General features: G+C 52.1%; 89 protein-coding genes (1 of these 89 running past the window's edge). 43 read left to right on the plus strand and 46 right to left on the minus strand.

Annotated elements, in window-relative coordinates; translation table 11 throughout:
- On the plus strand, positions 1–1135 hold a 1135-nt coding region (locus P8N76_04150; protein MDG2380841.1), incomplete at its 5' end, for an ankyrin repeat domain-containing protein.
- A 96-nt stretch (positions 1136–1231) separates the two neighbouring features.
- Here the strand turns inward: P8N76_04150 and P8N76_04155 are convergent.
- The 10 genes from P8N76_04155 to P8N76_04200 form a co-directional block, all read right to left on the minus strand.
- Positions 1232–2953, minus strand: a complete 1722-nt coding sequence (locus P8N76_04155; GenBank protein ID MDG2380842.1) for a metallophosphoesterase — start codon at positions 2951–2953, stop codon at positions 1232–1234.
- Between the two features lie 367 nt (positions 2954–3320).
- Positions 3321–4313 carry a radical SAM protein gene (locus P8N76_04160; protein ID MDG2380843.1) on the minus strand — a complete coding sequence of 331 codons (993 nt, stop codon included), beginning with the start codon at positions 4311–4313 and terminating at the stop codon, positions 3321–3323.
- Positions 4314–4319: 6 nt separating this feature from the next.
- A complete protein-coding gene (locus tag P8N76_04165) occupies positions 4320–5183 on the minus strand; it encodes a glycosyltransferase family 2 protein (GenBank protein ID MDG2380844.1) in 864 nt (287 codons plus the stop codon).
- Between the two features lie 828 nt (positions 5184–6011).
- Positions 6012–6887 (minus strand): ATP phosphoribosyltransferase, encoded by an 876-nt coding sequence (gene hisG / locus P8N76_04170; protein ID MDG2380845.1) that lies wholly within the window; start codon positions 6885–6887, stop codon positions 6012–6014.
- Between the two features lie 3 nt (positions 6888–6890).
- Positions 6891–7289 (minus strand): phosphoribosyl-AMP cyclohydrolase, encoded by a 399-nt coding sequence (hisI, locus tag P8N76_04175; protein MDG2380846.1) that lies wholly within the window; start codon positions 7287–7289, stop codon positions 6891–6893.
- 226 nt (positions 7290–7515) lie between these two features.
- Positions 7516–8121, minus strand: a complete 606-nt coding sequence (locus tag P8N76_04180) for a hypothetical protein (protein MDG2380847.1) — start codon at positions 8119–8121, stop codon at positions 7516–7518.
- A gap of 372 nt (positions 8122–8493) precedes the next feature.
- Positions 8494–9663, minus strand: a complete 1170-nt coding sequence (locus tag P8N76_04185) for a hypothetical protein (protein ID MDG2380848.1) — start codon at positions 9661–9663, stop codon at positions 8494–8496.
- A 1189-nt stretch (positions 9664–10852) separates the two neighbouring features.
- On the minus strand, positions 10853–11065 hold the full coding sequence (locus tag P8N76_04190) for a hypothetical protein (protein ID MDG2380849.1): 213 nt from the start codon (positions 11063–11065) through the stop codon (positions 10853–10855).
- Between the two features lie 280 nt (positions 11066–11345).
- On the minus strand, positions 11346–12821 hold the full coding sequence (locus P8N76_04195) for a sulfatase (protein ID MDG2380850.1): 1476 nt from the start codon (positions 12819–12821) through the stop codon (positions 11346–11348).
- Between the two features lie 31 nt (positions 12822–12852).
- Positions 12853–15879 carry a HEAT repeat domain-containing protein gene (locus tag P8N76_04200; protein ID MDG2380851.1) on the minus strand — a complete coding sequence of 1009 codons (3027 nt, stop codon included), beginning with the start codon at positions 15877–15879 and terminating at the stop codon, positions 12853–12855.
- 288 nt (positions 15880–16167) lie between these two features.
- Between P8N76_04200 and P8N76_04205 the strand changes: the two genes are divergently transcribed.
- From P8N76_04205 to P8N76_04230, 6 genes are all read left to right on the plus strand, one after another.
- The gene (locus P8N76_04205) at positions 16168–16761 is read left to right on the plus strand and encodes a sigma-70 family RNA polymerase sigma factor (protein MDG2380852.1); all 594 of its coding nucleotides are present in this window, start codon (positions 16168–16170) and stop codon (positions 16759–16761) included.
- On the plus strand, positions 16758–18188 hold the full coding sequence (locus P8N76_04210) for a FecR family protein (GenBank protein ID MDG2380853.1): 1431 nt from the start codon (positions 16758–16760) through the stop codon (positions 18186–18188). The genes P8N76_04205 and P8N76_04210 overlap by 4 nt, the downstream gene beginning before the upstream one ends.
- A gap of 84 nt (positions 18189–18272) precedes the next feature.
- On the plus strand, positions 18273–19817 hold the full coding sequence (locus P8N76_04215; GenBank protein ID MDG2380854.1) for a PQQ-binding-like beta-propeller repeat protein: 1545 nt from the start codon (positions 18273–18275) through the stop codon (positions 19815–19817).
- 53 nt (positions 19818–19870) lie between these two features.
- Positions 19871–21193, plus strand: coding sequence for a hypothetical protein (locus P8N76_04220; GenBank protein ID MDG2380855.1), 1323 nt, complete (start codon positions 19871–19873; stop codon positions 21191–21193).
- Positions 21194–21276: 83 nt separating this feature from the next.
- On the plus strand, positions 21277–23886 hold the full coding sequence (locus P8N76_04225; protein MDG2380856.1) for a PSD1 and planctomycete cytochrome C domain-containing protein: 2610 nt from the start codon (positions 21277–21279) through the stop codon (positions 23884–23886).
- A gap of 30 nt (positions 23887–23916) precedes the next feature.
- Positions 23917–25194, plus strand: a complete 1278-nt coding sequence (locus P8N76_04230; GenBank protein ID MDG2380857.1) for a DUF1501 domain-containing protein — start codon at positions 23917–23919, stop codon at positions 25192–25194.
- Positions 25195–25398: 204 nt separating this feature from the next.
- On the opposite strand, the gene P8N76_04235 is transcribed toward P8N76_04230, so the two are convergent.
- The 3 genes from P8N76_04235 to P8N76_04245 form a co-directional block, all read right to left on the minus strand.
- Complete coding sequence (locus tag P8N76_04235; protein ID MDG2380858.1) at positions 25399–26226, minus strand: GDSL-type esterase/lipase family protein; 828 nt, start codon at positions 26224–26226, stop codon at positions 25399–25401.
- A gap of 156 nt (positions 26227–26382) precedes the next feature.
- A complete protein-coding gene (locus P8N76_04240) occupies positions 26383–26742 on the minus strand; it encodes a redoxin domain-containing protein (protein MDG2380859.1) in 360 nt (119 codons plus the stop codon).
- 9 nt (positions 26743–26751) lie between these two features.
- Positions 26752–27495 (minus strand): hypothetical protein, encoded by a 744-nt coding sequence (locus tag P8N76_04245; GenBank protein ID MDG2380860.1) that lies wholly within the window; start codon positions 27493–27495, stop codon positions 26752–26754.
- Between the two features lie 378 nt (positions 27496–27873).
- On the opposite strand from P8N76_04245, the gene msrA reads away from it, so the two are divergent.
- The gene (msrA, locus tag P8N76_04250) at positions 27874–28593 is read left to right on the plus strand and encodes a peptide-methionine (S)-S-oxide reductase MsrA (protein ID MDG2380861.1); all 720 of its coding nucleotides are present in this window, start codon (positions 27874–27876) and stop codon (positions 28591–28593) included.
- Positions 28594–28674: 81 nt separating this feature from the next.
- Positions 28675–29214, plus strand: a complete 540-nt coding sequence (gene msrB, locus P8N76_04255; GenBank protein ID MDG2380862.1) for a peptide-methionine (R)-S-oxide reductase MsrB — start codon at positions 28675–28677, stop codon at positions 29212–29214.
- Between the two features lie 56 nt (positions 29215–29270).
- Here msrB and P8N76_04260 read toward each other — a convergent pair whose 3' ends face one another.
- Positions 29271–30491: a cation:proton antiporter gene (locus P8N76_04260; GenBank protein MDG2380863.1), complete on the minus strand. Its 1221-nt coding sequence runs from the start codon at positions 30489–30491 to the stop codon at positions 29271–29273.
- A 169-nt stretch (positions 30492–30660) separates the two neighbouring features.
- Complete coding sequence (locus tag P8N76_04265; GenBank protein ID MDG2380864.1) at positions 30661–32391, minus strand: hypothetical protein; 1731 nt, start codon at positions 32389–32391, stop codon at positions 30661–30663.
- A gap of 215 nt (positions 32392–32606) precedes the next feature.
- Here P8N76_04265 and P8N76_04270 point away from each other — a divergent pair, with 215 nt between their 5' ends.
- Complete coding sequence (locus P8N76_04270) at positions 32607–34037, plus strand: pyridoxal-dependent decarboxylase (protein ID MDG2380865.1); 1431 nt, start codon at positions 32607–32609, stop codon at positions 34035–34037.
- A gap of 77 nt (positions 34038–34114) precedes the next feature.
- Here the strand turns inward: P8N76_04270 and P8N76_04275 are convergent, their stop codons facing one another.
- Positions 34115–35119, minus strand: a complete 1005-nt coding sequence (locus tag P8N76_04275; protein ID MDG2380866.1) for a Gfo/Idh/MocA family oxidoreductase — start codon at positions 35117–35119, stop codon at positions 34115–34117.
- 145 nt (positions 35120–35264) lie between these two features.
- Between P8N76_04275 and P8N76_04280 the strand changes: the two genes are divergently transcribed.
- The 8 genes from P8N76_04280 to P8N76_04315 all read left to right on the plus strand — a co-directional run bounded on the left by P8N76_04280 (position 35265) and on the right by P8N76_04315 (position 47088).
- Positions 35265–36167, plus strand: a complete 903-nt coding sequence (locus P8N76_04280) for an inositol oxygenase family protein (protein ID MDG2380867.1) — start codon at positions 35265–35267, stop codon at positions 36165–36167.
- A gap of 24 nt (positions 36168–36191) precedes the next feature.
- Positions 36192–37187 (plus strand): TRAP transporter substrate-binding protein, encoded by a 996-nt coding sequence (locus P8N76_04285; GenBank protein MDG2380868.1) that lies wholly within the window; start codon positions 36192–36194, stop codon positions 37185–37187.
- The gene (locus tag P8N76_04290) at positions 37184–37690 is read left to right on the plus strand and encodes a TRAP transporter small permease (protein MDG2380869.1); all 507 of its coding nucleotides are present in this window, start codon (positions 37184–37186) and stop codon (positions 37688–37690) included. Before P8N76_04285 ends, P8N76_04290 begins: the two co-directional genes overlap by 4 nt.
- A complete protein-coding gene (locus P8N76_04295; GenBank protein ID MDG2380870.1) occupies positions 37687–38964 on the plus strand; it encodes a TRAP transporter large permease in 1278 nt (425 codons plus the stop codon). Before P8N76_04290 ends, P8N76_04295 begins: the two co-directional genes overlap by 4 nt.
- A gap of 600 nt (positions 38965–39564) precedes the next feature.
- Positions 39565–40047, plus strand: coding sequence for a bacterioferritin (gene bfr, locus P8N76_04300; protein ID MDG2380871.1), 483 nt, complete (start codon positions 39565–39567; stop codon positions 40045–40047).
- Positions 40048–41146: 1099 nt separating this feature from the next.
- A complete protein-coding gene (locus P8N76_04305; protein MDG2380872.1) occupies positions 41147–42502 on the plus strand; it encodes a PEP-CTERM sorting domain-containing protein in 1356 nt (451 codons plus the stop codon).
- A 390-nt stretch (positions 42503–42892) separates the two neighbouring features.
- Positions 42893–45595 carry a DUF1592 domain-containing protein gene (locus P8N76_04310; protein MDG2380873.1) on the plus strand — a complete coding sequence of 901 codons (2703 nt, stop codon included), beginning with the start codon at positions 42893–42895 and terminating at the stop codon, positions 45593–45595.
- A 74-nt stretch (positions 45596–45669) separates the two neighbouring features.
- Positions 45670–47088 (plus strand): DUF1552 domain-containing protein, encoded by a 1419-nt coding sequence (locus P8N76_04315; GenBank protein ID MDG2380874.1) that lies wholly within the window; start codon positions 45670–45672, stop codon positions 47086–47088.
- Between the two features lie 71 nt (positions 47089–47159).
- On the opposite strand, the gene P8N76_04320 is transcribed toward P8N76_04315, so the two are convergent.
- Positions 47160–48530, minus strand: a complete 1371-nt coding sequence (locus P8N76_04320; GenBank protein MDG2380875.1) for a mechanosensitive ion channel family protein — start codon at positions 48528–48530, stop codon at positions 47160–47162.
- Positions 48531–48914: 384 nt separating this feature from the next.
- Between P8N76_04320 and P8N76_04325 the strand changes: the two genes are divergently transcribed.
- From P8N76_04325 to P8N76_04340, 4 genes are all read left to right on the plus strand, one after another.
- The gene (locus P8N76_04325; protein ID MDG2380876.1) at positions 48915–49679 is read left to right on the plus strand and encodes a phytanoyl-CoA dioxygenase family protein; all 765 of its coding nucleotides are present in this window, start codon (positions 48915–48917) and stop codon (positions 49677–49679) included.
- A gap of 40 nt (positions 49680–49719) precedes the next feature.
- Positions 49720–50904: a sialidase family protein gene (locus P8N76_04330; GenBank protein ID MDG2380877.1), complete on the plus strand. Its 1185-nt coding sequence runs from the start codon at positions 49720–49722 to the stop codon at positions 50902–50904.
- A gap of 98 nt (positions 50905–51002) precedes the next feature.
- Positions 51003–52241 carry a DUF5107 domain-containing protein gene (locus tag P8N76_04335; GenBank protein ID MDG2380878.1) on the plus strand — a complete coding sequence of 413 codons (1239 nt, stop codon included), beginning with the start codon at positions 51003–51005 and terminating at the stop codon, positions 52239–52241.
- Entirely contained in the window at positions 52231–52488 is a 258-nt protein-coding gene (locus P8N76_04340) for a hypothetical protein (protein ID MDG2380879.1), read from the plus strand. The genes P8N76_04335 and P8N76_04340 overlap by 11 nt, the downstream gene beginning before the upstream one ends.
- Before the next feature lie 93 nt (positions 52489–52581).
- Here P8N76_04340 and infC read toward each other — a convergent pair whose 3' ends face one another.
- Together infC and P8N76_04350 are read right to left on the minus strand one after the other, a co-directional pair.
- Positions 52582–53130, minus strand: a complete 549-nt coding sequence (infC, locus tag P8N76_04345; protein ID MDG2380880.1) for a translation initiation factor IF-3 — start codon at positions 53128–53130, stop codon at positions 52582–52584.
- Positions 53131–53248: 118 nt separating this feature from the next.
- Entirely contained in the window at positions 53249–53446 is a 198-nt protein-coding gene (locus tag P8N76_04350) for a cold shock domain-containing protein (protein ID MDG2380881.1), read from the minus strand.
- A 557-nt stretch (positions 53447–54003) separates the two neighbouring features.
- On the opposite strand from P8N76_04350, the gene P8N76_04355 reads away from it, so the two are divergent.
- Complete coding sequence (locus tag P8N76_04355; GenBank protein ID MDG2380882.1) at positions 54004–54903, plus strand: PfkB family carbohydrate kinase; 900 nt, start codon at positions 54004–54006, stop codon at positions 54901–54903.
- Between the two features lie 62 nt (positions 54904–54965).
- Here the strand turns inward: P8N76_04355 and P8N76_04360 are convergent, their stop codons facing one another.
- From P8N76_04360 to P8N76_04375, 4 genes are all read right to left on the minus strand, one after another.
- Positions 54966–61856 carry a lamin tail domain-containing protein gene (locus tag P8N76_04360; protein MDG2380883.1) on the minus strand — a complete coding sequence of 2297 codons (6891 nt, stop codon included), beginning with the start codon at positions 61854–61856 and terminating at the stop codon, positions 54966–54968.
- Positions 61857–62285: 429 nt separating this feature from the next.
- Positions 62286–62813 carry a hypothetical protein gene (locus P8N76_04365; protein ID MDG2380884.1) on the minus strand — a complete coding sequence of 176 codons (528 nt, stop codon included), beginning with the start codon at positions 62811–62813 and terminating at the stop codon, positions 62286–62288.
- Positions 62814–62843: 30 nt separating this feature from the next.
- A complete protein-coding gene (locus P8N76_04370) occupies positions 62844–63626 on the minus strand; it encodes a hypothetical protein (GenBank protein ID MDG2380885.1) in 783 nt (260 codons plus the stop codon).
- A 34-nt stretch (positions 63627–63660) separates the two neighbouring features.
- Positions 63661–65679 (minus strand): porin, encoded by a 2019-nt coding sequence (locus P8N76_04375; protein MDG2380886.1) that lies wholly within the window; start codon positions 65677–65679, stop codon positions 63661–63663.
- 516 nt (positions 65680–66195) lie between these two features.
- Between P8N76_04375 and P8N76_04380 the strand changes: the two genes are divergently transcribed.
- The 4 genes from P8N76_04380 (at position 66196) to P8N76_04395 (ending at position 72908) form a co-directional block, all read left to right on the plus strand.
- Positions 66196–67569, plus strand: coding sequence for a TolC family protein (locus P8N76_04380; GenBank protein MDG2380887.1), 1374 nt, complete (start codon positions 66196–66198; stop codon positions 67567–67569).
- 84 nt (positions 67570–67653) lie between these two features.
- A complete protein-coding gene (locus P8N76_04385) occupies positions 67654–68085 on the plus strand; it encodes a hypothetical protein (GenBank protein MDG2380888.1) in 432 nt (143 codons plus the stop codon).
- 85 nt (positions 68086–68170) lie between these two features.
- Positions 68171–69634: a hypothetical protein gene (locus P8N76_04390; GenBank protein MDG2380889.1), complete on the plus strand. Its 1464-nt coding sequence runs from the start codon at positions 68171–68173 to the stop codon at positions 69632–69634.
- An 85-nt stretch (positions 69635–69719) separates the two neighbouring features.
- Entirely contained in the window at positions 69720–72908 is a 3189-nt protein-coding gene (locus tag P8N76_04395) for an efflux RND transporter permease subunit (protein ID MDG2380890.1), read from the plus strand.
- Here the strand turns inward: P8N76_04395 and P8N76_04400 are convergent.
- The 7 genes from P8N76_04400 to P8N76_04430 form a co-directional block, all read right to left on the minus strand.
- Positions 72868–74406 carry an iron chelate uptake ABC transporter family permease subunit gene (locus tag P8N76_04400; GenBank protein ID MDG2380891.1) on the minus strand — a complete coding sequence of 513 codons (1539 nt, stop codon included), beginning with the start codon at positions 74404–74406 and terminating at the stop codon, positions 72868–72870. The genes P8N76_04395 and P8N76_04400 overlap by 41 nt on opposite strands.
- A complete protein-coding gene (locus P8N76_04405) occupies positions 74396–75196 on the minus strand; it encodes a metal ABC transporter ATP-binding protein (protein MDG2380892.1) in 801 nt (266 codons plus the stop codon). Before P8N76_04405 ends, P8N76_04400 begins: the two co-directional genes overlap by 11 nt.
- Entirely contained in the window at positions 75189–75692 is a 504-nt protein-coding gene (locus tag P8N76_04410; protein MDG2380893.1) for a hypothetical protein, read from the minus strand. Before P8N76_04410 ends, P8N76_04405 begins: the two co-directional genes overlap by 8 nt.
- 8 nt (positions 75693–75700) lie before the next feature.
- Complete coding sequence (locus P8N76_04415; protein ID MDG2380894.1) at positions 75701–76606, minus strand: zinc ABC transporter substrate-binding protein; 906 nt, start codon at positions 76604–76606, stop codon at positions 75701–75703.
- A gap of 229 nt (positions 76607–76835) precedes the next feature.
- Positions 76836–78356 (minus strand): ABC transporter permease, encoded by a 1521-nt coding sequence (locus P8N76_04420; GenBank protein ID MDG2380895.1) that lies wholly within the window; start codon positions 78354–78356, stop codon positions 76836–76838.
- A 120-nt stretch (positions 78357–78476) separates the two neighbouring features.
- Positions 78477–78755 (minus strand): acylphosphatase, encoded by a 279-nt coding sequence (locus P8N76_04425; protein MDG2380896.1) that lies wholly within the window; start codon positions 78753–78755, stop codon positions 78477–78479.
- Positions 78756–78945: 190 nt separating this feature from the next.
- A complete protein-coding gene (locus P8N76_04430; GenBank protein ID MDG2380897.1) occupies positions 78946–80019 on the minus strand; it encodes a hypothetical protein in 1074 nt (357 codons plus the stop codon).
- 479 nt (positions 80020–80498) lie between these two features.
- On the opposite strand from P8N76_04430, the gene fae reads away from it, so the two are divergent.
- A complete protein-coding gene (fae, locus tag P8N76_04435; GenBank protein MDG2380898.1) occupies positions 80499–80996 on the plus strand; it encodes a formaldehyde-activating enzyme in 498 nt (165 codons plus the stop codon).
- A gap of 173 nt (positions 80997–81169) precedes the next feature.
- Positions 81170–82045 (plus strand): methylenetetrahydromethanopterin dehydrogenase, encoded by an 876-nt coding sequence (locus P8N76_04440; GenBank protein MDG2380899.1) that lies wholly within the window; start codon positions 81170–81172, stop codon positions 82043–82045.
- Positions 82046–82051: 6 nt separating this feature from the next.
- Here the strand turns inward: P8N76_04440 and P8N76_04445 are convergent, their stop codons facing one another.
- Both P8N76_04445 and P8N76_04450 read right to left on the minus strand, forming a co-directional pair.
- Complete coding sequence (locus P8N76_04445) at positions 82052–83692, minus strand: BamA/TamA family outer membrane protein (protein MDG2380900.1); 1641 nt, start codon at positions 83690–83692, stop codon at positions 82052–82054.
- A gap of 34 nt (positions 83693–83726) precedes the next feature.
- On the minus strand, positions 83727–85160 hold the full coding sequence (locus tag P8N76_04450; GenBank protein ID MDG2380901.1) for a POTRA domain-containing protein: 1434 nt from the start codon (positions 85158–85160) through the stop codon (positions 83727–83729).
- Positions 85161–85486: 326 nt separating this feature from the next.
- On the opposite strand from P8N76_04450, the gene P8N76_04455 reads away from it, so the two are divergent.
- Complete coding sequence (locus P8N76_04455) at positions 85487–86191, plus strand: GDSL-type esterase/lipase family protein (protein ID MDG2380902.1); 705 nt, start codon at positions 85487–85489, stop codon at positions 86189–86191.
- Between the two features lie 7 nt (positions 86192–86198).
- Here P8N76_04455 and P8N76_04460 read toward each other — a convergent pair whose 3' ends face one another.
- Together P8N76_04460 and P8N76_04465 are read right to left on the minus strand one after the other, a co-directional pair.
- Positions 86199–87359, minus strand: coding sequence for a hypothetical protein (locus P8N76_04460; protein ID MDG2380903.1), 1161 nt, complete (start codon positions 87357–87359; stop codon positions 86199–86201).
- 284 nt (positions 87360–87643) lie between these two features.
- Positions 87644–89011, minus strand: coding sequence for a hypothetical protein (locus tag P8N76_04465; GenBank protein MDG2380904.1), 1368 nt, complete (start codon positions 89009–89011; stop codon positions 87644–87646).
- A 449-nt stretch (positions 89012–89460) separates the two neighbouring features.
- Between P8N76_04465 and P8N76_04470 the strand changes: the two genes are divergently transcribed.
- On the plus strand, positions 89461–91272 hold the full coding sequence (locus P8N76_04470; GenBank protein MDG2380905.1) for a BBP7 family outer membrane beta-barrel protein: 1812 nt from the start codon (positions 89461–89463) through the stop codon (positions 91270–91272).
- A 308-nt stretch (positions 91273–91580) separates the two neighbouring features.
- Positions 91581–94967 (plus strand): SdrD B-like domain-containing protein, encoded by a 3387-nt coding sequence (locus tag P8N76_04475; GenBank protein MDG2380906.1) that lies wholly within the window; start codon positions 91581–91583, stop codon positions 94965–94967.
- Positions 94968–95603: 636 nt separating this feature from the next.
- Here the strand turns inward: P8N76_04475 and prmC are convergent.
- From prmC to P8N76_04510, 7 genes are all read right to left on the minus strand, one after another.
- Positions 95604–96485, minus strand: a complete 882-nt coding sequence (gene prmC, locus P8N76_04480) for a peptide chain release factor N(5)-glutamine methyltransferase (GenBank protein MDG2380907.1) — start codon at positions 96483–96485, stop codon at positions 95604–95606.
- 48 nt (positions 96486–96533) lie between these two features.
- On the minus strand, positions 96534–97607 hold the full coding sequence (gene prfA / locus P8N76_04485) for a peptide chain release factor 1 (GenBank protein MDG2380908.1): 1074 nt from the start codon (positions 97605–97607) through the stop codon (positions 96534–96536).
- Between the two features lie 108 nt (positions 97608–97715).
- The gene (gene rpmE, locus P8N76_04490; protein ID MDG2380909.1) at positions 97716–97958 is read right to left on the minus strand and encodes a 50S ribosomal protein L31; all 243 of its coding nucleotides are present in this window, start codon (positions 97956–97958) and stop codon (positions 97716–97718) included.
- Between the two features lie 85 nt (positions 97959–98043).
- Positions 98044–98520 carry a YcxB family protein gene (locus tag P8N76_04495; protein ID MDG2380910.1) on the minus strand — a complete coding sequence of 159 codons (477 nt, stop codon included), beginning with the start codon at positions 98518–98520 and terminating at the stop codon, positions 98044–98046.
- Positions 98521–98872: 352 nt separating this feature from the next.
- Positions 98873–99622, minus strand: coding sequence for a hypothetical protein (locus tag P8N76_04500; protein MDG2380911.1), 750 nt, complete (start codon positions 99620–99622; stop codon positions 98873–98875).
- Positions 99623–99854: 232 nt separating this feature from the next.
- Positions 99855–100988, minus strand: a complete 1134-nt coding sequence (locus P8N76_04505) for an LptF/LptG family permease (GenBank protein MDG2380912.1) — start codon at positions 100986–100988, stop codon at positions 99855–99857.
- A gap of 152 nt (positions 100989–101140) precedes the next feature.
- Positions 101141–102457, minus strand: a complete 1317-nt coding sequence (locus P8N76_04510) for a PLP-dependent aminotransferase family protein (GenBank protein ID MDG2380913.1) — start codon at positions 102455–102457, stop codon at positions 101141–101143.
- Between the two features lie 223 nt (positions 102458–102680).
- Here P8N76_04510 and P8N76_04515 point away from each other — a divergent pair, with 223 nt between their 5' ends.
- From P8N76_04515 to P8N76_04555, 9 genes are all read left to right on the plus strand, one after another.
- Entirely contained in the window at positions 102681–103481 is an 801-nt protein-coding gene (locus tag P8N76_04515; GenBank protein ID MDG2380914.1) for a ComF family protein, read from the plus strand.
- Positions 103478–104440: a DUF502 domain-containing protein gene (locus tag P8N76_04520; GenBank protein ID MDG2380915.1), complete on the plus strand. Its 963-nt coding sequence runs from the start codon at positions 103478–103480 to the stop codon at positions 104438–104440. Before P8N76_04515 ends, P8N76_04520 begins: the two co-directional genes overlap by 4 nt.
- 27 nt (positions 104441–104467) lie before the next feature.
- Positions 104468–105262: a sulfite exporter TauE/SafE family protein gene (locus P8N76_04525; GenBank protein ID MDG2380916.1), complete on the plus strand. Its 795-nt coding sequence runs from the start codon at positions 104468–104470 to the stop codon at positions 105260–105262.
- A 229-nt stretch (positions 105263–105491) separates the two neighbouring features.
- Positions 105492–106421 (plus strand): hydroxymethylbilane synthase, encoded by a 930-nt coding sequence (gene hemC, locus P8N76_04530; GenBank protein MDG2380917.1) that lies wholly within the window; start codon positions 105492–105494, stop codon positions 106419–106421.
- A gap of 121 nt (positions 106422–106542) precedes the next feature.
- Entirely contained in the window at positions 106543–106983 is a 441-nt protein-coding gene (fliW, locus tag P8N76_04535; GenBank protein ID MDG2380918.1) for a flagellar assembly protein FliW, read from the plus strand.
- Positions 106984–107257: 274 nt separating this feature from the next.
- Positions 107258–107470: a carbon storage regulator CsrA gene (csrA, locus tag P8N76_04540; GenBank protein ID MDG2380919.1), complete on the plus strand. Its 213-nt coding sequence runs from the start codon at positions 107258–107260 to the stop codon at positions 107468–107470.
- Between the two features lie 421 nt (positions 107471–107891).
- The gene (locus P8N76_04545) at positions 107892–108170 is read left to right on the plus strand and encodes a hypothetical protein (GenBank protein ID MDG2380920.1); all 279 of its coding nucleotides are present in this window, start codon (positions 107892–107894) and stop codon (positions 108168–108170) included.
- 69 nt (positions 108171–108239) lie between these two features.
- Positions 108240–109445, plus strand: a complete 1206-nt coding sequence (locus P8N76_04550) for an amidohydrolase (GenBank protein ID MDG2380921.1) — start codon at positions 108240–108242, stop codon at positions 109443–109445.
- Positions 109446–109470: 25 nt separating this feature from the next.
- On the plus strand, positions 109471–110598 hold the full coding sequence (locus tag P8N76_04555; protein MDG2380922.1) for a YbdK family carboxylate-amine ligase: 1128 nt from the start codon (positions 109471–109473) through the stop codon (positions 110596–110598).
- Between the two features lie 70 nt (positions 110599–110668).
- On the opposite strand, the gene P8N76_04560 is transcribed toward P8N76_04555, so the two are convergent.
- Positions 110669–111265: a thioredoxin family protein gene (locus P8N76_04560; protein MDG2380923.1), complete on the minus strand. Its 597-nt coding sequence runs from the start codon at positions 111263–111265 to the stop codon at positions 110669–110671.
- Positions 111266–111804: 539 nt separating this feature from the next.
- On the opposite strand from P8N76_04560, the gene P8N76_04565 reads away from it, so the two are divergent.
- On the plus strand, positions 111805–112260 hold the full coding sequence (locus P8N76_04565) for a hypothetical protein (protein ID MDG2380924.1): 456 nt from the start codon (positions 111805–111807) through the stop codon (positions 112258–112260).
- 138 nt (positions 112261–112398) lie between these two features.
- Here the strand turns inward: P8N76_04565 and P8N76_04570 are convergent, their stop codons facing one another.
- The 3 genes from P8N76_04570 to P8N76_04580 all read right to left on the minus strand — a co-directional run bounded on the left by P8N76_04570 (position 112399) and on the right by P8N76_04580 (position 113946).
- A complete protein-coding gene (locus P8N76_04570) occupies positions 112399–112734 on the minus strand; it encodes a heavy metal-associated domain-containing protein (GenBank protein MDG2380925.1) in 336 nt (111 codons plus the stop codon).
- Between the two features lie 134 nt (positions 112735–112868).
- Positions 112869–113162, minus strand: coding sequence for a Dabb family protein (locus P8N76_04575; protein ID MDG2380926.1), 294 nt, complete (start codon positions 113160–113162; stop codon positions 112869–112871).
- Between the two features lie 313 nt (positions 113163–113475).
- Entirely contained in the window at positions 113476–113946 is a 471-nt protein-coding gene (locus P8N76_04580; protein MDG2380927.1) for an FHA domain-containing protein, read from the minus strand.
- A gap of 163 nt (positions 113947–114109) precedes the next feature.
- Here P8N76_04580 and P8N76_04585 point away from each other — a divergent pair, with 163 nt between their 5' ends.
- Positions 114110–115024 (plus strand): TIGR01212 family radical SAM protein, encoded by a 915-nt coding sequence (locus P8N76_04585; protein ID MDG2380928.1) that lies wholly within the window; start codon positions 114110–114112, stop codon positions 115022–115024.
- A 24-nt stretch (positions 115025–115048) separates the two neighbouring features.
- Here the strand turns inward: P8N76_04585 and P8N76_04590 are convergent, their stop codons facing one another.
- On the minus strand, positions 115049–115343 hold the 3' portion of the coding sequence (locus tag P8N76_04590) for a DUF1475 family protein (GenBank protein ID MDG2380929.1). Its footprint extends 53 nt past the window's final position; only the last 295 of its 348 coding nucleotides appear in the window; its start codon lies off the right edge, out of view; it ends in the stop codon at positions 115049–115051.

Consider the following 115343-nt stretch of genomic DNA (forward strand, 5'->3'; position numbering starts at 1 on the left):
CAACCTAAATGGCGACAATCAGTATGTAACGCTCGGTGGGAAAGCAACGGACTACACACCTGAAAGTGGTAGCATCACGATTTCTCTTTGGTTTAACGTCAATGATTTTGACAAGCGATGGCAAACATTGTTGTCAATCGGCGACAACGGTTGGGCTGACTGGCGAATTCACCGACACCAGTGGACTCCCAATATCAGCTACCTTGCTGGAGCGATGGTACGCAACAACACCAAGGTCGATGACGGTAAGATGCACCACTTAGTGGCAATCACTGAGAAGGGAAAGGAAGCCAGGCTTTATATCGACAATCTGCTTGTTGCCAATCCGGGTAACAATGGCGTTGGTGATCTTGGGACCGATGAGGACGGTTGGCTTCCCGCGATCGGTGCGAATCTCCAGGGTCAGATCAATCTGGCAACTCCGCTTGAAGGTGAATTCATTCCCTCGCAAGATTCGCTGCGAGTTTTCACCAAGCCGACAAAGCAATCGCAAACTGGAGCTGAATCACTTGCTTCAGGTTCATATCGTAGAACATCGCATCCAGAGGAAGCGCTGTTGATCGCCGCACGCCGCGGTGATCTAGCGAAGGTGAAAGCGTTGTTGAAGTCAGGAGTCAATCCGGATGCAATGTCGAAGAATTCGTATACGGCCCTAGCTTATGCGGCCTCGGCAGGAAATCTGGATGTCGTGAAATTTCTGATCGACAAAGGGGCGGATGTCAATCATACTTCCCGCCATAAGAAGACTCCGCTGCTCGTTGCTGCGACGACTCCCCATGTGGACGCTGCCAAGTTGTTGATTGCTAATGGTGCAAAGGTTGATGCACGACAACAGCATGGAGGCGGCTGTCTGCACGAAGCTGCCTATCGAGGGCAGCCGGAGATGCTTGAATTCTTGCTGAAGGAGCAAGAAGCTGATCCCAACATGAGATCTCGAAGTGGTCAAACGGCGCTCCACTTTGCCATTGGGCAAATGCAACCAGGATTGCCGGAGGCCAACCAAGGATACCTCGAATGCGTGAAAGTTCTACTCGAGAACGGGACCAATCCGGATCTGCGAGGGAATCGTATGACTGCTTTCGAACTGGCCACCAATAACCACCTTGACGAAGTTGCGGAGCTGCTTCGAAATTAGTCCGCGACTAGATGGTTCTCGCGGGTAAGTCTTTCAGCCCCTTGCCAAAATCATGGCAAGGGGTTTTTTGGTGACGGCTTAAAATGCCTTTTCGTTCTATCTTCTCCGCGGCCTACGAGATTCGTCGATCATTTCTCCGTTCGCCGTCAGGGCACGATAATGGAAATCGCTTGGATGTATGGTCACCTTGATTAGATGATTGGTCGGTTCCGCGTGCGCAAGAAACGGGCGCGCGGTTTTCCAGTTGGAAGCGATGGAACGCGTCGCAACCCCCCAAGCACCATCTCCCATATAAATCACTCCGTTCTTGTCATCCCGTTTACCATTCGTTAGCGGGTAGGTTCGTTTGTAAACATGGTGGTCATTTTCAAAGACTGCATCGACTCGGTATTTCTCGAAGATCGGCGACCAAGCTTTCTGAATATCGACAGCATTGCCTTTGACCCCCGTTCCCCAGGCAGGACGGTGATAACAAACAAATTGGCGTGGGAAATCCTTGCGGTTTTCCAAGGTTCTGTTTAGCCAATCACGTTGTGACGTGATTCTTTCGGTATGGCCCGAATCAAGGGCGACGATGCTGAGATAGTCTCCAAAGTCCACCGCAAACTTACTTCCCTCGGATACACCCCGAAATAGGCTGTAAAAGAAGGGCGCATCTGATTTCGGGGGAGCATTGGTTGGTCGATATTGCGCCCTTTTTACTTCGTGGTTGCCGATGACCACGATCATTGGTATCAGGCGACTGTCCGGTGAAACCGCACATTCAGCCCAGGAATCGACCCACTCAAGCCAGCGGTTGGAATCGACTCCATTGGCATAGGCTAGGTCGCCTCCCAGCAATGCAAAGAGCGGGTCTTCTGTACCGGCTCTGCGGTTCATGCTGTCCAGCAATTCTCGCGTGTGATACATGTCACCGCCGGTCACGAAACTCAAGCCATCGGTAAACTGTGCGGGAGCAGTCTCGAAAAAACAAGTATCCATTACGCGCCCCCATCGTAAACGCTTGAACACGTATCGTGTCCCCGGTGAAAGCCCCTCTAAGTCAACGGCGAAGACGTCAAACTTCGTGTCACTAAAAGGGCGATTTGAGATCTGAACGCTTGTCCATTTACTATCGTCGACGGGACGGTACACGAATTGAAACCGTTCGGTCGCCGCTAAAAGCTCGGTCACGGCAGGGATTCGGAGCCATCTTCGATTGGAAATCTCACCTTTGCGGTAGGCCCACGGGGCTCCTTCGGGAAGCAGCGGCACTCGTTGTTCACCAACTTGCAAGTCAAGACGAGGATTCAAGCTGTAATCAGCGCTTTGCAACTCGTCGTTGTAGCCCACGATTGCAAGTAATCCCTGTTGGCCCGCTTTGGCGAGACCGAGCGGGAAATATTCCCACCCGCCCGCGGCCTTGCTCTGCACTTCGGTTGGCTGATCCGCCGGTTTTTCAACGCCTTGCCGGGCAACCTCTTTCCCGTCAAGGTAAGCCACAAAACCATCCACGTAGCGGAGCGCTAAGACAAGCTCCGCACCTACAGGTGCGTCATCTGGTACCGAAAAAAATTGACGTATTGAGAGGGAACGATAGTTCCCTTTCATATCCTGCAACGTGGTCCGATCATCATGGCCGTAACCAAAGCCCGCAGGACCGGTTAACCACCTTTGTGTCGGCTCCCCAATGGGATCCCGGTCGGCGATCCACTGGATCGTCATCGATCTACAGGGATCCTGATGCCATTGGCAAAATGGCCCCACTTCGACTGCCTCGGCGGGAGAAAAGAGACTGGTGATGAGGCTGAATAATAAAAGCGGAGTGATTTTGTGCATTGGTGTCTATTTCAGTTGAAGCTTGGATGGTGTGTTGTGGTTGGAAAATAGGGTTCTTTCTAGAGGGGCGGTTCAACCGCTGTAGGTGGGATAGGTCGCAGTTTACCATGATCGGCTACCGATCGCTGGTCGATTTGGAGGGCAGAATCTATTTCGAGTGCAGCCGGGAATGCGCCTGTTTCGAATCTCTTACGGTTGACTAGGAGAGAAGGCCAGCATCTGTAACTTGATCAGTGGGGGGTGCGGTGGAGGAATATCCGTTGATCGGAAGCGATGATCCCTGGTTCGGAGTCAGTATCACGATTGTGAAAGTAATCTGCTCCCGACTTGATCGCTGCTTCTGTAATCGCCGTGGCAGTGATCCGAATCATTTTGCTTGCAACGAGTAATATCGCTGGCTTGCATTGATGAAACAGGCGTGCGTGCATGAGCAACCAATCAGCTGTTGACGCAATTCATTAGCTTCGGTTGAATTCCACACACGTTCGAAGTCAAACTCTGTTTCGCGCAGATCACCGATCACGGGAGTAAGCTCGCAAAGTCGGACTTTCGCATCCGGTTCGATCACGCCGATGTAATGGCCCGCCTGACACTGGAAAGGCAAGCCTTCACCTCTCAATAGTCCCATCCAAAGTGCGTAACGATCTAAGGTTTGTTGAAGGACTGTTGGTTCTTTTTGGAGGTAATGTTCGAAGTACGGTTGTGCTTGGTGTTGAAGAGCTTCGAATTGAGCCGGTGTGGGCGGACAACAGTCGGGCGTTGGCCCCGAACCTCGCATGGGTGTGAAGGTGTGCGAGTTGACATAAAGATGTTCCTTTGCATATTCCATCAGTGGAATAATGCGGTCCACATTTCCATTGGTAACGACGGAGTTCAGGAGTACTGAAAACCATTGTTTTCCCTGGCTTTGTAGATAGCCTTGCAACAGGGTCAATCGTCGGATCGTTTCGACAACTGAATCGAAAGCGCCTGCTTGTTGGTGGATCTTGTCATGCTCTTCATGTAAGCCTTCCAGAGACATCATTAAGGTCAGTTGTAGGTCCGGCATTAAATCTAACATGCGCCTAACTGCGGTGATGATGCGGGCCGGAGTCGATCCATTGCTCGGAATGAAAACCGATCGCGTTCGATTGTTTCGGTAAAAGATTTCCACGATCTCAGCAATGTCTTGCCGTAGGAATGGTTCTCCACCCGAAATCAGCAACAGCTCCAAATCATTGAGCTCATCGGAGAGTTTTTGGTATTCCGCCAGAGTCATCACCTTGGTTCGTCGGTTAAGCGAACTATGGTAATAGCACATTTGACAGCCGTGGTTACACTGGTCCGTAATAGTCAGAATTAATTGAGCAGGGCGTTTCATGGTTTTTTATGAAGTGACTTGTACGAACATTGTGAACTTCTCGAGTTGGGCAATCTCGTCTTCGGACATTCCTGATTGCAATAGATATCGCTTTGACTGTTGTTGGATGGATTTTAGATTCCACTTGTTTTCAAAAAAGGCTTTGTCTTGATAAAGCTTGGGTAAGGACTCTCGAATCTGGGCATAGGGCAGGGGTTTGGGGTGATTGTGGTGCCGGACTCTTGAATTCGGATTGCTATATATTTTGTAACCGGCTTGGCGCATGGAAAGACATAGATCTTTGTCTTCTTCGCAAATCGCCAGTTGCTCATCAAAGCCCCCCGATTCTTCAAATGCTGATTTTTTGATCAAGAGACAAGTCGTTGGATACCAGGGTACCTCGCACTCGCTACCAACTTCGGGAGAGTCAGCTTTGAGCTTGCAATCGATATGCAAGCCGATCGAGTGCTGGTCCGTCTTCTCGAAGTACTCGACAACGTAGCGAGAACAATATTGGACGTCTCCCTGTGCTGAAAGTATCAATGCGCCGACAGCTGCGATCGATTTCTGTTTGTCGGCCGTATCGATTAAGGGTTGGAGCCATCCGTCGGTGACTTCAACATCGTTGTCGATAACAATGACCTGCTCGCCTGATGAGGCTCGAATGCCAAGATTCCTACCAGCAGCAGTCCCAATATTCTGCTCGTTCCACAAAACCTTGAAATGGTGTTGCTCTTGTTGAAGTTGTGTTAACCAAGCGACCGTTTCAGCATCGGACTCCTGACTGACGACGACAAGCTCAAACTCTTGCTCGGTCCGTTGGTACAGTTGCCTGATGAATCGCTCTGTGTGTTCCTTGCGTTGTAAGTGGAGTGTGACAATGGAGATCATAGTGCGTTGGCTGATGAAAAGTGTGAAGACATCTTATTGGGGAGGTCCAGCGATTCGTTGGCTTGTTCAGCGTGCCTCAATTCTACTCGTTCTCAAACCTGGTTTGCCCCTCAAAATTCCGCAAAAGACGATTCTTGTGAGTTGTCAAAAGAGGCTGAAAGGGGGCCGGCCCTTGTTCGTGATTGGTCTTTTCACCGGTTCAACTGACAATTTTTGTTTTGGCGTGAGCGAGAGGTGATTGGGAAATTATCGGATGGCTCAGGTGGGTTTCCCGGTAGGCGCCCAAGGGTCACGCCGCGACTGGGGAATGCTGCGAGACTGATTGGCGTTCGTTTCCCTTGCGTGGTGGGCTGCATTATTCCGGATTTTCAGCATGACCATGACGTGGGAATTCCATCGGGCGATCGGAAGGCGGCAGTGGTTCTCGAGTGGCCGCCCGCTGCTTCGGAAATGTGCCCACTCAAATTCAGTCATGAAGTCGATCGAGCCGCTCTTAAGGAGGTGGCCTGCGCTGTTGTTGTGTCGTTCTGTTTCGTTGTGGAAATAATCGGAAATCATGATGAGCCCTCTGCGTGCTCGTTCCCAACCCGATATAGCGAAGGCCCCAAGGATCCAAGAAACGAGATTTAGAAGCGCAACGCGGCGCTGCAAATTTGACAGAACGTCAGGACTTGGGACGATGCTGTTGGTCCCTGTCGCAATCGAGAATGTTCAGACCAGTCGATGGAAATCGATGACCTGACTGACTCAGCTTTGTTGGATGATCTCTTTGACGTCTGTTTCCAAATTCTGACATCCGTTCCGAGGGGCATTGGTTATCCCCGAAATCTACTCGATCACTTTGTTCAGCGGGTATTCGACGATTCCACGGGCACCGACTTCCTTCAGTCGAGGAATGATGCGCCGCACAACGGTCTCATCGAGTACGGTAATCACGTCGACCCAGCGATCATCAGCCAGATTCGAGACGGTGGGATTGTCGAGCGAGGGTAGCATTTCAAGAACCTCTCCGACCTGCTCCTTTGGCACGTTCATCATCAATCCAACTTTTCCGTCGGCCGCAATAGCGCCTCGTAGCATCAATGCAATATCGTCAATCTTCTGTTTTTTGACAGGGTCTTGATAGGCCTCAATATTAGCGATAAAGCGAGTCGTGCTTTGCAGGATTTCATCGACGATGCGGAGGTTATTGGCTCGCAGCGAATTACCCGTTTCTGTCACTTCGACAATCGCATCCGCCAATACGGGAGGTTTGACTTCCGTGGCTCCCCAACTGAACTCAACTTTTGCCGTGACGCCGTGTTTTTGCAGGTAACGTTCCGTCATACCCACGGCTTCTGTCGCAATACGACTTCCTTCTAGATCTTTGACCGTTTGTACGGGAGAGTCGTTTGGAACACACAATACCCAGCGAACCGGGCGACGGCTGACTTTGGAAAAGACCAGCTCCGCGACTTCGTGTACCTCGGCTCCCGTTTCAACAATCCAGTCGTAGCCGGTTAACCCGGCGTCCAAGATGCCATCGGCAACATACCGAGCCATTTCCTGTGCTCGTAGTAACATGCACTCGATTTCATCGTCGTCGATCGACGGAAAGTAGCTGCGGGAACTGAAGGAAATATTGTATCCTGCACGGCCGAAGAGCTCACCGGTCGCTTCCTGAAGGCTGCCTTTGGGCAAGCCCAATCGAATAATTTTTGACATGGATTAAGATTTCTTCTTATACACTTCTTTGGGGTCAAACACTCGCTGGCCAACGGTTGCCAGCCCCTGGTCGGTTACTTGCCGGTAGAAGCAACTGCGATAGCCATTGTGGCAGGCCGCATCGCCAATCTGATTCACCTTCAGTAAAATGGTGTCCCGATCGCAGTCCAGGAAAACTCCCTTGATCTGCTGGGTGTTTCCGCTCTCTTCGCCCTTGCGCCAAAGCTTGTTTCGGCTACGACTGAAGTAAACCGCTCGTCCTGTCGCGATCGTTTCACGATAACTTTCTTCGTTCATATAGGCCATCATCAGCACTTCGCCCGTTTCGGCGTCCTGTGCGATGGCCGGAATGAGTCCGCCGGCCCGTTCAAAGTCCGGCGCCCCGTCGACAACGTCACTCATCGATTCTCCTCGGATTTGTGTTTGGAAGGGAGCCTTCAGATTCATATCTTACGCAATTTATCGACGAATTCATATGTCGGCAGGCTTGCCCGCGAGCGAGAAAAATGTCGATGGGAGCGAGTTCAAACAACTTAGCGGCCAGAAATGCTAGATGTCGCTATGCGAAAAATCCGTGTAGATGCGACTGCGTCTACACGGATTGAGCTGATCGAAGAACTGGTGAACTCTAGTGGTCCAAACGGAAGTGGATGTTTGTTCGGCCTAAGCGGATTCCACCGACGTTTTCGTTTGGAGCCAGAAAAGATCGGCCGAACGAGAAAGGAACCTCATACTTGTACTCGGTTGGCGTGAAGCGTTGGGGTTCGCAGATTGGACGGGTCATCGCTTCGACGTCGTCTCGTAAATGATGAAGGTCCTCTTCGATTCTCCTTACGATTTGGTAGGTATGTCGTGTCTTCCTATTCACATGGCCCCTATGGTGCCTGTCTGCATTCATTGCGACGCGATCAAGGGTTTCCTTCAAATGGTGGAAAAAATGATCCATTTGCTGCAAATCAATTCGCATGTGTTCGAGCGAGCAGGATCGGTGTGATAAGTTGTGCACATGATTCGCGCGGCGGTGAAGTTCTCGAGCATCGGAAACGAGATGGCGATATTCGGGCGTGTGACGATAGTGGTATTTGAATTCTCGCGTCAATGCGCTCGATTGCCGAACGAGGTTAAGGGCAAGCGATTCGATGTGATGGAAGGAGGCGCCACTCGTCGTCGAGCTACTAGATAGGATGGTAACGGTCGTGAGGATTCCGGCGATTACGATTCGATCGAGAGTCATGGCAAGTCTCCTGGGTTCAGGCGATGGGGGGGGCTGTTCAGACCCTTCTCAACGCAGGTGCTGTGCCAATGGTTGGTTCAGATTTTTTCTGCTTGGTAACTCGTGGGTGTGAAAAGGGTTGTGTGGGTTCCGTTCAGCGGCCCTCTTGCTTGGCCGGCGCCACGCGTGATCAAAATGATTGCTATGCTATCAATTTGACCTGGGTTCGGCGCAGCGGGACGACGGAAGCAGCGTGAGCGTTTTCCAGCGAATCGAACTGGACGCATCGAACTGGACGCATCGAACTGGACGCAGTCATCGGCGTGATTCAAGAGTGAATGCACTTCAATCCGCCAGACCGGAGGGAGTCGCAAGCGACGATCTGTCGCTTGCTTAACGGTAGATCGTGTGCGCCGATTCAGCATCATATTCGCCGTTTGCAAACCTCGAAGGAATCCTGGCGGTCGGGTTAAGCCTGATGCACACCGTTCGCTTTGCCTGTTCCAAATAGTGCCAGAACTGCCCTGCTTGGAATGCCTGGACCAAGTCGTGCGGCTTGATGCTGATGCCGTTAGAAATCCGAATGTCAGGCAGATCAGAATCGATTTCAAATGATGAGGAATGGTCCGTGATGATTGCGGCCGATTTCCTTATTTCTTCGGCGGAGACCGTTTCCAGTGATTCATGCCATTGAACCGGTAGGCGTCCCTTGGAAACGACGCGAAGTCGACTGGCGTAGGAACTTTTCGCGATCACGATGACCGGCTGATCTTCGATACCATGCGAACTCAGCTCCGAGACAATGTTGTGTCCCAGTCCGTGAGTTGCCGCCGTCAAGTAAAGTCCATAGGTGGTGGAGAACAAAAGAATTGACAAAGATAATGCCAATACAGGTCTCTTCCAATTGAAAGTGTCGGGCTTATGTAGGATTATTGTCCCGATGATTATCAGCGGTGCGAATGCGATCGCAAAGACTGGCGATATTCCCATTTGAGGATAAAGCGAGACTAGGCCGAGGGACGTAACAAGCAGCAACAATCCGCAGATCCAACTCGCCGTGGTTCGGGCTAAGCGGAACATCCGCTTGGGGGCTAATTCGCCCAGGTAATAGGCGACGATGATGCAGCAGGCGGGGGCAATCGGAGCCTGGTAACGAAAATTCACTCGACCCAAAAAAAAAGCTGCGGTCAGATAAAGTGCGATCCAAACACTCAATAAGGCGAATCCTTGTTGATGAGGACTCAACGGGAACGTTCTGATATTGTGAAAGTTATCTCGTAAAGCCCGGATTTGCCGGATGACAGGGCGGCGCAGCATATTCAGCCATGGAACGAAGCTGGTGAGTAGTAACATTATCACAAGTGGAAAGGTGGTGATCGGTTCCCACCACTTTCGAGAGATACGTCTCGTAACTTGATCTCCTAAGAATTGGTCGACAAGCTTCTCCGGGTGCAGGAGGCTCATCGCGATGAACCATCCACCGCCAACAGCACCACAGACGGCCAAGCCTACTACGTGTTGTTTCCAGGCGGATTGCCCGGTCAAATAGCAACATCGCTGCAAGGGCGACTCCCAGAAAAAGTACCCCGGGTAAGCCCTTGCTGGATATCGCGATTCCAGCCCCAATGTAGACTGCTAGAATTGCCTTCCAAGCTTGATCGCCAGGTTGGAGTAGAAGCTTTAGAAATCCGTAAGTTGACAGGCAGATGCCAAAGGCTAATACGATATCAGGCATCGATCTTGGTGATGCGACGATGATCGCTGGATGTGACAGAGTCAGCACCGCCGCGAGAAAAGCGACTTGCTGGCAACGAAAGAGGATCTTGGTGGTGGCGTGAGTGAGATAAATACAGAGCCCGCCCAAAATCACAAAGGGGAGACGAGATGAGAACGGAGAGACGCCCAATAATTGATGACTTGCGGCGACGATTCAATAAGTGAAGATCGGTTTCCGTAACCGCAGATTTCCCTCGGCCGTCTGGGGCGTTAGGAAATTTCCTGTCTGATTCATCAAGAGCGCGCCGTCCGTGTAATGCCGCTCGTCTGGATGATGTTTGATGTAGGAACAACAGTGTGGCAGCAATGCAAGCACAAACAATGCCACGAAACATAGCGAAGCGTGACCGGCAGTAAATGCGCGCAATCGTGAATGAAGGTCGGCTAGAGCAAGCATTATTGCGTGAGTTGCGAGTGCCGCAACGGATTGATGGGATGTGGGTGGGATATGTTTTAGGTGGGAATTCTACTTCGATCATCGTCATGTTCCCTTGTCGATCTCACCGCCTTTTTTGGGTTTGGCCGGAATATTTCGTCGGAGATACTGGCCGGGAATGCTTTCAGGCCGCGTGATAAGCAGTGGTTTTAGCGTGAACGAAGGCGGCTTATCGCGGGAGATGGATCACGGTTTGAAAGCGGATCCGTGATAGCATGACCTGCAGAATTCGGTGCGGCAACTGGAACCAAAATCAAGCGTCGCGGTTCCAGCAGTGATCCGCCCAAGAGAGATCAAAGGCATTGCCATAAATGGGTCGTACCAAGGACCCCTTGCAGGTCCACCCGGGGGAGCAGCATCATCCCATGCCTCCGGGGCAGAGACCATGACGGTACCGCTCGCATTCATAAATTCCGAGCGACGTTGGAAACCGGCGATTGTGATCAACCCATCGAGGTCAGAAAAATTCTAGCCTGCCCCATCAAACACGCCGGTGTCTTCTGATGCTATGGCTGTTGAGGGGGGCACTTAATCGTCCGTTCAACCCGATGGAAGCACATTGGCCCAAACACCGGCCGCTTGTGTACCTCCTCCGTCGCCAATTAGTCCTGCGATACCTTCGTCAACACTGTCGCCAAGAGGTAGGCTATCGAAGTTTTCCGCACAGATTGTCATTTCAGCGTCTGCCGTTGTGAAGGACATCAACAGAAACGCCGCTGTGACACAAAGTAGGAGTCGTGTGACTGAACACACTTGTTCGATCCTTTCCATGACGGTTGAGCCGTTGCTGTGTTGTTGGGGAATCGGTTCTCGGCAGGTCTGAATCCTGATTGGAAGATTCGATTCGGCTGCAATCGATTATTATTTAATGTTGAGTCGTTGGTTGATCTTCCAGGGTGCCATCAAGAACCCAGCTTGACTCGCATGATGGATCAGCGGTTTGTTGGGAGCTTCAGGAAGTTGCTTGGGACTCTTTCGCGGTCGAGATGGCCCGGCATGCCCGACAACTTTGTCGGAAAAACAGCCGCAGAAGTCATCGTTTTTCCTGACTTGTAATGGCTCTTGCTTGAATGGTGGTGAGCGTTGCGCGTAGATCTCGCAGACTGCCGGCATAGTCAGGGTTGTTAGCAAGATTGTTGCGTTCACGTGGATCACGCTCCAAATCATAAAGCTCCTCGCCATCCGGCCATTTGGAGTATCGCCATTGTTGATTTCGAATGGCACGTCCCAAGTGACGGCCGCGTTTCACCACGGTGTAGGCATATGATGTGGAATCGGTGCGACGCGGGTTGTTGAGTACCGGAACGAGGGAAGTTCCTTGCAAATCTGTGGGTGGAGTGATGTTCGTTAGTTCAGCGAGTGTTGGGTAAATGTCGATGAGTTCGACCATGGTATTGGAGTGACTGCCGGCTGTTGTCACGCCCGGTACACGAATCACGAACGGAACCTTCGTTCCAATCTCGAATAGTGTTACCTTTCCCCAGAGAAAATGATCACCCAGATGGTAGCCATGATCGGATGTGAAAATGATGATCGTGTTTTCCCATAACTGTTGTTCCTTGAGAGTATCGAACACCATTGCGATTTGAGTATCTAAAAAAGAGATGCAGGCGTGGTAGGCCTGCATGTATTCGCGCCGAAGGCTCTCATTTTCCTTACCCAGTTCGAAACCAAATGCTTTGTAACGGCGCGAGATTGCACTGTTGGGAAGATTGTCCCAGAGGTCGGGACGATCGGGTTTGAACCGAATTTGATCTGCGGGATACAGGTCAAAATATTTGTCGGGAGCGAGAAAAGGGACGTGAGGTTTCTGAATGCCAAGTGCAATAAAGAATGGTTTTGCACCATGACTTTGTTCTGTGATCCATTGGACGACTTGTCGGACATTTTTTCCGTCTTTGTGCTGCTCGTCACGCAGGCCGCTGCGGCCGTGTCCAGGCGGGGTCTGTGCATTAAGCGGTGCGATAATGCGCTCTCGCAGTTGTTTCCAGTTTCGGCGATTGGGCCGCTGATCGATCGGACCGTTTTCTTGCTCGAATTTTTCACGAGCTGCGACTGCAACCGGAAGTTCGTCATTGTCGAATCGCAGATGTTCGTTCCATGCTACATCACCCTGTTCGTGTCGGGAAGAATGAAAGACTTTGCCGACGCTGGCGGTCCAATATCCGTTTTCTTTTAAGCACTGCGGCAAGGTCACCGTTGAGGGGCGTGTTTGGCGAATGTCTAATCGATTGTCCAGCACACCAGTTGATTCTGGGTACAATCCGGAAAGAAATGACGCACGCGATGGACCGCAGACGGGATATTGGCAAAAAGCTCGATGGAAAGTCATGGCCTCTTTGCCAAACGCAGTCAGCGTGGGCGTTTGGATTGGCTTGTAACCTGACGTTGCCACGTGTGTGTTCAAGTCATCGCAAACAATCAAAAGAATGTTGGGTTTTTTTTCTGCGGCAAACGCTGAGGACGTGATGATGAGGACCAATATCAGGGGAGTGAGCTGTTTGTGCATCTGTTCTTCTCGATACTGAATGAGCGATGAATTATGGTTCGATTTTCGATACTGGTTGGTCGCCGAGTGATTCAAGGTAGGCAATTAAATCGCTAAGCTCATCTTTGTTTAAATTCATTTCCAATCCTTGCGGCATGATCGAATGGCCAGTTCGGGAGATTTCTTCTACGGCTTCACGAGGGATTGAGATGTCTTGCCTTTGAGCATTCCGCAAGATGATTTTCCTTGCATCAGCCTGCTGGATCACCCCTTGTTCGATCCGGCCTGTGGTGGTTACGACGGCGTAAGTTTCAAAACTGTTAACGATTGACGAATTGGGGTACAGAATCGCCTCGAGCAGATCAGCGCGTCGCCGAATCCTTCCAATCCGTGAGAGGTTGGGTCCCGTATCTCCACCTTTGCCGTTGACCGCATGGCAAACGCTGCAGGCAGCGCGACTGCTATAGAAAATCGCCTTCCCGTGAGTCGCGTCACCGGCAACGAGTGAAGTGAGCAAGGTTTTTAGGCGTTGCTGGATTTGTTCGTCAGTTGATGTGGTTGAGGCAAGCTTACTCGACAACCTTTCCCGCGTTCTCGCCCATTGGCCTTGCCATTCCGGCTGTTGCTCAATCGTTTGGTCAATTTTCTTGGTGAGAATTCCCAATTCGTTATTGCTAAGGTGAGGTAGTCTCTGAATCAATTGCTGAAGTTGTGCCTCCGTCAACTTCGTGCGATAAATCGAACGGGTAGCCGATAATCGGTCGAGAGGTAAACGTTCTGGGGCAGTCTCGGATAACAGCAGCTGAAACCCTGGCTCCGAAAGCGTGCGGCCGGATTCTGCAAGGCAGCTTAAAGCGGCGATCCGCAGCTTGTGGCTTCGTGCGAAATTGTCCCCCATTTGTTCGAGTTTGTCGTTGAGTTGATTGGAATGCGACCTCCGGAGTGCGTCGATTACTTCCAGCGGAATCTGGTCGGCTTCCATCGATAAAAGTTTCTGCAGAGGAGGTAGCCAAATTTTCGGGAGCTTGCGGATGTTCCCGATTGCTTGCAGGATTGTTTGTCGCTTGGCTGGGTGAGTCGGTGTCGCATTTAGGATCCGTCGTGCAATTTCTTGTACCTGTGGATCGGTTTGAAATGCCGAAACTGCAATCATGGCCATTTCACGATCGAGGTCTGGTTCCGCCTCTTCATCAGACCAGTCCATTAAGAGTTGGATGATTTCGGTGCTCCAGTCAGGTCGAGCTGTGATGATGTTGATTGCAGCAGCCCTGAGTCGCTCATCGCGTGATCCCAATAGGGGTGTGACTTGTTCACGACTTAGCGTATCGGTGTTTATCTGATCCATGGCAAGCAATGCCGCACGTTGCACACGCGGATCCTTGTGGGTGAGACCCGTCGAAATGGCTTTCGCATCATTGATTTCGATGAGGGCGTAAACCAAGGCGTGGCGCAGGTGATCGTCTCCAGGCAGGGCGATTGCCGCCAACAGATGCGGAATCGCACTCGCATCCCCAATCCGACCTAATGCTGTCGCAGCCGATCGACGAAGCGGCCAGGATTCCCCGTTGAGAAGTTGGCAAAGGGCTGCGACACTCTGCTTGTCTCTCAAGACCCCGACGCTGCGCGCGGCGGCTTGAGCGACAGAATGATCCGGATCGGACAACGCCAGTCGGATTTGTGCCGTTGCAGTCTTGGACTCCATTCGAGACAACGACCAGACTGCATTGCGACGTTGTTGTGTGGACAATTCCTTCCAGGCGGCATGCAGGTGGTGAATTGCCTCTTGATCACGGGTTGCCAGGGCTTCAATGGCTCGATCACGAACAACGGGGCGGGGGTCCTGTAAATATGTCAACAGTTGATTGCTTGACGCTTTCCAATCGATTTGCAGTCCACGCGGGTCAGCCGGGAGATTAGCCGCTTGTCGCTTAATACGATAGATCGCTCCCATGATCTCTGGTTTGGCAATTTTTGAAAACGGACAGCTGATCAGAAACCAACCGCCTGTGTCGATCATTAAAAGGCTGCCGTCTGCATCTTCAATGACATCGGTAGGGTGGAAGTCACGACTGGTCGAGGTGATGAAGTTTTGGTCCGTGCCTTGAAATGTCGAACCGGCTCGTGTCAGATTGACGTTGACCACTGTTGCGGTGTTGAAATGGGTGGCAAAAAAACTGTTTTGATAGTTGGGCCCGAACGTCTGGCTTCGATATCGCATCAAGCCCGAGGGGGCAACTTGCCCCCAGCGACGCACCGCTGGCAGGCGGTATCCAGTTTGTTTTAAGACGGGGGGAGCGTAGTCTTTGGGACCCGCCGTGGATCCGTGTACCCAATGAATCAGTGCGTCGTGACGGCCGCCAATACTGTCGAAAATCGGGCAAGTTGTGAATAACTCCCCCTCGGCCGTGAACGCTACCTCGACAGGGTTGATGCCGCCATTTCCGAAGACCTCCACATCGGTGCCATCTGTGCGGCAGGAAAAGACGGCAGCCGCTCGACCTTTCGCAACTGCTTTGCCATCCTTGCTGGTCAGGTCGTAACCTAGATGACCTCCAGAGAAATAAATTCTTCCGTTGGGTCCGAGGTAAGCACCGTGTTGATTGGCCTGACCGGTGAAATCCATGTAGCCCAACAGCTTTTCGCGAACATCTGCGACGCCATCGTCATCTGTGTCTTCGAATCGCCAGAGATAAGGGGATGACAGGACATATAAGGAACCTCGATACCAGACAGCTCCTTCAGGCATCACCAGTTGGTCAGCAAAGAGGGTGCTCTTGTCGAATTTCCCGTCTTGGTTCGTATCTTCAAGCATTCTGATGAAACGGCAGCGTTGCTCAAGCAGCGCTTGTTTGTCCAAATTCTTGCCCTGTGTTTCTGCCACAAACAGTCGACCGCGTTCGTCGAAACAGGCCATCATCGGATACTTGACCAACGGAGGTGCGGCAACCACCTCAATGGTGAATCCATCGGGGACCTGAAATGGCGGCGGGGAAAATTCAACTGCCTCCGCTCTCCAAAAGGGGAAAACTATCAGACTTGTGACGAGCATCGCAGTCGATCGAAGCACTATTTTGAACACTCGGCATTTCCTTGACGTGATACAGAGTCTGATATTTCTCAGCTCATTCTATCGAGACCGTTCATGTCTTGCATGCTGTTTCCTCGTTGCGTCCGCATCTCCAATCGTGAATGATAGGGATGCTTGCTACGCGATGATTTCCACGATGATTTCCACGAAGCGGGGAACTCCACGTCTTTCACGAGCGACAGGGAGCGAGCGGTCAAGAGTTTGGCAGGTAATACTTATTTTTCTGGGAAAATTTCCACCCAGCGGTAACTTTGGGACGCGATCTGCAATATCTAAGTAATGGAAAATCAATCACCGATCAGTGCCGAGTCGATGGATCAAGACATTTGTCGGGTTTTACAAGGCCAGACGGCTGCATTCGAGCCAATCGTTCGCCGTTTTGAGCGGCCGCTACGAGCGTGGCTTGCGACGCAAGCTCCGCCTGCCGTTGATGTGGATGAGTTGGCCCAACGTAGTTTTGTCGTGGCTTTTTCCAAATTGGCGGAATTTCAACCTGGCACTGATTTTGGCGCTTGGCTGTTTACGATTGCCCGTTTTCAATTAAAAACCGAGCTGACCCGATTGCGACGAATCGCTGACTATCACGCCCGTTTTGCACCCGACCTGCTGCAGAAAGAGCTCGATCGGCGCAGCAGCGAACCGCCGGAACTTCAGCAGCGGCGGCTAGAGTGTTTGGCGGAATGCCTGAATTCATTAGCGGTGCCATTGCGAAATTACATTCGCTGGAGATACGAGGAGGAAATCACACTGGAGGAAATGGCTTCCCGCAGTGGACGATCATTGTCGGCTGTGAAAAAACAGCTTTGGCAGTTGCGAAGACGATTGCAGGAGTGTATCGAGAGCCGGATGGCGAGGGACGGAGGAACCTCATGACGAATGCCAGTCAATTCGAATCGCTCTGGAATAGCTATCTGGAGGGCGAACTCGACGAAGCGGGTATCGCCGAGCTCCAGCAGCTATTTGCATTGGATCATGCGTTGCTCGAAGCGGCTGCAGATAGTTTTCGCACTCATCGGTTGCTCGGATTGAATGCCCAAGATACGGAAGCACGTCACGAGCAATTTGTCGCAGCGACGATGGCAATGCTGCCTCAAGAGCACAATGCATTTGTCAGCCAAGTCATGGAAGACTTGCCGGCAAACAACATGAAACGAGCTGGATCGCATCGCGCGCTCTATCGATCGTTCATGGTGACAGCGGTAGCTGTGGTGGTCTGTGCCGGATTTTTTTTCTCGCGTCCATCATCCGAGATCGCACGTATCACCGGAATCCATGGAAGGGTCCAGTGGACTGGGAAAGGAGGGGTCGTTGAAGAAATGACCCAAGTGGGACGAACGCTGGAGGGTGGCACATTAGAGATGGTATCTGCGGACGCTTGGGTCGATTTGCGGTATCGAGATGATACGACCGTGACGGTTTCCGGGCGATCACTTCTTACCCTTTCAGAGCAGGAACAAAAAATCATTCATCTACGCTATGGAAACCTATCCGCAAACGTTTTGCCGCAGCCAATCGGATGTCCAATGGTTGTGCGGACTCCATCCGCAGATTTGAGTGTGTTGGGAACGCGATTCGATGTGGATGCCCAGCAGGAGGCGACTACTCTACTTGTTTCTGAAGGACGTGTGCGACTGAAACGATCGGGTGATGGTGAAGAAGTCAACGTGATTGCGCAACAGGGAGTGACGGCATCGCTTCAGGATCATCAGGGATTGATTCCCATCGAACGAAAGGCGGCAGTCTCAGCATGGAAGAGCAACCTGAAGTCTGATGTCGTCACTGGAAAGTGGATGTCGGACCTGTCGCGACTTAGCTGGCAACTCAAGAAAGCCGTCGCTGAAGGCCGGATGGATCGAATTCGTGCCTCGGAAGTTTACCGGGATGCTTCGACATTTGACCAAGGCCCCGGAAGTGTCTGGGCGATGCCCACCTCCTTCGGGTCCTTGGTAGTCCTTTCAATCGTTCGAGAAACGACGAGTCCTGTTGTGTTAACGCCAGGAGCCCGCTTCCAGATTCGAGGACGTTTGCTGGATCAATCAGTCGAGGCTGAATTTGGTATCTCTGTAAACAATCCGGGCGGTGGTTTCTCAGGAAAATTTCGTGTTGTCGTTGGCTTGGATGCCGTGCCGATTACCGGAGAACCATTTACACTCGAATTGCCACTCAGTGATTTTTGCGGGGATGAGAAAGTCGGTCTCCGTGAGGCATTAACGGGTAAAGAATTACGCGATTGGTGGTGCGTAACGAAATCAGCTTCGGCGAAGCTCGAGATTCTGAGTGTGGAGCTGATAGAGGAGTGAGCAACGATAAGGCTGCTCAAGCTGCCGTCAATTTTCAGAATTAAAGATGAGTTAACGTTGACTTAACGAAATCGGACAGCCGTAATGAAACGAATTTATCTTACTTGCACACTGATCCTTACTTGCACACTGATCGCCTCAATGGTGTCGCCTCTCTCGGCCGACTTGGACTGGAACCAGTTTCGTGGTCCTCAGGGGGATGGGAAATCAACGGCGAAGAATTTACCCGTCGAATTTGACGAGGCAAAGAACGTCCGATGGAAAACATTGATTCCACTTGAAGGGTGGTCTTCTCCGGTTGTTTGGGAGAACGAAATTTGGGTGACCTCTGGAAGCGATGGGAAGCGAGAACTTCGCGCCATCTGTGTCGATTTGCAAACGGGAGAAATTGTCAAAGATCTCAAGGTTTTCGACATGGTCGAGAGAGTGGTTGATCCCGCCTATGCTTTTGACTCGCCGCATCTGAACAGTCCCGCCACACCGACACCCGTCGTCGAGGATGACTGCGTGTATGTGAGTTTTGGTTCACAGGGGATCGCTTGTCTGAATCGAAAAACAGGTGATAAAATTTGGGAACGTCGAGATCTGCGCATTTATCAACCGGTTCGGCAAGGATCATCACCAATCGTGGACGACAAAAATCTGTATGTTGCTTTCGACGGAACCGATCAGCAGTTTTTCGTGGCGCTCGATAAGGAAACGGGTGAGACGCGTTGGAAGACTAACCGCGATGTTAACACCGATTGGAATGAAACATTGCGTGCGCGTGGGTTTTCACTTAAGAAAGGTGGTAAGCCTAACGATAATAAAAAGTCGTTTGCAACAGCCACATTAATTGAAGTCGATGGCCAGCGGCAACTTATCGCCCCCGCAGCTGAGGCGATGATTTCCTACGACCCGAATACGGGAAAGGAACTCTGGCGTGTACTTCATCCGGGCGGATTCAACGTCGCGGCGAGACCAATTTATGCAAATGGATTGGTCTATGTTTTTACCAGCGGATTGAACAATTATCTGATGGGCATTCGACCCGACGGAACCGGTGACGTGACCGATACCCATGTCGCATGGTCTACGAATAAGGGTACACCCGGGATTCCATCGCCTGTTATCGTGGACGATCTGTTATATATGGTGACGGACAAGGGCGGAATCGTGCGGTGCTTGGCGGCAGAAACGGGTGAACCCGTCTGGAGCAAACGCATCGGCGGGAACCACTGGGCATCGCCCCTTTATGCTGATGGGAAACTCTATTTCTGTGAAAAGGAAGGTGACGTTACCGTCCTGAAGGTTTCGCGAGAACAACCTGAAACGATGGTGACAAATCGGCTTGATGCCAGTTTTGTTGCGTCACCTGCGGTGGCCAACGATTCACTCATTCTGCGCTCAACGACCCACCTGTACTGTCTTGCGAATGGTTACTCGCGAAGCGATCAGGAAGTTGCTGAAGATGTCAAGCCGAGCCTAAGTGTTGTTGACCGTTCGGCAGGTTCAGCACGGTCTCGGCAGGTTCGTCTCGCAAAGCTGAAAACCAAACTAGAAGCGATGGTTCAAGCGGGGACTTTGACTGCGAACGAAGCAGGACAACTGTACGATGCAGCCGAGTCTGCTGAAAAGTATTCCGACTAGGTAATGATCTAAAGTAATCGCGAAAAATGTCTTCATTCAATTCGAGAAAAATCATGAAATCTGCGCCTGTTTTAATCTTCCTTCTTAGTCTCCATTGCTGTTTGCCCACGTTCGCTCAGGAAAAAGATCCGACGATTGATTGGAATGCCGTTTACGAACAACTGTTGAAAGATCCGAAGGCACGAAAGAAGATTGAAGCGAAAGGTGCGAGCAAGGAACAGGTGATTCAGTGGCTTAAGCAACGCCCAAAATCAACGGATGACACTGGCAAGCGAACCGCGACGAATGAGACGCAGCAGCCCATTCAAGATTGGGATGCTGCCTATCAAAAACTGCTTCAGCAAGATCCTGGGGTTCGTGAAAAGATCGAGCGGGGAGATGCGACGAAAGCGGATGTGATTGAGTGGATGAAGCAACAAGCCAAAGGGGAAGGAAAGCAAAAGGCGGATCGAAAAGACGTTCGTCTGGAACAATTTGAAAACAAGCTGCGCGAATTGGTAGATGCGGGAAGACTTACAAAAAAACAGGCGGAAGAACTTCGTAAGACGATGACTGATTCCCGACTCGCAAAAAAAGAAACGGATTGGGATGCGGCTTACGAACAATTTCTGCAGGCCGATCCCGGCGCGAAGGCGAAAGTCGAGAGTGGAAGGGCCACCAAGGAACAGGTCATTGCTTGGTTAAAGGCCAATCGTGGGCAAGCCAATGGAAAGGACAAAGCTGGCAAACGGATGAACAAAACTGGAAATCGGCGTATTCAGAAGGAGGGTGGAGTTGCCAACTTCTACGCGGTTCTGGTGGGACGACTGAAGACCAAAGATATTGAACTGGGGGAGTTCAAGTTGGACGTCGAACACGTTTCTTCGATGTATGGTAACCGATGGATCAAAGGGGAGATCGTGGGGGAGACGGTGCAGATCACCGGCGTTTCTGGCCCCTTACTTGACAAGTTACTGCAAATCAAACCAGGAAAAACGCTGAATGTTCGCGTGGGGAAATACTATCCAGAATCGAAAACGCTCCCGGTTGCTCAGAAGTTCCAAGTCCTTGAAGAGATGCCACCTTTTGAACCAGCCGACTACGGCGTTCCTCCGAAGGATTTCCGCGGTTTTCGAGGACTGCTCCGTGGGGAAATTGTAGAGACCAACGGATATGAAATCTTAATGAAGGTTGAGCAGGTAGAGCGCGTCGCACCAGAGAGCAAGGCTGTTGACGTCATGTCTGGGAAGGGTAAGCGGGTTCGGATTGTCGGCTTGTATACTCATAAAGATGTGTATGACGGACTGCATGTGGGTGACTCGATTCAGGTGGAAGTCAGCCACACCGATCCAAATGATGAAATGAACGTGCTGGACGTTTTGGAAAAAGTTGAATGAAGTTTCGCTCGCCTATCGCTTCTACATCCCTCGCGACTTGAGCTCAAAACGACTAGCCGAACATCGTTGTCGGAAAGAATGTCATGAAATGGTCTGGAATCATCATTGCCAGTTTGATGTTCAACAGCTTCGATGTTGTCACCGCTCAAGATCACCTTCCATCGGCTGATCAGCGTTTTGGAAATCGTTACACGGTTTCCGTGCCAGATTTTCAAAAGCATGTCATACCGTTGCTGGGGCGACTTGGTTGCAATGGGGCGAAATGTCACGGCTCGTTTCAGGGCCAAGGAGGTTTGCGTCTTTCCTTGTTTGGATTCGATTTCCAAGCCGATCACGCAGCACTGCGGGCGGAAGCGTCCTCAGAGCTCGGCAATCGCCTGAACTTAAGTCGACCAGAAGAAAGCTTGCTCGTGCTCAAGCCCACCGAGCAGATCGATCATGGCGGAGGCAAGCGACTTAAAGTTGATTCGTGGGAACACCACTTGCTCTTGCGGTGGATCCAGTCGGGTGGGGCAGGTGCTGAACGAGCAACGGCCGAAAACGTTCGGCCTTCCGAAAAACAGTTTTCCGATAAACAGGTTGCCTTCTTTGAAGAAAAAATTCAGCCGCTATTCGAAAGTCATTGCTTTGAATGTCACGGTCACGGCGATCCAAAGGCAGGATTTCAAGCCATCTCGCGAGAGACGTTGCTGCAAGGCGGGAAATCGGGAGTCGCCGTTGTGCCGGACGATCCTCAGCAAAGTCTCTTGATGCAGGCGGTAAACTACAGCAACGACGATCTCAAAATGCCGCCCAGCGGTAAGCTGAAACCAGGGGAAATTGCGGATCTTGAACAATGGATTCGCATGGGAGTTCCTTGGTCAGATCGCTATGGATCAGCGCCTGTCGAAACGAGTCAAACACTGGTCTCGCTGTACTGTGAGCCTGCAGAGATTGTTTTTCAGCAAACAGGCGATCAGTCCCAAATTCGAATCGTGGCCGAGTGGGAGAGCGGTGAACGCGAGGATGTCACCTGTTTGACTCGCTTTCAGACCAACGATGATGCGGTGGTAAGTGTGGACCCAAGTGGATTAGCGACTGCGGTGGGGCAGGGCGATACGCATGTCATCGCGTTTTATGACAACGGCGTTGTTGCAATTCCTGTCTTACAGCCGTTTCAACATCACCCCTTGTTGAATGCGACTTTGGAACAAACAGACAATCCTTCCGGCCAATCGGTGATCCTACCTATCGATCGTTTGGTCAACGAAAAGCTTGGCAAGCTTGGCCTTCGACCATCGCAGCTCTGTAGCGATGCTGAATTTCTGCGACGCGTCAGCATCGACATGACGGGTACGCTGCCGGCGCCGGACGAGGTTCTGGAGTTTCTGTCGGACTCGACCAAAGACAAACGATCTCAGAAGATCAACGAATTGCTCAAACGCCCCGCCTATGCGGCTTGGTGGGCTAACAAGCTGTGCGACTTTACTGGTTGTAATCCTGCCTCGATTCAAAGTCTGCTGGAAACGGCCACCGAAACTGGCTATGTGAAAGCCTCCGAATGGTATGACTGGATCTTTGATCGGATTGGTCGCAATCAGCCCTATGATGATCTCGTCGCAGGGATCATGTTGGCGCAATTGGCAGAAACAGGCGAGGGGATGCCGTATTTTTGGACTCGCCAGAGTCTCAAGGAGCCCAAGGATACCGCGATGTCGGTGGCACATGCATTTCTCGGTATTCAATTGCAGTGTGCCGAGTGCCATAAGCATCCATTCGATCGCTGGACCCAAACCGATTTTAATGAGTTCGCTCGGTTTTTTGATCCCCTCACGGCCGGTCGCCGGACGGCAGTCGTCGACAATGATCGATCCTTGCGTTTGTTGCGAAGTCATAAGGTGATGCTCCAGGCAGGTGACGATCCCCGCAAACCCATCATGGACTGGCTTCGAGATCCAGCTAATCCCTGGTTCGCGCGCGCGTTTGTCAATCGAGTCTGGGCAGGCTATTTCAACCGGGGGATTGTCGATCCTCCGGATCAATTTACACCGGCGAACCCAGCCAGCAATCCTGCGCTACTGGATTGGCTGACTGCGCAATTTATCGAAAATGGTTTTGATATGAAGTGGTTGCATCGCACGATTGCCAATAGTCGTACCTATCAACGAAGCTGGAAACCCAACGAGACAAATCGAAACGATCGACGAAATTACAGTCGAGCCGTTCCTCGCCGAATACCGGCGGAAGTGGTTTACGATGCGATTAAGCAGGCGACGGCTTCCGACGAAAAACAAGCTCAAGTCAGAATTGATTTGCGGCGCCGTGCCTCAGGACATCTTTCCATGCGGATGGCTGGAACCCATGCGATGAAGGTGTTTGGGAAACCCGATCGATCGCTCAATTGTGATTGTGAACGAGTCAATGCACCGAATTTGCTTCAGTCAATTTTTCTTCAAAATGATCCACTCGTTCGCATGCGGATTGCTGACAGTGAATGGATTATCCAAATCGAAGATGACGAGCAGAAGCAAATATCGATTGAAAAGAATGATTTCGTTGAACAAGCGTGGTTGCGGACCGTAAATCGACCGCCGAGCCCTGCGGAATTCGACCGTTCCTTACGACATATCGATTCCGTCATGACCGTCAGTGAAGGGATCAGCGATCTGATGTGGGCATTGATTAACACGAAAGAATTTCTTTTGAATCATTGAATCCATGTTAATGGAAAGAGTGAAACCAAGATGCGGAATCGAATCAATCGTCGAGAGTTGCTCAAGATCGGTATGCTTGGTACCGGTTTGACACTATCGCAATGGTTGCGAATTCAGGCGGCCGAGCAAACGCCGAAAGAAAAACGTTCTGCCATCTTTATTTTCATGGAAGGCGCGCCGTCTCATCAGGACACCTTCGATATGAAGCCTAACGCGCCGGTTGATATTCGCGGTGCGTTTCAACCGATCGCTACCAATGTGCCGGGTGTGCAGATTTGCGAACAGATGCCCCGATTGGCGGAGCGGGCAAATCGGTTTGCGGTGATTCGTGGGGTCACTCACAGCGTTGCAGATCATGGACTCGCGAAAAAATATTTGTTGACGGGAAATAAACCATCGCAAACCGTCAGTTATCCGGAATACGGTAGCGTCGTTAGTCACGAGCATCCGTCGGCACCCAATTTGCCTACCTATGTTTCAATTGATGAGTCGTTTGTCGGACCGGGGTATCTTGGTGCTCAATACAGCGCTCTGACTGCAGAGAAACCTCGTCACGGCATCGCCTACAAGGTGCGGGGAGTTTCTCTGGAGGAAGGGCTCTCTGTGGCGAAATATCGATCGCAGAAACAACTCCTTGAGGATCTTGATCTGACGTTTCGAGGTTTTGAAGATTTAGACGATCAGGTACGTGGGATGGATCGCTTTACGGAGCAGGCTTATGACATTATCAGCTCACCTCAGACACGCGCCGCCTTTGATTTGTCTCAAGAAAAAACGACGGAGAGTGACCGGTTTGGAAAACATGAGTTTGGCCAATCGATGTTGCTTGCCGCGCGACTAATTGAAGCGGGCGTGCATTTTGTTACGGTCCGATTGCGACCCGCTGATTTTGATTTTGATACGCATTCGGATAATTTCCCCAGGCTGCAACGTCTTTTGCCACCGTTTGATCGCGGCTTGGCCGCGCTGCTTGATCGCCTTGAGGAACGAGGCATGTTGAGCACGACGGCCATTCTTGCCTGTGGTGAGTTTGGTCGCACGCCGAAAATCAATCCTGCCGGAGGCCGTGACCATTGGGCGAGAGCCATGTGTGCGGTGATGGCTGGCGGTGATGTTCGAGGCGGTCGAGCGATTGGTGAAACGGACGACACTGCGGCGGAACCTAAGTCGGTCGGATTTTCGCCCGATGATCTTGCCGCGTCGTTTTATCAAAACATTGGAATTTCTTCTGATCGCGAGTTTCAAACGAATGTCGGTCGCCCGATCATGCTGTTGCGAGAGGGACGTCCGATCGCTGAGCTCTTTTAACGGTTGGCAAACACGCGAACTGCGCCATGCATTGCAAAGGCTCAACGTCTCGAAAGGGGACGCCGGATTGCGACTTGCAACGACAGCCTGGAGTCATCGCTTGCTGCGGAATAGCTCAGTGAAATGAGGGTTCGCACGCTCTTAATTCGCCATCTTGCATCGCGGCTTGGCTGATCCGTAGCGTAGCGAAGCCGCAATAGCTGATCAGGAATCGGATTGCTTAGCCGGATCGGCCAGCAGTTGCTTGAGCATCGGTTTAATTGCATTCGCCCAGGCGTCGGCACCAGCCGGACTAGGGTGTAGCAAGTCCCACATTAGATTGGTGTTGAGGGTGCCATCCGATCGCAGAAAAATCTGATTAATGTCGAGCCAGAAGACTTGTCGGTTGTCTGCGAGTTGCTTCGTCAATTCGCCGGCGCGACGACACGTTTCGATGCACTGAGCCGAAGAATGAAAGATCGGCGGACTGATACCCTGCTCGTTGTCGCCGCCGCGTGGGAAAATTCGCAGGATGAGAATCTTAGTCGTTGGATGTTTCTGTTGAATGAGTTCGACAATGGCCTTCGTACCGGCGAAAATCTCTTTGGCGGTGTGGACGGTCTTGAAATGTCGGTCATCGCTGTTGTTTGTGCCGATCAACAAGACGGCGACCTTGGGAGATTGCTTAAAGTCTAACTCCCCATTTTGAAGATTCCAAAGAATCTGCTCAGTTCGGTAACCGCTATAGCCAAGATTTATTGCCTTGAGCGGCGCAAAATGTTTTTTCCACACGGCTTTCATCGGTGCATATTTACCACCGAAGTCACCCACCGTATGAGTGATAGAATCACCAATCAACGCTACGTCGTAGTCGCCACTCTTCACCGCAGCAACTTTCTGCGTGTGACGCTCACTCGGTGACGGTTGTGGAACGTTGGCCGCACCAGGCCGAATTGCGTCCTGCGACATTCCTGTCATAAGGAATGTCGAAATCGATAACAAAAAAACCAGGATTCGAATAGCGCGGGGTTGTCGGTGGCTCAAGCTTCTCATGAATTACAGTCCTCTCAGCTAAAACTGGCAAGTTAATCTGATTGCGTCTCCAAGGGTAGCGACGTCATGGACGTGTTGCCAACACGATGCGTGAATGGTCGAAACAAACGTTTGCCATGACGGCAATTCATTTGATGCCACTTCTTGCCCGATCCATCACTCCGAATCGAGTTCCTGCGAAGCATTTCCTTCTGCCAGCAGTTCTTCAAGGTGCTTCGCCATGATTTCTTGTCCGCCTGCTCCTTGCCAATCGAGTTCGCCATACCACCAGTAACGGATACGACCTTGCTTGTCGATTAAATAGACGCTGGGCCAAATCGAATTTCCCCATTCATTCCAGATTTGCTTTTCATTGTCGACGACAATTGGAAAGCGAAACGCCGCTTCTTCCACTTTGGCTCGAACTCGTCTGATTTCGCTTTCACTGGAGGTCTCAGGAGTATGAACTCCCAAGACGACCAATCCCTGATCTCCATAAGTTTTGTCCCAACCCTTGTACCAAGGGTAGTTGCGAATGCAATTGATTCAGCCGAAGGCCCAGAAATGCAACGCCACCACTTTTCCGCGAAGCTCGGAGAGCTCCAGTGGGGGGGAATTGATCCAAACACCGTCCTCAGACAGATGGGGTGCTCGAAAGGCAACCTTGCCAAGTTGCCGTATGTCGAAACTGCGACCTACAAGCGCTACCAGGGTTTCTTTCTGTTTGTCGTCGATTGCTGACAGAATCTGTCGCTGCAATTCGGTCTGGGCTTTTGCCGCAGCTTGGTTTGCAGTAGTAAGAGTTTGCTTGCCTTCTGTCATTTGCTTTTGAATTTGACGTACTGCTTGTTGCGATTCATTGATGAGTCCCTGGATCTCTTCTTTCTGATTCGCTGTAAGCTCTAATGCTTTGGCCGCCTCGTCAGTAAGAACAAAGGGAATCCCTCGCACTCGATATTTGATTTGCCGGAGTCGATTTAGTTGATCTTTTGTAAACAGATTTTCCAAGGCCTGATCCGTTTGGGCGATAGCTCTTCGCACCGAGGCTTGAGCCGTCTCAGCTGCCTTGTTTCTCGACGCCAATAGGCTCCCGTCGAGCTTTTCATTCAAATTTCTTAGTTTTTTGAGCTGGAGGTCGCTAAGTTTCAGATCGCGGTGGACCGCCGGTTCACGCAATAAAAAAAGCAGTGAGTTTGGCATTGTGGCATAGTTCGTGACGTTTTGTGCAAATGCAATCGTTGCGGAAAAACTAAACCACATAATGAACGCAACGAATAATTTTTGGTGCATTCGACTCTCCCCGGGTGTTTGTAAAAGGATTGCGCCTTCGAACGAATTTCCCTAAAAGTTACTCACCTGATAGGCTGAAGAGTATACCAAGCTCGTTACATGATTAGAGGGTGATTGTTATTTGCACGAAGTCACGTTTTTTGTTTTTCTCCGATCGAAAACCCCTAACTCAAAGTCGAGACGGAGGCAGAGTTGATAAGGGATTCTGCGATCCGCGTAATTTGGGATGACTGTCGAGGAAAGGTTTTGGTTCTCATTCCCAGGTGAGTTGCCTAAACTAAAGAGTCCCAAAAGGTTGACAAAAAACCTATATTTCGGACAGTCAACGAAAGATCAGAAAACAGAAAAGATCGGTCCCCCATTGGGAGAATGTTAGCCATGCCACTGCAACGGATGATCTTGCCCTTTAGCTGCTTTCTGATAATTGCATGTTTGGTGTTGTCGGTCCGTGCCCAAAGCGGCGTGCATCGCAACACGACCAATCAGCTAGAATCGACATTCAGAGATCTCGAGCGAAGTGGAATCGATGGAGATGATAAAACGAATCGTGACCCGGGAAAACTGGCCGTTGCGACTTTCGGGAACGGTTGCTATTGGTGCACCGAAGCGATCTTTGAACAGTTAAAAGGAGTCAAGACGGTTACATCTGGGTTTTCGGGCGGCGTCGTCCCGAATCCAACCTACAAGCAAGTTCTCACCGGGAGGACCGGGCATGCCGAAGTTGTCCAGATTGAGTACGATCCAGATGAGATTTCTTTCGCGCGTTTGCTAGAAGCATTTTGGTTGTCGCACGATCCGACGACGCTGAATCGACAGGGACCGGATGTAGGAACGCAGTACCGGTCTGCCGTGTTTTACCATGATGATCGCCAGCGCGAAGCGGCTGAACGATTCAAGGCAGAGTTGAATAAGTCGAAAGCATTCCGTAAGCCAATCGTGACTGAGGTGACGAAATTTCAAGCGTTCTATCCGGCCCAAGCCTATCACCAAGACTACTTTGAAAACAACGGTCGACAGCCCTACTGCCAGTTTCATATTCGCCCCAAACTCAAGAAATTTAAACGAGTTTTTCGCGAACACCTTGAATTAAAACAGTAACAAGAATCAACGGGAAAGGGGACGAAAGCGGCCTAGCGATCTTGAATCATTCCGTTTCGGCGTCAAGCTTGGAGGATCTGAATGTTACGAAAACGAAAATCACCAATGTGTCTCTTCGGTTTATTCGCTTGCTTGGCAACAGTGTCCGCGGTTCGAGGCGAATCGGGCACGGTGGAAACCAAGGAACCCAAGAAGATTGTCAAAACAGATGCGCAGTGGCGAAAGCAGCTGACTCGGATGCAGTACAAAGTGACACGAAAGGCGGGAACGGAGCGCGCTTTCAGTGGAAAGTACTGGAACAATAAAGCAGATGGCAGTTACCTGTGTGTGTGTTGTGACGAGCCTTTGTTTGCTTCGCAGACCAAATTCAAATCAGGTACAGGGTGGCCCAGTTTTTACGCTCCGATCGAAAAGAAACAGGTTGAGGAACGGCTTGACCGCGGTTTCTTTTCAGTCCGAACGGAAGTGGTCTGTCGACGATGTGATGCGCATCTTGGTCACGTCTTCTCGGATGGCCCTCGTCCGACAGGACTTCGGTACTGTATAAACTCCGTTGCGTTGAAGTTTGAGTCGAACGGCAAGGAGTCGTCGGATAAGAAGAGCAGTGCTGATAAAAAGTGATGCCAAGCTGAAATGTCGTGATTTACTGCTGAGGGGGACTGTCAAGTTGCGGCTCATCACAGCACGTTGTTTCGAGCAGCGAGTCGCTTGACGTAGAGCTTGGTGAATGGCAAGGCTGACAGACCGTGTGCAACAATGCTCAACGCGACCGTCCAAGTGACGACGTCAGTCAGTCTGGTTGCCCCGGGGAGTTCTTGGCCGATCACAAGCACAATGAATACGATGCTGGCTAAACCTCGTGGGCCGAACCAGCCCACGAATAGCTTGGTATCCCAACGCATTGCTACGCCCGACAGGCAAAGTAGAACGGGTAGGATTCGCACAATGGTCAGACTCAAAATTGCGTAGAGAATCGTTTGCCAACTGATCTGTTGGAGTGCTTGCCCAAACACAACAGCGCCGAACGCGAACCAAGTGAGCATCGACATCACGCTGCCAGCTCCCTCAGCTCCGTTTAGCACTTCTGCCTTGACCTGGTGTTTTTGGGTGAGTCTACCGAAGACGAGTCCGCCAACGAACGAACTGATGAAACCGCTACCCCCCAGCCACTGAGACAGGCCGAAGCAACACATTGCCATGGCGACGACGGGGATTTGAACCCAGGCGCCGCTGAGCCAATTAGCGGCGTAAGCTCGTTGCAGCGAAAAACTGCCAACCATTGCCAGCGCGACACCAACCACGGTGCCAATTCCGATTGCTTCCAGGGTCAGCCGGATGATCAGCGATAAGGGAGCACCGTCCACGGATCCGGAGGCACAGGCCAAAAAAAATAGCAAAACGGGGACACAAATGCCATCGTTCAGGCCGCTTTCTACATTTAGACTTGCACGTACCGAGTCTGGGACTGCTTTGTTGGTAACGACAGCCTGTCCGAGGGCTGCATCTGTGGGGGCCAGCATCGTTGCCAGCAAGGCCAACTCGAAGATCGTTAGTTCGTCAAAGATCAGATAGCCAGTGCCGAACCCAGCCACGATCGTCAACGGTAAACCGATCAGGAGCAGCCGGGTCGGAATTCTCTCAATCCGTTTTAGGACGGCTAAATCCGCATTGGCCGAATCCGAAAAAAGGACCAGTGCCAAAGTGAACTCGGCCAATCTTCGGATTCCTTCTCCATTAATATTTAGTTCGACAAGCTGTAGGCCGTATGAGCCAAAAGCCAGACCCACGAACAAATAGATCACCGGGCCATTGACGGGGGTCTTTTCCAAACGCGATGCAAGCAGGCTATAAAAGAAAGCAAATGCCGCCAGAACGGTAAGGACTTGGTATTCCGACATGGATTAGTCAGTCTCAGGGAGAGCACAGGCTGTTGGAGCTGGCAGGAAAATGCGATTTGCGTCGAATGCCGTCTTGCGTATTGGCCTCGAAAGCGATGAAAGCCTTTTTCTCCGTCCATCACAGAACATTGCTTCTTGGAAAACGCCAAAGGACCGTGCTGGATACTTTTCAATTGAGCTGTTTGTTCAACCATTGCCGTAGGTCACGCCGTGCCGAACTAGGACGCAACACCCACTGATCATTGTGATTTCTAAAGCCTGTTGATTGCACGATAAATCGGTTTGAGTTGGGTACCGAATCGAAGTAGTCTCGAAGCTGTTGCTGCGTGGCCCCAGATTCCGTACAGACAAATTGGTGTCGATTTCCTAGTCGATTGAGGCGAATGCGTGCAGATGTCCGGTCGCTGCCCGGATAAGGCCAGGATGATTTCACACCATCGTAGTGACTGTAACAGATGAAAGCGCGCCATCGAGACGCGATTTGGTCATTCGCGAGCCCCAAATAGTTGCAGGCGATGGAACCCCTGGAAAAGCCGGTCAAAACGATGCGATCAGCGTCTCCGCCCCAACTTTGTACGACTTGATCAATGGCTTCTTCAAGAAATTGAAGGGACGTTTCAGTGCCAAAGGACGGTGGGGTTCCCCACCAAGTTTGAGCAATGTTTTCCCCCGCTGCGTCCAGAAACGGAACCACCAGCCAAATTGCATCCTGCCCCCCTGTGAGGCCGTATCCCAGACTGGCGTCCTCTACCTTTCCCGTACACCGATCACCAAACTGATTTTGATAGCCGCCATTTCCTGGCATCTCGACGATCACGGGGTAGCTTTGCCCCTTTCGCCAATTCGTTGGCAAATACAGGGAGGCAAACAGCTGTGGATGCGGGAACGATTTACAGGATAAGCGGACGCGTCTTCCTGGATTTGGAGCCCGGTCGACCAAAGCGGGGACGACTAAATCCTCCGGTACGGCTCGGATATCTCCGTTGGTCTTAACCGTTTGGACTGGGATGAGTCGCAGTTGTCGAAAATCACCGACCGCTCCGTGGGGCTTGTGAATGGCTTTTAAATGGAAGCGAAGATTATTTGCGGCTGGCAGTTTGATGGTTCCGTTTCCAACGCGTCGCCAAATGAATCTCTGGAAATGTCCCGTTTCGATGACGTCAAATTCCAATGCCTGGTCGCCGATTTCGCAGACTACCCGACTGCCACCCATGCCGGCACCGCACCCCTGCAGCACTTCCAATCGGTAGATGCCTGCCCGTGGTGTCGAAAAATTCCAACTTGCCGAATCTGTTATCTCTGCCCAATACCCAACCGTATCTTTAAAAGTTTGAGGCTCGAATCGTAGCTTGCTGCCGGAGGTCGTCGCCTCTCTTGCCGGAAATACGATCGAACCATTTGTTGCGGGTTGAATCACCTTGGGGCCTGTTCGTCCGTTGAACGGGGAACCGAATTGCAGCCAAACTTGAATGGATTCGGCTTGTTGCAGATTCTTGGGGATCGGAATTCGCCATTCCGTTAGCTCCGGTTGTATATCGGTGTATTCCCATGATTCGGGAGCATTGGCTCGACCCACCAAAACGGTTCGGACGACATGGAACAGGCGTGGGATTACTAATTGATTCGCTGCTGGCCGCGTGTCCGCCTTGATTTGTAGCCAATCATCTATGGTTACCACGCGCTGGGCGCCGATGGGCCATGGAACTGACTGGGCCTTGGGGAGACTCGCGATCGGAAAAGTTGACGGCAACCAGACCTCACCCAAGAGTTCTGAGGTTGAGATCATACTGACCACGAACGCGATGATCATGATCCAGAAAATCTTTGTTTCTTCGATCGCGCGAGCCTCGAGGGACTCCGACGCCGGATTGGAGGTGAGAGCTGGTAAGAAATTTGTCATGAACGGTGCTTTCTGTCGGAAACGGATCACCGAGCCTTTGATGTCGGCTGCAAAATTGCTCGACGAATCGGTCACGACTTGTAAAGAACGGTCTGCAGACAATAGATTTGTCTTATTCGGGGTGAATGATTAGAGACTATTGTGCGCTGTTGCTCGGATTTCCGCTACGCGCAACAGAAAATAGATGCAATCGGTAAACTGACTTGGAGAGATTTATGTCGTCCTTGGAGCAGGCCTTTGATTCCACCGCCTTTCGTGAGCTGGGCCATCGACTGGTCGATCGATTAGCAGATCATTTACAGGTGACTCAGCAAGCCAACGAAAATCGTGTGATTTCGTGGCAAGATCCCGCAGAAAGTCTGGCGTGCTGGGAAAACCTCGATCGCTCGGATGACGTAATGGATCTTTTCGAACAAGTGATTCAGCAATCCATTCATTTACACCACCCTCGCTATGTGGGTCATCAGATTAGTCCTGCCCTGCCTGTATCGGCACTCGCTGGATTACTCGTTGATTTGCTCAACAATGGGATGGGGGTTTACGAGATGGGTATGGCGGGTACCGCAATCGAACATGTCGTTGTCAAGCTGACCGCTCGGCAACTCGGATTTCCGACGACTGCGGGCGGCTTTCTCACTTCCGGTGGATCTCTAGCGAATCTGACCGGCTTGCTGGCGGCTAGGCAAAGTCGGTTGCAAGACGGTGGAGATGATTCTTCCTTGGCGGTGATGGTTTCTGCTGAGGCGCATCATTGCGTGTTGCGAGCTGCAACGATCATGGGGTTGGGCGAAGAGGGGATCGTGCAGGTTCCCAGTAATGCAAAATATCAGATGGAAGTCGATCAGTTGGAACGACTTCATCAAGAGGCGGCGGGCAGAGGATACGAGGTGATGGCGATAGTGGGCAACGCTTGTACGACCTCGACAGGTTCGTTCGATGACCTTGCTGCGATCGGCGCATACTGCCAACGTCATCGGCTATGGTTTCATGTTGATGGCGCGCACGGCGCCGCGATGGCTTTCTCCGAAAAATACTGTGATAAGCTGGCTGGGATTGAATTGGCAGATTCCGTGACGCTGGATTTTCACAAGATGTTGTTAACACCTGCATTGCTCAGTGCATTGATATTTCGGGAAGAGTCGAATAGTTTTGACACCTTTCGTCAAACGGCAGATTATCTCTGGTCACAAAATGCAGGTCGCGACGAAGCGGAATGGTTTAGTCTCGCGAAGCGAACATTTGAGTGCACCAAGTCAATGATGGGATTGAAAATCTATAGCCTGCTTAAAGCACATGGCGTTGAAATTCTCGATGAGAACGTTACACGACTTGTTGATCTGACAAGGCAGTTTGCGCGCCTAATCGAGCAGCACGCGAGTTTCGAAATCGCCGTGCAGCCCGAGGCCAATATTGTTTGTTTTCGATACGTAGCGGATGTTCCCTCGAGTGACTTATCTCGTCTCAATGAGAAAATTCGCGAGTCAGTCACCCAGCAAGGTCGCTTTTTTATCGTGCAGACCACGCTGCAGGACGAGGTCTGGTTGCGGACAACCCTTGCCAATCCGTTGACAACCAAACAGGATTTAGAGGAGCTGCTCGAGCACATTGATCAATCAGCAAACTGCTTGCTAAGCCGTCTCCCATGAAACCTCGTAGGTACGTCGTGCCGCCGTCAGATTCAAGAGACAGTCTTAGATCGGGCGCTATCAGAGCTAACGGACCTCTACAGTTTCACGGCGATCACTCGTTTTTCTCGTGCGGCTTGTTCGACCTGATTTGCCAACAGATGGTTAGTGCGAACATCGGTATGCGTAATGGGCACCTCGCATTCACCAAGGGCACATTGAGCGAATTGTTCAAGCTCAATTCGATAGGCGTCGCGATAACGAGTAGGAAAGGAAAACTCAGCTTGAGGTCGCGCGAATCCTCGCTGCGAGGCACGCGTCACCGAGGTTGGGTGATGGTTGTCGGCAAGTAGCATGCCATGCTCTCCAAAGGCCTCGATTCGCTGATCATAGCCGTACGCGCTTTGCCGGTTAATGTCGATGGATGCGGTGACACCGTTGGGGAATGCAAGGGTGGCAACCACATTATCGAAATCATCGAGTTTGCCTATTTCTGGAATGAAACTGCTGCCAAAAGCGCTCACATGCTCAGGGTGTTCTCCAATAATGTGCACCACCATATCAAGATCGTGCACCATACAATCGTGGAATATTCCCCCCGAAGTTCGAATGTAATCGGGGGAGGGTATCGGGTTGTCTCTGGAAACGGATCGTACGTAGTGCAGTTGCCCCAGTTCCCCGCTTCTTATCGCTTGGACAAGCGAGGCAAAGGATGGGTCGAATCGCCGTTGAAAGGCGACAAACAACGGGGTGTCGTTGGATTCTGCCAAACGAAAACAGTCGTCGATTTGTGCCAGTTCTCGCCCAAGTGGCTTCTCGGTTAATACGGGTTTGCATTGGTTGAGACATTGTTGAACATACGGATAGTGTGAGTCCGTGGGTGTTGCAACTATGACTGCATCGACGTCGGTTCGTTCAATCAATTTGTTGGGGGAATCAGCCGCATCACACCCGAACCGAGCGGCTACTTTTTGGGCCCTGTTTTGATCGATGTCATAAACCGATACTAACCGCGTTGTTTCAATCGCTCGGAGACTCTGTAAATGAAAGTTGCCGGCACGACCAAGGCCCAGTAAACCAATCCTTACTAACGCTGACGACATGCTGCTCGGGCTCCTTTGTGAGTCGGTGATTGCAGCGACCGATAAGTTGACAATTCGGATATCCTAACACTAGACTACCGACCGGTAGAAGGTATTTTTCTTGCTGACTCTTTCAAGCTGGCGTTGTTACGGAATAGGAATTCTCATGGTCTCTTCGAATGGTCGAAATGACGAACAGCCCTTGGATGATTTGCACGAGTGGGAAGATGACTTGTTGCGAAGATATCCTGAGCCAGAGCAGGTGGGGAAATCATCGCAGTTCACAAACGCTGAGAAAAAACAGAACGAGTTTCGTGATTATGAAAAAGAGGCACGTCATTCGGTGCGTGAATTCTATCGATTGAATCACCTTTATCAAACGGTTGATTTCGTCCGAGCCAAGCGGGAGGAATTTCTCTCGCTCAATCAGCGACGGATGGGGGTGTGGAAGGGCTTGGAGTATCTGAACACGCTTGTTGATGACAGTGATCCAGATACCGACCTGTCCCAGATTCAGCATTTATTACAAACATCAGAGGCGATTCGCGCCGATGGACACCCACGCTGGTTCATTCTGGCCGGATTGATTCACGATTTGGGAAAAGTACTTTGTTTGTGGGATGAACCACAATGGGCGGTTGTGGGGGATACATTTCCAGTCGGCTGCAAGTTTTCCGAAAAGATCGTTTACTCCGAATTCTTCCAAGATAATCCTGATTACCAAAATGAAGAATACCAATCGGAGTTTGGGATCTATGAAGCTGGCTGTGGATTTGAGAATTTGCTGATGTCGTGGGGGCACGACGAATATATTTATCACGTCACGAAAGCTTATTTGCCCACCGAAGCTCAGTATATCTTGCGTTATCATTCGTTTTATTCAGCTCATCGCGAGGGTGAATACGGCCGGTTCATGAATGAACAGGATCGGGAATACTTCCATTGGGTGAAGGAATTTAACCCTTACGATCTCTACACCAAGAGCACCGAGCCTCCGAATGTCGAGCAGCTGAAACCCTACTATCAAGATTTGATCGGCGAGTTTTTTCCAGCCGATATCGCTTGGTAGATGAACGGAATTGAAAGGTGCCGCATGTTGCGGATGCAACGTTTGTTTTTTGTGCTGGGATGCTTGCTGTTGCTTCCAGCCTGTGAACGTGCGGATCGACCCTTGGTGTTTGCCTATTCGAATGAGCAGCCGATTGGATCCTTGCGGAGTCAGTCGATGCTTTTTTTCAAGGAGCAACTTGAACAACAAACGGACGGACGTATTCAGGTTGAGCTGTATTTTGGTGGAGTGCTGGGTACCGAGCGAGAATTGATGGACCTTGTGGCAACCGGCGCGCTGCAGGGAACTCGAGGTGGATTCTTTGCAGACGCAAATCCAAAATACATGTTGCTGACTCTGCCGTTTCTCGTGGATGGTTGGGACCAAGCCATCACTCTCGTCAATAGCGACTTCATGAAAGAGTTGAACCAAGGTGCAAGGGAACGCGGTTGGCACATCCCTGCTACCGGTATCTCGCAAGGCTTTCGCGCACACACCAACAATGTGAGGCCAATTACCCATCCCGATGATTTGGCTGGACTCAAAATGCGAGTGCCTCCGCAAGAAGTATTTGTCCAGACAGCTCTGGCTTTTGGTGCGAACCCTCAAGAAATTCCCGCGGTAGAAATCTACCAAGCCTTGCAGATGGGTGTGGTCGATGGACAGGATAATCCACCGTCGAACATTTGGGATTACAAAGTGTTTGAAGTCTCAAAGTTTATGACCATTACCAACTATGCCACAGGCCCCGACCCCATGCTGGTGAATCTTGATTGGTATGAGTCTTTACCTACTGACTTGCAGCAGATATTTGATCGCGTGGCTCGTGAAGCAATCGCCTACAGCGATCAACTCAATCGAAAGCAAGAGGAAGAATTCATCAATAAGCTTTCCCAGAAACTGGCGGTTAATCAAGTAGCGGGGTCGGAGCTATTGCCATTTCGAGAAGCGGTTAAACCGGTTTATGATTACTACGTTCAAAAAGGAGATTTGACGTGGGAAGAAGTCGAAAGAGCAAGGCAAGCTGCCCGCGGTGAATGATGAATAATTTTGAGTCTTTACTGACGAAGATCCTCGAGTTTGTGCTTGCACTTGGCTTGTTGGCGATTGCCTTGATTATCGTGACGCTGGTGGTTCTTCGTTATGCCTTCAACTCCTCAATTACCGGCGCGAATGAAACGATTACCATTTTGTTTGTCTACACGACTGCAATCGGCGCAGCGGTGGCAATCGGTCAACGAGAACATATTTCGATATCGGCTGTGGTCGATAGGCTGCCGATTCGCACGCAGCGATTCATCGATGGGGGGACGCTGGTTTGTATCGCTGTTCTCAACGCAACGCTTGTTGTTTTGAGCATTCGTTGGATCTATTTCACCGGCCATTTCTTGATGCCCGCCACGGGACTGCCGAGGATTGTTGCCCAGCTTTGCCTTCCAATCGGTTGTGGTCTTGCCGTGTTCTATTGCATCACTCGACTGGTGCAATTGTTGACGGATGACTCCAAGTCGCGGGGAACGAATTCCGAACGAGGCACCCAATGACACTGTTGTTGGTTAGTTTTGCCGCCTGCCTGATTGTCGGAATCCCAATTGCCTATTCACTTGGTCTTGCAACACTTGTCTACTTTGTGGTGTTACGGCCAGAGTTGATGATTGTGTTACCTCAGCGATTTTATGCCGGCATGGATGCCTATGCACTGATCGCCTTGCCCTTGTTCATTCTGATGGGCCAACTGATGAATGCTGGGGGGATTACGACGCGTCTGATCAGTTTTTGTCTGATGTTCGTGGGGCGTTTTCGAGGAGGACTTGGGCTTGTTAACGTTGCGGCAAGTATGTTGTTCGGGGGGATCTCCGGTTCATCCGCTTCCGACACGGCCTCGATCGGTTCGGTGCTGATACCGGAGATGGAACAACGTGGTTATCCGAAGGGGTTTGCTGCTGGAATCACCGTGGCTTCATCGACCATGGGAATGATTATTCCCCCAAGTATCCCGATGGTTATTTTTGCTGTCACCGCGCAGCAATCCGTCGGGAAGTTGTTTCTTGGGGGCCTCGTTCCCGGCCTATTGGTCGGCCTATTTCAGCTGCTTCTCGTCTCGGTGGTTTCCGTCCGACAGAATTATCCCACCGAGCAACGGACTTACTCCGGAAGGCAAATCGCCAGCGAAGTCTTGCGAAGCATTTACGTGTTAATCATGCCCCTGTTTGTCGTTGGAGCTGTGGTTGGCGGGATTGCAACAGCAACCGAATCGGCAGGGCTAGGTGTCCTTTACGCAACAGGAGTCGGGTTCGCCGTGACGCGCCATTTGACCCTGTCTCGGTTTTACAGTGCCTTGCGATCATCCATTTTGACAAGTGCGAAAATTATGATGATTATCGCGCTGAGTCAAGTTTTCATTTGGGTATTAGCTTATGAACGCGTCCCAGAGACCGTTGCCGCTGCTGTGACCGGATTGGGTTTGTCACCCACCCTGATGATGTTGATGATCGGACTGATGATTCTTGCCGCCGGAACGTTCGTCGATGTCAGCCCTGCGATTCTGCTGCTGACGCCAGTCTTCCTGCCGGCAGTCGAACAAAACGGTATTTCACCGATCTTATTTGGAGTTGTCTTGGTGTCGGGATTGGCGGTGGGAGCCTGCACGCCGCCGGTTGGTAATTGTTTGAATGTATGTTCGGCGGTCTCGGGATTACGTATCGGTGTGATATTTCGGAACGCGAGTCCCTTTTTGTTAGCCAATGTTCTGGTCTTGGTGCTGATCATTTTGGTACCACAACTCGTGTTGTGGATTCCGAATTATCTAATGGATTAGAGCATGTCCGTGATTTACCGAACCATCGATTGGATACTTGATCAAAGCCATGCCGATTTTTCGTTCGGCGCTGACTGGATCGGCGACCCGCGGGGCGCAACTGCTCGGGGAGGCGTGCTCTGTCTGATGCTGATCGTGTTTAAGCCGTTTCGTCGAGGTTCGGCTTTTCTGCCGATGAAAAAAATGAAATATTTTTCGCCGTCTTTTTTAAGCGTTCACTGATTTGAGACTCGATTTCAGCTAACACCACCGAATCAACCGTTCGGCTAGGATGCTTGTCGAAGTGTTCTATTCTGCGAGTCATTGCGCACAACACACAGGAAGTTGAGTAAATCCGATCTCCATTGAAAGAGCCTCAATGACCTAGCTGAGACGATCACTCAATATCTCAATTGGTTTCGGCAGACGTGACTCGATTCTTTGGCCTCGGAGTGCGTGAACCCGGATCGTAGCCAACCACAGGTTGTCCTGTAGCCACATTGTGGGTCAGCCGATACACTCAAGACGATAGCGAGTTGTCTGTAATTAATAATGACGTTTGCCAGCAAGTAGTGGATTTGCCTGTAACCGTCTGAATAAGCAGTCGAGAGGAGAAACGTGATGAAAGGTAGTGAAAAAGTTGTCGAGGCATTGAACGCTGGTCTAACGATCGAACTTACCGCGATCAACTTATACTTCATTAGTTCCAAGATGTGTAAAGATTGGGGGCTTCACAAATTGGCAAAACATTTCTACGACGAATCGATCGAAGAGATGCAGCACGCCGAACGAGTGATTGATCGAATTCTGTTTCTTGACGGAGTACCAGAAATCGCTCGCTATGGCGTGATCAACGTGGGGGCAACCCCAGAAGAGCAGATTGAGAATTCGTTGAAGCTGGAGACGATGGGAGTCAGCACCTACAACGACGCGATTCAACTTGCGATTTCCGAAAAGGATGCGGGAAGCAAAGACCTCATGGAAGCAATGGTCGTTGAGTCCGAAGAAAGTATTGACTGGTGCGAGTCGCAACTTGACCTGATCAAGCGAGTTGGAATCCAACACTACTTGGCCCAACAAATGGGAGAAGCGACCCAAGGGTAGTTTGTTCGCTACTTCGAGACGCTGCGATGACATGCCAATCTATCTGATCGGCGCAGGGTGATCGGAGCAGGGTGATCGGCGCAGGGTGATCGGCGCAGGGTGATCGGCGCAGGGTGATCGGCGCAGGGTGATCGGAGCAGGGTGATCGGAGCAGGGTGATCGGAGCAGGGTGATCGGAGCAGGGTGATCGGAGCAGGGTGATCGGGAGCTATGAGTCGCTGACCTTGGGCGAACAGAGGCGAGCGTTCGGCGATGCCGTCCGCACGTCAGACTCAAGCAACCTTGCAATCGCAGCATTGGGCGTTAAAGCCACAACTGTTGCAAGTCTGAAAAACACTACAGACCGGACGTTCACCGGCGAGCATTCGTTTGATTCGGCATTGGCAGCCATGACAGCCACCGCCCGCATTGGTTTGCTGCCTGATTTCCCCGAGGCTCGTGGCTCCGTAAAGCTCGATCGCTTCACGTATTTTTGACTCTCGAACTCGAAAACAATGACAAACGACCGGATTTGTTTCCTGGTCGGTTCGTTGGGTTTGGAGTTTCGCGCTGGACATGGGTGACTGCCTGTGAGATTGAGTCTCAATAACGACTTCCTTTAGTATGTGGCTTCGGGGTACGGATGTCAAGCCTTGATGGGGAACGATCGCTTTCTTCGGAGCGTCTGGGGGGTGTGTTGCCAACCAGCCGAATCGCGACCCTTCCGGCGTCCGTTGGTAGGGTCGGGCAGGCCTGGGTTTTATCTGCAAAGAATCCTTGCGCTTGTTTCGCGCGGTGGTGGGCCGTTTTGAGCGGATTCTTGCCCGCACCTCGCTCCCTCGATTACAGCCAAGCCTTCGTCCATCACTTTCCCGCCGTTTTGTGATCAACGGGAGCAGTCGATGGGACTTGGACGCTGATGTTTCAGCTACTTGTCAGATCGTGTCCTCAAACAGCCAAATTGGCATAATTTCCACAATTGGTGAGTGCATTCCAAACAGTCCATGTCGTTTGCTTGGTGCAGTTGTTAGGATACAAACAGTAGCGATTTGCAACGAAGAACTGGATCGGCGAGCCCTAATACCACAGGGCCTTTTGAGAATCACTTGGGAGAGACTACATGAACGTGTTGTCGATGCGTCAATGTTTTGCGTGGGGAGTTTCCTGCTTACTGCCGCTTTGGGTCCTGCAGGCCGTTTCGGCTGACACGATTTATGAAGCTGCCATCAAGAGCTTGGGGCCGACTTATTTTTATCAGCTGAACGAGCCGAATGCGGATGGTGGCGTTCACGATAGCATGGGAAACGCGGCACCGGGTGGTTACAACGGTGACTACGATGACGGATTCCCGGAGGCCGGATGTGAAGGGCCTTTGTTTACAAACGAAGGGCTCGATGGAGACGACGAGTACGAATACGAAGAAGTCGCCATCCCTGGTGTCGGTGGTGAAGATAATTTAGCGCACTGCAGCAATAATGAGGGCCATCTCATTCTGGGGCCTTCCGAGAACTACGGCGCCAGTGCGATGACCGTATCGCTCTTTTTTCGGGCCGACTTTGCACAGGGGGGCGACCGGCTATTCACCAACAACTTGATCGACGAAGAGACGAGTTTCCAAGTCAACGTTGCGAACGAAGGCCTTGTCGTCGCGGTCAATCCGAACGAAGCGGGTGAATTTGCTGAGCGAACCTTATTCACGATTGATGATGCTGCTCCCGATCGAGCTTTGATCAAGGCTGAGTATGGTTGGTTTCACGTTGTCGCTTCGACAAGCGGTGCACCCGACGAACGTGCGGAAAACATTCAGGTGTGGATTAATGGAGAAGATCGCACCGATAATTTGGTGATCACCGAATGGGGTTGGGGTGTCAATACGGATGATGCGAAAATTGGCGGTCGGCATGATGACCCCTTGGCAACGACGACGCATTCTGGTGCTCAAGACGAGGTTGCGATCTGGCTCGATCGCGTGCTGACTGAGGATGAAGTTCAAACCATCTGGAACGCGGCGAAAGGGGACTTCACTCCTGCTAACCCGGGTGATTTTAATGGGGACAGCGTTTTGGATGCAGCGGATATTGATCTGCTGACGGCCGAAATCGTTGCGGGTAGCAACAGTGCTGAGTTCGATTTGAACGCTGATAATTTAGTCAATGTGGCTGACCATTCCGTTTGGGTCGAAGACCTGAAGAAAACCTGGCTTGGTGATGCCAACTTGGATGGCATGTTTGATTCAAGCGACTTTGTGGTTGCTTTTCAGGCGGGTCAATATGAGACCGGGAATCCGGCAGGCTGGGCTGCGGGAGATTGGAATGCGGACCAGTTGTTCGACAGTTCTGATTTTGTCGCAGCGTTTCAAAGTGGCGCTTACGAAAATGGACCTCGGCCGGCTGCAGCAGCCGTCCCCGAGCCCTCGACGATCGTGCTTTTGGGACTCGCCATGTTGATTGGTTTGCCGAGGCGACGTCGCAGCTAAAACAGACGCTGAACGGTACGGAAAATCTTAGTATCTCAAGTCCGGCTCAATCGACGCAAGTTTGTCGATTGAGCCGATTGGCGTTGCCTGGCTCGTCACGGGAGTCTTTCTCGAGGCCATTTGCGTTTTCTCGGCGGATGCCCGTCGTTCAGGCGAGCGAGCTACGCTCGGTTCAGCAGACATGCGGATGGTGTCTCCCACTTCATTTCAGGCCATAATTCTGCTGGTGACTTGGTGCGTGTCTTGTTGTTGAATTAAATCTTGGAATGAAGGGTCCGCGTGATCAGGGAGTTCTCAGCCGCAAGACGTGGCGCCGAAAGCTCCAGTTGATGGACTGAAAAGGTTATGATGAGGGTCCATAATCCAATTTTTTAAGCCCTTGAGTGAGCCATGTTTGTAGATAATGCGATGCCATTGAGAAGCTTTGTCTTTTGGGCGATGGTGGTTCCCCTGCACTTGGGAGCATCGATCTTGCTTGCCGAACAAGCTGACGACGAAGGAAACGCTAGTTTGAAAAAAACAGCGGCACGCCGAGTGGTGACTGGTCTTGTCGCGTTCTACGATTTCAGTTCGTCGACCGGTACGATGGTCAAGGATCGTGCCGGCACGGGGGAGCCCATTGACTTGAAGATCGAAGCGATGAGTTCTGTGCGTCGAAAGGCAGGCTCACTGGAGGTTATCGGCGACACATTGATTGGCTCGGAAGGGACACCGCGACGAGTGAGCACTGCAATTCGACGAGCGGGGGAAATCACGATCGAAGCGTGGGTGGAGCCTGCCAATACGAACCAGGCGGGACCGGCTCGGATCGTGACACTCTCGCGAAATGGTTCGAATCGAAATGTGACACTAGGTCAAGATGGTGATCGCTATGACGTTCGTTTTCGAACGACTTCCAGAAGTGCAAATGGCTTGCCATCAATCAGTTCTCCGAGGCAGAGTGTGCAGTCAAAACTAACTCATGTTGTCTACATTCGTGGTCGGAAGGGACGGGCAGCCCTTTTTCTGAATGGCGATCGGAAGGTTTCCGGTAAAGTTCCTGGAGCGACGTCGAACTGGGATGACGATTACGAGTTTGCCTTAGCCAATGAGTGGGGCGGTGGACGTCCCTGGCGAGGTACCTATCATTTGGTCGCCGTCTATAAACGCGATTTGTCGCCTCGTGAAATCGAGCAAAACTTCCGAGCCGGTCCGAATGCAAAATCGCCCGCACCGGCGCTGGCGAAACGAGATCTGCGATCCGAACATTTTCAGACAAAGATTGCGCCCCTCTTGGCTCATCATTGTCTGGAGTGTCACGACTCGACTGCCCAGCAGGGCGGGCTTGATCTCTCAAAAAAACGAAATGCACTCGCAGGTGGCGACAGTGGGGCGGTCATTGTCGCCGGCAACTCTGCGGATAGTCTACTTTGGAATACGGTGGCCTCGGATGAAATGCCGCACGATCGTCCGCCGTTATCTGAACGCGAAAAGCAATCGTTGAAAGCATGGATAGACGACGGTGCTGCTTGGTCGGTTCAGCAAATCGACCCTGCCATTTATGCTCACAGCGGGCAAGGAAATCAAAACTGGTTGCGTCGCCTCACCGTTCCTGAGTACATCGAAAGTGTGAAGAGCGCGTTGGGAGTCGACATTGCCAGTGAAGCGCGGGGATTATTGCCGCGCGATCTGCGTGCAGACGGTTTCAGCAACACCGCCTACAATCTCAACGTCGATCTAAAACATGTTGAATCCTACGCCCGGCTCGCGGAGATCATCGTGGAACGGGTTGACGTGATTGCGTTTGCCCGCACGTTTTCGAAACGTCAGAGATTCACTGACAAGGATATGGGGAAACTGATTTCGGAAATGGGTAAACGGATTCTGCGTGGGCCGATCAGTGAACGCGAAATTATTGCTTACCGAGGAATCTCCACCACCACTGCGGGCAGTGGCGGTGACTATGAAGAAGCAATCGGCCACATTCTTGAGGCGATGTTACAATCGCCTCGTTTTATTTATCGAATTGAGAACCAAGTGGGTGATGGTTCACTGGAGCCGGTTGACGAGTACGAACTGGCTTCGCGGATCAGCTACATCGTGTGGGGCGGGCCGCCAGATGACGAATTGATTCGCGCGGCCGAATCGGGCGCTTTGTTTGATTCCCAGGAAGCCGCAGCACAGCTGGAACGGATGCTTGGTGATTCACGGGCGGTGGAGCATTCCTCTCGCTTCGTTTCCGAATGGCTCAATCTTGATCGGCTCGGCAATCTGCAGCCAAACCCTCAACGCTATCCTGATTGGAATCCGGCTTTGGCGGGCGATATGCGAGAGGAAACCTTGGCGTTTTTTCATGACGTTGTTTGGAGGCAAAATCGGCCACTGGCGGATCTGCTCAATGCCCAGGTGACCTACGCGACCCCTCGGCTTGCCCAACATTATGGATTGCAGGGGCAAGGCCAGGTTGTCGATGGAGATGATGACTTATTGCGTTATGACTTGACCACGGATCCGGCTCGCGGTGGGATCCTTACGCAAGGCAGTCTCCTCACGGTCGGCGGCGATGAGGCATCGATGGTAACGCGAGGCCTCTTGGTTATGCATGATTTTTTGCGAGGAGTTGTCAAGGATCCTCCACCCGGCGTCAATACCACGCCGATACCTACTAAAGCCGGACTGACGCAACGGTCAATTGCCATGGATCGAATTGGCAATTCAAACTGCGGTGGTTGTCATGCGAAATTTGAACCGCTCGCCTTTGGCCTTGAAAAGTTTGATGGGTTGGGAACCGTCCACGAACGGGATGAACATGGAAATGATCTGCGGCAAGATGGTCAGATTCTCGTGCCGGGAACAGCCAAGCCCGTGCCTTATCAGTCGATTGCCGAGCTGATGGATCTGCTGGCGAAGAATGAACGTGTCAATCAATCGATCACCTGGAAATTGACTCAATTTGCCTTGGGACGACCTTTGGTGGCGATTGATGCTGCCGCAGTAGAAGAGATTCACCGCGTCGCCAAACGAAATGGCGGCACGTACCGAGGTCTGCTCAAAGCCATCGTCGCCAGCGATCTCGTGCAGATGACACGAACCGAAGTCGAGCAGGTTGATTGATGGCTGAGGGTTGAGGGCATGGATGCGGGCGAAATACCGCTGGAATCGCAGTTGATCGGAAACAGGAGTCGAGTATGAAAAGATCACGCATTAGCCGACGCACTGTATTGAAAGGTCTGGGAGCAACCGCTATCGGTTTGCCGTTGCTTGAGGAAATGATTGTGAGTCCGGCGAGCGGGGCCATTCAATCCGCTGTGCCGGAAAGGGCATTCAACGTCTTCTTTGGGTTGGGAATTCCTGCTCCTCTGCAAAACGAAGGTTGGGATGGTGTTTTGGAGCCACTCAAGCCGCTTCGCGAAAAACTGTTGCTCCTACGCAACGTGGATCAAGTGCGTTGTGATGAGTCTGGAATAAATGCACACTTCGATGGAGCCACGGGGGCGTTTACCGCAGAACCGCCGCAGGGGGAAGCGAAATCAGGTGGCGCTTCCATTGATCAAGTCGTGCGTAGAACTTATCACCCGAATGGATTGCCGCCAGGGATGGTTCCAACACTGGTCGCCGGCACTTTCTTCCGCCGCAGTCGGGTCGGACGCTATGTGCACAGTTACAACGACGATGGGACGGTGGCTGCCAGCATGCAAGAACGTCCTCGCGAGGTATTCGAACGTGTGTTTGGTTCGGTCAACCTAAGTCGTGGAACCGATGTGAGACGCGATCGCCTCAAACGTAGCGTGCTGGATTCGGTCATGGAACAATATCGTTTTTACACGGGTAAAAACTCACCCCTTGGTTCGGCGTCAAAGTCACGCGTTACGGATCATCTTGATCGAATTCGTGAGTTTGAACAACGTGCGTATGAAATGAAGGAACGCCCTCAGGGCGCTCCAGGCTTGCCGCCAGCGTCCCAATTGGCTCACGGTGGACAAGCCGATCCGGGCGGTCAGGGGATCGATATGAGACTGGCGGATCTGACAGCCGAATGGCGTCTCATGGCCGACCTCTATGCATTAGCAATCGAGCTTGATCGAGTTCGATTTGGTTCGATCACTTTTCTCGCTGCCGGCGAACGACTCAGGGTAACCGGAGATTACGAATATAATGGGCGGCTCATCTATCAATTTAATGATGCCAAAGATTTGAACGCGTCCGGTGATCTTGGCTGCAGTCACGAGTGGTGGCACCGATTCCGACCCGAAAAGGAAAATACGCAATTGCGCGCCCATGCTCATATGAAAATGCGCGAAATTGCTTACTTTCTCTCCCGGCTTGATGAAAGCAAGGATGCCAATGGAAAAAGCATCTTGGAAAACTCCATGATCACGGTGTCGACAGAGTCTGGGGATGGACGGCACAATGATCCCAAACGAGAGTTGTCCGGCGTCTTTCATGCGATTAGCGGAGCGAACGGCCGGTTTAAGACTGGACAAATCATGGACCTCGGGCACGAGGGCTTGGATCTTTATAACACCATGCTTGATGCGATGGGTGCAAAAGACTATTTGGGGCCGGCCGATCGCGAACGGAAGCTTGTTGACACAATTCGAGCCTAACAGGGGCAGACCCAAATCGGTCTGGCGTTTTAGGGGGGGTGATCGGTCATGGTGGTTTGCTCGTCGTGAATCTAGCCTGGCTGGGTGTCGCTATACATGTGTAAATCCCGTTGGGGATAGGGAATGCTGATTCCTTCTGCATCGAAACGCTCCTTGACCTGTCGGATCAGATCCCAGCGAACGTTCCAGTAGTCTTTTGTTTTGACCCAAGGACGACAGAAGAGATTAACCGAAGAATCCGCCAGCGTGTCGACGTTGACATTCACTTGAGGATCGTCAAGCACCAACGGATGTTGGTTCGCGATCTCCTGCAGTATTCTCACAGCGTGCTGGATGTCATCGCCGTATCCGATACCGAAGACGAGATCGATGCGACGCAGATGTTTGCCCGTGTAGTTGACGATGACGTCGCCCCAAGCTTTCTTATTGGGAATAACTAGCACTTTATTGTCCACCGTCAGCAACGTCGTTGCCACCAAGCTCATTTCCTTGACGGTCCCTTCTACGCCGGCGACGGTCACGAAGTCATCGACGTCAAAGGGACGATAAATCATGATCATCATGCCGCTGGCAAAGCTTCCCAAGGTTTCTTGTAGAGCAAAGCCTACGATAAACCCACCAGCACCCAAGGCGGCTAACATCGGAGCAACTTGCACACCCAAGGTACTGAATGCCATTAAGACACCGATGACACAGATTGTCCCACCGGTCGTCCTGCGGACAAAATCGACTAATAGCAAGGATGTCTTCGGCGAACGCGAGATTGTCCTCGCTGTTAATGATCCCGCGAACTTGGAGATCACCCAAGCGAGAAGTAAAATCACCAACGCAGTTGCGATTTTTTTTAGCATGAGTTTTCCGCCGTCATCGCGCTGGACCCAGTCAGTGATCAAAACGATTACGGCGGCTCGTCTAGATGTCGCGTCGGTGGTCTCATCGAGATCTGAAATGGCAGCGATGAACTGTTCCGCGTCTTTTGTGTCTCCGCCCTTTTTCTGCAAAGCCTTAATGACGATCATTGTCCGCTCTTTTGCCAAAAGTTCCTGCTCGCGATATTTGATTAATTGATCCTTAAGTGTTTTGAGCTTCTCCTTCTCCTTCTCCTTCTCCTGTTCCTGTTCCTTGTCTAGACCTTTTTCTTTGCCATCCTCATGCTCTTTGTCGGTTTTTATCGACCACTCCGCGTTGCCCACCTGTTCGACGCGGTTGCTGAGCACGCGAAGCCAGCCCGTTAGCTCTGCCTCTAATTGAGCCTTTGTGAGCGGTCGCAGGACGATTTTCAGGCGGTCGGGTGCGATGTCGATGTCGGAAGTCGTCGTTGCTTCTGACTGTGAGCTTATGGGTTTGGGGTCGGAGGCTGCTGCGCTGTGCTTCCCCAAACTGAGGAATATTAACAAGCCCATTGCCGAGATAATTCCTAGCCGCGCCGTCAATCGTGGCATTTCAAGGCTCCTTGCGTTTCTATTAAAATTTTCAAGATTGGGAACAAAATCGTAGCGTGAGATGGTCCTGATTAGAAGTGCCTTTGCTCACGGATCAGCCAGATCAAGTTGAGCAAGCCATTGCCGATGTTTTTCCAGCTGGATTGATCTGCACCTGTCGTAAGTTGGACTCGGTCGGCCTGAGGATTCGCTTCGGGTTTGAATGTGAGAATCTCTCTTTCGTGGGGAGTCAGTTGCAGAATGCCCGGTTCGATTTCTGACGCCAATATCAGGACGAAGAGACGCTTTGGAAAAAATCCTTTCCATGCTACCGTGTGACCGGATAAAACGTTAGCAACTGGAATTGGGCCGAAAAGACTCGCAGGAGGGTTGAGGAGCTGAGGAATGATTGGCAAAACGAACAGTGAGTTAAGGGGGAAATTCGAAAAAGATGGCTTTGTTTTGTTGCCCGGTTTCTTCGATGCGGCGGCGATGGCGGAGTTGACGGATCGAGTCGATCGATTTGTTCGGGAGGTGGTACCGGGTTTGCCCGGCGATCAGGTTTTCTTTGAAAATAAAGACGATGTGACGTCACTCAAGCAGATTCAGCAGATGGGAAATCACGATGCTTGGTTTGATCAACTCTTTCGTGGGCAGGCGATACGTGGCCTGGCGGAGTTCTTGCTGGCTGGGTCGGTGGTCCCAAAAAATATGCAGTATTTTAACAAGCCAGCGGGCGTCGGCTTGGCGACGCCTCCTCATCAGGATGGCTACTACTTCATGCTTGATCCATGTGAGGCGATCACGATGTGGTTAGCCTTGGATGAAGTTGACGAACAAAACGGTTGTGTTCGGTACGTACAAGGATCGCATCGATCGGGAATGCGTGCCCACAGTCGGACACAGACGTTAGGATTCAGCCAGGGGATTGTTGACTATCCATTGGCCGCCGATCTTGAGTGTGAAGTGGCGATGCGGGCCCAACCTGGTGATCTGCTGGTTCATGATGCAATGACAGTGCATCGAGCAGATGGTAATCTGACGCTGAATCGTTCTCGCCGTGCGCTAGGATTTATCTTTTACAGTGAGAAGGCTCGTGAGGATGAAGCGGCCCATGCGGCCTATCAGCAATGTTTGACTGAAGAGATGGAGGCCGCGAATCGAATTTAGCGGCTGATATTACACCCTGCAAATCGAGGGGAAATTTACGATGAATCAATCTGTTTTTTTGCTTTGTTGTACCGTTGTCGCAACGGGGACTTGGGTTCCGTCATTAGGGGGCGCTGAGCGCGAGCAGGAGGGTAAACTTGCGCCTTTCTTGGGGAAGCCTCACAAGGAGATGCAGCAATTGTTTCCCAACGAGCGTTTTCCCAACATCGTGGTGACAACAGAGGGTACGGTGCTTGCCGCTTTGGGAAGCTCAGGGGTGCGTGTTCGCCGAAGTGAGGATGGTGGTCAGACATGGGGCGAAGTCATCACGATTGCGGAGCCGGGTTTTCCTGGAGGTGGAATCACGGTGGATGAATCTTGTGGTGACATTCTGGCGTTTGTCGAGGACAAACATCCTCCGGCCCCGCTCACGGTTTACCGAAGTCAAGACGATGGGCGTAGCTGGAAGGCTGAAGCCATTGAAATTGAGCCTGATAGCCGAGGCAATCTTCCCTCGATGCACATGAATGAACACGGTATCACGTTGCGACATGGTAAGCACAAAGGTCGCTTGATTCGTCCGAGTCGATACTACGGTGAACGAAACAGTCGCGAGGAGTGGCCCAATCACTATACGAATGCGATCTACAGCGACGATGGTGGCAAGAGCTGGAAAACCAGCGATCCGTTCCCCGAAAATGGTACTGGGGAAGCAGCCGTGGCCGAGCTTTCCGATGGGCGGCTCTATTACAACTCGCGAGTCCACTGGCAGGAGCGACCTCGAAATACGCGCCGGCGAAGTGCGGTTAGCAACGACGGTGGCCAGACTTGGGAAGATTGGAAAATTGTTGATGTTCTGCCTGACGGACACCAGCATCGGTCTTACGGTTGCATGGGAGGGCTCGTGCGATTGCCTGTTGCGGGAAAGGATATCTTGATTTTTAGTAACATTGATACGCCAAATGCGAAACGGGAGCGTGCGACGGTTTGGGCAAGTTTCGATGGCGGAAAGAGTTGGCCCTTGAAGCGACTCGTCTATGACGGTCCCAGTGCCTATTCCTCCCTGACAGCCGGAATGCCTGGGACTTCCAGTGAAGGTTGGATTTACTTACATTTCGAAGGAGGACCTAAGGGCGGTTCGCAAGTGGCGAAGTTTAATTTGTCCTGGCTGCTGGTCGGCACCCTCACTGGAGACGGACGTTATCCTGACATTCTGATAGATGAGGGGCGGGGCGATGAATTTTGAGGGACAAGGTATCAGAATTGCATCGATTTTCAGCTCCTATACGAATGAGCTTTCGGACGACCTGCCCCTTCTAACTTAATTCTGGCTGAGTATACGAGATGAATCGATCGTCGACGAGGCGTTTGTGTTGGGTAAGAATCTTGACGGGAGTCCTTGTCAGTTGCGTGGGGATGCTGCTTTGCAACGGCGGCATGGCCCACCCGCCAGTCACGATGCGCGCGGTCAAAGTGCCCGTCCAATTCATTGATTATCAGTTCGCGGTCAAAAACGATCAACGTGGAGTCCCGGTGTTTGATTGGAAGGAGTTTCGCAAGCGACCCTCGGAAACTGTTTCGACACTGTGGTCCGGAATTGAATTGGCAAATGATTTCATTAAGGTGCAGATTGTTCCCAGCATGGCTCGGATTCATTCCTTGGTCAATCAACGTACTGCAAACGAGCAGCTTTGGATCAACCCATGTGCCAAACCGCTGGGGGCCAATAATGACACTGGATTTTGGATGACCTGGGGAGGTATCGAGCGTGTGATGCCACGTCGCGAGCATGGGACATCTCACGCGTTGGATTGGAAACATCAACTTCTCGTCGATGATGACACTCGTAAAACGATCAAGTGCTCGTGTATTGAGCCGTTGACACAAATGCGGCACGAGCTGTATTTCACCCTCTTTCGTGATAAGCCTTTTCTTGAAACCAAGATTGTCATTCACAATCAATCCGACAAACTGACCAAATATTCACACTGGTCGACGGCCGTACTAGCTCCCGGAGAAAGCGACGAGGTGACCGGGAACACCGAATTAATTTTACCTGCGGACAAGTTTGTGCCAGACGATCGAGACTTCAATGATTGGATGCACGGTCTGCCACTGGGGACGAGGACGTCGCCCCTGCGATGGGTTAAAAACTGGAAGTCGATAGGTGATCTGCTCACCACGAAACTGCGTCAGCCTTTTTACGCGGTGTATTCGCATGAAAGCGATGAAGGGCTCGTGCATACGTTTGATCTGGAACAAAGCCCAACCGTCGATATCTGGGGATGGGGTTTCCCGGTTGAGGCAAATCGGCAGCGAGAATTTACTGCGGCAACTCCCAATAATGGCTATATCGAATTCTGGAACGGGAATGCCAAAAACTTCAAGGACGAGTCGCTTCGGACGCTCAGTGCCGATGAAACCATTAGCTGGACCGAGCGAACATTTTGCGTCGATCATCTTCTTCAACGTCCACTGACGGTCCGCGAATCCATTGGCCAGCTAGTGGAAATGCATCATCCCGTGGCGAAACGGGTCACCCTTCCTGCTCGTGATACCACGGGATCCTCTCGTGGCGAGTGACGTACGTTTGCCAGGGGCGATGTTGAATCAATCGGCTCCAGATACGGGCGGTTCATCTGCCGTGATGGCTTCGCGTGGGGAGCCCGCAACACCAACTGCATTGGATCCGACGTCCGGAAGGACTTTCGTGGGCGGATACGAGGCTTGGACACGCGGCAACTTTGGAGTCGCCGAAATTAATCAGAATGAATTCTGCGTGATTGCTGCCGAACGGGATCTCGGACAATCGCAAGGCCGAGAACCATGATCGTCTCATCATGTTGAGCAGCAGTTTGGATGCGTGACCCGACTGCGGCTGCCAATGCGAAACGATGCATTAGCAGAGTTTTGATTCCTTACGTTACGTGTTAGCCCGTGTCCGAGGTGATAAGAGTACGGACATTGCTCGTCCACCTTCCATCTTGACGGGTTGTTCGATCGCGGCAACATCTTCGAGCGTCTTGACAACCTCGTTCAAAAGCTCTCGACCCCGGTTATGGTGAGCATTTTCCCGGCCACGGAACAACACATTGATTTTCACTTTGTGCTTGTGGCTCAGAAACTCACGGGCCTTGCGGACTTTGAAGTCGATGTCGTGTCGATCGATTTTAGCCCGTAAGCGTATTTGTTTTAATTGAACTCTATGTTTCGATCCGTCGCCTTGTTTCTTTTGACGTTGGTACTGAACCTTGCCATAGTCCATGATGCGACAGACTGGAGGTCGGGCGTCGGCACTTACCTCCACAAGATCCAAACCGGCTTCCGATGCAATTTGCATCGCGTCGGACGTGGGCATTTCGCCCAGCATTTTTCCGTCATGGCTCACGACCTTTACCGGAGAAATACGGATCCGGTCGTTCATTCGAGGAGTCGTTTCGTTCGTTCGACTGGGACGGGGCTTATCTCGGATGCTTACCTCGCTTGTGGTTGATGTTACGATCCTTCGTGTATCCCGTGGGATCCTTCAAATCGCAGTGCTTCCTGGGTACGCAAGGGTCCCAGGAAGTACTGCCAAGGAAAACGCATGGTTAGATGACGCTTACCGATTCAGCACGAGGCCCTTTGGGGCCGCTTCCTTCGGTGTATTCGACAGATTGTCCTTCTCGAAGTGTCTCGAAAGATGCACCTTCGACTGCGCTGTGGTGGAAAAATAACTCACCCTTATCGCCCTCGATGAATCCAAAGCCCTTGTCCGAAATCAGTTTCTTGATCACACCTTGTGACATGGCACGTCACTCCTCTTAAAACAAAAAATACGCACAGCCACTCGCACAGCGCACCCGTAGCGCCATGGACGAGTCGAAACAGGGAAATCAACCGCGATCAGAGAACACCCGCGGCACCCGCTCACGCGAACTGGAGGGAAAGCATCCAAAAGCTAGCTGAAGGCCTCTGGTTACGATCGTGGCCTATCAACCCGCGATCATACACGGCTTGTTCACAGTTGAAAAGACACGGTTGGCCGGAAATACGAGGATTGGGAGACTGACTGACTCGATAAGTGACTCCGATGCAGTTGCCTATTTGCCCCGCAAGTTGGTAGTTGGGCCTCTTTCCTGCAAAATCTCGAATTGTTGAGCCGACTGTGAAGGGGGCTGGAAACGGCTTGGAGCGGGGTGTCCTGGAGTTCTACAATGAAGATCAAGCTCAAACAGATGAGAAAACAAAGCTGGTTACTGGCTGAAGCAGCTAGGCGTGGCCTGAAAGTGGAAACGTCCCGCTGTTTTTGCTTACGGCAAGCTGTGGCTAAATCAGGGAATTCGACGGGGGAGAATTAATTGAGATGAGAGGCGCCTTAGTTGTCGGCCTTGGTTCGGTCGTTGTGGATCAGCAAATGTTTGTGGAGCGGTTTCCGATCGAAAACGAGAAGGAGCATGCCTTGCAAACCCGGCAGCAAATTGGCGGTCCTGTGCCAACTTCGCTCGTCTTACTGGCTCGATTCGGTACGGATTGCTATTTGATTGCACCCTGGGGTGACGACTTGCACGGTCAAGAGATCGAAGCCGATTTAAACAAGGAGGGCGTCGATTTTTCCAGCAGTTGTGCGGGTGGAGATCGCCGTACGGGTACCGCCCACGTTTGGATTTCGAATGGATCGGGTGATCGAACCATCGTGGCTCATCAATGCGACTGGAACGATTTGGCTTTATCAAGCGAGGATTTGGCCAGGTTGCGCGGCTGTCAGTTTTTGCACTTGGACGGCACGGGCGGAGAGTTGGCGGTGGAAGCCGCTCGTGTTGTACGCGAAAGTGGTGGCCGAGTTTTTATCGATGCGGGCTCTCCCAAAGCAGCGACGGCGAAGTTAATCGGGTTGGCGGACGTGATCAGTTTTCCAGAGCGATTTGCCAAGCAGTTTTTTGAAACAGATGATGTGGTGGCTGCCGGTGAAAAATTGCTCGAGCTTGGTGCCAAAGCCGCTATTTGCACTCAAGGTGAGCGAGGATCGCTGGTTTTTGAAACGCACCAGACCGTCAGGGTTTCTGCGATCGAAGTCGCGGCTATTGATTCAACCGGCGCCGGAGATGTGTTTTGTGGCGGGGTATTAGCTGGCTTGTTGGAAGGGCTCGAGTTAGAGCAGGCCTCGAAACTCGGTGCTGCCGCGGCCGCCCACAAGTGTCGGCATATCGGAAACCGAGATGGGTTGCCACGGCTCGCCGACGTGCGGGAAATTCTTGAATCATGACGGGCAAATGCGAATGAGCCATGCTACGGCTTACCGGTCTGCTCCGCGAAGCTTAATTCTGCTCAGTCTTTCAGCTCTCGCAGGATCCATGCTGCTTCGTTATCCATCGCATCATCTGATTCAGGTTCGATCGATGGTCGATTCGACCTTGCTTGATACTCATCCATCGACTGCAGCGCCAGATCAATCAAGCGGACCTCAGGTTCGACCGTTAAGAGTGGCTCACGGTCCGACTCCCGAGTTCGCAGACGACTTCGATGACTGGGAGGTGCGATGGCCGCCGAGATATCTGCCGCGGACAGGCGGGAGTCCGGGATCGCAGCAGTTGTATAACCACCGGCTTGGAATGCGACCACCAGGTCAGAAGTGTCAAATTCACCGTCGTTATTCCAATCGCCGGATGACCAGAGGGAATTACCGGCAACAGCATCTTGATATTGGCCTGCGGAAAATACGATCACGAAATCCAATGAGTTGAATTGTCCATCCAGGTTGGAGTCTCCTGGGGTGGTTCTGAGAATGTCATTGATCAGCATTGATAGATCGCGATCATCGACGATGCCATCCTCGGTCAAATCGAATCTCAAGTCGTTTGCTCGAATCCCCAGGCAGGCAAGATCGACATCTTGCACATCAACAACACCATCGCTATTGAAATCGACGTCGACGTTTGACGGAACAAAGCCGCCAGGAGATGGCTCACCTGCAATCCAGCTGGCCGCATCATTGCCAAATTGACGCGCATCGACGCGTTGGAGAGATTGCCCTCTATCGAGTTGAGGCCAGGGAGTGATGTGATCGTAGGTGACTTGGTCTTCCCAGAGACGTGGGATGAAATCAGGTTCCTCCAAGGGGGGCTGATCTGGCCGCTGTAGCTCGATTCGTTCTCCTTCGTTACCCAGTTGACCACTTAAGCCACCGACCAATCGGATGTTCTCACTGATGCCGTATTGGATCCGGAAGGCTCGAGTTTTCGCTTCATTTCCGACTTTCGTCGGCTTGAACGGAACAATCACCAAGGACTCGCCCGCCTGCAGTTGTTCATTCGTGGCGAATTCCCAATCGATTCCACCGCGTAGTCGCCAGTTCGTTAAATCAACAGTCGCTGATGTTGGATTGTTGATTTCGACAAATTCCAAATCATTGACGGTCAGCGTGGGGTCGGCCAGCAAAGCTTGGATCGTCGGTGTTTTGGGCGAATATTGGATTTCGCTGATCACGAGCGGACCGGTGCGCGTTGGGGAATTGGCCGTACCGAATGTTGTTTGTTGCAGAGGCGCAAGTCTGCCACTGCCATTGGGCACGCGTCCCATCGATTCGCCATTGGGGGTGGCACCAAAGTGAACGTCGTCGACGAAAGCGTCGATGACCGTCCCATTTTGTGATTGGCTCAACCAGACGTCGTCTCCATGGGCACCGCTTAAGGCAAAGTCGTCTGCCCCGGGATTCAGCGGCGTTGGGTTGAAATCCGCTTCAGTCAGGACGAGATATCCACCTGCTGCGATTACGGTGTTCGCTTGGATGCGGAACTTCAACAAATCATTTGCTGAGTCGCTGACGAACCAACCACCCACGTTGATGGGTTGATTCGTCGGATTGAACAGTTCAATCGAATCCGAGGCGGTGAGCGGCGGATCCGTGTGTGCCAACACTTCGTTGATCATGACGCCAATTTCAGCCGCTGGGGCCGTACCGGGAGAGCCGCCAATTTCAGTGCTGCTTCGCCATTGGTAATGCTTGCCGAATTGTGAAGGTGGCGTGGTCGCGGGACTGGCGAGTACCAGGGTTCCGCCGACTCCATCGGCGTTTTGCGGCCAAAGAATGCTGTCTTGGTATTCAAAATCAATGATGACTTCGCCATTCGCATTGAGCAGTTGTAGCGATTCCCCGCCGTTATTGAGTTTTCCTTTGAATTCTCCGAGGATCGGTATTGAGTTACCATAACGTAGACGAAATGCATCAGCGTCACGCACGACTAAACCATAATCGCCCGCATCGAGTTCGACTGTTGGGAAGGTGAATTCGACTCCGTCACCGATTCGTGATTGCAACAAATTGACGCTTCCGTTGCCCACATTCTGTAATTCAATGAACTCGAAATCGTCATTGTCCAGCGATGGGTCGATGGCCAGTTCCGTTTCGGTCGGATCGTGTGGGTTGTAGTTAAGCTCGGTGATTCGAACGGATGAAGCAATGTCATTCGTTGCCGTAGAAAGAATCGTGATCGTATCCGAGCGAATTAATTGACCTGCGAAATCATACGCTTCCAGGGTGATCGGATTTTCACCTTCGGACACCGGCAAGTTAACTTTCCAGTCGTCTTGGGACGTCCACGTTAATTCCAACGGGATTCCAGCCTGTTTCCAGATGATTTCGCGAACATCAATCCAGCCAGTCCCTGCTAAGGTTGCAACGTTGTCATTGACAGAAAAATCCCGACCTCCGTTCGTGGTGATGCGAAAGCTGACTTGCGGAATTGCGGACCGGGCTTCGGAATTGACGAGCGATACTCGATTTCCAACCAAGTTTGTTTCATTGTTGAAGCTCGATCCGGCAAGCTCTCCATAATGCTGAGCCCAACGACCGATGTAATCAGCGTTGAAGCCTCGCTGAGTTAAGTCCAGCAGATGCCCCCAGAAAAGTCTCGTGTTGGCCGGCAGGTTGCGGATTTCATCTAAACGGCTGGAACCTCCGTTGTAGATCAATGGCTCCGTTAAATTCGCGAGGTCGTAATCCCAGGCCAGGGGAATGATCTTGCGATCGCTTGGTCGTTCGTAAACGCGGAGGTTTTTTGGCCGCCGAAAACCGTAGGTGTCCCAGTTACCGAGGAACGCTTGAGTTGCGTAGTGCCGCATCCAAAGATCGACATCCATCGTTTCGTTGGTGGCTTCATACAGCTCATCGCCCGATTTGTGGATCGCTTGGGCCATCTCGACGAGGCGGCTGTAATCGTCCTTCGATCGGTTGTTCTTAATCAATAAATGACCGCGGTAAGCCTCTTGGTCCGTACCCCGATCGAGGATGTCGGGCGAACTGACGCCCGTTCCGCTTTTCAGTCCTTCTGGTGAAGGGTTAGGGTCAGTGGGATAGGTGACATCGTCGAGTTCCCACTTGGTCCCATCGCCTCCGTTTTTAAATTGCTCATCTAAGAACATGTCTTCGAATCGTGCCAGATTCAGAAGGATCGTCCGCGTGTGTCCCGAGTGAGGGGAGATCAGATAGGAAATGTCATCGTAGACACTCACACTGCTGCCACCGGTCCGATTGATCATTTGTTTGTAGACAATTTCTTCAATCCCATTCAGATCAAAGCGAAGTGAGTGATGCACTCCGTAGAAGGGCTGCTCAGGATTAAGTCGGATTTTGTAGCCACTATTGGGGCGAATGAAGCGGCTTCCGACCTGTCGGGCATCGACGTTGTAAAAAACGTCGGTCCCGTTATGGATGAGCGTGGCACCACGGTAGTTGTTGCTCATGCGATTAACTGACGAAAACAACGAGCGTTCGTCGCTCGACAGCATGATTAATTGAAACGTGTCAATTGCTCGAGTTGTCGAACTGCTGCCTCGTACCTGGTACAACGCCCGAGAATCAGCTCCCTCTGCCGGGTACAACGATTTAACGCCGCGATCGTCAGTTGCCTCAATGTAAAATTGCACAACGCGATTCGACGATTGGCCAGGAATTGAACCGCGATAGTTCCCGTCGCCCAAATGTGACATGGCAACCGTTTTCCAGCTCCCGCCATCGATGTTCCACCGCAGTTTTAACGAATCGACACCATGAGGATCGTCTGCGGTAACGGTCACGGTCGTCGGTTGATTGGGAGCAGGGATGATGGGCGAATGCCGTAAATTTTGAAAGGATGGTCCCAGGTTATTAACAAGCGTTGAATTCGTCAGCCCCGGAGTCCCATTGTCTTGTGGTGTATCTAGCTGAATTGTGTTGCCGATGCGCGTGAAGTACAAGCGGTTGTTGAATTGCCGATTTCCAGTCAGCCATTTCGCCCGGAATGAAATCGTGTATTCAGCGTTATTACGGATGCTTGTGTTGTTGACGAAGGTCGTTTCCACATGGTCGTGCACGTGCTGTTGTGCACCGTTGGCCACCACATGCAGCACCTTGTTGGTCGGGCTGTGCGGGTCAACAACCACTTGTCCGCTGTGCGTGCCGATCAATCGCCAATGATCGGGTGCAGCTCCAATTGCGTCATCCTCGAAGTCGCCATTTTGCATCAATTCACGACCGCTTTGAACCACCGAGATCTCGTCAATCAAGAATTCGCCCGCATCGAGTAGGCCGAAGATGAACTCGTTATACAAGGCATTCACTAAGTCAGCTCCAGTCACCTTACTGACTGAGTAAGTTTGCCACTGCGACTTGTCTGATTCATTGCTGGCGGCCCAGGACGCTCCTTTTGAATTGTCGGCAAAGGGGTCCTGCAGTTCGAGGCTTGAGCCGCCCCCATCCGCGAATTCTGGCCACTCGCCACGCTCGAGGTAATGCACTCGATCCGCCGGATTGTTGTTGTCATCAACTAGCAAGATGATTTCACCTGAATTTGCTAACGAACCTGAGAATTCGCCGGCAACTGTGGCAGCTGGGAACTCGGCCGCGAAAGCTTTCGCGTCTCTTGCGATCACGACGTATCCCTTGGCCGGGATTTGTGTGTTGGAGGCAAACGTAAAATTGACGCCTTCTTTGAGCTTCCATCCGCTGACATCGATCGGCTCGTCACTGCGATTATAGAGTTCGATCCATTCTTCGTCGGATTTGTTGAAGGGAATGCCCGGTGTGGCAGCTGTTAGTTCGCCCCGTACCACAATTTCGGCACCAAAGACAAAGTCACTGCTGTTGGTCGAACCCTGATGAAGTTCCGCCGAAAGGACATTGGTGCCGGCTTGTAAAAGATCAAGCGGAATTAAAATGGGGCTGCTGTAGGAGCCTTCATTGACCGTGTTGGATGCCAAGGTGGTCGATGAAACATTGCCACTTGGCATGTTGAATCGAGTCACTTCCGTGCCATTCAAATAAATGATGACACCGTCATCAATCACATGCCGAAGGACGATGTCTGATGCGGCTGTAAGATTTCCGTCAAACTGGAAGTTGGTTTGGAAGTAGTAGGTCGTCTGGCGATCGTCACTTGGATTGGTCAGTTGCGTCCTGAGAGGCTCTGGTAAGGTTTCATTTTCGTAGCCCAACAATCCACGGCCGGAAAACCATGTTTGGTTGTCGACATCATAAGATGTCTTGTACCAGCTGCGTCCCAGATTATCCCCTGACTGGTTGTAACGCCAGCTCGCGTCGATGGGCAGTAGCGTTGTGGTTTCAAAGGTGGCGGCCGTACCCGGTTGGCTCAGTTGAGGTTGCGCGTGATACATGATCTCGTTAATCACGATGTCGTCGGTCATCACAAAGTGGTTAACTGAGCCAGCTGTTGCCGTCGTCGGATAGAGCCAATCTTCATCGTGCACTTGAGAACGACCTCGTAAGCGATTCGTGACCTGTCGGGCGTCAATCAAGCTTTTTGGGTTGGGACGATAGAGAAACAATCGCTCGCCGTCGTCGGGATGGAAACCAAGCTCTTGTTCGGTAAGGCTGATCAGCCCGCCGACGGGCAAGGTTTCGGCGCCGAATGTGTAAGTGCCGCCTGTGAGCCCCGTCGCTTCAAGCGTGATACCGTTCAACTCAATTGCTTCACCGCTGTCGTTAGCAAGTTCAAGCCAGAAGAGACTCTCGTCGGCCGCCTGGATTTCGTTGAAGGCAATCGCCGCCGCACCTCCGCCTGGACCCTTGCCTGCGATTTCCTCAATGCCGACAATCTCGGGGAGAATCAGGAAGTCGCTGCTGGTCAGGCTTTGATTCAAGCCGTGAATCGCTAGGACGTTTTCCCCTTGCACAAGAGTATCGACAATGCCCGTGATGTCGTAGTCCGCGAATTGAACTGCCTCCCCATCACTGCGTGAGCCGTTTGCACCTGAATTCCATGTCACGGTTGCCGGTGCGTTGTCTTCAGCAACTTCCGTTCCGTTGATGTAGGCCACAAAACCGTCGTCGAATTTCATTCGCAGCGAAAGTGCGTCAAACTCAGCCGGATCTGAATCCAGTGAGAAGGGAATGCGGACATACGCGGTTTGATTGACATCATACATCGCGACCGCCCGTTGATTCTGGGGCGGATCCGCCAGATTAAGTCCAAACAGTGCGTCGTAGCCGGAGCTGCGTTCGTAACCGATTCCAGTGGATCCCTGGGTCCAGTCCGCATCGTCGAAGTTAATTTCAGTCCAGTCCAATCCCAGCGAATTGTCACTGGGCACATGAACGGTTGCGTCGACCCGACTACGCAATAATGTCGTTTGGCGAACGGAGCCATCTTCGAAAAAGTTTGCTGTACCCGGCGTGCCCCCTAGCTCAAGGCTAGTGGTCCAGTTTTTGGCATCTTCGCTCGAGGTCGTCTGCAGGAATTTTGCTAAGGTGGCGCCCGATCCATCCGGACCAACTGGCCAATCGCCTCGGTCGTTGTACGAGATGGAATTCATCAAACGAGCATCGTTGTTGTACAGCTTCAGGGAATCGCCCCCATTATCTAGTCGACCTGTAAAAGGGCCGAGTGCGTCGATCGGACCCGCAGCCGCTGCCAATTCACTTGGGTTTGCTGCCACCACGACGAACCCGTGACCCGGCACGACTGTGCCGTCGGGGAAGTCATAATTAACTCCACCTCGTAGGCTCCATTCGGAAATATCCATGTCAACTGACAGTTGGTTGTAAAGCTCGATCCATTCCAGCGTTTCGTCGGCTGCTGCTGGCGGGTGATACATCACTTCGTTGAAAACGACAGTGCTGTCCAGTACATAGCGAGGTTCGAGTTTTTCAAATTCATGAAAAGCTCTACGCGAAAGAGTGCTACTTGAGGAACGCCGAAGGCGATTCATCCGCTTGCGTTTCATGTCGATTACCGTCAACGAGAAAAGAATGTAGAGGTGAACCGGCGAACCGTTATCACACGCCGATGCGACGGCGGATCTGTCGAATGCTGTCGTCGTATCGCTGATTGGGCAGCTTGCCAAAGCCGGTCGTGGGAAGCGATTCAGTGGGCATCAGAATCGTGAGCGTATTCTCTCAATTCTAACAGAAGCCCCCAGTAATACGTCTGAGAAAGCCGGATTCCCGTACGGCGACAGCGATTTCGGCGGTGAAGCTCGATGTCACGAAATTAGAACATGTGATCGGTGAGAGATCGATCAGCAAACGTTACTGCCGAACCGGAGCAGTCCTGTTAGCAAGAAAGAGACTGGCCGGGGTGCTCGCTCGCACGCTCATGACTCCGGCCAGCGCGTTGCTTGGCCGGACGGAGTTTGAGTTGTTGTGAATTTTTTTTATTGCATCTCGAGAATCATTTTCAGGATTTGAACCGTGGCTTCATCCTGAGCACGAATGTATTGTCGATCGTTTAACCCACTCTCGTCGCCATTGGGGGTAGCAAATCGTGCTTCGAGGTACTTGATGATTTCAAGTTTGTTTTGAGCAGCAAGCAACTGCTTTTCGACGATCGATCGTAGTAGCTTCACCTTGCGTTCTGCTGCTTCGGAATTCAAATTTGCGATTTGGATTTCGAGGTTGGTTACTACTGCGTTCGGACGCAGCGTTTTCAAGGTGTCCAGGCTGAGACGCGCGATCTTCAATTCCTTCAACGCATCGGTATACGTTGTCGAAAGTCGAATCAGATCATCGGTTGGCGTTTCTAGTTGTTGCCATGATACGATGCCTGCCACCTCTTGCGCGTGGCAAGATGAACTGCAATGGGTCAGATTTGCGGTGACGATCGTCATCGCAAACGCTGGCAGACAGATGGCAAGTGACCGGCGCACAGTCACGAAAGCGGCGACCGTAGGGTTACGTGTCATCAAAATGTCCTTTCGACTTTCTTCGGATTGTTATTCTGTTTGTTGATCGTCTTGATCGTCTTGATCGTCTTGGTTCGGATCTGGTTCGGTTTTTCCGACGGGAGATAACAAATCAACTTTCGGAGTTGGTAAATCAGATACTCGATGGATCGGCTTCGTTTCAACGGCTGGAGGCGACGTAGCGGCTGGAGCGTTTAACCAGTGTACCTTAGCGGTGTTAATTTCGTCAGACTTTGTTTCTTTTGCTGGGTCTGTCCAGACGCCCAGACGAGGAACGGCTTCTTCGGCAGCTTTGTCAATCCAGTATATCTTTGCGCTTTCCGTCGCAGTTGTGGCCGAATCCGGCTTGGGAGCAGCCTGTAATTGCACGCCGGCCACATCGCCGTAGCAGCTGCATTTTTGGCATTCGGATTCAGCCAAATGGACCACCGTGGGTACATAACGAGCTTCTTTGAGCCGTAATAGGCGATTTCGAGGTCGTACTTGACTGCAGCGACAGTTGGGGGCTTGAGCACAGCAATCCGAGCAGCCGCGGCCCAGTCCACAGAATGATTTGCACCAACTGACGCAGGCAGGTTCCGTAGAAACCGACCATCTTTGGAGCTCAACAGTCCTCCGTGTTCGATGGGGGCGACAGATCATGCAGAGAGGACTCGTTTCGCAACATGCGTCTGCTTCGCAATCGCAGCCGTCGCAGTTCGCACCGTTGCTCGACTTAGCCGCAGTCAGCGGGGATAACAAGGCTCGAAGCTCTGCGGTTACGGGAGTCGCCCACAGTGAAGCGATCACAATACCAACCATCAGGATTCTCACGGTCGAACTCCTTTCGTGTTACAGGCTGCTTGGTCTAGAAATCTACCTGCATGCGTAGCGCGATAATGTCGCCACTTGCGTTGCCCGTGGTGACCCGTGCGGCGGGACTGTTGTGTGCCATTGGGTGGATCCAATTCATCATCACGCGACAGTTAGGATTCCAATACCAATTCACACCAACCGTCAGATCGTTTAGGTATTGCTCGTTGTAATCGGAGAAACTTAGGTAGGACCAACGTGTGGCCAATTCCCAAGCACCCCAGCCGGCACGGTGCCCATCCTTGGTTGGCACGATCCAAAAGTTCTCATAGGGAGTAACACGTCCGAAGGTGCCAAAGCGACGATTGTAGCTTCGTTGTTCGCCGGTTAAGAACCAACTGCCATAAACGTAGGCTCCGTACAAATTCGATTTCTCACCGCTGGTTTGGTTCCATCCTGTCCAGGTCATTTCACTTTGAATTGTCACTGGCCCGTTCACCAAGGCTAATTCAACATTCGCTGTTTGGTAATGCTGGGTGTTGGCAAGGCCCGTGTCGATGAGCGGATTTCCTCGACTGATTTCGGGTCGTGCCCAGAAGCGAACCGGTCGGTACGAACTGATCAGCGGGTTCGACCTGCTTCTTGGGCGACTGTACATATAGCCGAGTCCCGTGTGCAAGAAGCAACGATGCGATAGTTCATCATAAAACGGTGTACACGTCGTGCGGCCGACGATGCGAGCACCTTGATTGTCGTCGATGATTGCACCCCGATTGTCATTCAGATCGTCGAAAAACGCTCCCAGAGACCAAGTGAGATTTTCAGATGGGGATGCGTTGTAGGCGGCGACCCCCAGAGCTCGTGCCGGTAACAAGCGAGTTGGAAGGCTTCGTTCCATGAACGGAATAAAACGACTGCTGGTCGTGTTAGCGAGCCCGATCGGAACACGGAAATGACCGATCATGAGGTATCCCAGCATTGGTAAATCGCGGAGCCCAACAAAGGCATCTTTGACCTCAACGTCCAGTTCTGTTGCCTGGAAAAGGTCGTTCACGTCGGGTGCGAAACCGAGATCGAGTTGGTAATCGTAGACGCCGTAGCCTTCTCCGCTTGCAAACAGACGCAAACGTCGGAATTCGACATAATTGGGTTGACCAAACTCCTCATCACGAGCCCAGTTCACCCAATCGGTATCTATCCGACCACCCCAGGTGATCCGCTTGCCGCCGCCTCGAACGGTGATCCACTGCTCATCGGTGACGTCGATTCCAACTTCTGTTTCCTGGACAACTTTTCGTACTTGCTCGATCAGTCGCCGATTGTTGCCCTCTGGGTACAGATCAAGCACGCGCTTGTAATTCGGGTTGATCGGTTGCTGGTCTTTGATCGTGCCGTTGATCGCGGCCAGATATCCGCCTGTTGTCGTCGAACTCGGAAATCCAATTGCCCATTGTGGCGGCCCCGGCAAATTCTGGGTAACGCTCATGTCGGGTGTGAAAACTTGTTGATCAAGCGGGAGCCGTTCACCCTGTAGATAGGATGGTAATGGTGGTCGTTTAGGACCCGACGGGAGGCCCGCATCGGTAGCTCGCTCTGCCGAGATCTGCTGATGTTCCGTCGCTGTGGATTGGGGTTGGGATGCGAGATCACCGAGTTCATCCGACCGGATCGGCAATTTCGCAGCAACGAAGGTTGGTGTCGAAGGATCGCTTGTGGCCGTTGTGTCGGTTTCCGTCGTTTCGGTCCATTGAGGCAGTTTCGTGCCGCTCGCGCTTGGAAAGGCTGCGGGTTGCGGAGCAATCGGCGGCAATGGGCTCTCTTCTTGATTCGCTCCTGCGATGACAATCGGTGCCAGCTTGATCGGATCCAGCACGATCGGATCGGATAGTTCAAACGGTCTCGAGTTCGGCGGCTGTAAATTCGGCGGCTCCGTGGCGGATATCGTTGCATCACTTTGCGCCGGATTCAGGATGGGAGGTAGCCAATCTTCGGCCTGCAATGGTGTGCTTGCCAAGACTTGCGCGAAGACAATGAGACCGAAACTCATTGCACCGATTGCCTTCATCTTTGACATGTTATTCGCCAATGGTCATTCCCCCATCGTCTCAACGGCAGATTGCCGTACAACACGCTGTCCCGGAGCTACCAGGTATCACCGGCGAGCCAACGTGGTTTCATTGGCTAAGTATCGTGAAGTGACAGATCGCAGATTAGGCAAAGTTTTACAGTTACTCCGGAAATGCCGGATTTGACGAATATTTGCATGAGGCCGAGCTTTCCAAGCTGAGCTGGCGCAGACAGCAAACCCTGTAATCCCACTGGTTCTGACAGCTTAGGAGGCGGGCTAATGCTGCACCACTCCTGCCACCGATATAACTGTAACCCTTCCAAAAACTCACTTCACGATAGCACCTCTCAAAACACTTCCCTTTTTTCCTAATGACTCCTGTCCGGTCGGGTTTGAGACACTGAGATGTCGAAGTATTCGTGTTTTGCCAGCTGCTGGCACTCGTTGGCAACTTTGTTGGTACGGCTGCTTGTCTGACATACTCTCGAATTGGTTTCGTACCTGATCTTTGGCGAGCGTGTTATGCACCGAAAATCAGTCTTCGATTTCCGATGGACCTGTCTGTCGCTTGCTATTTGCCTAGGCGCGATTAGTGACGCCGCTGCACAGCCAAGGCCCACTGATTCGTCAGCGGCAATGCTGGGGAATCCCGAATTCCTGGTGCCCCCTGAACCGATTCAGCTGGACAATATGGGACCGTTACCACCGCTACCAGGATTTTCCCTGGTGGAAATAGAACAAGCAGCGCTTAACAATAGCCCCATTGTTGCCGAATCGTTGGCTCGACTTGACGCGGCACGTTGGAGAAGGTTGCAGGTTGGCCTGCGCAAAAATCCTACGTTAGGTTACATCGGGTCCGAGATTGGAGATGATGGTAAAGCTGGGCAGCAAGGAGCTTACCTGGGGCAAACCGTGATTCGCGGAAACAAACGCGGACTGAATCGGGCTGTCGTGACGGGTGAAATCGATCGACTAGGACTGGAATTGTCTGCAAATCGCCTTCGTGTCTTAACCGATGTCCGCATCAGCTTTTACAATCTTTTGGTTCTTCAAGAGCGGGAAAAAATACTCCTGCAGCTTGATCGAATTGCGGATAAAACGACGGCGACGGCGCGCAGCTTGTTTCATGCTCAGGAATCGCCCAAAACCGATTATTTACAAGCTCGAATTGAACAAGATCGTGTGGTCTTAGAACGGCAGGCAACCGCCGCCAGTAAACTAGCCGCCTGGCACCAATTGTTGGCACGAGTCGGCATCGATGGATTCCCTGACCTCAACCACACGCCACCCAAATTGGTCGGTACATTGAAGCCAGCCAAGCGGCTCATGAGTTGGGATGACGCATTGACTCAGGTGTTAGCCGAGCATCCTAGTATTGCCGCTGGGATCGCTCAGGTCGATCGTGCACGAGCAAAAGTACGACGAGCACGGGCTGAACCGATTTCAGATTTAAAAACGCAATTTGCCGTTCAATACGACAATGCGACGGGAAACACGTTTGCATCGATTAACGCTGGATTTGCAGTACCGGTCTGGGACCGTAATCAGGGAGGAATTGGTGCGGCGTGCGCTGAAGTTCGTCAGGCTCAAGCCCATGTTCGACACATTGAGCAGAGACTTCGCGAACGATTGGGCGTTGTGTATGCTCAGTACCAGGTGGCCCACACGCAGATTTTGCGTTTCCAAAACACCATTCTACCCCAGGCTCATGAAACCCAGGAATTGGTTGCCGAGGGCTATCGCCAAGGAGACTTGCGCTTCCTCGATTTCCTCACGGCACAACGAACCTACTATCAGTCCAATCTAAAATACCTGGAAGCACTTCAGGAGTATTGGACTTCCTCCCATCGACTAAACGGCTTACTGCTCGACGGAAGTCTGACGAAAGCGTTGTGAAAGGTCAATGATTTCAGCAGTTATCCAGCAGTCTTTGGTCATTTCGGTTTGGCCTAGATGCTCGGTGGTGATAGAATTCGATCTATGTGGTACCGATTGCAAGCAACTCGAAAGGCAGTTTTGCTGTTGGCAATCTTTGTGTTCCAGTTGGGAGCGACACGTTGCAGTTGCTTGGAACACAACGGTTGGATGCAGATGCTATCGGACGTTGTTCACGCGATGGATGGCGGACAACATGGACACTTCCACGGTCCTCGGCCGTCGACCGAGGCGAAGGTACGTCATCATCATCATCATCATCATCATGATGGCTTGCCCTATGACGCAACCTATCGTCCGACGACGTCCGGCGTCGAGATGACACAATCCAATTGTTCCTGCCTGGTGGCCTTCTCGACTCGCACCGCCACGGACCCGCTGTTGACCGAAAATTGCCATCGACGGCAATTTCATCGAAGAAAATGCGACGACGCAATGCGGTCCCTTCGGTCAATGACGCAGATCTTCTTGCTCTAAGACCACTGCTGTTTGGTCTATCGATGCTGTTTCTTGGGATCATAATCCCCACCCGTTGATAATTCTCGTTGCAATGAGCACTGCTATGAATCGAGCAAAACTGATCACCTTATTCCTGATAGGAATCGCTCTGTTAGCCACCGGTGTCTTGATTGGAACGGTGCGTCCCATTGCAATTCCCTCTTTGACATCGTCCGGACACCGCCACGAAGCACACCGCCACGAAGCACACCGCGATGAAGCACACCGCGATGAAGCACACAGCGATAAAGCACACAGCGATGGAAGGGACGCCAAACAGACAGATGATTTGGATTCAGGGCATGCTGATGTCGTTGTGCTAACAACATCGGCCGTGGAAGCTCTGGAGTTGCAGGATGTAGCGATTCATTTGCAGGACGTCTGGCGCAGTATCCGAATTCCTGCCAGTGTTGTCGAAAAACCAGGGCAAAGTGCGCATGCGTTGGCGGCACCAATCCACGGCACGGTGGAACGGATTTACACCGTGCCCGGTCAAGCGGTTTCACCGGGTGATGCCTTGTTGGACTTAAGAGTGACGGATGAAGCCCTCTCCCAGGCGCAGATCGATCTACTTCAAGTGATGACTCGGATGGACGTGATCGATGAGGAATTGAAACGGCTGGAACCGTTGATCCAGTCGGGGTCGGTGTCTGGAAAACGTAAACGTGATTTGAGCTATGAGCGGCAGCAGAAAGATACGGAACACCAACTGCATATTCAGGAATTGCTTGTCCGCGGTCTCGATTCTCAGCAGGTGGATGAGATCATCAAGAATCGCGAGTTGATGCGACAGTACACGGTACGTGTGACCGGCCATTCTGCGAGCGGCCATTCTGAGACTGACTCCGAGGCCGCGGATGCGGAGCCAAATTATTCGGTGGAAGCTTTATTTGTCCTACCGGGTGCCACGGTGAAACGAGGTGATGATCTTTGCCGATTGGCCTACCACGCCGAGCTTTACTTAGTGGGTAGTGCCTTCGAAAATGAGTTGGATCAAGTAGTAAAGGCGACCGAGCAGCAAAGGACCGTTGTAGCCACCTTTGGGACGCACGGTGCCGAATACCGCCGGGGAAATCTGTCGATTGAATTTATTGATAATCATGTTGATGGTAAAAGCCAGACGTTCTCATTTTATTTGCCGATCCAAAATGAGGTGGTGCGGGACTATACCAATGCCAAGGGCGTGCGATTTCGGACTTGGAGATTTAAGCCGGGACAGCGGGCACACTTGCAATTGCCGGTCGAGGAATTCGCCGATCACATTCGATTACCATTGGCCGCAGTCGTTAATGATGGGGTGACCGATTATGTTTTTCGGAAGCTCGACCACCATCATGGACCGAACGAAGTCGAGTATCAACGAGTTGCAGTTCAGGTTGAATATCAGGACTCGGCGTCTTCTGTGCTCAAGAATAGTGGATCACTCAAGGTTGGCGAAAAGGTAGTTGCGAATCGATCCTATGAACTCAATCTGGAACTGAAATCTGTCGCGGGCGAAGGTGGTGCCCATCATGGCCACTCGCACTAGTCGGCTGGAATGATTGAGCAACGTATTTCCGGGTAAACCGAATCCTGCAACCGATAGGTCAAAATCCGTTAGCGGATAGTAAGTCATGCTAAACAAAGTCATCCAGTTTTCACTCACGCATCGTTTTGCGGTGCTGTGCATTTGCATCGCGATTATCGCGTTAGGCTCGTTGGCCACGCAGTCGTTGTCGATCGATGTGTTGCCGGATCTAACGCGTCCGCGCGTCACGGTGATTACTGAATGTCACGGATTTGCTCCAGAAGAGGTGGAACAGCTCGTCACCTTCCCACTCGAATCAGCCATTAACGGGGCCAATGGTGTGATGGCAGTTCGGACGACGTCCGATATTGGACTTTCTGTTGTGGTGGTCGAATTTGATTGGGGTACTGATATTTACGTGGCGCGGCAAATGGTTCAAGAACGCATTGCCGCCGTCTCAAGTCAATTGCCAGACGACGTTCAACCACAGCTTGGTCCTGTTTCCTCGTTGCTTGGCCAAATCATGGTTATCGGGATCTACAGTGAGGATGGGACGACTCCGGCGATGGAGATACGGACCCTTGCTGACTGGGTTGTGCGACAGCGTGTGTTGTCGATTCCCGGTGTTTCGCAGGTGATCGTCATCGGTGGCGGTAGAAAACAATATCAAGTGTTGGTCGATGCGGAAAAACTTCGCCGTTTTGATGTGACGTTAGCCGAAGTTGAGCAGGGCCTTGTGGACAGCAACCTGAACGTAACGGGGGGCTATGTTGATCGCAACTCGCAAGAGTTACTCGTGCGCGGTCTTGGGCGAGTTCGCCATATCGAGCAACTAAATAAAGTGGTCGTCAAGAACGTTGATCCGCGCCCTATTCTGCTTGAACAGGTTGCTCGGATTGAGGCGGCTCCACAGCCGAAGCGAGGTGATTCGTCAGTCAACGGACGTGATGCGGTTGTGCTGACGATCCAGAAACAACCTCAGGCGGATACGACGCGCTTAACGGAGAGTATCGAGGCGGCTTTGGTTGGAATTCGCGGTGACTTACCGGATGATGTTCGACTTGAAGTGACTTACGAGCAGCGTGAATTTATTGAGCATTCGGTTAACAACGTGATCGAGGCTTTGCGTGAGGGAGCGATCCTCGTCGTGATCATCCTTTTTCTTTTTCTGCTCAACTTTCGTACGACTTTTATTACTTTGACAGCGATCCCTGTGTCGGTGCTCGTCACCATCCTCTGTTTTCGCTTTTTTGATATGTCGATCAATGTCATGACATTAGGGGGGTTGGCAGTCGCTTTAGGCGAATTGGTCGACGATGCAATCGTCGATGTCGAAAATATCTTTCGTCGCTTGAAAGAAAATTCGCAGTCATCAAGCCCTCGCCCGGTTCTACCGGTGATTTACGAAGCGAGTGTTGAGGTCCGAGCGGCCATTTTTATCAGTACTTTGCTGGTGATCGTCGTCTTTGCTCCGCTGTTTGCCTTGACGGGTATGGAGGGACGTCTGTTTGCGCCGCTCGCAGTTGCCTATATCGTTTCTATCTTGGCATCCACGATCGTCTCTTTGACGTTGACTCCTGTGCTCTCCTATTATTTGTTGCCCAAGGCGAAGGCGACACGCAAGCAGGGTGACGGTCTGATTCTGCGGATGTCAAAGATTTTAGTTTCGCCAGTTATCCGACTCAGTCTGAATCGGGTTGGCTTCGGTGCGATCGTGTTAGGGTTCGTATGTCTTGCTGTGGCGAGCGGTAGTTTGTTGCTGTCGATGGGGCGAGATTTCTTACCACAATTCGATGAAGGTGCCGCGCAAGTCAATTTGTTTACTCCACCGGGGACTTCGCTGGCGAAGTCACGAGAGGTGAGTCGATTGGCCGATCGACAGCTGAAGAAGCTCTTGAAGAGCACGGGAAATCCGAACGGCCCCATCACAACTTTCACCTGTCGAACAGGACGTGCTGAGCAGGATGAACATTCGATGGGTGTGAATGTGAGTGAGTATGTGATTACGCTTAATCCTGATACAACCCTCTCACGCGAAGAGGTGATCGTGGAATTGCACCGGGCGATGGAGGAAGTTCCTGGTGTTCAGGTCGAAGTTGAGCAGCCGATTGCGCACTTAATCAGTCACATGCTCTCCGGAGTTACCGCTCAAATAGCAATCAAGTTGTACGGTGACGATCTCGAAGTGCTTCGCGCCAAGGCAAATGAAATTGACCAAGTCGTTCAGTCCATACCGGGTCTTGCCCCACCCTTTACGGAACAACAGGCACAAGTGCCTCAATTGAGAATTGAATTGTTGCCCGATCGATTGGCCGATTTCGGATTGACCGTTCGAGATGTCAACGACATTCTGGAGACGGCCTTGAGCGGCCGCATTGTGTCAAGAATGCAGGAGGGGCAACGCTATTTTGACGTTGTTTTGAAATTCGATGAAGGCGATCGTCGCGACTTCGACGAGTTAAAGCGGCTGCCCATTGAATTGCATGATGGTGCTTTAATCCCGCTTTCTGCGATTGCCAATGTGCGGGTCGGTGCGGGCCCTAACGCGATCAAACGTGAAGATGGTCGCCGTCGAATTGTGGTTCGTGTGAATACTCTCGGGCGAGATCTGGGCAGCGCCGTTGCGGAAATTGAAAAGCGAGTTGGTGAAGAGGTGGAACTCCCGGCGGGCTACTTCATTACCTTGGGAGGTCAGTTTCAGGCTCAACAGACCGCAACGCAAAGAATTCAATGGTTAAGTCTGATTGCGTTGGTTGTGATTTTTATGATCCTTTATTCGTGTTACCCTTCGGTGAGCATCGTATTGCAGATTCTTTTGGCGCTGCCGGTGGCATTTATAGGGGGCATCTTCGCACTTTGGCTGTCCGGGGAAACACTCTCGGTGGCCAGCCTCGTGGGATTCATCTCACTGGCAGGAATTGCGGCCAGGAATGGCTTACTGCTGGTTTCTACCTACTTGGTTCTGCTTCGACGTCGTGGATTCAATGCGGAGATGATTCTGGAGGGAAGTCTCGAAAGATTCACGCCGGTGATGATGACTGGTTTGACGACCGGATTCGGACTTTTACCAATCGTGATCAGCGGTCATCTTCCCGGGAAAGAAATTCTGTTTCCGATTGCCGTTGTGATGTTAGGAGGTCTGGTGACTTCCACGTTGAGCGAGTTTTTGATACGTCCCGGTTTGTTTTTGCGGCTTTCGCGGAAGTCCGCCGAAACGTTGGCAAGACGAGAGCAGGACCAATTCTTTTCAGAACTCAACTCGAACCGTCATCCGGTTGTTCAAGCTGAACAATAATTGCATCAGCCGCTTCGTGGTTGAGTCGGATTTGTGCTCCGTCAGGTAACAAAAACGTCCAGTGATGATTGTCGTGACTACGGTCGCCGGCTGTGATGATCATGTTCACCTTCAGCGGCGAGGGAGCCGAGGGTCCAATTTGCGTGATGCGACCGCTGAGCCCCTTGCGCAAAAGACTTGATTTGACTTCGGCACCCGGGATGAGATGTTCGAAGTCTTCTGGGATCGGAGAACCATGTGGGTCACGCAATGGATGGCCAAGCTTGTCGTCAAGGTAGTCGACCGTTTCTTCATCATGTAAATGTTCGAGGCGATCAGCCCGATCATGTAATTCTTCCGTTGGAGTGCCGAGCTGTTCAAGATAGGTTTCCCAGAGGCGGTGAGCTCGGGCAATTCGCTTCGCTTCGCGGCGCCCCGAATCGGTCAGCGTTATTTGGCCGAGTCCCTCGACAAGCAAGTGCTGTTTGACCATGGTCCGCAAAGCTCGGTGTACCGCGTCCGGCTTTTCGGAAATCATGTTGATGATTGTCGAAAGGGGCAAGCGATCCTGTTCGCCGTGTCGAAAGCAACCAAGGATATCTTCGAGCGTTTGCTGCGGTATCATCGATCGACGACGTAACCAATCCGCTAACAAGCCATAACGCGGAGCAAAAAACAGAATGAGTAGAAACTGAAACGTGCTGACGATTACAATCGATGGTCCGGTGGCAACGTTGCCAATCCACATCGAAACATAAAGTCCGCCAATCACGCCGGTGACGCCGAAGAGAGCTGACAACCCCATCATGCGATGTAGACGATCGCTCAGTAAGTAGGCCGTTGCGGCGGGTGTCACTAACAATCCGACCACCAAAATTACACCCACAATGCTTACGGCTCCCACTACGACGAGGGATGTGCAGGTGGTTAAGAGGTAATCGAGGGCCACCACGGGGATACCGATTGACGCGGCCATCACGGGATCGAATGTGGCGATTAAGAGTTGGCGGTACAGCAAGATCACGACGGTCAACACAATGGCAGTAATCACCGCCATCATCCAAAGATCCGCGTCTTCGACTCCCAAAACCATACCCGTGATGAAATGATAAAGATCGAGGTGAATTCGATGGCTGAATACAGATGCGAGTACACCGCCGATGGCGAAAATGCCTGTGTACATGATGCCGATGGCGGTGTCTTCTTTGATTCGTGAAACGCGAGAAACGAAACTAATCAGAGCAACCGTGACGAGACCGGCCAAAATCGATCCGATCATCATGGCGGTCGTATGTGCTTCGTGTCCAAATGCAATTTGCATGAACAGATATCCGGCGGTGACGCCGGCTAACATCGAGTGGGAGAGAGCGTCTCCCAGAAAAGCCATGCGTCGGAGGATCACGAAACAACCGATTACACCGCACACCATGGCGACTAAACTGCCACCAATCAAGGCTTTTTGAAAAGCTTGTTGGGTCAAAGGTTCAGCGAAGATGTTCCAGATGGTCTCACCCACCATGCTCTCCTCGCGGGCCAAGATTTTCGAAGGCGCGGAGATTGCCCTCGTAAACCTCGGCAAGTAACTCGGGCTTCAAAACAGCTTCAGGCGGTCCATAGGCATACAATCGTTGTTTGAGTAAGATCAACACGTCGAAATATTCCGTCGCTGTTGCGAGGTCGTGGTGGACGACGACGAGTGTGCGCCCTGTTTTTTTAGTGCGCTCTAGCACATCCAGGATCGCGCGTTCCGTCGCGGCGTCGACGCCCGAAAAAGGTTCGTCGAGTAACAAGATGTTGGCGCCTTGAGCCATCGCTCGAGCCATAAAAACTCGTTGTTGCTGTCCACCTGACAATTGTCCAATTTGACGGTTCGCCAACTCCGACATCCGCACCATCTCTAATGCCTCATCAGCTAACTCACGATCAGTCTGACTCAGCTCTTTCCACCAGGGGACGTGCCGATAACGGCCCATCATGGCCACGTCACGCACCGTGATCGGGAAATCCCAATCTACCGATCCGCGTTGAGGGACGTATGCCACTTGACCACGAGCACGGTCCAACGACTGTCCGAAGACCTGTACCTCACCAACATCTGGTTTGAGAAATCCCAGAATTGATTTCATGAGTGTTGATTTTCCAGAACCGTTCGGGCCGATGACGCCAACCAAAGTCCCCTTGGGTATCTCCAGCGAAACGTCCAATAATGCGGGGACGGGGCCGTAACTGACGGTGAGATGCCTGATATCAATCGCTGGCGTTTCCAAAGTTGGACGCGGTTCCGACGCGGTGGTCGATTTGCTATTCATGCTGCTCGGTCCGTTCTGCATTGCTTGCCTGCGCGGGCACATCAATGATAACGACGCCTTCCACCAGCTCGCCTGGCTCCGCCCAAAGCGATTCTTCCACGATTGGGTTACCATCTCTCAAGATGCGAATCCGAACGGCTCGCGCGACAAGAGTGCCGGAATCTCGTGGGGAAGCACGCACGAAAAATTCGTTGCTGCCGCTGGCCACGCCCTCAATATCCTCGATTCGCAGCGTTTTCCCCGCTTCGATCTCTTTCATTTCTCGTAGTAGATCGACGCCCCGAAAAGAGACCAGCAGCGAGGGAGTATCCGACACATCGAGTGCGAATGAGTCGGCGCCGGCGGCGAATGTCATCGTAATTTCAAATTGGAAATTGCCGTCAGCTAAGAGTTCCTTGGGGGTCGAGTAAGCTTTCGGCTGGGGCCGAAGTTCCATGTACAGCTGCATCCCGCCAAGAATACAAGTGACAAGAATGAAAGCGAATAGCAAACGCATGAATTTGGTTACCGCAAGGCTTGCACGATCGTAAGAACGTTCTCTCGCATCATGCCAATATAGTTTTCGCCTGCTGTGTCGGTTTGACCCATCGAGTCCGAATAGAGCTCGCCGCCAATCTGCACACCGGCCTCACTGGCAATTTCACGGATCAGTTTTGGATTTACACTGGTTTCGACAAAGATTGCCTTGACGCCAAAGTCGCGAATCGAATCAACCGCTGCTTTTCGGCGGGCAGGAGTGACGCCCGCGCCGATTTCCTGGCCAGTTGACCAACCTGCCGGAGCAGCGGATTGGAAACCGTATTGCTGGCAGAAATAGCCAAAGGCGTCATGGCTTGTGATCAAGATACGCCGACTACGGGGAATCGCATTGCACTGTTTGGAAATCCAAGCATCCAAGACACGCAACTCACCAAGGTATAACTCGGTACGAGCTGCAAAAGTTTTCGCATTTGCCGGGTCGAGTTTCGTGACCGCTCGCAAAATGTTTCTCACGTAAACGGCAGCATTTTTAGGTGTGAACCAAGCGTGTGGATCGTGAACCAGTTCTACTGACGCGTCATCGTCAATAGCCATTTGAAGCGGTTGTATTCCCTCGGTGCAACGCACGATCGGTTTGCCCGCATCTTTGGCTAACGAAGCCATCCAGTCATTACCCTCCAAATGCAAGCCGTTTTCCAAACAGAGGGTGGCCGCTTCAACAAGCCGAACATCATTGGGCGTCACCCGGTACAAATGTGGATCTTGTCCTGGGGTCAGCACGCAACGGACTTCCCAATCGTCACCCACCACCTGCCGCGCGAAATCAGCCACCTGGGTTGTGGAACAGAGGAGGATCGGGCGGGGCTCTTCGGCACGAACCGACGAAGTCAGCACGGAAGCACAGAACAGAATCGCGAGGCATCGGAGCATAGGTTTTATCAATCGTGGGAAAAAAATCACCGACGATTAATTGAATCGCCGGGGCGTGTTTGGGGATTCGATTGACCAGAAATAAAATTTTGATCAATCAAAACATTGTGAAATCTATAATGATTCGGGTACACAGTCAAGCAGCCGTGAGCAGGCGGATGGAAGGAGGAAGGGCCCCAGCAGGCGTTTTGCATCTGCCTAATCTCGGGTGAACTTGCCCCTCGGACGGTCAAGCTAGATCGCGATCCTCGAACAGTGCGAGCGACAACAGCAGGGCGATCAGACTGTAAAGCACGCAATAAAAGAAGGCCATCAGCAGGTATTCGAGCGGCACGGGCCGGCCGGCCGCCACGGCAGCCTGGATGTTGAAATGGTCGAGCACGGGAAGAATTGTGGCAATGAGCTGCCCGATGAACACCACCGGCGGAAAATCGATGGGAGCTTGCACGATGAGCGGTGTGAGATGGCCGAGCACGTAAACCGAGAAGCAAATCACAAAATTGGCCAGCATGGGCAAGCGAGTCGAAATTGCCACGCTCAATGTGACCAACACGACCGTCTCGAAGAAGGCCAATACCAAACCGGGGACCGTTCTGACCACTTCGGTATGAACCAATTCCCAGGACGGCGTTTCAGAGCCCAGTTCTCTGGCGTCGTAGACAGGTTTGTATGCGACGACGATTAGAAATAAGACTCCCAAGATGATGAATAAAAGGGCGACTGTCCAAAGGATTCCCAGCACTTTCCCAATGATGAATTGTCGGCGGCCGATCGGTTTTGACAGCACCGTCAACGCGGTGCGCCCTTCAATTTCTTCGGAGACCGAATTGCTCGCGGCCCAGACGCCTTGGATAATGGCGAGCACCATGATCAAGGTCAGCCCGGAATCCTTCAGCATTTTGATATCTTCGCCAAAAGTGTTGTAGGGAAGGAATTCAAAGAGCAGAAGCATGAAGACTCCGACAGCGACGATGATGCCAAAAATCGGTTGCGCAACTTCAGACTTGCTGGTCGCCAAGGCGATTGCCGACACGCGCGGGAAACACCATGCTTGCAAGAAGTAGAGAATATAGATCCCTAAGACGCCAATCGCTGTCGTCGGGATGACCGTCACCTGAGGATAGGCTGGGGCCGATTTGCTGGCGATGGTGATCGTGGCCGTTTCGTCGGACGGATTGGATACGTACAGCTTTCCCACAAAATCGCCACCGAAGGGGATGCCACCCTGACGAGATTTGGACCACTCGTAGGGATCCGAAGGATCGATCTCGAGCGGATCCTCGCGACGATCTTTTTCTTCGGCCGCGTCAGCAACTGAAACAAGCCGATTCGAGGATAAACTCAATTCGATCAGTTCGTCGCCATAGAGGTCAACCTGAACAGGCGTGGCGGTTGATTCGCCGCTTGAAGCTTCAACGCTGGCCGGAATCTCTGCGACAACCGACTTTTCACCCGCGTTTGGTAAACGCTGAAGTGATTCAAGGATCGTGAGCGGATTGCGAGCGAAGATGGCGCCGACAAGACCAAAGATGGCGACGATGGCGACGATTGAGGTGATGGGCAGCAAAACGCCCTCGGTGATCGCTAGCGGCACCTGTTTGGCTGCCTCGCGATTGACAATAAACGTCAGGCCCCAAATCAGGAGAAGCGCGAGGATACCCAACAGAGCTCCGACGCCGATAAGCCAGAGCGAGGTCAGCCAAGTCGTCAGCCAGGGGGTCACGGCGCTAAATATTGGCGTGGGCATCATATCTTGAAAACGATCTTGTCAGGGTGATGATGGCGGTGAAAGGGGCATCGGTAAAGGAAGCTGCCAGTTTGCTACGATTAATCAATGGCATCGGTTCATCTTTGCGTCCGATCCATCCGATCAGTGCCGAATTTCAAATCCGTCAAATTCACCGGTTCTCTCTGATTCATGGATATCGCAACCCTGAATATAGCGAGCCATTGTCAATTGAAGTTGATCCACGAATTGGTCCAAATTCGCGGCGGTACCTTCCAAAAGAAGCTCGACACGGCCATCTGGCAAGTTGCGAACATAGCCGTCCACCGGATGGTTTCTTGCCAGTCGCTGTGTGGTGTAGCGAAATCCTACGCCCTGAACCCGACCTGAAAAGAAAATCAACTTTCGGGTGAGTCCTGTCATCTATCCTGCCTAATTCCCGATCGATCTGCTCCCGAACTGTTGCCAATATAAACCGCCTGAGAGGGTCTGGGTAGACGGTCAAGATCGGGCGAAATCTGACCTTTTTCGGCATGGTTTCGCGGGGAAATGTTTCACGATCGCGAAACTCGCCCTAGAAAAGATGGCCGGATGAGTCGGGCGGCTGGATGACTCAATCTTGGGGTGACGGAGGCTGGTTGGCATGTTCAGCGTTGAAGACCGTCGGATCAAAAGGATCGACACTCTGCACGTCGAGAGATTCTGCTGAATGGTTTGGCAAACGCTTGTCGCTGCTTGGGGATCGATTCTGCAGGGTGTTTCCGCTGCGCGTATTGCTCTGTTGACCGGATCGTGCAAACTCGAAGGCCGCCTCCGCTTCGTCTTGGATTTCCGCATCAGTTGGGTTTTTACTTTTGGTGACGAGTTTTACCCATTCGTACAGATGCTTAAATTGGACTGTCTCGTGCGCCTCAATCGGTGCGACTTTTGAATTGCCGTGAATTGAGCGGGCTTGTAACAGCAATGGGCTATTTTCAAACCGTTCGTTTTGCACCTGGTGGATCGCGGCCGCTAAATTTTTCCAGGTCAATTCGCGGTTTGGATTTCCTCGCAGGCTTCGCGTTAATTGGAAACCTGATCGAGTCGCGCTGCCATGGCAAGTCGTTTGACCACAACGATTGAGAATCAAGGGCTGAACCACACGCGTGAATTGCGGAACGGCAGACGCTGGCAGATTGTCAATTTGCCGTGTTTCGGAGTTTGACGCTTCCGGTGGTGATTTTGCTACCTTGGGACTTTTCTGTGACCTTGTTTGATCGCGAACCATCTTTCGCATCCGACTCTCGAGCGCACGCACGGCTGAGTTTCGGGGAGCAACACGATGGAGATAAACCAAACGATCGCCGGCAGATTCCGAAAGGCCGTATCTCAGACACCATTGAGCTAACCGCAGGTGTTGCTCAACATTTCCATCTTCAAGGCGTGACAATTTGCGACGGTAAGCTGCCTGGAAATCTTCCGAAATGAAATCGACATCATTGAGTGAAACTCGGGTAACTCGTGCATCTCCGTCGGAAATCACCAGTCGCTGGTTTTCACTTTGCACAACCCCTTGCAAGACGTTTCCATTTCGCAAGACGACAATCTTGCTCGTATGCCGAGGCAACTCTGCAGCAACAAGAGCACCTGCAGAAAACGCAAGTGCGGAGAGCAATGCAATACGAGGTGTGCGGCCTGATCCCTTCATAGTGGGCGGAGGTTAGAAGAAGGCGATCCAAGCGTCAAGAGCTATCAGAGTGCTGGCGCTCAGCTGCCAGCAGCTGGCTCGACAAACGCTTTCCGCTCGAGTGGTCAAGCTGGTTCGCTTTGTTTCGTTTCTCCGTTGCGCCTTTATCACAGAAATTCGCGACAAAGTGCTGTGCTGGGACTCGGTGTGCTGGGACTCGGTGTGCTGGAGTTCTGAGCGGGTAGCGGCGAAGGCCGTGGATGCAGAAGGCGACCCGAATCGACCCACTGAGGAGAGGCGGGGCGATTTCCCCTGGGCCCTTGGCTGGGAGGGCTGCCGTGAGGCAATATTTTCTGCCGGATTATTGGGCGGTAGCTCTTACCTAAACCGCCGAGTCTTCGAACGGGTTCGCGACCTACTTGAAATCGCCTTTGGTTATGTTAATTTCTGCTGCTTCGGGTTGCTTATAATTGACAGTCAATCGAACGGAGATACAAACTATGTCCATGTTTATCGGCGAAGCTCTGGTGGGTGATGGGAACGAGATCGCTCACATCGATCTGATCATTGGTGACAAGGAAGGCCCTTCAGGGATCGCCTTTGCCAACGGTTTGGCACGTCAAAGCGAAGGGCATTCCAATCTACTCGCCGTGCTTGCGCCGAACATTGCGGTCAAGCCAGCGACGGTGATGATCACGAAGGTCACGATCAAGGGTGCCAAGCAAGCGGTACAAATGTTCGGTCCAGCCCAGGCGGCAGTCGCTCGAGCCGTTGCTGATTCGGTTGCCGAAGGCGTGATTCCCAAGGATAAGTGCGAAGACTATGTGATTACCTGTGGCGTCTTCATTCATTGGGAAGCTGAAGACAACCAGAAGATTTATCAATACAACTACGAAGCGACGAAGCTGGCGATTGCCAATGCTATGGGCGGTACGCCTTCCGCGGATGAAATGTTGGCCGCCAAAGACGAAGCGAAACATCCTTTCCAAGGATTTTAGGCGGTCGTGTCTTCGTTGATCATGATGATTTCAGCCTTCGGGGCTCTTGATTGAGCAGCGAGGGCTGTTTTTTTGCGACTCGAGAAAGGTGAACGCGTTGGAGCGTCGCTCGATTCTTGCAGTTTTGATTGAGTGAAATACGACGATTCCGTGAGACAACAAAGGCAGAGTCCATGAGTAAAGCAAAGATATTGGTACAGCTCGATCCCGATCCCCATGCGAGTGTGTTTGATGCAGTCGTTGCGGTCGATGCGGGAGTCGACCATTTGTTGCAGTATCATCAAGTCACCGCTGATCAGGTTCGCGATCTGGTGCATGGAACGATGTTTACTCGCGGAATTAATGACCTGTCCAGTACGGCGATTTTTGTAGGTGGATCGAATGTGGCTGCGGGAGAGGCTTTACTGTCCGCAATTGAGAAGACCTTTTTTGGTCCGATGCGAGTTTCCGTGCTGATGGATGCCAATGGGGCGAACACGACGGCTGCAGCGGCGGTGGTGGCCGCTGGCCGTCACCTTGATTTCAGTCAGACTCAAGCTCTCGTTTTGGCGGGAACAGGACCTGTCGGCCAACGTGCGGCTCGTTTATTGTCTGCTGCGGGAGCACGCGTTCGACTGGCCTCCCGCGATCCGATGAGAGCCGCATCCGCTTGTGAAGCTATTCGTGCACGCGTGCCGTCGGCGCAACTGGAGCCGATTGGAATCCAAGCCGACACGCAATTGCAGGCAGCGCTCGAGGGAACTCAGCTCGTAATCGCTGCTGGAGCGGCAGGAATCCAATTATTGGATGAAGCGAGTCGCCAATCGTGTAAATCACTTCAGGTGGCGATCGATCTCAATGCTGTTCCACCCGTGGGGATTGAAGGCATTGAAGTGATGGATGCGGCTGTCGAACGCCAGGGGGTGATTGGCTACGGCGCCATCGGTGTTGGCGGTACGAAGATGAAGATTCACAAGGCAGCCCTGCGTCGTCTGTTCGTCGACAACGAGCAAATACTCGATGCCGAGGCCATTTACTCGCTGGGATGTGAATTGGAAGCTCAGTCCTGAACGGGGTTAACGACCGAACCCGACGAAGAAGCTGAAGTTTTGGATGCGATCTGTTTGCTCTCGCGCGATCGGCACGGCCAGATCCAATGCAATCGGAGCGGGACCCATTGCGGGTACTGATACTCGCAAACCTGCACCAACCGCGACGCGGAAGTCTTCCTGATTGATTTCGATCTTCTCTTCAATCGTACCGAAGTCGCAGAAGACAACACCCTTCAGCATGTCATCTGCGGTGATGGGGAACATGTATTCGGTCGAACCCAGAAAGCTGAATTCACCACCCACATAAACGCCATCTTGTTGAGGTGTTGCACTGCGAAAACGAAATCCGCGAAGCGTCGAATAGCCACCCGCGAAGAAGTTTTCGTAGAGTGGTGTTTGAGATCCGGAAAACCCAGTGCGAAGCGAGGTTCCTAGCACGTGCCGCCCGGAACCATCCGGCCGTTCCTTGATGAGAAAATAACGTCGGTAGTCAGCAATCGCTCGAGGATAGGCAAAGGTGCCGAATACTTGTTCAAATGTTAGTTCGAACAAGTGACCTTCGGTGGGAGCAAAAGCCGAGTCGCGGGTGTCATGAGTCATTGTCAAGCGACCGCTGTAGAGACTGCTGTCGCCGAGTACCTCCTCGAGGTCCGGTACACCACGCACACGAGGGTCGTTGACGTTGACGTTCTCTAATCGCATCCCTGCACTCAAGGAAAGGTCGGGCGTCAGACGATAACCCAATCCAATTCTTCCACCCAGGCGTTGTTCGTCCCAGTCGTAATAGCGGCGATCGTAGAGAAAACCGCTTAGATTTAAGCTGATGTTCGTATCAAACAGGTAGGGTTCCGTGAAGTTCACCAAGTATCGCTGAAGTTCATTTCCCGGGATGGCTTCGATTCGAAGCCGTTGTCCGCCGCCTCGCCAGGCGGTTCCATTTACGACATCGTTGATTCCACGTGGGAATCTTTTCCAGTCAAAATTGTATTCGTCGATCACGACTTGAGCCGTGAGGCCCGCATCGGAATTGACGCCGACGCCGAACATGAATCGACCCGTTTGTTGTTCACGCACGTTCACGATGAGATCCGCAAATCGACCCGTAAATGGTTGCGGGCCAACGAGGTCATTGGGGCCGGGCGTCAGGACTGGCTCCCCGCTGGGGCCGACCGGATAGTTACCCGCATAGGGCGGATTGTTAGGGCCCGGTGGCAAGGCGTAATTGCCAGGGGTTGCACCAGCTGGCGGTGGAATGTACTCGCCCTGAGGGGGAGCCCCATAGGTGGGAGCTGCCCCGTACGGAGCAGGAGTGCTGCCCTGGGGGGGAGCACCATATTGAGGAGTGAATTGAGCCGGTTGAACGGCCGAATCCTGTACTTGGTTCTGCTGGTTCACCGGAGGTGGCAACTGTTTGACACCCGACACGGCCATGGGAGTCCGAGAGTAAGTGTCGCTTTCGCCAAACTGCGAATCGAAGCCACCGGAGGGTTGCTGCCCCCGAATGATCGGTCGCTGCGTTGAACTCGGCTTTTGCGGAGTCACCGACGGAGCAGGGTTCATACCTGGGATCGTCGGCGCGGGGGTCCAGGTGGCGCACCCGCTCACCGCCAGCGAGCTGAGCATCGCGATTGCGAATCGTAGATGTGCGTTATAAATAGTCGTCAACTTTCGCTTCCTTGCTTGGGTCAACGGATCAGCCTCAATAAGAAGAGTCTTGACCGCGGTCGGGTTGTCGAGCTAATTGCGTGCCTTCCGTCAGTTCCGGTGGGCGAATCGCAATCGAGGGCGCGATTCCTTGAGCCGGATCACTCAGAAACAATTGAGAAGATCGTAGACGCCGTTCACTGGAGCGGATTTCGCGAATATCGATAATGTCGTTTGGTGTCAAAGATAGACGATTGATCACCACATTACGACGCGTGTGCGGATTCTCACCATCAATGTTGACCAAAATTCGACCCACGCGATACTGATCGCCTTCATCAATGTCATACACTAAATCAAGCATCCCAGGCTCCTCAAGAAAACGTGGGTCGGCATTGATGTCCGCGTGGATATAGCCTTGGCTGCCGTAGGTGTCTCGTAACGCATTAAGATCTCGGTTTAGCTTGCGACGATCGAAGAAATCGCCAGGCTCAAATTCGAGGCGGGTTGCTAAGGAGTCTTCTGTGAAGGTGCGATTGCCAACCAACGAGACATTGCGAATCTTGTATCGCGGCCCTTCGTCGATGATGAAAGTCAGTGTCAGCCATTTTCCGGAATCGTTGAAGTCCAAGTAACGACCAACACGCGCCTTGAAATAGCCGAGGCTGCGATAATAAGCCGTTAGTCGCTCTTGATCCTGGTCGATTTGATCTCGGTCGACTTGACCCTTGAAGAACCACGCGATGCCCGGTTTGGATTTGATTTGGGTTCTCAAACGACTGTCTGAAACAATCGTGTTGCCCTCAAAGCGGGTGCGGAAAACACGCTGTTGCTTGCCTTCGTAGATGGCGAATGTGACACCCTGGTCACCCGGCTTATCACCTTCTTTGATTCGTACATCCGCATCGCTGAAGCCTCGTTTCAGATAAGATTCTTGGATCTTGCGCTTCGCTTCTTCGACTCGATACTGGTGCATCGATTCGCCTTTCGCAATTTCGCAAGCTTTACCAAGAGATCGGTCCGAAACTTTTTTGTTGCCTTCAAACTTTACATAGCGGATGATCGGCAGTTCAAAGACTTCGAATGTGACCTCGATTCCACCCTCCGGCATCCGCTTACGGTAGGTGCGGACGTTGCGGAACATGCCCGTTGAAGACAGGCGACGAACATCGGCTTGTACGGTTTCCGGATCAAAGTCCCGACCTATTCGCGTTTGCAGGTGCGGGCGAATACGGCTTTCATCCAACGCGTCATTGCCGATTATCTTCACCGCGACAATCGGCTTGCCTTGATTGACGCGTTCGATCACCGGGGGTTGGTAAGTCGGCCGTTCTTCTGCTTTGCCCGGGAGCGGAGACTGTCCCATACCGCGGCCACCCATTCCGCCAAATTGAGCATAGCATTGGCTGCCAAGCCCAACTGCCAGGGCGGCGGCAAATAAATGGCACAAAAGGCCACGACGAATCGATGTTGTTGATAGGTTTTGCATGCGGAGCTCTACGACACCTCTACGGCGACGGTTCGAAATATCGATCCATGAGACACTAACGAATTGATGCTGAGATCACGCCACGATCGGCGCGGTCCGACAAGTTGGTCCCCCATTTACTTGATTGCGTATTCTGGGACAAGTCGAGTTCCAAGGATTCCTCGTTGCATTCTGCTAACCCCTCACCTCTGACGAGCTCGCAATCTCCGTCCGGCGACGTCACTGAGAGAATGGATTGCTTCTTTCTTCGCTAGAATTTAGGATGATGCAACGCTGTCGCTGCATTGCGGGTATCCTTCTAAGCATCGCCCAAGCGAGAAAGAATCATGGTTGACATTCGCGCCCAATTCTTCGTCGTGTTGCTGGTCCTGGGTTGGATGCCATGGCTGGATCAAGAAATGCTTACGGCAGCTGAGCCCAGTCGTTGGGAAAAGACGATTGCGGCTTTTGAACAGCAGGATCAGAAGATGCCCCCCGCTCCCGAGGGCGTGCTGTTTGTGGGTAGTTCGAGTATTCGGATGTGGGACCTTGCACGGTCGTTTCCGAATTTAAAAACGATTAATCGTGGGTTTGGCGGTTCCCAAATGAGCGATGTGCTGGAGTTTTACGATCGTATCGTGAAGCCCTATCGCCCAGCTGTCATCGTTCTCTACGAAGGAGATAATGACATTGCAGCCGGTGAATCGGCTGAGTTGGTTGCAGCGGAATATCGACGGCTCATCAGGGAAATTCACACCGATCTACCCAAAACTCGCGTCGTGTTCGTTTCCATTAAACCAAGTCTCAAACGCTGGGATATCTATCCGTCCATGAAGTCAGCCAATGATGAAATCCGAGCGATTACCGAGCAGGATGCGCGATTAGAGTTTGTTGATGTGAGTGAGGTGATGTTGGGCCCGGATGGTAAGCCCGTCAAATCGCTCTTCTTGCCGGACGGGCTTCATCTGAATCAGGAGGGCTATGATCGTTGGTCCAAACTGGTGAGACCTCATTTGAAAACGGACGCCAGGAGATCATCAGTCGATCGTTAACGGTTGATTAGAAATCCGGAGCGATGGCAGCGGTTTTTTTTAAGGCGATATGAAGGCCTTCCCACACGATCGGACCTGTACCGCTGAATCCGTTTATTTTGCGATTGGGTTCGTTAATGATCGCTCCAAATGCTAGAACTTGATCACCCACCTCGTAGGCTTGGCGGACATCGGTGATCGGGTTGCGTTCACACACCAGTCGAATGTTGGTCTCCGATTTTGACGGAAAACGAATGGTGGAAAAGTACAAATTGTCCTGAGCCTCGATCGCGATAACCTCTCCGGCAATCGTAATTCCGTCAGTAACTCGGGACGAATAGTTGATCCAGGTCCCAGCAGCCTTGCCGACCAGTTCTAATTGGTCGGGTGAATTTGAGATACGTGTCAATAAGGCTTCGGATGCTTGCATCATGCGGCCAATGTGAGGGTCATCCATGTTCACGAACGTCACCACTTCACCGATTTCGCAAAGTCGTTGATAGAGTCTTCGCAATTGAGTTCGCCTGGTTTCTCGATCAACGTCGGTGTCGTTGTATTCTTCCAGCTGAATCCGCACGTCAGCCAAGAGGTTTCGCAGTTCACTTGCAGGATAGGAAGGCGGGTCTTTTAGTCGAGTGGCGGCGGGCGGTGTCGCTGGCGGAATTGCCGTCACGGGGGCCGCCGAGCTGGCTAATGAGCCGTCGATGTTGAAATGTTTATCGTTGCCCAAATCCGAGTCAGGGGGTAGCGGGTCGAGAAGTTTGAGATCGCCGGTTAGCTGCTTGTACTCAGATTCGGGCTTGTCATCTAAATCTCCTGCTGGAGTCTGTGCTTTCTTTTGTCGAAGTTCTTCGGGAACGACAAAAGAGAGCCATGTGGGCACATGAGCAGCTACCTGAAGGGGGTCACGTCGCAGTCCACTCGGAAGCCACCAAAGCACTAGTTGAGCGATGATGATTCCAGTCAGTCCTCCCAGAAATACCTTGAGTAGCTCCAGTTTGACACTCGGATTGCGACGCGAATTAGCCCGTGCCCGCGTTGCCGCTTGTGTTTGCATCGAAGTGACGTCAGTGAGCTGGGGTATCGATTCCTTCGTGGCTTGATTCGTTGCGGATTGGAACTCCCGACTTTGCCCCTGGTCAGCTGCCGCCGAGTCGTCGAGGGAGGAATTCGACACAATCTGTAACATGGGCACATCGAGGCGGATGAGTGATGACGAGGCGAAGTGGTGATCGCAGCTGGGGCATCGTAAGGTGACGATTTTCTGATGTTCGGGAGCTAATACAAGCTGTTGGCAATTCGGGCACTTCGCAGGAAGATTCATGACACCATCAACTCGAAATGAGGGTCGCGTGAAGAACGATTTGTCAGCATCCGTACGTGCGTGATCGCCCCCGATTGGGATTCGCCCATCGGAAGCGTTGAATGCCTCATTCTATCAGCCCATTTGGCGAATCGTAGGCTGATTGCTTTTTAGAAAGTAAGACCAGCCCTTAACATGAACGTATCGTTCAAACCCAAGGTCTCTGCAACATGGACATAATAGATCTCACGGTTGAACACGTAGCCAACTTCAAACACACCGCTGTATCGGTTCAAGTTGTTCCAATCGATCCCGAAATAGACCCGAATGTCATTAATGTCAAATCGTGTGCTGCCACCGCCGCCGCCGCCTTGTTCGGCAGTCCAAGACCCGCCTCCGTATTCGCCGCCTAAATACCACCAGATTTCGGTGTTGCCATTGGTGGTCCAGTACTTCGCGAGTTTGGGTTTGGGGAAATAAATGTCCCAACGTGTTTGTGGATTGGGTTGCCAGAGCCAGCCAATCGCCGGTAACAGCTTAATGTCGGCACGATCCAGGTAAGTGACGCCCAGTTTCAGCGAGCTTGCTGGAGTAATACGAATAATACCGATGCCTGTGCCTGTCAGGCGGACACTGTTGTTGTTGACGGACTTGAAGTCAGTATAAAGTCCCCAGCGGAAACTCACTTCGCCGCCGATCGTTTGGTTGAATTGCGGGGTCCAACCAAAGTCCAAGAACGTATCGTAGACGCGCGGAGGCAAGTCGAGGGGAAAAGGCTCGGTTGGGCCGGCAAGCCAATTAAAGACAAAACCCGGACTCACCCGTAACGGTCCCTTGCTTCCCAAAAAATTGGGGAAAAAGGCGGAAGTGCCAAGTTCGAGAACATTCATGCCCAATTCGTCACCCTTGCTTCCGTAGAGATAGGTGTAACGAAAGCCCGTGTCTTGGAACAGGCGATTGTAAGGCGGAATGCTTGTTGGCAGGATGTTATTCTGCATGTACGGCTGAGGTGGTAACGCGCCGTAGGGAGTCGCGGCTGGTGCTGCGGGGTTGCTACCGTAAGGCCAAGCGGGAGCTTGAGGCAAGGTTTGCGGCGGAGCGCCTGGATATCCACCGAGTGTGGGTGGCAATCCGGTATTTCCGGCGGGCATCGCGTAAGGATCGAACGGTTGAATTCCAGGGGAGAGTCCTGCCGTCGGTTGGGTAACAACCGGTGAACCCCAGTTGGGGCTCGGACTGATCGCTCCCGGTGTGCCTGCAGGCGGGCCACCGTAGCCGGTCGGAGGAGCACCAAATCCAGTGGTTGCTGGTGGGGCTCCATACCCGGTTGGAGGGGGAGTGAATCCCGTCGCCGGTGGTCCACCATAACCCGTGGGTGGGGCTGTTGGTGTCGTCGCCGGGAGGCCACCATAGCCTGCGGGTGGCGCGCCATATCCGGTGGGCGGAATGCCGGCCGGCTGCTGTCCAAAAACGGATTGCGCAGCAGCCATCCAAATCAGACATACCAAGGCAAGCACTGTTTTGAGTCGAAGTGGCACGAGGAGACTCATCTCTCATGAGAAGTGATGGATGTTGATTCTGCGATAGGAAGCAACCGATACGGTTGAGGCGTAGATATCAAAGTCCAACAAGTTTCGTCAAGGTAGATTCGACTGGCGGATCGATCGGGCCAGTGGTCGACTTTTATCTGTTGTCTGCAAGCACTGCATTGCTGCCTGCCCTGTTTCTATTTCGATCGTACGCAGCTGGCTTGGTAGATCGATGATTTTTTGTCATGACTTTGCCAAGCAGTTATCTTGCCAAGCAGTTGTTCTTATTTTCCGCCTCCGACGCGGATGGCAAACGATGAGGATTGAGCGAGATCGTCAGTAAGTTTTTTCTTGATTGGTGTTGACCTTCAATCTGGATTGATTTACAAGCCCGCCTCTCGTGCTTTTTCCCCGTTTCGGGTTTCAAATCACTCTTTGCAGTTGAGCATCTTCTAGTCATGAATCAACGCTCGCAAATCTTGGGATACGCCCTGTTAGCGTTTGCGGTCATCCTGACTGATCCGTTTCCAACGGTTGGCTTTGGACAAGACAATCGTGGTTTAGCGTTTGGTCAGACAAACCATTCGGTGTTTGTTGGCAGACTGATCCGGTCAGGACGGTCACGCAACGGTACACCTCGTTTCGCCTTACTGGGGGATGAGGGATCGGTTACCGCTTACATCGTGCCTGCTACTGGCATGAATGTGGGGCAACACGTTAATCAGCAAGTGGGTGTTACCGCGCGATCCATGCGCCGCGGTCCAAATCGCATTCCTTACATTTTGGCCCAGCAGGTTTCCCAGCTTGAGTCGGTTAACTCAATGGAAACTGTCCTCGACGAGCCTCGCATTATTATTGAAGAAGCGGATCCACTCGCTGACGTCATGCAGGATTTTGCGGATGAAGATGCGAGCACGTCGATCGCCGATCTCTTGTGGCGTGATCTTAATGATGAAGTCGTCTTGGCACAGGCTCAGGAAAACATTCTTCCGCCTATGCCAAACACCGTCGGGCCCAGTCCGGGATACACCAGTGACTTTGGTGTGGCCCCCAGTGGCGACTACAATGATTTTTACGGGCATCGCGGTATGGGGTTACCGACCGGTGCTCCATGTGGGGATCCAAACTGCAAGACCTGTGGACCACCGCGACCGGCTCGCTGGTGGGCTCGTGCCGAGTACCTTTCCTGGCAAACGAAGGGGATGAACATCCCTCCGTTGATCACCCAAAGTACAGATGGGACTCCAGCAAACCAAGCAGGTGTTCTCGGTTTGCCATCAACAAGCACGATACTCGGAAACCAGGATATCTTGGATTCCAATCGTCACGGTGGCAGGCTTACTTTGGGCTATTGGTTCGATGATTATCGTAAACGGGCCGTGGAAGTTGAGTATTTTTCCCTGGGACGCGAATCGGATTCCTATGCCGTGACCTCGGCAGGAGATCCGATTCTGGCTCGACCGTTTGTGAATGCGATTTCAGCTGAAAATGATTCCGAGCTGGTGGCCTTTCCCGGCATTGTCCATGGCACAGTGACGGCGGGAGCGACTTCCGAATTGATTTCATTCGCGCCTCGATATCGGGCAAATCTGAAATGTAGAAGCGGTTTGCCTTTCGGACTGTTCTCCGCTTCCAATTGCGTGGGGGGCTGTAAGTGCGTGCCCAGTGGACGTCGGCTCGATTTGACGTTGGGATACCGGTACATGCGGCTAAACGAGTCCTTGTCGATCAACGAAAGATTGACAACTCTGAATACGGATACCCCTTCGACCTTTGATCTGACCGACGGATTTGCCACGAAGAATGAATTTAACGGGGCCGAACTGGGGCTTGTTTGGGAGGCTTATCGAGGGCGTTGGACGATCGAACTACTCTCTCGACTTGCACTCGGCAATAATCGACGTTCGGTTTCGATCGATGGTGAGACGATTTCCAGTACGCAAGGGGTGACTTTTGATGACCCCGGTGGATTGTTGGCCTTAGGTTCAAATATGGGACGTTACAGCAGTAATCAATTTGTTGCGATTCCTGAGTTGGGAGCCAATGTTGGCTTTCACATTAGCCCCAAGTTTCGAGTCCTTCTCGGTTATTCAGTCCTTTATTGGGATAAAGTCGCACGGCCAGGTGATCAGATTGATCTGAATGTGAATCCGAATTTGTTGCCGCCTCCTTTGGATCCCGCGCTGGGTCCCAGCGCCCCCAGGTTTGTGCTCGAAGACACAAACTATTGGGCACAAGGCTTTAATCTGGGCTTGGACTTTCAATGGTAAACTGAGCCCGAATCACAAGTTGCTGTAAAACGCTTCACAAGAACCTGAGTTACCGCTTCAACGGACTCTGGTTCTTGTGAAGCGTTTTTTTTGGGGGGGGCGGCGGCTTGTTGAAGCAATCGTGTAAGACCGAATGTTGTGATTATGGGGCAAGTGCGGCGTTTCTGTGTTGTGGGTAGCGCTTGACTAATTGGGGAAGTCTAGCGATCAGCTGACCGATATGTTTTAACGATCGTCTTCTAAGTGACCCTTCGAAGCACACATCAGACGCTCAATTGGATTCATTTAGCAATTAGGAAGCACCCCCCATGTTATTTTCCCTCCGCACTTTCACGGATACTTTCCGTCCTCAAACTGGTAAACGAATTCGACGCCGCCACCAACGGAGCTTATTGGTGGAAACGCTTGAGCATCGACGGGTGTTGGCCTGTCCGACTGCCACGACGCCTACGATCGCTGGGATTGCGTTTGAGGATTTCGATGGTAGTTCAACACCGTCACCAGGTGAGGAATTGGCAGGTGTGGAAATTGAGTTGTATCTCCAAGCCGGTAGCCAGTTTGTAGAAAGTAAGACGACCGCTGCGGACGGTAGTTATTGCTTCGAGGGGTTGGAGTTTGAGTCCACCTACTTTGTTCGCCAACCACAACAGACAGTGAACGGCTCGAATCTGTCACTGCAGCAGAGTCCTTCGATACAGCCTGGACAGTTCGGAGTAATGATCGACACTTTCGAATCGGTGCAAAAAGTGGATGCGTCGCCAAATGCACCGATCGAGGATGCGTCGGGGATTATTGCTCTCCCCTCAGGTAGCGCGATTGGGGATCACAGGAAGATCATCGCGAACTTGAATACGGGTGCTGGAGCAGTGACACTCTCAATTAACGAATTTGGGAGTGAGACCATGCAATACAACTCTACTGTCGGCGTGACGGGGCGTGGCGCTGTTGTCTGGGATGGCACAGAGACTCCCGATAACGAGATCGTAATGGGATTAAACGGTTTGGATTTGACGCAAGACGGTAAGAACACCGGCGTCGCCTTTGCGATCGGGGCATTGGTCGCAGGAAGTCGAGCAACGGTTAGTCTGTATGAAGGAAGCGTAAATAACGTCTCATCTGCGACCTTTGAAATACCAGAAATTGAGGGCGGAACCGCGTCTGAATATCAGTTTGTTCCCTTTAATACGTTTAGCGATGGTCAGGTATCACCCTCGGACGTTGACGCAATTCGGTTTGTTATTGATTCCAGCGACTCGCTATCGAACCAGATCGAAGTTGATCGGATGGGGGCCAATGGTCCCAAAATTCATGATTTTGCCAACATGCCGGAAGCCGATTTATCGGTGACGAAACAAAATCAGGGATCCTCCGTTCCCGGTGAAACGGTTGAGTATGTGATCACCGTGGCCAATGCGGGGCCGAGTGCCGTGACCGGGGCCCAAGTGACCGACGACCTGCCTGCTAAGTTGACTGCCATCTCTTACACGAGTGAGGTTGTTGGTACTGCATCTGGTAATACGCCAACTGGTAACAGCAACATCAATGATGCAGTCAACATGAATTCGGGGAGTTCGATTATCTATACCGTCGAGGCGACGATCAATCCAGACGCGAGCGGTGATCTGTCGAATACCGTCACCGTCGAGGCACCGGCAGGTGTTGTCGATCCGGATCCATCGAATAATACTGCCACGGTGCAAAATCAACTGAATCCCGAGGTCGATCTACAGATCACGAAAGCTAACGGAGTGGATTCATTAGTTCCCGGATCGCCGGTGAATTATTCAATTGTCGTGACCAATGCGGGACCAAGTCATGTCTCCAATGCAACGGTGACTGATACATTCTCGAATCAGTTGACCGGCGTGACATACACGAGCAATACCACGGGAACTGTCAGTGGAAATACGGATGACAGCGGAAATATTCAGGACACGGTGACGATGTCACCTGGAGCGACGATTACCTATCTGGTCAATGCTACGGTTGAGTCCACTGCGACGGGCTCGTTAAGCAATACGGCGACCGTTACGGTTCCGCCTGGATATGTTGACCTGAATCCCTCAGACAATACAGCGACTGATACGGATTCGTTGGACCCGCAAGTTAATTTGATCGTCACCAAGGTGAGTAGTGACACGGTGGTCGTGCCGAATCAAGACCTGACCTATACGATCACGGTTCGTAATGAAGGTCCGAGCACGGCTACGGGTGCTCGGTTGACGGATCTATTTCCAGCCTCCGAACTGACGTCGCTTACTTACACCAGCGAGGCTTTTTCAGGCGCGTCTGGCAATACGCTGACTGGAAATGGCAATATTGACGACAGCTTAATTCTGCCACCCTTGTCGCGTGTGACCTACTCTGTCGATGCCACTGTGTTGAGCAGTGCAAGTGGCCAAATTGAGAATACTGCGACAGTTGATCCTCCCAGCGGAACGACAGAAATCAATCCGGATGACAATACGACGACCAACACGATCACGGTTACGCCTGTCTATGATCTATCGATCTCGAAATTAAGCTCCGAGGCTACCGCAGTTGCTGGAGAGGAAGTGGTCTATACGATTGAGGTCCAGAATTCGGGTCCCAGTGAGGCGATGGGTGTTGAAGTCACCGATCTGTTTCCCTCAACCTTGTCGGATGTCACCTACACCAGTCAGGCATTGGGAGGTGCAACGGGAAATCGATCGAACGGTCAAGGCAACATTAACGATACGATCAACTTGCCTGCCAATGCTTCTGTTACGTATACCGCGAGAGGGATGTTGGCATCCAGTGCGACGGGGAATTTGATTAACACGGCTAGGGTTACTGCCGCTGACAACCGTCCCGATGGAGATCCTAACAATGATTCTGCAACGAGGGAATTGCCGATTCGTTTGGAAGCCGATCTGACGATGTCCAAGACGGTGAGTCAGGATGTCTTCGAGCCTGGCGATGATGTGGTTTATACACTGGTTGTTACCAACGAGGGACCGAGTGATGTCATGGGGGCTACCGTGGAGGATATCTTCCCTGACGGGAGGGTCGATGAACCGGCCACGTTCCTTAAGGGGCTCGTAGGGGTGACTTATACGAGTCAAGCGGAAGGCGGGGCAACAGGCGATACCCATGGGTCAGGTGACATTAACCAGGTTGTCAATATGCCAGCGGGAAGTTCTATCACGTATACGGTTGATGCGACGGTCAGTCCCTTTGCCATGGTATCCGTGACGAACACGGCAACCGTTGAAGTTCCCGAGGGTGTGATGGAGCTGAATCCCGGTAACAACTCTTCCACCGTTACCAACCGAGTTGAGGTCACGCTTCGAAGCATTGAAGGCTTTGTTTTTGTTGATCTGAACAACAACGGCCAACGTGATTCAGGCGACCCCGGGATTCCCGGAGTGGAAATCGCTCTTGATGGGGCCGATGTGTTTCAGAGGCCGGTTGAAGAGAAGACCAACTCAAAGGATGACGGTTCGTACGCGTTTAATGATCTCATGGCGGGTCGCTACACGATTACTGAAACTCCGCCCGAGGGCTTTCCTGATGGTTTTCCTGTCATGGGCAGTGGAGCGGTTTTTGATCCTGCCATCACAGACCACGTGTTCAGTGATCTCGTCTTGGGTGAAGCGAAAAGCGCGACAGATTATGATTTCAGACAACTGCGTCCTGATTTCTCGAAACGCAATTATCTCGCTTCGACCTAACCGGCTCTTCAACTCCTGTTGCGGAAGCTTGACGGCTGCGGGGATTTGGCAAACTGAACGCGCGAACCCGAGGTGTTTCGGTTTGTCTTACCGATAGAGTCGCCGAAAAGGTTGGTGCGCTTCGTCGCACCTCACGCTGCGAAAAGTGAAAAAAATGCCCGTTTTCGCGTTGCTCAAATCGGTCTGGCAAAAAGCTAACTTGTCTTTTTGCCGTTTTCTGCGACTATGACAGTAGTTGTTCGTGTTAACGCAACGCGATGGACTGAAGGCCCGCGTGAGCATCCGTCTCTGGTTTGGATGCCGCGGGAAGGTCCGAATTTAGAAAGGAGGTGTTCCTTGGAATGTTTCTGTAGTAGCCAGCGAGGTGGCCTTGCCTAAAACGGCCGGCGGGCTGTTTTAGGCAGCCAACATCGCAAGTGGCCCTACTTGGTCCGCTTGAAGCTTCGGCCTGGGCTCCCTCGTGGGGCTCAGGCCATTTTTGTTTCGTACGTGCGACGGCAAATTCTCTAAGAATGATTTGGCTGATGGAGAACCGTCTGCCTAATTTTTATCGTGCTTATTCTTTTTCCAACGCTGGTTAATTGCCCCCTTCGCTGGGCTTCTGCACTACGGGTTGCAGTTCGCTCGACAGCCCTACTATTTGTTTTGCACACGAAGCACTCTTGGCTGTCGGGAAAGATCATTCATCAGTTCGGCATTTTTCATGCCATCTGCGTTTTGTGCGATTCTCAAAACCGAGTCAGCGATAATCGGACTCAATTCCGAGATGAGCCATCCATCGCGGACGAGCCGTTGAGAAGATTCCACAAGTAATCGCTGCAGGATTTCTTCTCCGGTAGGTCCAGCGAACAATGCTGTGTGCGGCTCCTGATCCACCACATCATGCGGCAATGAAGATTTTTCGCCGAGACCAATGTAGGGAGGGTTTGAGATGATGTAGTCAAATTTCTGATCAGCGTCGATCGTCGCGAAAAGGTCGCTTTTGACCAGTTGAACTCTCGAATTTAACTGATGACGAGCGACGTTTTCTCCGGCAACTTCCAGAGCATTCTGTTGAATGTCGATTGCGACCAGTTTTGCGTTAGGGAGCTGAGTTGCGGCTGCACACGCCAGATTTCCACTGCCTGTACCCACGTCCGCAATCACGAGCGGATCATCCTGTCGACCTGCGGTCTTGATCAAATCCAACAGTGTGATCAAAACAAATTCAGTTTCTGGACGCGGGATCAAGACTGCGGGAGTGACGCGAAAGCTCATTGAATAGAATTCGCGCAGTCCTACCAAATAAGCGACCGGGGTGCCTTCCGCCCGACGCTTGACCAACTCACGATAGGCTTGTCGTAAACTTTCTTCCGCAGGATCCTTGAAGGCGGTGTAGAGTTCGATGCGGTCGCATTCTCGCGCGTGTGCCAGCAATACCTCGGCATCCAATCGTGCACTCGTCGAGCCGTGTTGTTTCAGATAATCGGTTGTCCACTCGAGGATTTCCCCGATTGTCCAGGAAGTAGATTGTGACATGGTCAAAAAAATCCTGAACATTGCGGAACTGAAGTCGCGTTGCCTCGTTCAGTCCAGCTGGCCCATCGAAGTCCTCAACTCCTGTCTGTCGTGTTCGATCAGTGCATCGGTTACCGGCTGGAGTGCGCCGGCCACGACTTGATCTAGCTTGTAGAGAGTGAAGTTGATGCGATGATCGGTGAGTCGATTTTCGGGGAAGTTGTAAGTGCGGATGCGCTGGCTACGATCGCCAGATCCGATCAGGGTTTTCCGTTGGTCGGCACGACGTTTCGCCTCTTCCTGTCGCTTGCGGTCATAAAGCCGCGCCTTGAGTTCTCGTAACGCCTTAGCCAGGTTTTTGTGCTGACTTTTTTCGTCTTGGCATTGCACGACGATCCCCGAGTCATAGTGGGTGAGCCGAATGGCCGATTCGGTTTTGTTGACGTGCTGTCCGCCCGGACCACTCGCATGGAATTTGTCGATCCGATAGTCGTCCTGATTCAAATTGATATCGACATCTTCCGGTTCCGGCATGACGGCAACGGTTGCAGCCGACGTGTGAATCCGCCCTTTGGCTTCTGTCTCTGGCACCCGCTGGACTCGATGTCCTCCGCTTTCGTATTGGAGTTCTCGAAAGACACCGCTGCCCTCGATGGCCAGCACAATTTCTTTGAAGCCACCCAATTCGGTTGGGTTGGCGCTCATGATCTCAGTTTTCCAGCCCTTACCCTCACCAAACTTTTTGTACATCAGAAACAAGTTTCCGGCGAACAAGGCAGCTTCGTCACCGCCAGTACCCGCGCGTATCTCCATGACGCACCGTGTTCGATTGGCATCTTCGCCACCGATGGTTTGATCAAGTAAATCCTGCCAGATTGTCTCGCGTTGCTCTTTGAGTTCTGGGATTTCTGCTTCGGCCAATTCGCTCATCTCTTCGTCGTCGCTGGCGGCTAACTCTTTTGCCTCCTCGATCTCCGAATTCAAACCCTTGAACTTTCGGTAGATCGTGGCAAGTTTGGTGAGCGAGCCGTGTTCCCGGGCGATGGCCGCCAGTTTTGCCGAATCGGCAAGAACCTCAGGATCGGACATTTTCCGCTCGAGTTCTTCAAATCGATCGAGCTTCTGGTCGAGCATCTGGCGCATGGGGTTTCGCGTTCATGCAAGAAGGATGTAGGGACGATAGATTCCGTTCCAAATCGAGAGCGCAGCGAGCCGATGCTGGCTGCGGGCCGACGAGCCTGGGAAAAAGGGCTACGACTTGGCTTTCTTCTTTCCCTTTTGCAAGCTGGCGTAGGTTCCGTTGGCGAATTTGGTCTGGAACTTTTCGATTCGGCCGGCGGTGTCGACGTACTTCAGCTTACCGGTGTAGAAAGGGTGGCAAGCGTTGCAAATGTCGACTTTGAGTTCCTTCCGCGTGCTACGCGTCTGGAATGTGTTCCCACAACCGCAGGTGACCGTCGTGTCGAAGTAATCCGGATGAATGCCGTCTTTCATTTGATTGATTCCTGATGGCTGACACGAGCCTCGGTGATGGTAATCGGGCTAATACCGGACCAGTCCGGTGTCAAAGCCCCGTATTTTACCGTCGAGTACATTTGACGGCAAGCCGGCTCGAGAATCGCGAGTCACGTATCGGTTTTGCCGGATCCGAGTCATGGGGCCGAGTCATGGGGCCGGTACGGCGGCTGCGAAAAACGGCCGTATTTGAGCAATGAAAGCGCCGAATTCGGCTGGTATTTGCAAATTCGCGGCGGGCAAGCACGAAGGCCGTGACGGATGATAAATAAAGGAAAGGGTAGTCCGAATCGCTGTCGATCCGTTCGATTCCGTGCCAGTAAGTCAGCGATTTACCGGCTGCAGTTTGCACGTTCAGGCGGCGGTGAGAGATTTGAAGTCGATGAACCCCCAGCAAGCCCACTTGATCGCGAGGCAGTTTGCGGATTCGAGCCCGATAAAGCCCGGGGAACGTCATTCCGTAAAACAGGCCGAGTGTCACGACACCGATCGCTCCGCAACTTCGGGGAGATATTTGCCAAACGGCGAGTCCTATGACCATGAGGCTGCCAGTTATTGGGGGCCAATGCCGAAGGTCGTCTCTTCTGGCAGCGACTGTATGCAAATAGTGGTGTCGTGTGAACGCGAGCAAATCGTCGGCTCGCATTTCCTATGGGATCATTCATTGATCGCCTTGAAGCACAAGCCGGCCCGGTAGAGGCGGGCGATACGGAGGGATTGTCGTCAAACCCAGAGGGTGAAGTCATGAGCAGTGCGGCTCGATAACAAAACTATCGCATGAAGTCTGCGTGCTTAATCTCGTTGGGGGAGGGAGTGAGTTCCACAAAAAACTCGGCAATCGCGAGAGGGATTTCGCCATTGCCGAGCAGGATCGTAAGAGTGGACAGCTGATGCTAGGCGGACTGTTGTTCCAGTTGTTCGCTAAGCTTACGGACTGCCTCTTTCAATTCCTTCATCTCTTCCCGTAACTCTTGCACGGCTGCTCGACCACGATTGGGGCTGGCAGAGACGGGTCTCGACGGAGCCCGTTCAGGGCCACGTCGACCCCGGTTCATGCTTCGCTCCGAACGCTCCGAACGCGCCGAACGCGCCGAACGCTCCGAACGCGCCGGGCCACCTCGTCGTGCCGAGCCACGACCCTTGTTACCTCCGGGGCGTTGAGCCATTCGAGCGGAAGGCCCTCGTTGGCCGCGATGTGCGTCACGAGACGATCGTTGACGGCCTGCTTGTCTTCTGTCACCACCGCGACGAGCCCGATTGGATTGATTCCAGTCGCCTTGATTGCGTTGTGCCCAAGGGGGGCCGCCGTCATGACCACGCTCCCGACGCATCTGCATTCTTTCCCGAATCTTCTCGACTTGTTCTTGGGAAAGATTGCCAAACGGAGGGCCTGACTTGCCACGACGCATCGCCGGGGGGCCGCCGGGTCCCGTGCGGTGTGAACCTCTTCCGTTGTGCTTGTTCGCTTGTTTTTCGTCGCGATCGCCTTTCTCGGCGGTCAGTAAAGTGGACTCGGAATCAACCGCATTGGTTTCAGTGGTCTGTTCGTCTGTCGATCGTTGGTCGTCTTCGTTGGCGTTTGCTGTGGAGATACAACATGCAATCAAACCCGCTCCGATCAGTCCGTTCATCAGCCTTTTCATAGTCTTTCTCCGTATCGAATTCTCTCGGCGAATGACGCCTCACGGTTGGTCATGCCTAACCCCAGGGCATCTGAAGATCCAAACCTATTCGGTTTTGGTTGCGATAGTATTAGAAACACCGATCGATCCTCTAGGTTTCGACCAATATGATTCTTTTTTACCGGAACTTGCTGGCGACACGACTTTATGCCGGATTTGCCACCCGACACAAGGGTTCGGATCAATGTCGCGGTCATCGTCGAAGGGGATTCGATGAGGCTACGGCCCAAGGTACGAACAACATCAGCGGGAGCCAGGCTGCAAGCGCTGGTGCGAGCAAGTAGTTCGCACCCAGATTTTGTGCTGCCAAAGTTACGATAAAAAAGATCACCACGATCGCCACACAAGAGCCGGCAGCGATGAACACGTTTCGACTCTCTTTGGCCAGGACCACGGGAAGGCCAAGGAATAACAAAGTCAAATCGAGCAGCGGTTGTACCAGACGGGAGTGAACGGCAACTCGAACGTCGGCGCCAAAGTTCATGCTTGGATTGGAAAGTCCCGTGATCAGGTCCTTGGTCGATGCAAATTGACGCCACGCTCTTCCGCCGGTCAGCTGTCCGAATGTTACGTCGCTAACGACGAAACATTGGGAAGGTTCGAGCCAAGGTGCATCGCGACGAGTATAAATCAAGGTTCTGCCGTCGTGACGGACGCCGTCGAGTTCGTCGATTTTTTTCGGGCTGGTGACTCCGTTGAGCAGATAGCCCGCGGGTAGCTCGGGAGTGGCTGGTTGACGATTGGCACTGGACGCAACCAGTTGGCGACTAAAATAGGACATGCTCAGCGGCAGTCGAAATGCCGGGTTGATGATCTGTCTTTCCTTCTCGATCCCTTTTTCGCCATCGATCAAAATGTCAGTCATGTGATCGAAATGGGCAGAGAGCGGCGTGGCCGATTCAGTTGTCCAGTCGCGTACTTTTTGGCTGAGTTCCTCGCGTAGATCGGGAATTACCAGTTCGCGATTTGCGATGCTGAGAACCGTTACGATCATTACCCCTGCGATCACAGGCCGTAAGATGCGCCAGCGGGAAAGGCCGGCTGCCATTAAAGCAGTCATCTCGTTATGTCGTTGGAGCCACGTGACCGTGAATACGGCCGAAATTAAGGCCACGATACGACCTATGAGGTCGAAGAACCACGGTACTCGAATCGCGTAGTAGCGGCCGAGCGTGATGAACAGACCACCGTGTTGATCGGAAGCGTCGATGAATTCATTCAGGTTGCCGACGAAGTCACCGACTACGTAAATTCCCGTCAAGCATAGAAAGCATAACAAAAAGACTTTCGCAAACACGAAGAAAACATAGCGATCGATCAAACGCATGCGAATCCATTCCTTGAGGAGATTCTCATCGGACAATTTTGACCGTGATTGTCATCGGTCAACTGTCTTCTCCCATATTCTCTGTTGGGTTGTCTGACTTCGCATCGAGCTGGAAAAATCGTCGGGTGGGTCTGCGAAGTCGAACAGCAAAACTAAACTTCTTGGATCGTTTGTGCAATCGCTCGCGCGAGTGCTTGCACTCCTTGTTCAATGCGTTCCGGTGTTTGGACGCCAAAACTTAGACGCAGGGTATTTTGCCGTGCAGGGATGCCTGTTTCGGGAAAGGAATACTCACCCGGTACGTAGATCACACCCTCTGCAATCGCGCGCTCAAATAAACGGCCCTCGAGCCCTGCGTCGATCTGCTCTGGAAGTTCCAGCCAGACATATAATCCGCCTTGCGGACGAATCCAGGTGACGTCCGATAGCGGTGCTAGCCAGCTGTCAGCCGCCTGCAGCATCGCATCTCGTTTTATTCGATAGGCTACGCGGATTCGTTCAATGTGAGCGTCGAGTAATCCTACCTGAAGCACGTGGTGCATTAAATGCTGATTGAAATTTGGGCTGCCAAAGTCAATATTGCCTTTTTGATTGCAGACAGGCTCCACTAAATCTGCTGGCAAAATTCCCCAGCCGACTCGAACCCCTGGCGAATAGCTTTTTGAAAAGGTGCCAGCTGCAATGACATGTTCCGTCGTGGGATCGTAATGAATCAGGCTGGGAGTATCGTCTCCCTCATATCGAAGTTCCCGATAGGCCAGATCATCCAGCAGATAAATATGATGATGAACGGAGAATCGGTGGCAGATTTCGACGATTTGTTGACGCCGTTCCGCCGCCAAGGAAACGCCTCGTGGATTGTCGAAATAGCTGATCAAATAGATCGCCTTGATGCGCGAAAGCTGTCCTTCACGTTGCCAATGCAACAAGCGATCTTCGAGTGCTTCGGGAATCATTCCTGCTTCGTCGGTTTCAATCCCCTCTGTTTGCACGCTCAGATTGTGAAGCGTTCCCATGAAAACAAAGTAGGTGGGCGAACTGCAGAGTACGACATCGCCGGGGTCCAACAAAGTCTCGGCGACCAACTGCAACAATTGGTTACTGCCTGCGGTCAACACTACCCGGTCAATGTCTAAGGGGGCTGCTTCTGCTTCGCTGAGCGAGTCTTGCACTTGAAATCGGTCCAAGATGGCTTCACGTAGCGGTGGGTAACCCGATGTGGTGCCATACTGAAGAGCCTCACGCAGTGCGTCCTGGTTGGCGCACATCGCTTGAAATGCATCCGCGGTAGCTTGGCATGGCAAGGACTGTTGGTCTACAAATCCGGCCGCCAGTGAGATCAGGGAGGGATTTGCCAGAGCATGCGACATGAGTTGGCTGATTGGTTGGCCGTGGGAAAGGGCCGCTCGTCGACTCAGTTGGCGAATTGGGTCCGGGCGCAAAACTTTTGAGCTCTTATTTTTCATCATTTCGCAGCAGATCCGATTCTCCAAGCTTGAAAGCGAGGGAATTCATGAATGAGGCGATTTTTTCTGGAAACGGCTGATCCTCGTTATTTCGTGCCCGGCTGTACGCATTTGCTAAAATGCGGCTAGGATAGGGACAAACGCAGGCGGAGGAAGGTTCACCTTTGTGACCTACAATACAGGCTCTGAAAACTCGTGTCTTTGCCAATACGGCGTGGAATCCGGGATGCATCGACGATTCGGAGCGTTGCTCGACTTGTTATTTCCGCCGGTTTGCACGGTCTGTGACGCGCCGCTTGCTGCTGAATCAGGCCAACTGCAGCTATGTCCTCCTTGCCGCTTGCAGCTAATCAACAGAAAATCAAATGGGTTTTGCCGACGCTGCGGCTTACCTTACTCGAATTCTCAGCCGATGGGACTGAAATGTCCCAGTTGCCTGCGGGAGACTGATTTGCTGGATCGCATCATTCCGTTGGGAACCTATGAGGGAGAATTGCGACGAGCGGTGATTCGCGCCAAACGGATCAGCGAACGGCCTCTGGCGGCCACGATGGCGGTATTGCTAGCCGATCATCTGGTCCAGACCGTCCCCGCACCGTGTGCGGACGTTGTGATTCCTATTCCGAAGTTTTGGATGAAACGGCTTATGCACGGAGCAAATAGTTCTGAAGTTTTGGCGGATGTGGTCGGTCGTCGGCTGAAGATTCCAGTCGTTCCGACTGGATTGGTAGCCTGTCGGAAAACGAAGAAACAAAGCTTATTACCCGTGGCTGGTCGCCGCATGAATTTGAAGGGGGCCATGCGGGTTGGCTCGGGTTACGACTTTCGGGGCGAACGCGTGCTCGTCGTGGATGACATCATGACGACCGGTTCGACGGCGCGTGAAGCCGCACGAGTCTTGTATGAGAGTGGAGTAAGAAGTGTCATATTGGCGGTTTTGGCGAGAGCTACGGCTGAACGTCGGATGAAGATGAAGAAGCAAATAAGTGAGGTATCTCCTTGGCGAGATCGAGAAGATAAAGCATGACGAGCCGTTCCAAAAAATCTGTCTCTGTTTCTCGTGGTCGTCCTTTTCGTCGATCTGTTCTCCGTGGTTTGGCTGTTGTTTTACCTCCGTTATTAACCATCGTAATCTTGCTGTGGATTCTCAACACAGTGCAGGATTATGTGTTGACGCCGATTGAGATTGCGGCGAAACACGCGATTACGTGGGCCAACGATGAAACTCTCACTGTCGTGCCGGCGTCGGCCAAATTGGTCGGCGGTAAAGATCGCTCAAGCGAATTCATCTATGAGGGTCAGCAATTTATTTCGATTGGCGATAAGCAGTGGATCCCGCTTTCGATCTACCAAAGGGTTCGCCAAGATCCTGGGTTGGCAATGCCTGAAACCAGTGAGGGGTATTACCACCGTTTTATTGAGTTGACCTATCTGAAACGCTCGGTCGTATTGCCGGTTTTCATCTGCTGCTTTGTGTTGCTGTTGTATTTTCTAGGACGGTTTCTTGCCTATGGCATGGGCCGGTTTATGTACAACGCGATGGAGCTGATCATCAACCAACTGCCGATCATTCGTACCGTTTACACTTCAGTCAAGAAGGTGACAGACTTCGTTTTTAGCGAAAATGAAATGGAATTTAACCGCGTTGTGGCCGTTGAATATCCTCGGAAAGGACTCTGGTCGCTGGGGTTTGTGACAGGTGAGGGGATGCGTTGTATTGCGGAGGAAGCGGGGGAACCCGTGTTGAGTGTTTTAATGCCGACCTCGCCAATGCCGGCAACAGGTTTTACAATTACGGTGCGAAAGAGCGAAGCAGTCGATCTGGACATTACGATCGACCAGGCCTTTCAATTTATCGTGAGTTGTGGTGTAGTGGTGCCGATTTCACAACAGCATCATCAGATTGGTGAAAACGTGCAGGCATCCATCGATCAGCATTTGTCCGCGACCGATCTGGAGCGTCCGCAGATGGATGAGCTGTCCTAGCCCAAATGATCACTTTTGGATCGGGTGTTGGGGGGACGACTGTTCGATGCCAATCAAACCATGTGGGCACTTATTTCTGTGACGCCCGAAAAACTAATTCTGTGTGCCGTTTGCTTGGCCTTTGGCTCACTGGTTCAATCCGTTATTGGCTTCGGAATGGGTGTCGTGGCGATTCCCTTGCTCGTTTGGGGTGGCTTCAGCCTTCCTGAAGCAATTGGTATGGTGTTGCCGAATGTGCTGCTCCAAACGGCAATGAACTGTTGGCAGAATCGTCGGAACTTGCCTTGGGCTGATGTGGGAGTCATGTTTGCCTTGCGAATCGTCTCCATTCCGATCGGGGTGTTCGTCTTGCACTATCTGTCGGATTCGGGAGAAAACTTGACCCGACAGATCTTGGGTTTCGGTGTTGTCGGGATGTTGGTTGTGCAGCGATTGGCAACGCGTACGGAGATTCGTTTGCCCGATCAGGTTGGGGTTTTTCTAGCGGGAGTTACCAGCGGATTCTTCGCTGGGCTGATTGGGATGGGAGGCCCACCACTCGTCTGCTGGGTGTTGGGGCGGGGCTGGTCGACGGATCGTCAACGTAGCTTTCTGTGGTTGAACTTTCTATTCATCGTGCCCATTCAGATTCTTTTGATGTATGGCGCCTTTGGCTCTCGTCTCGCGGTTGCCATGTTGACGGGAACAACTCTCTCACCCTTGGTATTGGTTGTCGCGTGGTGGGGCGCTCGGCTGGGAAACTCACTTTCGAAAGAAAGATTGCGTTTGATCATGCAGCTGTTCTTGCTGTTGATTGCCGTGAGACTCATTTTTTGGGCTTAACGTGTCTGCCTGCCGGCGGCTCGATGTCGAGTCGGTTATCGAAAGCTAACAACCCCGCTCTAGGTGGCTCGGTCAATCGCGTCCGATCGTGTAACATAAGCGAGGATTTTGAATTGTGCTCCCGATCGCAACCAGCGTCGATCGAATACCGGGGAGATGGAATTCAATCAGCTCATGATCGAATTGAGAGAACTTTGACCAACCCCAAGAGACGCGGGAGAATTCGTTGGTGAAACACGCTTCTAACTTGACGCTTCGCTTGGGAACTCGCTCCAGTGCTTTAGCGCTGTGGCAGGCGAACTGGGTAACCGAGCAACTCACTGCCTTGGGCGTAAATGTCCAGGTTGTACACATCAAAACCTCTGGGGATGTCCGCTCTGGACCGATTGGCCAGCTTGGTACCCAAGGCGTATTTACGAAAGAGATTCAACGGTTCTTGTTGGAAGAACAGATCGATTTGGCGGTTCACAGCTTAAAGGATTTGCCAACCGATACCGTGGCAGGATTGGACTTGGTGGCGGTGCCCACGAGGGAAAGTTCTGCCGATGTGTTGGTTTCTCGTGTTTCTGATTCGCTTGATTCTCTGCCAGACGGAAGTCGGATTGGAACCGGGAGCGTGCGACGACAGGCACAATTGTTGGCCATCCGCCCCGATTTGGCGGTTTGTGAAATTCGCGGTAACGTCGGCACACGATTGCAGAAACTGAAAGAGGAACAGTATGACGCACTCATACTAGCCGAGGCCGGTTTGCGACGATTGGGTCTCGAATCGCACATCACACAGATTATCCCCCCATCGGTGATGCTGCCTGCGGTTGGCCAAGGCGCCTTGGGAATTGAAACTCGTGCTGCCGATGACGAAACGCGTGCTGCGGTTGAACAACTGAATGATCGTTCCACCTGGCAGTGTGTCCTGGCAGAACGAAGCTTGCTGTCGGCGCTGCGCGGTGGATGTTCTGCGCCTGTTGGCGCCTTTTCGGCCCTCGACGGAGACGCATTAAGTCTGCAAGCAGTCGTTCTAAGCCTCGATGGGACAGAGCGGATTTCGAGCGAGCAGCAGGGCGCAGTCTCCGAAGCAGTGACGCTCGGGAAAAGTGTTGCTGATTCACTCTTCAAACAGGGGGCCGAGCAATTACTGCAATCGGCCCGTGATAGCTGACAGCATGGAGCAGCATTCCGTCGTTACAACGGGTTTTCCTTGCAGTGTTTGCCACTCGATGGTCGATGATCCGTTCTGTCGGTACGGATTGTAACTGTCGTACTCTTTAGGTGAGCAGATTATGGAATTGATGACCGCCCGTTTTGGATCCATCGCATTCGGTACCCATGAAGTAATTCGCTTCGAGCGAGGGCTCGTTGATCGAACGGGAGATCGTCACTGGTTGTTGCTAGGTGATCAGGCTCATGAGTCTTTGAGCTGGCTTCAAAGCATCGCTCACCCGGAAATTGCTCTGCCAGTGGTGTCGATCACCGAATACGCCGCTGACACGCCTTTATCGTTGCCGACGGGTAGCGTGGAGCTCGCCAAGATCGATGTCCGAGCACCGGTTATCGTTGTCAGTCCGATCATGCGATCTGAGGATTCCATTTCGATCAATTCGGACATGCCGATCATCATTGATCCAATCCGCCGTCGTGGCGTGCAGGTTGTGCTTAACCATGAACAGTCCGCGCAACATGAATCGTCGGAGCAGCCGGCGCCGCTGCGACAATGTGCGTAGTAGCAACGCTGTCGGCAAAATTTCTTCTCTCGCACGACGCTCGTGTTATTCTGGGCAAGCTACGTTACCGATAGTTGATTCTAACCCCAGAGTGGTTGAGTTATCGCACCACGCGATCCTGATCGCGTAGTTCGAAATCATCCTGAAACGGGATCGTTTACGATTTTTGTATTTGGCGCTCGTCCTCCCGGTTTTGAGCGTCGATTTTACTCCCACCAGGTACATGCAGCCGTGGCGTGAATCGCGGTTGCCTATAAACAGGAAGGAGCCAACGATGCTGGTCCTTTCACGCCACCGTGATGAGAGCATAATGATCGGTGATAATATCGTGATCACCGTGGTCGACGTTCGCGGCGACAAGGTTCGCTTAGGAATTGACGCACCCACGGATATTCCGGTTCATCGGCAAGAGGTATACGACGCTATCCAGCGTGAGAAAAATGCCAAGAAGGATGCGGCGGTCAGTGACTCTGATCCTGCGAGTTGAAACAGGTCTCGGTTCTGCCCCGATGAGCTGGTGAACGCACCTGGTTCTTCGGGAAGATGAGCGACCGAATTTGACGAGTCTCGCCGCTCGTCCGTCGCCGGACGGACGATGACTCGAAGGATTCGAGATTGTTTTCGCGCGGGTTGAAGCTGAGCGTCCGGATCCGTCGGGAAAACCGAGCGTGCTATCGTTTCTGCGATAGAAAACGGCTTCTTTTCCTATTCTTGGGGCCTCTAGCCTTGCTTGGCAGAGAACGTCTCCCTTTAATGAGACGTGCCGTCCCAATATTCCCTGGCTCAACTGCGCCATTGGCCCGAGCAATCGAGGCACAAATCGGCCCATCTGGGGCAAACGGATTCGTTTTGAGATGGCATGGGGCATCTCGTGTGTGGAAAACGCAATTCTCAAATCAAGGAATCCTATGAACTCGCCTCACCAGAAAGAAAAAGAATCCACCTTTCGCAGTTTGTTGCCTTTGGTACTTGCGTTTTTGCTGGGGGGCGGCGTGTTGGCGGCGCTTTCGGCATTGACCATGGGATTTGTGGGCGTGATTGTTGCGGTCGTGTTTGGTATGGCCGCATTTATTGCGGTCCAATATCTGATCTGGGGTTGGTGGCTGGGGGATGTCATTCGGCAAGACGAAGCGGCGCGCAAGTCGTCCGAAGGAAGAGAATCGGATTCGTCACTGAAGTCTCGTTGAGAGCGCAAAAGTCAACGTTTTACCGTTATGAAACTGAGAGGGCCCATGTCGGAATCTTGGAAAACGGAGATGGACAACCAGTTTGATCAGTTGGAAGATCGGCTGATCAACTTTCGCCGGCATTTACACCAGCATCCGGAACTTTCTGGAGAAGAACGCGAAAGTAGTTTGCTGGTTTATGCCAAGTTGGGAGATGAAGGTTTTTCCGTCAAGCTTGGCCACGAGGGATTGGGGGTAATCGCTGATTACGCGACCGATCATGCGTCTGAGAAGTTACCCATCTTTGCCATGCGGGCGGATCTCGATGCACTTCCGATACAAGATGAGAAAACGGTGGCGTACCGCAGTTCACATATGGGGATCATGCATGCTTGTGGGCATGATGTTCATACGGCCATCGTCAGCGGTGCAATTTTGGTTCTCAAATCGCTTGAACAACAAGGCAAGTTGCCCTGGCCGATTCGAATTCGAGCGATTTTCCAACCCGCCGAAGAAACTTGCGAGGGTGCATCACGTATGATCGAATCCGGCGCCCTCGAAGGAGTTGCCGCGATCATGGCAACCCACGTCGATCCTAGTTTGCCGGTTGGGCGAGCAGGAGTTCGCAACGGAGTGCTGACCGCCAGTTGCGATGAAGTCTTGATTCAGATTCGAGGTCACGGTGGTCACGCGGCCAGGCCCCATGAGTCGAAGGATCCGATTTCTGCTGCCGCGCAACTCATCAACGCCCTTTATTTGCATCTGCCGCGAGTGACCGACAGCCAAGATGCGGTCGTTGCCACCTTTGGACAGATCAGCGGGGGCCGCAACTCGAACGTGATTCCGGAAAAAGTCGAACTCAAGGGCACGATCCGAACTCTGAATCTAAGAGTGCGTGAGGAAGCCAAGCAGCATATGATGCGAATTGCCCAAGGCGTCGCGGAGACGACGGAAACCCTCATCAAGGTGGATTTTGGTGTGAGTTCACCGTCGGTCGTGAATGACGCGACAATCATCTCCCAAACTCGCTGCGCGTTGGTCGAATTGTTAGGGGAAAGTGCGATCCATGAGATCGCCAGACCAAGCATGGGAAGCGAGGATTTTGCCTTTTATTTGGAACGTGTCCCTGGCGCTTTGGTGCGGCTTGGTTCCGCAGGGCCAAGCGTGGAACCTACCGCATTGCATACACCTAATTTTGATGTGGATGAAGGCGTAATTCGTGTTGGAGTTCGCCTACTCGTGCATCAGGCAATCGAATGGTTTCGACCTAAAACGTCGAAAGTTCAATCGTCATGATTTTCGAATTCTAAGCGAGGCATCGATGGGAAAACTAAGCTTCAACGGAAATGATCATCCCTCCTTGGGTGTGGAAATAGAACTGGGGCTGGTCGACATCGATAGCGGCGACCTTTCCAGTTCGATTCAAGCAGTCTTAGCTCAATTGGACGAGCAGACCTTGTTGCGGTGCAAGCCGGAGCTGATGCAGTGTTGTTTGGAAATCAACACAGGAGTCTGTCAAACGGTTGACGATGTCGAACGAGACTTGACCCGAGATCTCCTCGTGGTGCAGGAGACCGTCGAGCAAATGGGGTTGGGATTGTGGTGGGGGGCAACCCATCCATTCTGCTCATGGAGAGATCAACAGGTCATGCCCGATCCTCGATATCAAGGACTCGTCAATCTGCTCCAAGACATGGCTCGACGCCTCGTGACATTTGGGCTGCATGTTCATGTTGGCGTCGATTCGGGCGACAAGGCTGTCATGATCTGTGATCGAATCATGCAGCACTTGCCAACGATACTTGCCTTGAGTTGCAGCAGCCCCTACTGGGAAGGTCGTGATACGGGATTGCACTCCCATCGGTCAAAAATCATGGAAGGTCTGCCGACGGCCGGTCTCCCAACGCTCATGCGCAATTGGAGCGAATATGTCTGGTTGGTCAATCATCTCATCGATACGGGATTCATCAATACCATCCGAGAAATCTGGTGGGACGTTCGGCCGCATCATAACTTCGGAACGGTCGAAGTTCGGGTTTGTGATATGCCGGGGAGCCTCGAAGATGTGCTGGCATTGACCGCCTTCATTCAAAGTTTGGTCCAGGCCTTGTCGGATGAGATCGATCGAGGAACCTATCAACACGATTGCCACCCGATGATGGTGCGGCAAAATAAATGGCGCGCTTGCCGGTTTGGAAACCAAGCCGAACTCGTCAACTCCTACACCTACGAAGTGCAAAATGTGAGAGACCTCGTGTTCTCGATGACTGACAGGTTGGCGAAAGTCGGCGCGTCGTTGGGATGTGAACATCACTTAAGACATGTGCGACAAATGGTGGATCGGCCAAGCTGGGCAGACAAGCAGAGGCAAATCTGGAAAGAAAGCAGTGACCAACGCGAAGTTGTTCGGCGCTTGGTCGCCGAGTCTCGTGTTAAGATACCAGGTTAGGGCGACGTTCACGCGGAGAACTCGTGATGAGCCCCACGCCTGTCTCCCGAGGAGACTGTCAGACGCGTTCTTACTTTGGCAGGCCAGCCGGATCAAAATAGGTTGGCTCTTGGCCCGGCTTCCATTTGATATTGCAGCCGAGACTAGGCTTTTGCTCTTCCGGAATTGTTTCGCCTCGCAAGATTGCATCGAGTGCTTGACGGAGGTCCTTGCCAGTTACCGGAATTTCGTTTTTGGGGCGACTCTCGTCTAATTGGCCGCGGTAGATGAGTTTTTGATCCTGGTCAAAAACAAAAAAGTCCGGTGTGCATGCGGCCCCATAGGCCTTGGCCACCTTTTGTGTCTCGTCAAACAGATAGGGAAACACATAGCCACGGCTTTCTGCTTCATGAACCATTTGCTCAGGCGAATCCATCGGATGGCCCGACGTATCATTCGAATTGATACCGACGAAGGCGACACCCTGAGACTGGTACTCGGCCGCGAGTCCGGCCAAGTGGTCTGCCACATGAATTACGTAAGGGCAATGGTTGCAAATGAACATCACTACCAATGCCGGGGCACCCGGGAAATCCTGGTTGTTCACCATTTGACCGTCCACGTTGAGCAGCGAAAAACCTGGAGCGGCCGTTCCTAATGGCATCATCGTACTGGCTGTTCGAACCACGGTCTTGGATCCTGTCTCGTTAAGTGTGTGCGGAATCGTGAAATCTGTTCTCGAGCATCGTAGCTTGCCCCTTCGGATTTCGAAAGCCGAGGGGCAAAGTCGCGGGGAAATATTCGATCTCTTTTGAAAATTTTCGGCGATGGATCGATTTGCTATCGATGTTCTATGTGATCAAGAAAAAAATATCACCGATTGCGCCAGCACAGTAAATGTAGGAGTTATCTAATTTTCGATTGTGAGACGAACGAGACTCGTTCGACCCCACGGGTTCTCGTGACCATTTTTTCGGCGATCTTCCGCCGGTAGAGTTTGGTTGTTTTGCCTGTCTTACTACTTGAAGATCTGTCGAATGATGCTAACTTGGTCGACTCTTACTGGAGATTCATCGCAAAATGAAGACGATCGGTGTGACAAGAAACGTGGCCGATTCCAGTAATTAAAGGCTGAAATACCTCGCCAAGTCTGGCTTTAGGTCGAACAGACAGCTGCTCGTTGTAGCTGCAACGAAGACCCAAGGTCTTTTTGAAAGGAATGCACCCATGCAATTGCTGCTTGTCAATTTGATGGCAGCGACAAGCCTCGCTGTATCGGCAACCGGCGATCTCGATTGGTCGACTCACTACGGAAATGCCAAAGCGAAGGCGTCACAGTCGAATCGGCCACTGCTGGTGATCATTGAAAACCCAACTGTCGCCGCTGATCGATTGGATGACTCGGCGTTAGTGAAAAACAAAGAACGTGTTGCGATTGTCAAAAATTACGAGCTCTGCCGCGTCGATGCGTCGACAGCTTATGGCAAACGCGTTGCGGCTGCTTTTGGAGCAAAATCGCTCCCTTACACAGCTGTCACCGATCGATCTGCTCGTTACATCACCTATCGCAGGGCAGGGAAAATGTCCGCTGACCAATGGGCTCAAGCGCTTGGCCAATCTCAACGGATGAGCGCCGTTTTTGACAGCACCAATTGGTCGACCGGCACCTATTGCTCGTCGTGAGTACGCTAACGCGCTGACCGAGTTTCGGTCACAACTTGCGGATCGATTTGATCCCGAAAAGATGGGTAATTTATCGTAATCTTGAAGATGCGGATTGGGTTGATTCCCAGTCCGCATTTTTTTATCGCGAGTTGCCCTTTAGCGTTTTGGCTTTTGCGTATAAATACCGAGCGGGCTAGCGATTTTCACGGGTTGGAAAGTGGCGGATTCAACAGCCTCCCATAAGGCTTTTGGCGAGGGCGTCTTTGATTTTTGTGGAGTCACAATTGCGAGCCCCTTTTTGTAGTTGGTCTTCACGCTGACCACGCCGGGGACTGCGTAAAGTTTGCCCGCAATCTTCTTTGCGCATGAATTGCAGTGCATGTCCTTGACGTACACTCTTGTGAATTGAGTTTTCGCTGCCTCTGACTGTGACAGCATCAGGACAGTTGCCATCAACAAAGCAACCGCCGTTCGGATGGCGAAGGTATGCATGCCTGCGAGTCCTTAATCTACGTGACGGATAACGAACAGTCTCATTCGTATTTATCGGCAGGAGTTGCTCGGCGGATCAGTCTTCGCTTAGCTTTCGGCCCGCGGTAGCGAGCATTGCAGGCAGGCAGGTGCATTCACCCATGCAAATTGGAATCAAAGACTCTCACTTTCGCCCAGTTTTCTCTCTGTCCTTCGATAAATTCATTGTGGCGTGGAGCGACTTGATACTTGTCGTGAGCTTCACGGCTTTCAAAAACGAGGTTTAAGGCGACGTCAAACTCTTTGTCATTCACGTCACGATCTGCGTCGGCTCGCAGGCCGGCGGAGAAGTAAACGGTCCCGTCGTGTCCAGAAAGATATTTCTCGCAAGCTTGAACCAATCCCTGACAGGCTTCTGGGCTTTTGTCTTTGAGTGAAAAATAAACCATGTGTGAAAAGTGATTCGTGGAAGCCAACGGAATACTCCTAATACCTTTGAGTGAATGAGTAAATGGAATGGTTCAATGCACAAAGGGTTGCCTCAACAGTCCGAAAAGAGGTTTGAACTTCGTATCTGCGAAGCCTGCGGGGGGGTGCCTTGAGCGGTGACGAATTCACAATTGTCGTAGGGCCTGTCGTGGACATCAAGCCTATCAAAGGGATTTGCGATGCGCAAGAGGCGAGCCGCAAGGGCGGATCGATCCGTTCGCAGAAAGAGTCGCCCCACCATTGGCGATTGGGGCGACGATTGTTTAGATTTAGCTAGACGGGGCGGTTGGGGTCACGAAAACGGCCGCCTTCGTCATCCGAAATGTCATACCGTTCTTGATATTCCTCGCGTTTTCGACGATCGAGGCCTGCTCGTTCCAGCAGGGACTTGCCGAGTATTTCCCGCGTTCCATCGAGTTCAGCCGGGTCGGCGGGCGGCGGGCCTAATGCGCCCAAATCGGTTGGCGAGTAGATCAATTCATAGGCATGTTTGGCAACTGAAACGGTATCACCCGGATCAACCCGCTTCTCGGTGATTCGTTTACCGTTGATCTTGGTGCCGTTGCGGCTGTTCAGATCTTGCACAAACCAATATCCATCCCTTAAGGTGAATTGGCAGTGATGGGCGGAAACATTCGCGAACCTGAGCCGAATGTCGCAGCTCTCACGCCGCCCAACAAGCAGACTTTTTTTTAACAGCGGAATAGGGTCTCCGCCACCCACTGGAACCATCTCTCCAAACATCGCATTCACGCCTTGTAATTGAAAAAACGCACCTAGTTCAAAGCAGCAAGTGCGGTAAATAGCAAACCCACAATCTTAAACATAGTTTCACATTAAATTGACGTCAATCAATCCACATTCTGACCGCTCGAATAAACAGGCTTTTGATTGGCAAAAAGCTGGCCTGCCCTATTTTTCATATGGATTCTATCTGCGTCAGCGATTCGGTCAACGTGTTCAAAAAGTGAGCATTGACGCTGGTTTTACCTGTCCCAATGTGGACGGCACCGTCGCGATTGGGGGCTGTACATTCTGCGACAACCGCAGTTTTAGCCCCAGTCGAAGAATTCCACGGCAGGGGGTGCTAGATCAAATTGACGAAGGTATTCGCCGGCTGAAGCGTCGTTACACATGCGATCAGTTCATGGCTTATTTTCAACCAGCGACGAATACTTACGCACCGGTGGAAAAGCTCCGGCCGCTCTATGAGGCTGCTTTGTCCCATCCAAAGGTAGTCGGTATGGCGATCGGTACCCGTCCGGATTGTGTGCCCGACGATGTGCTTGAGCTGTTGGAGCAGGTCGCCGGCCAAACCTATTTGTCGGTGGAATATGGCTTGCAAACGATTCATGACCGCTCTTTGGATTGGATGAATCGTGGGCATCATCATCAAGTGACGGTCGATGCGATCCAACGAAGTCAGGGTCGCGGATTTGAAATTTGCGCCCATGTCATGCTCGGCTTGCCCGGTGAAACGCATGAGGACATGATGGCGACGGCTGATGAAGTTGCCCGACTTAATTTTGACTCAGTCAAAATCCACAACCTGTATGCCGTTAAAAATACATCGCTCGCTGATCAAGTGACTGCGGGTGAAGTTCAATTAATGGGGCGAGACGACTACATTCGAACCGTGGTCGATTTTCTCGAGCGGCTGCCACCATCGATGATTGTTGAACGTATCAGTGGTGATGCACCTCCCGATTACTTCGTTAGTCCAAGTTGGTGTTTGGACAAATCTAGCGTCCTGCTGGGTTTGAAAAATGAGCTGGCTGTGCGGGGCACTCATCAGGGTAAGTCTTACGCCAGCGATCGCTAATTGCGTCGTGCTCGGTAACGGCAACTAGGTCGCTGGTGCGGCCTTTGCTCGCAGTAAAAGATCGGCAGGTTGACCGCTTCGCCAAGCCACCAACCGAATGATTAGGTAGATCGCCATCGCAATGTTTCCCAGCGTCATAATTAAAATGAACCAGACAATCCGTTTGAACCAAGTTGATTCTCGATAGGCCACCCAAGCGTAGAAGGTCAGGAATCCAAAGTAGGCGTCTGCCAGCGTGGCGATGAACCAAGGGTAAGACATGAGTTCGCTGCCCGCATCCAACATGCTGCGATCGAGGCTGGCCCAGCTGGTGATTAAT

It is taken from the genome of Pirellulaceae bacterium, from assembly GCA_029243025.1.
Lineage (GTDB): Bacteria > Planctomycetota > Planctomycetia > Pirellulales > Pirellulaceae.

Excerpts from the sequence above, each read along its gene's own strand:
- P8N76_04155 (MDG2380842.1), bottom strand. The coding sequence starts at position 2,953 with ATGCACAAAATCACTCCGCTTTTATTATTCAGCCTCATCACCAGTCTC.
- P8N76_04160 (MDG2380843.1), bottom strand. The coding sequence starts at position 4,313 with ATGAAACGCCCTGCTCAATTAATTCTGACTATTACGGACCAGTGTAAC.
- P8N76_04165 (MDG2380844.1), bottom strand. The coding sequence starts at position 5,183 with ATGATCTCCATTGTCACACTCCACTTACAACGCAAGGAACACACAGAG.
- hisG (MDG2380845.1), bottom strand. The coding sequence starts at position 6,887 with ATGTCAAAAATTATTCGATTGGGCTTGCCCAAAGGCAGCCTTCAGGAA.
- hisI (MDG2380846.1), bottom strand. The coding sequence starts at position 7,289 with ATGAGTGACGTTGTCGACGGGGCGCCGGACTTTGAACGGGCCGGCGGA.
- P8N76_04180 (MDG2380847.1), bottom strand. The coding sequence starts at position 8,121 with ATGACTCTCGATCGAATCGTAATCGCCGGAATCCTCACGACCGTTACC.
- P8N76_04195 (MDG2380850.1), bottom strand. The coding sequence starts at position 12,821 with ATGCACAAACAGCTCACTCCCCTGATATTGGTCCTCATCATCACGTCC.
- P8N76_04205 (MDG2380852.1), top strand. The coding sequence starts at position 16,168 with ATGGAAAATCAATCACCGATCAGTGCCGAGTCGATGGATCAAGACATT.
- P8N76_04210 (MDG2380853.1), top strand. The coding sequence starts at position 16,758 with ATGACGAATGCCAGTCAATTCGAATCGCTCTGGAATAGCTATCTGGAG.
- P8N76_04215 (MDG2380854.1), top strand. The coding sequence starts at position 18,273 with ATGAAACGAATTTATCTTACTTGCACACTGATCCTTACTTGCACACTG.
- P8N76_04220 (MDG2380855.1), top strand. The coding sequence starts at position 19,871 with ATGAAATCTGCGCCTGTTTTAATCTTCCTTCTTAGTCTCCATTGCTGT.
- P8N76_04225 (MDG2380856.1), top strand. The coding sequence starts at position 21,277 with ATGAAATGGTCTGGAATCATCATTGCCAGTTTGATGTTCAACAGCTTC.
- P8N76_04230 (MDG2380857.1), top strand. The coding sequence starts at position 23,917 with ATGCGGAATCGAATCAATCGTCGAGAGTTGCTCAAGATCGGTATGCTT.
- P8N76_04235 (MDG2380858.1), bottom strand. The coding sequence starts at position 26,226 with ATGAGAAGCTTGAGCCACCGACAACCCCGCGCTATTCGAATCCTGGTT.
- P8N76_04245 (MDG2380860.1), bottom strand. The coding sequence starts at position 27,495 with ATGCACCAAAAATTATTCGTTGCGTTCATTATGTGGTTTAGTTTTTCC.
- msrA (MDG2380861.1), top strand. The coding sequence starts at position 27,874 with ATGCCACTGCAACGGATGATCTTGCCCTTTAGCTGCTTTCTGATAATT.
- msrB (MDG2380862.1), top strand. The coding sequence starts at position 28,675 with ATGTTACGAAAACGAAAATCACCAATGTGTCTCTTCGGTTTATTCGCT.
- P8N76_04260 (MDG2380863.1), bottom strand. The coding sequence starts at position 30,491 with ATGTCGGAATACCAAGTCCTTACCGTTCTGGCGGCATTTGCTTTCTTT.
- P8N76_04265 (MDG2380864.1), bottom strand. The coding sequence starts at position 32,391 with ATGACAAATTTCTTACCAGCTCTCACCTCCAATCCGGCGTCGGAGTCC.
- P8N76_04270 (MDG2380865.1), top strand. The coding sequence starts at position 32,607 with ATGTCGTCCTTGGAGCAGGCCTTTGATTCCACCGCCTTTCGTGAGCTG.
- P8N76_04275 (MDG2380866.1), bottom strand. The coding sequence starts at position 35,119 with ATGTCGTCAGCGTTAGTAAGGATTGGTTTACTGGGCCTTGGTCGTGCC.
- P8N76_04280 (MDG2380867.1), top strand. The coding sequence starts at position 35,265 with ATGGTCTCTTCGAATGGTCGAAATGACGAACAGCCCTTGGATGATTTG.
- P8N76_04285 (MDG2380868.1), top strand. The coding sequence starts at position 36,192 with ATGTTGCGGATGCAACGTTTGTTTTTTGTGCTGGGATGCTTGCTGTTG.
- P8N76_04290 (MDG2380869.1), top strand. The coding sequence starts at position 37,184 with ATGATGAATAATTTTGAGTCTTTACTGACGAAGATCCTCGAGTTTGTG.
- P8N76_04295 (MDG2380870.1), top strand. The coding sequence starts at position 37,687 with ATGACACTGTTGTTGGTTAGTTTTGCCGCCTGCCTGATTGTCGGAATC.
- bfr (MDG2380871.1), top strand. The coding sequence starts at position 39,565 with ATGAAAGGTAGTGAAAAAGTTGTCGAGGCATTGAACGCTGGTCTAACG.
- P8N76_04305 (MDG2380872.1), top strand. The coding sequence starts at position 41,147 with ATGAACGTGTTGTCGATGCGTCAATGTTTTGCGTGGGGAGTTTCCTGC.
- P8N76_04310 (MDG2380873.1), top strand. The coding sequence starts at position 42,893 with ATGTTTGTAGATAATGCGATGCCATTGAGAAGCTTTGTCTTTTGGGCG.
- P8N76_04315 (MDG2380874.1), top strand. The coding sequence starts at position 45,670 with ATGAAAAGATCACGCATTAGCCGACGCACTGTATTGAAAGGTCTGGGA.
- P8N76_04320 (MDG2380875.1), bottom strand. The coding sequence starts at position 48,530 with ATGCCACGATTGACGGCGCGGCTAGGAATTATCTCGGCAATGGGCTTG.
- P8N76_04325 (MDG2380876.1), top strand. The coding sequence starts at position 48,915 with ATGATTGGCAAAACGAACAGTGAGTTAAGGGGGAAATTCGAAAAAGAT.
- P8N76_04330 (MDG2380877.1), top strand. The coding sequence starts at position 49,720 with ATGAATCAATCTGTTTTTTTGCTTTGTTGTACCGTTGTCGCAACGGGG.
- P8N76_04335 (MDG2380878.1), top strand. The coding sequence starts at position 51,003 with ATGAATCGATCGTCGACGAGGCGTTTGTGTTGGGTAAGAATCTTGACG.
- P8N76_04350 (MDG2380881.1), bottom strand. The coding sequence starts at position 53,446 with ATGTCACAAGGTGTGATCAAGAAACTGATTTCGGACAAGGGCTTTGGA.
- P8N76_04355 (MDG2380882.1), top strand. The coding sequence starts at position 54,004 with ATGAGAGGCGCCTTAGTTGTCGGCCTTGGTTCGGTCGTTGTGGATCAG.
- P8N76_04360 (MDG2380883.1), bottom strand. The coding sequence starts at position 61,856 with ATGAAACGCAAGCGGATGAATCGCCTTCGGCGTTCCTCAAGTAGCACT.
- P8N76_04365 (MDG2380884.1), bottom strand. The coding sequence starts at position 62,813 with ATGACACGTAACCCTACGGTCGCCGCTTTCGTGACTGTGCGCCGGTCA.
- P8N76_04375 (MDG2380886.1), bottom strand. The coding sequence starts at position 65,679 with ATGTCAAAGATGAAGGCAATCGGTGCAATGAGTTTCGGTCTCATTGTC.
- P8N76_04380 (MDG2380887.1), top strand. The coding sequence starts at position 66,196 with ATGCACCGAAAATCAGTCTTCGATTTCCGATGGACCTGTCTGTCGCTT.
- P8N76_04385 (MDG2380888.1), top strand. The coding sequence starts at position 67,654 with ATGTGGTACCGATTGCAAGCAACTCGAAAGGCAGTTTTGCTGTTGGCA.
- P8N76_04390 (MDG2380889.1), top strand. The coding sequence starts at position 68,171 with ATGAATCGAGCAAAACTGATCACCTTATTCCTGATAGGAATCGCTCTG.
- P8N76_04395 (MDG2380890.1), top strand. The coding sequence starts at position 69,720 with ATGCTAAACAAAGTCATCCAGTTTTCACTCACGCATCGTTTTGCGGTG.
- P8N76_04400 (MDG2380891.1), bottom strand. The coding sequence starts at position 74,406 with ATGGTGGGTGAGACCATCTGGAACATCTTCGCTGAACCTTTGACCCAA.
- P8N76_04405 (MDG2380892.1), bottom strand. The coding sequence starts at position 75,196 with ATGAATAGCAAATCGACCACCGCGTCGGAACCGCGTCCAACTTTGGAA.
- P8N76_04410 (MDG2380893.1), bottom strand. The coding sequence starts at position 75,692 with ATGCGTTTGCTATTCGCTTTCATTCTTGTCACTTGTATTCTTGGCGGG.
- P8N76_04415 (MDG2380894.1), bottom strand. The coding sequence starts at position 76,606 with ATGCTCCGATGCCTCGCGATTCTGTTCTGTGCTTCCGTGCTGACTTCG.
- P8N76_04420 (MDG2380895.1), bottom strand. The coding sequence starts at position 78,356 with ATGATGCCCACGCCAATATTTAGCGCCGTGACCCCCTGGCTGACGACT.
- P8N76_04425 (MDG2380896.1), bottom strand. The coding sequence starts at position 78,755 with ATGACAGGACTCACCCGAAAGTTGATTTTCTTTTCAGGTCGGGTTCAG.
- P8N76_04430 (MDG2380897.1), bottom strand. The coding sequence starts at position 80,019 with ATGAAGGGATCAGGCCGCACACCTCGTATTGCATTGCTCTCCGCACTT.
- fae (MDG2380898.1), top strand. The coding sequence starts at position 80,499 with ATGTCCATGTTTATCGGCGAAGCTCTGGTGGGTGATGGGAACGAGATC.
- P8N76_04440 (MDG2380899.1), top strand. The coding sequence starts at position 81,170 with ATGAGTAAAGCAAAGATATTGGTACAGCTCGATCCCGATCCCCATGCG.
- P8N76_04450 (MDG2380901.1), bottom strand. The coding sequence starts at position 85,160 with ATGCAAAACCTATCAACAACATCGATTCGTCGTGGCCTTTTGTGCCAT.
- P8N76_04455 (MDG2380902.1), top strand. The coding sequence starts at position 85,487 with ATGGTTGACATTCGCGCCCAATTCTTCGTCGTGTTGCTGGTCCTGGGT.
- P8N76_04460 (MDG2380903.1), bottom strand. The coding sequence starts at position 87,359 with ATGTTACAGATTGTGTCGAATTCCTCCCTCGACGACTCGGCGGCAGCT.
- P8N76_04470 (MDG2380905.1), top strand. The coding sequence starts at position 89,461 with ATGAATCAACGCTCGCAAATCTTGGGATACGCCCTGTTAGCGTTTGCG.
- P8N76_04475 (MDG2380906.1), top strand. The coding sequence starts at position 91,581 with ATGTTATTTTCCCTCCGCACTTTCACGGATACTTTCCGTCCTCAAACT.
- prmC (MDG2380907.1), bottom strand. The coding sequence starts at position 96,485 with ATGTCACAATCTACTTCCTGGACAATCGGGGAAATCCTCGAGTGGACA.
- prfA (MDG2380908.1), bottom strand. The coding sequence starts at position 97,607 with ATGCGCCAGATGCTCGACCAGAAGCTCGATCGATTTGAAGAACTCGAG.
- rpmE (MDG2380909.1), bottom strand. The coding sequence starts at position 97,958 with ATGAAAGACGGCATTCATCCGGATTACTTCGACACGACGGTCACCTGC.
- P8N76_04495 (MDG2380910.1), bottom strand. The coding sequence starts at position 98,520 with ATGGTCATAGGACTCGCCGTTTGGCAAATATCTCCCCGAAGTTGCGGA.
- P8N76_04500 (MDG2380911.1), bottom strand. The coding sequence starts at position 99,622 with ATGAAAAGGCTGATGAACGGACTGATCGGAGCGGGTTTGATTGCATGT.
- P8N76_04505 (MDG2380912.1), bottom strand. The coding sequence starts at position 100,988 with ATGCGTTTGATCGATCGCTATGTTTTCTTCGTGTTTGCGAAAGTCTTT.
- P8N76_04510 (MDG2380913.1), bottom strand. The coding sequence starts at position 102,457 with ATGATGAAAAATAAGAGCTCAAAAGTTTTGCGCCCGGACCCAATTCGC.
- P8N76_04515 (MDG2380914.1), top strand. The coding sequence starts at position 102,681 with ATGCATCGACGATTCGGAGCGTTGCTCGACTTGTTATTTCCGCCGGTT.
- P8N76_04520 (MDG2380915.1), top strand. The coding sequence starts at position 103,478 with ATGACGAGCCGTTCCAAAAAATCTGTCTCTGTTTCTCGTGGTCGTCCT.
- fliW (MDG2380918.1), top strand. The coding sequence starts at position 106,543 with ATGGAATTGATGACCGCCCGTTTTGGATCCATCGCATTCGGTACCCAT.
- csrA (MDG2380919.1), top strand. The coding sequence starts at position 107,258 with ATGCTGGTCCTTTCACGCCACCGTGATGAGAGCATAATGATCGGTGAT.
- P8N76_04545 (MDG2380920.1), top strand. The coding sequence starts at position 107,892 with ATGAACTCGCCTCACCAGAAAGAAAAAGAATCCACCTTTCGCAGTTTG.
- P8N76_04550 (MDG2380921.1), top strand. The coding sequence starts at position 108,240 with ATGGACAACCAGTTTGATCAGTTGGAAGATCGGCTGATCAACTTTCGC.
- P8N76_04555 (MDG2380922.1), top strand. The coding sequence starts at position 109,471 with ATGGGAAAACTAAGCTTCAACGGAAATGATCATCCCTCCTTGGGTGTG.
- P8N76_04565 (MDG2380924.1), top strand. The coding sequence starts at position 111,805 with ATGCAATTGCTGCTTGTCAATTTGATGGCAGCGACAAGCCTCGCTGTA.
- P8N76_04570 (MDG2380925.1), bottom strand. The coding sequence starts at position 112,734 with ATGCATACCTTCGCCATCCGAACGGCGGTTGCTTTGTTGATGGCAACT.
- P8N76_04575 (MDG2380926.1), bottom strand. The coding sequence starts at position 113,162 with ATGGTTTATTTTTCACTCAAAGACAAAAGCCCAGAAGCCTGTCAGGGA.
- P8N76_04580 (MDG2380927.1), bottom strand. The coding sequence starts at position 113,946 with ATGTTTGGAGAGATGGTTCCAGTGGGTGGCGGAGACCCTATTCCGCTG.